At 71.4% G+C, this 115,343-nt stretch carries 89 protein-coding genes (2 of these 89 cut by a window edge); 41 read left to right on the forward strand and 48 right to left on the reverse strand.

Features of this window, described 5'->3' with window-relative positions; genetic code table 11:
• Nucleotides 1–853, reverse strand: the 5' portion of a protein-coding gene (locus BM430_RS10300) for a sugar ABC transporter substrate-binding protein (RefSeq protein WP_093567164.1). 275 nt of this gene lie to the left of the window's left edge; only the first 853 of its 1,128 coding nucleotides appear in the window; it begins with the start codon at nucleotides 851–853; its stop codon lies beyond the left edge, outside the window.
• Nucleotides 854–1,259: 406 nt separating this feature from the next.
• Between BM430_RS10300 and BM430_RS34640 the strand changes: the two genes are divergently transcribed.
• The 4 genes from BM430_RS34640 to BM430_RS10320 all read left to right on the forward strand — a co-directional run bounded on the left by BM430_RS34640 (nucleotide 1,260) and on the right by BM430_RS10320 (nucleotide 5,712).
• Nucleotides 1,260–1,955 (forward strand): GntR family transcriptional regulator, encoded by a 696-nt coding sequence (locus BM430_RS34640; RefSeq protein ID WP_177303006.1) that lies wholly within the window; start codon nucleotides 1,260–1,262, stop codon nucleotides 1,953–1,955.
• 67 nt (nucleotides 1,956–2,022) lie between these two features.
• Nucleotides 2,023–2,943, forward strand: coding sequence for an SDR family NAD(P)-dependent oxidoreductase (locus tag BM430_RS10310; protein WP_093567165.1), 921 nt, complete (start codon nucleotides 2,023–2,025; stop codon nucleotides 2,941–2,943).
• 30 nt (nucleotides 2,944–2,973) lie between these two features.
• Nucleotides 2,974–4,212, forward strand: a complete 1,239-nt coding sequence (locus BM430_RS10315; RefSeq protein WP_093567166.1) for a cation:dicarboxylate symporter family transporter — start codon at nucleotides 2,974–2,976, stop codon at nucleotides 4,210–4,212.
• 72 nt (nucleotides 4,213–4,284) lie between these two features.
• On the forward strand, nucleotides 4,285–5,712 hold the full coding sequence (locus BM430_RS10320; protein ID WP_093567167.1) for a class II fumarate hydratase: 1,428 nt from the start codon (nucleotides 4,285–4,287) through the stop codon (nucleotides 5,710–5,712).
• Nucleotides 5,713–5,873: 161 nt separating this feature from the next.
• On the opposite strand, the gene eno is transcribed toward BM430_RS10320, so the two are convergent.
• The 18 genes from eno to BM430_RS10410 all read right to left on the reverse strand — a co-directional run bounded on the left by eno (nucleotide 5,874) and on the right by BM430_RS10410 (nucleotide 27,392).
• Entirely contained in the window at nucleotides 5,874–7,166 is a 1,293-nt protein-coding gene (gene eno, locus BM430_RS10325) for a phosphopyruvate hydratase (RefSeq protein ID WP_093567168.1), read from the reverse strand.
• Complete coding sequence (locus tag BM430_RS10330; RefSeq protein ID WP_244539427.1) at nucleotides 7,163–8,161, reverse strand: phosphotransferase; 999 nt, start codon at nucleotides 8,159–8,161, stop codon at nucleotides 7,163–7,165. Before BM430_RS10330 ends, eno begins: the two co-directional genes overlap by 4 nt.
• Nucleotides 8,162–8,395: 234 nt before the next feature.
• Nucleotides 8,396–9,439, reverse strand: coding sequence for a galactofuranose ABC transporter, permease protein YjfF (gene yjfF / locus BM430_RS10335; protein ID WP_093567170.1), 1,044 nt, complete (start codon nucleotides 9,437–9,439; stop codon nucleotides 8,396–8,398).
• Nucleotides 9,436–10,428, reverse strand: coding sequence for an ABC transporter permease (locus tag BM430_RS10340; protein ID WP_093567171.1), 993 nt, complete (start codon nucleotides 10,426–10,428; stop codon nucleotides 9,436–9,438). Before BM430_RS10340 ends, yjfF begins: the two co-directional genes overlap by 4 nt.
• Nucleotides 10,429–10,431: 3 nt before the next feature.
• Nucleotides 10,432–11,976, reverse strand: coding sequence for a sugar ABC transporter ATP-binding protein (locus BM430_RS10345; protein WP_093567172.1), 1,545 nt, complete (start codon nucleotides 11,974–11,976; stop codon nucleotides 10,432–10,434).
• A 26-nt stretch (nucleotides 11,977–12,002) separates the two neighbouring features.
• The gene (ytfQ, locus tag BM430_RS10350) at nucleotides 12,003–12,995 is read right to left on the reverse strand and encodes a galactofuranose ABC transporter, galactofuranose-binding protein YtfQ (protein WP_093567173.1); all 993 of its coding nucleotides are present in this window, start codon (nucleotides 12,993–12,995) and stop codon (nucleotides 12,003–12,005) included.
• A 462-nt stretch (nucleotides 12,996–13,457) separates the two neighbouring features.
• Nucleotides 13,458–14,720: a methyl-accepting chemotaxis protein gene (locus BM430_RS10355; protein ID WP_093567174.1), complete on the reverse strand. Its 1,263-nt coding sequence runs from the start codon at nucleotides 14,718–14,720 to the stop codon at nucleotides 13,458–13,460.
• Between the two features lie 103 nt (nucleotides 14,721–14,823).
• Nucleotides 14,824–15,210 (reverse strand): response regulator, encoded by a 387-nt coding sequence (locus BM430_RS10360; RefSeq protein ID WP_093567175.1) that lies wholly within the window; start codon nucleotides 15,208–15,210, stop codon nucleotides 14,824–14,826.
• A gap of 144 nt (nucleotides 15,211–15,354) precedes the next feature.
• A complete protein-coding gene (locus BM430_RS10365) occupies nucleotides 15,355–16,119 on the reverse strand; it encodes a ParA family protein (RefSeq protein ID WP_093567176.1) in 765 nt (254 codons plus the stop codon).
• Nucleotides 16,116–16,364, reverse strand: coding sequence for a hypothetical protein (locus BM430_RS10370; protein WP_093567177.1), 249 nt, complete (start codon nucleotides 16,362–16,364; stop codon nucleotides 16,116–16,118). Before BM430_RS10370 ends, BM430_RS10365 begins: the two co-directional genes overlap by 4 nt.
• Complete coding sequence (locus BM430_RS10375; RefSeq protein WP_177303007.1) at nucleotides 16,364–19,006, reverse strand: chemotaxis protein CheA; 2,643 nt, start codon at nucleotides 19,004–19,006, stop codon at nucleotides 16,364–16,366. Before BM430_RS10375 ends, BM430_RS10370 begins: the two co-directional genes overlap by 1 nt.
• Entirely contained in the window at nucleotides 19,003–19,374 is a 372-nt protein-coding gene (locus BM430_RS10380) for a response regulator (RefSeq protein WP_093567179.1), read from the reverse strand. Before BM430_RS10380 ends, BM430_RS10375 begins: the two co-directional genes overlap by 4 nt.
• A gap of 1 nt (nucleotide 19,375) precedes the next feature.
• On the reverse strand, nucleotides 19,376–20,239 hold the full coding sequence (locus BM430_RS10385; protein WP_093567180.1) for a CheR family methyltransferase: 864 nt from the start codon (nucleotides 20,237–20,239) through the stop codon (nucleotides 19,376–19,378).
• An 11-nt stretch (nucleotides 20,240–20,250) separates the two neighbouring features.
• A complete protein-coding gene (locus tag BM430_RS10390; protein ID WP_093567181.1) occupies nucleotides 20,251–20,847 on the reverse strand; it encodes a HEAT repeat domain-containing protein in 597 nt (198 codons plus the stop codon).
• Nucleotides 20,848–20,854: 7 nt separating this feature from the next.
• Nucleotides 20,855–21,916: a chemotaxis-specific protein-glutamate methyltransferase CheB gene (gene cheB, locus BM430_RS10395; RefSeq protein ID WP_093567182.1), complete on the reverse strand. Its 1,062-nt coding sequence runs from the start codon at nucleotides 21,914–21,916 to the stop codon at nucleotides 20,855–20,857.
• Nucleotides 21,917–22,100: 184 nt separating this feature from the next.
• Nucleotides 22,101–23,669, reverse strand: a complete 1,569-nt coding sequence (locus tag BM430_RS10400; protein ID WP_093567183.1) for a chemotaxis protein CheW — start codon at nucleotides 23,667–23,669, stop codon at nucleotides 22,101–22,103.
• A gap of 108 nt (nucleotides 23,670–23,777) precedes the next feature.
• On the reverse strand, nucleotides 23,778–25,706 hold the full coding sequence (locus tag BM430_RS10405) for a methyl-accepting chemotaxis protein (protein WP_093567184.1): 1,929 nt from the start codon (nucleotides 25,704–25,706) through the stop codon (nucleotides 23,778–23,780).
• Between the two features lie 717 nt (nucleotides 25,707–26,423).
• Nucleotides 26,424–27,392 carry a LysR family transcriptional regulator gene (locus tag BM430_RS10410; protein ID WP_093567185.1) on the reverse strand — a complete coding sequence of 323 codons (969 nt, stop codon included), beginning with the start codon at nucleotides 27,390–27,392 and terminating at the stop codon, nucleotides 26,424–26,426.
• 270 nt (nucleotides 27,393–27,662) lie between these two features.
• Between BM430_RS10410 and BM430_RS10415 the strand changes: the two genes are divergently transcribed.
• The 9 genes from BM430_RS10415 (at nucleotide 27,663) to BM430_RS10455 (ending at nucleotide 37,286) form a co-directional block, all read left to right on the forward strand.
• A complete protein-coding gene (locus tag BM430_RS10415; protein ID WP_093567186.1) occupies nucleotides 27,663–29,294 on the forward strand; it encodes a flavin-containing monooxygenase in 1,632 nt (543 codons plus the stop codon).
• A 171-nt stretch (nucleotides 29,295–29,465) separates the two neighbouring features.
• Nucleotides 29,466–30,734 carry an ABC transporter substrate-binding protein gene (locus BM430_RS10420; RefSeq protein WP_093567187.1) on the forward strand — a complete coding sequence of 423 codons (1,269 nt, stop codon included), beginning with the start codon at nucleotides 29,466–29,468 and terminating at the stop codon, nucleotides 30,732–30,734.
• A gap of 228 nt (nucleotides 30,735–30,962) precedes the next feature.
• Nucleotides 30,963–31,865, forward strand: a complete 903-nt coding sequence (locus BM430_RS10425; protein ID WP_093567188.1) for a branched-chain amino acid ABC transporter permease — start codon at nucleotides 30,963–30,965, stop codon at nucleotides 31,863–31,865.
• 1 nt (nucleotide 31,866) lies between these two features.
• Nucleotides 31,867–32,925 (forward strand): branched-chain amino acid ABC transporter permease, encoded by a 1,059-nt coding sequence (locus BM430_RS10430; RefSeq protein ID WP_093567189.1) that lies wholly within the window; start codon nucleotides 31,867–31,869, stop codon nucleotides 32,923–32,925.
• The gene (locus tag BM430_RS10435) at nucleotides 32,925–33,692 is read left to right on the forward strand and encodes an ABC transporter ATP-binding protein (protein ID WP_093567190.1); all 768 of its coding nucleotides are present in this window, start codon (nucleotides 32,925–32,927) and stop codon (nucleotides 33,690–33,692) included. Before BM430_RS10430 ends, BM430_RS10435 begins: the two co-directional genes overlap by 1 nt.
• Before the next feature lie 2 nt (nucleotides 33,693–33,694).
• The gene (locus BM430_RS10440; protein WP_093567191.1) at nucleotides 33,695–34,408 is read left to right on the forward strand and encodes an ABC transporter ATP-binding protein; all 714 of its coding nucleotides are present in this window, start codon (nucleotides 33,695–33,697) and stop codon (nucleotides 34,406–34,408) included.
• Between the two features lie 32 nt (nucleotides 34,409–34,440).
• Nucleotides 34,441–35,226 (forward strand): SDR family NAD(P)-dependent oxidoreductase, encoded by a 786-nt coding sequence (locus BM430_RS10445; RefSeq protein WP_093567192.1) that lies wholly within the window; start codon nucleotides 34,441–34,443, stop codon nucleotides 35,224–35,226.
• Between the two features lie 48 nt (nucleotides 35,227–35,274).
• Complete coding sequence (locus tag BM430_RS10450; RefSeq protein ID WP_093567193.1) at nucleotides 35,275–36,018, forward strand: SDR family NAD(P)-dependent oxidoreductase; 744 nt, start codon at nucleotides 35,275–35,277, stop codon at nucleotides 36,016–36,018.
• Nucleotides 36,019–36,185: 167 nt separating this feature from the next.
• Complete coding sequence (locus BM430_RS10455; RefSeq protein ID WP_244539428.1) at nucleotides 36,186–37,286, forward strand: alpha/beta hydrolase; 1,101 nt, start codon at nucleotides 36,186–36,188, stop codon at nucleotides 37,284–37,286.
• A gap of 49 nt (nucleotides 37,287–37,335) precedes the next feature.
• Here the strand turns inward: BM430_RS10455 and BM430_RS10460 are convergent, their stop codons facing one another.
• The 10 genes from BM430_RS10460 to BM430_RS10505 form a co-directional block, all read right to left on the reverse strand.
• A complete protein-coding gene (locus BM430_RS10460) occupies nucleotides 37,336–38,328 on the reverse strand; it encodes a transketolase family protein (RefSeq protein ID WP_093567195.1) in 993 nt (330 codons plus the stop codon).
• On the reverse strand, nucleotides 38,325–39,188 hold the full coding sequence (locus BM430_RS10465) for a transketolase (protein ID WP_177303008.1): 864 nt from the start codon (nucleotides 39,186–39,188) through the stop codon (nucleotides 38,325–38,327). The genes BM430_RS10460 and BM430_RS10465 overlap by 4 nt, the downstream gene beginning before the upstream one ends.
• A complete protein-coding gene (locus BM430_RS10470; protein WP_177303009.1) occupies nucleotides 39,188–40,282 on the reverse strand; it encodes a glycerol dehydrogenase in 1,095 nt (364 codons plus the stop codon). Before BM430_RS10470 ends, BM430_RS10465 begins: the two co-directional genes overlap by 1 nt.
• A 10-nt stretch (nucleotides 40,283–40,292) precedes the next feature.
• Nucleotides 40,293–41,090 carry an SDR family NAD(P)-dependent oxidoreductase gene (locus BM430_RS10475; RefSeq protein ID WP_093567197.1) on the reverse strand — a complete coding sequence of 266 codons (798 nt, stop codon included), beginning with the start codon at nucleotides 41,088–41,090 and terminating at the stop codon, nucleotides 40,293–40,295.
• A gap of 38 nt (nucleotides 41,091–41,128) precedes the next feature.
• The gene (locus BM430_RS10480) at nucleotides 41,129–41,845 is read right to left on the reverse strand and encodes an ABC transporter ATP-binding protein (protein WP_093567198.1); all 717 of its coding nucleotides are present in this window, start codon (nucleotides 41,843–41,845) and stop codon (nucleotides 41,129–41,131) included.
• Complete coding sequence (locus tag BM430_RS10485) at nucleotides 41,826–42,560, reverse strand: ABC transporter ATP-binding protein (RefSeq protein ID WP_093567199.1); 735 nt, start codon at nucleotides 42,558–42,560, stop codon at nucleotides 41,826–41,828. Before BM430_RS10485 ends, BM430_RS10480 begins: the two co-directional genes overlap by 20 nt.
• A complete protein-coding gene (locus BM430_RS10490) occupies nucleotides 42,557–43,621 on the reverse strand; it encodes a branched-chain amino acid ABC transporter permease (RefSeq protein ID WP_244539429.1) in 1,065 nt (354 codons plus the stop codon). The genes BM430_RS10485 and BM430_RS10490 overlap by 4 nt, the downstream gene beginning before the upstream one ends.
• Before the next feature lie 38 nt (nucleotides 43,622–43,659).
• Nucleotides 43,660–44,544: a branched-chain amino acid ABC transporter permease gene (locus BM430_RS10495; RefSeq protein ID WP_093567200.1), complete on the reverse strand. Its 885-nt coding sequence runs from the start codon at nucleotides 44,542–44,544 to the stop codon at nucleotides 43,660–43,662.
• A gap of 108 nt (nucleotides 44,545–44,652) precedes the next feature.
• A complete protein-coding gene (locus tag BM430_RS10500) occupies nucleotides 44,653–45,915 on the reverse strand; it encodes an ABC transporter substrate-binding protein (protein ID WP_093567201.1) in 1,263 nt (420 codons plus the stop codon).
• A gap of 142 nt (nucleotides 45,916–46,057) precedes the next feature.
• Complete coding sequence (locus tag BM430_RS10505) at nucleotides 46,058–47,623, reverse strand: class I adenylate-forming enzyme family protein (protein ID WP_177303010.1); 1,566 nt, start codon at nucleotides 47,621–47,623, stop codon at nucleotides 46,058–46,060.
• 163 nt (nucleotides 47,624–47,786) lie between these two features.
• Between BM430_RS10505 and BM430_RS10510 the strand changes: the two genes are divergently transcribed.
• The 6 genes from BM430_RS10510 to BM430_RS10535 all read left to right on the forward strand — a co-directional run bounded on the left by BM430_RS10510 (nucleotide 47,787) and on the right by BM430_RS10535 (nucleotide 52,651).
• On the forward strand, nucleotides 47,787–48,764 hold the full coding sequence (locus tag BM430_RS10510) for a quinone oxidoreductase family protein (protein ID WP_244539430.1): 978 nt from the start codon (nucleotides 47,787–47,789) through the stop codon (nucleotides 48,762–48,764).
• Nucleotides 48,761–49,213: an acyl-CoA thioesterase gene (locus tag BM430_RS10515; protein WP_093567203.1), complete on the forward strand. Its 453-nt coding sequence runs from the start codon at nucleotides 48,761–48,763 to the stop codon at nucleotides 49,211–49,213. The genes BM430_RS10510 and BM430_RS10515 overlap by 4 nt, the downstream gene beginning before the upstream one ends.
• Nucleotides 49,214–49,337: 124 nt before the next feature.
• Nucleotides 49,338–50,507: an acyl-CoA dehydrogenase family protein gene (locus tag BM430_RS10520; RefSeq protein WP_177303011.1), complete on the forward strand. Its 1,170-nt coding sequence runs from the start codon at nucleotides 49,338–49,340 to the stop codon at nucleotides 50,505–50,507.
• Nucleotides 50,508–50,514: 7 nt separating this feature from the next.
• Entirely contained in the window at nucleotides 50,515–51,636 is a 1,122-nt protein-coding gene (locus tag BM430_RS10525) for an acyl-CoA dehydrogenase family protein (protein ID WP_093567205.1), read from the forward strand.
• Entirely contained in the window at nucleotides 51,617–52,423 is an 807-nt protein-coding gene (locus BM430_RS10530) for an enoyl-CoA hydratase/isomerase family protein (protein WP_093567206.1), read from the forward strand. Before BM430_RS10525 ends, BM430_RS10530 begins: the two co-directional genes overlap by 20 nt.
• A 60-nt stretch (nucleotides 52,424–52,483) precedes the next feature.
• Nucleotides 52,484–52,651, forward strand: coding sequence for a hypothetical protein (locus tag BM430_RS10535; protein WP_244539431.1), 168 nt, complete (start codon nucleotides 52,484–52,486; stop codon nucleotides 52,649–52,651).
• A 181-nt stretch (nucleotides 52,652–52,832) separates the two neighbouring features.
• On the opposite strand, the gene BM430_RS10545 is transcribed toward BM430_RS10535, so the two are convergent.
• From BM430_RS10545 to BM430_RS10560, 4 genes are read right to left on the reverse strand one after another with little or no spacing between them, the layout of a single operon-like run.
• On the reverse strand, nucleotides 52,833–53,618 hold the full coding sequence (locus BM430_RS10545; RefSeq protein WP_093567208.1) for an FkbM family methyltransferase: 786 nt from the start codon (nucleotides 53,616–53,618) through the stop codon (nucleotides 52,833–52,835).
• 2 nt (nucleotides 53,619–53,620) lie between these two features.
• Nucleotides 53,621–55,471, reverse strand: a complete 1,851-nt coding sequence (locus tag BM430_RS10550) for a glycosyltransferase family 2 protein (protein WP_093567209.1) — start codon at nucleotides 55,469–55,471, stop codon at nucleotides 53,621–53,623.
• Nucleotides 55,461–57,191, reverse strand: a complete 1,731-nt coding sequence (locus tag BM430_RS10555) for a glycosyltransferase (protein ID WP_093567210.1) — start codon at nucleotides 57,189–57,191, stop codon at nucleotides 55,461–55,463. The genes BM430_RS10550 and BM430_RS10555 overlap by 11 nt, the downstream gene beginning before the upstream one ends.
• A gap of 60 nt (nucleotides 57,192–57,251) precedes the next feature.
• A complete protein-coding gene (locus tag BM430_RS10560) occupies nucleotides 57,252–72,131 on the reverse strand; it encodes an FG-GAP repeat domain-containing protein (protein WP_143131993.1) in 14,880 nt (4,959 codons plus the stop codon).
• Between the two features lie 782 nt (nucleotides 72,132–72,913).
• On the opposite strand from BM430_RS10560, the gene BM430_RS10565 reads away from it, so the two are divergent.
• The 6 genes from BM430_RS10565 to BM430_RS10590 all read left to right on the forward strand — a co-directional run bounded on the left by BM430_RS10565 (nucleotide 72,914) and on the right by BM430_RS10590 (nucleotide 81,046).
• Nucleotides 72,914–73,870, forward strand: a complete 957-nt coding sequence (locus BM430_RS10565; RefSeq protein WP_143131994.1) for a hypothetical protein — start codon at nucleotides 72,914–72,916, stop codon at nucleotides 73,868–73,870.
• A 792-nt stretch (nucleotides 73,871–74,662) separates the two neighbouring features.
• The gene (locus BM430_RS10570) at nucleotides 74,663–74,983 is read left to right on the forward strand and encodes a hypothetical protein (protein ID WP_143131995.1); all 321 of its coding nucleotides are present in this window, start codon (nucleotides 74,663–74,665) and stop codon (nucleotides 74,981–74,983) included.
• A 90-nt stretch (nucleotides 74,984–75,073) separates the two neighbouring features.
• Complete coding sequence (locus BM430_RS10575) at nucleotides 75,074–75,835, forward strand: SDR family NAD(P)-dependent oxidoreductase (protein WP_093567214.1); 762 nt, start codon at nucleotides 75,074–75,076, stop codon at nucleotides 75,833–75,835.
• Between the two features lie 501 nt (nucleotides 75,836–76,336).
• A complete protein-coding gene (locus BM430_RS10580) occupies nucleotides 76,337–77,665 on the forward strand; it encodes an MFS family transporter (RefSeq protein ID WP_093567215.1) in 1,329 nt (442 codons plus the stop codon).
• A 121-nt stretch (nucleotides 77,666–77,786) separates the two neighbouring features.
• On the forward strand, nucleotides 77,787–79,700 hold the full coding sequence (locus tag BM430_RS10585; RefSeq protein WP_143131996.1) for an ATP-binding protein: 1,914 nt from the start codon (nucleotides 77,787–77,789) through the stop codon (nucleotides 79,698–79,700).
• 2 nt (nucleotides 79,701–79,702) lie between these two features.
• Nucleotides 79,703–81,046, forward strand: coding sequence for a sigma-54-dependent transcriptional regulator (locus BM430_RS10590; protein WP_093567217.1), 1,344 nt, complete (start codon nucleotides 79,703–79,705; stop codon nucleotides 81,044–81,046).
• A gap of 266 nt (nucleotides 81,047–81,312) precedes the next feature.
• On the opposite strand, the gene BM430_RS10595 is transcribed toward BM430_RS10590, so the two are convergent.
• The 11 genes from BM430_RS10595 to BM430_RS10645 all read right to left on the reverse strand — a co-directional run bounded on the left by BM430_RS10595 (nucleotide 81,313) and on the right by BM430_RS10645 (nucleotide 91,890).
• Nucleotides 81,313–82,122: an IclR family transcriptional regulator gene (locus BM430_RS10595; protein WP_143131997.1), complete on the reverse strand. Its 810-nt coding sequence runs from the start codon at nucleotides 82,120–82,122 to the stop codon at nucleotides 81,313–81,315.
• Nucleotides 82,119–82,853, reverse strand: a complete 735-nt coding sequence (locus tag BM430_RS10600; protein WP_093567219.1) for an ABC transporter ATP-binding protein — start codon at nucleotides 82,851–82,853, stop codon at nucleotides 82,119–82,121. Before BM430_RS10600 ends, BM430_RS10595 begins: the two co-directional genes overlap by 4 nt.
• Nucleotides 82,854–82,855: 2 nt before the next feature.
• On the reverse strand, nucleotides 82,856–83,626 hold the full coding sequence (locus tag BM430_RS10605; RefSeq protein WP_093567220.1) for an ABC transporter ATP-binding protein: 771 nt from the start codon (nucleotides 83,624–83,626) through the stop codon (nucleotides 82,856–82,858).
• On the reverse strand, nucleotides 83,623–84,675 hold the full coding sequence (locus BM430_RS10610; RefSeq protein ID WP_093567221.1) for a branched-chain amino acid ABC transporter permease: 1,053 nt from the start codon (nucleotides 84,673–84,675) through the stop codon (nucleotides 83,623–83,625). The genes BM430_RS10605 and BM430_RS10610 overlap by 4 nt, the downstream gene beginning before the upstream one ends.
• Nucleotides 84,675–85,535, reverse strand: coding sequence for a branched-chain amino acid ABC transporter permease (locus BM430_RS10615; protein WP_093567222.1), 861 nt, complete (start codon nucleotides 85,533–85,535; stop codon nucleotides 84,675–84,677). The genes BM430_RS10610 and BM430_RS10615 overlap by 1 nt, the downstream gene beginning before the upstream one ends.
• A gap of 25 nt (nucleotides 85,536–85,560) precedes the next feature.
• Entirely contained in the window at nucleotides 85,561–86,730 is a 1,170-nt protein-coding gene (locus BM430_RS10620; RefSeq protein WP_093567223.1) for an ABC transporter substrate-binding protein, read from the reverse strand.
• A 202-nt stretch (nucleotides 86,731–86,932) separates the two neighbouring features.
• Nucleotides 86,933–88,516: a tripartite tricarboxylate transporter permease gene (locus BM430_RS10625; protein WP_093567224.1), complete on the reverse strand. Its 1,584-nt coding sequence runs from the start codon at nucleotides 88,514–88,516 to the stop codon at nucleotides 86,933–86,935.
• A 4-nt stretch (nucleotides 88,517–88,520) separates the two neighbouring features.
• Nucleotides 88,521–88,976 carry a tripartite tricarboxylate transporter TctB family protein gene (locus tag BM430_RS10630; RefSeq protein WP_093567225.1) on the reverse strand — a complete coding sequence of 152 codons (456 nt, stop codon included), beginning with the start codon at nucleotides 88,974–88,976 and terminating at the stop codon, nucleotides 88,521–88,523.
• Nucleotides 88,977–89,049: 73 nt separating this feature from the next.
• On the reverse strand, nucleotides 89,050–89,409 hold the full coding sequence (locus BM430_RS10635; protein ID WP_093567226.1) for an AtuA-related protein: 360 nt from the start codon (nucleotides 89,407–89,409) through the stop codon (nucleotides 89,050–89,052).
• Nucleotides 89,410–89,415: 6 nt separating this feature from the next.
• Complete coding sequence (locus tag BM430_RS10640; protein ID WP_093567227.1) at nucleotides 89,416–90,771, reverse strand: acyclic terpene utilization AtuA family protein; 1,356 nt, start codon at nucleotides 90,769–90,771, stop codon at nucleotides 89,416–89,418.
• A gap of 144 nt (nucleotides 90,772–90,915) precedes the next feature.
• Complete coding sequence (locus BM430_RS10645) at nucleotides 90,916–91,890, reverse strand: tripartite tricarboxylate transporter substrate binding protein (RefSeq protein ID WP_210188430.1); 975 nt, start codon at nucleotides 91,888–91,890, stop codon at nucleotides 90,916–90,918.
• A 271-nt stretch (nucleotides 91,891–92,161) separates the two neighbouring features.
• Here BM430_RS10645 and BM430_RS10650 point away from each other — a divergent pair, with 271 nt between their 5' ends.
• The 5 genes from BM430_RS10650 (at nucleotide 92,162) to BM430_RS10670 (ending at nucleotide 97,323) form a co-directional block, all read left to right on the forward strand.
• Complete coding sequence (locus BM430_RS10650; protein ID WP_093567290.1) at nucleotides 92,162–93,292, forward strand: thiolase family protein; 1,131 nt, start codon at nucleotides 92,162–92,164, stop codon at nucleotides 93,290–93,292.
• On the forward strand, nucleotides 93,289–93,669 hold the full coding sequence (locus BM430_RS10655; protein ID WP_093567229.1) for a Zn-ribbon domain-containing OB-fold protein: 381 nt from the start codon (nucleotides 93,289–93,291) through the stop codon (nucleotides 93,667–93,669). The genes BM430_RS10650 and BM430_RS10655 overlap by 4 nt, the downstream gene beginning before the upstream one ends.
• Nucleotides 93,669–95,768 carry an acetate--CoA ligase family protein gene (locus BM430_RS10660; protein WP_093567230.1) on the forward strand — a complete coding sequence of 700 codons (2,100 nt, stop codon included), beginning with the start codon at nucleotides 93,669–93,671 and terminating at the stop codon, nucleotides 95,766–95,768. Before BM430_RS10655 ends, BM430_RS10660 begins: the two co-directional genes overlap by 1 nt.
• Entirely contained in the window at nucleotides 95,765–96,742 is a 978-nt protein-coding gene (locus tag BM430_RS10665; RefSeq protein WP_093567231.1) for a tripartite tricarboxylate transporter substrate binding protein, read from the forward strand. The genes BM430_RS10660 and BM430_RS10665 overlap by 4 nt, the downstream gene beginning before the upstream one ends.
• Before the next feature lie 422 nt (nucleotides 96,743–97,164).
• Nucleotides 97,165–97,323: a DUF3309 family protein gene (locus BM430_RS10670; RefSeq protein WP_093567232.1), complete on the forward strand. Its 159-nt coding sequence runs from the start codon at nucleotides 97,165–97,167 to the stop codon at nucleotides 97,321–97,323.
• Nucleotides 97,324–97,563: 240 nt separating this feature from the next.
• On the opposite strand, the gene BM430_RS10675 is transcribed toward BM430_RS10670, so the two are convergent.
• Nucleotides 97,564–98,988 carry a phosphohexomutase domain-containing protein gene (locus tag BM430_RS10675; protein ID WP_093567233.1) on the reverse strand — a complete coding sequence of 475 codons (1,425 nt, stop codon included), beginning with the start codon at nucleotides 98,986–98,988 and terminating at the stop codon, nucleotides 97,564–97,566.
• A 781-nt stretch (nucleotides 98,989–99,769) separates the two neighbouring features.
• On the opposite strand from BM430_RS10675, the gene BM430_RS10680 reads away from it, so the two are divergent.
• Nucleotides 99,770–100,705, forward strand: coding sequence for a DMT family transporter (locus BM430_RS10680; RefSeq protein WP_244539432.1), 936 nt, complete (start codon nucleotides 99,770–99,772; stop codon nucleotides 100,703–100,705).
• Nucleotides 100,706–100,775: 70 nt separating this feature from the next.
• On the opposite strand, the gene BM430_RS10685 is transcribed toward BM430_RS10680, so the two are convergent.
• Entirely contained in the window at nucleotides 100,776–101,204 is a 429-nt protein-coding gene (locus BM430_RS10685; protein WP_093567234.1) for a hypothetical protein, read from the reverse strand.
• A 243-nt stretch (nucleotides 101,205–101,447) separates the two neighbouring features.
• Between BM430_RS10685 and BM430_RS10690 the strand changes: the two genes are divergently transcribed.
• The 10 genes from BM430_RS10690 to BM430_RS10735 all read left to right on the forward strand — a co-directional run bounded on the left by BM430_RS10690 (nucleotide 101,448) and on the right by BM430_RS10735 (nucleotide 111,458).
• A complete protein-coding gene (locus BM430_RS10690; protein WP_093567235.1) occupies nucleotides 101,448–103,535 on the forward strand; it encodes a M48 family metallopeptidase in 2,088 nt (695 codons plus the stop codon).
• Between the two features lie 18 nt (nucleotides 103,536–103,553).
• Nucleotides 103,554–104,063 carry a hypothetical protein gene (locus BM430_RS10695; RefSeq protein ID WP_093567236.1) on the forward strand — a complete coding sequence of 170 codons (510 nt, stop codon included), beginning with the start codon at nucleotides 103,554–103,556 and terminating at the stop codon, nucleotides 104,061–104,063.
• Nucleotides 104,064–104,198: 135 nt separating this feature from the next.
• Nucleotides 104,199–104,678 (forward strand): hypothetical protein, encoded by a 480-nt coding sequence (locus BM430_RS10700; RefSeq protein WP_143131999.1) that lies wholly within the window; start codon nucleotides 104,199–104,201, stop codon nucleotides 104,676–104,678.
• Nucleotides 104,679–104,684: 6 nt separating this feature from the next.
• Nucleotides 104,685–105,740 carry a double zinc ribbon domain-containing protein gene (locus tag BM430_RS10705; RefSeq protein ID WP_093567238.1) on the forward strand — a complete coding sequence of 352 codons (1,056 nt, stop codon included), beginning with the start codon at nucleotides 104,685–104,687 and terminating at the stop codon, nucleotides 105,738–105,740.
• Nucleotides 105,741–105,776: 36 nt separating this feature from the next.
• Nucleotides 105,777–106,112 (forward strand): hypothetical protein, encoded by a 336-nt coding sequence (locus tag BM430_RS10710; protein WP_093567239.1) that lies wholly within the window; start codon nucleotides 105,777–105,779, stop codon nucleotides 106,110–106,112.
• Entirely contained in the window at nucleotides 106,109–106,849 is a 741-nt protein-coding gene (locus BM430_RS10715) for a GntR family transcriptional regulator (protein WP_177303014.1), read from the forward strand. The genes BM430_RS10710 and BM430_RS10715 overlap by 4 nt, the downstream gene beginning before the upstream one ends.
• 89 nt (nucleotides 106,850–106,938) lie before the next feature.
• Nucleotides 106,939–108,171, forward strand: coding sequence for an MFS transporter (locus BM430_RS10720; protein WP_093567241.1), 1,233 nt, complete (start codon nucleotides 106,939–106,941; stop codon nucleotides 108,169–108,171).
• The gene (locus BM430_RS10725) at nucleotides 108,168–109,073 is read left to right on the forward strand and encodes an amidohydrolase family protein (protein ID WP_093567242.1); all 906 of its coding nucleotides are present in this window, start codon (nucleotides 108,168–108,170) and stop codon (nucleotides 109,071–109,073) included. Before BM430_RS10720 ends, BM430_RS10725 begins: the two co-directional genes overlap by 4 nt.
• A gap of 29 nt (nucleotides 109,074–109,102) precedes the next feature.
• A complete protein-coding gene (locus BM430_RS10730) occupies nucleotides 109,103–110,473 on the forward strand; it encodes an MFS transporter (RefSeq protein ID WP_244539433.1) in 1,371 nt (456 codons plus the stop codon).
• 238 nt (nucleotides 110,474–110,711) lie between these two features.
• The gene (locus BM430_RS10735; protein WP_244539434.1) at nucleotides 110,712–111,458 is read left to right on the forward strand and encodes an ABC transporter substrate-binding protein; all 747 of its coding nucleotides are present in this window, start codon (nucleotides 110,712–110,714) and stop codon (nucleotides 111,456–111,458) included.
• Nucleotides 111,459–111,687: 229 nt separating this feature from the next.
• Here the strand turns inward: BM430_RS10735 and BM430_RS10740 are convergent, their stop codons facing one another.
• Together BM430_RS10740 and BM430_RS10745 are read right to left on the reverse strand one after the other, a co-directional pair.
• Complete coding sequence (locus tag BM430_RS10740) at nucleotides 111,688–114,729, reverse strand: efflux RND transporter permease subunit (RefSeq protein ID WP_093567244.1); 3,042 nt, start codon at nucleotides 114,727–114,729, stop codon at nucleotides 111,688–111,690.
• On the reverse strand, nucleotides 114,726–115,343 hold the 3' portion of the coding sequence (locus BM430_RS10745) for an efflux RND transporter permease subunit (protein WP_093567245.1). The gene runs 2,544 nt beyond the window's last position; the window shows 618 of its 3,162 coding nt (coding positions 2,545–3,162); its start codon lies beyond the right edge, outside the window; it ends in the stop codon at nucleotides 114,726–114,728. The genes BM430_RS10740 and BM430_RS10745 overlap by 4 nt, the downstream gene beginning before the upstream one ends.

The raw sequence follows: 115,343 nt of genomic DNA on the forward strand, positions 1-115,343 counted from the left end.
CCGACGACCAGCGCGGCGCGCCCATGGGGCGGTAGCTGCCGCCGGTGCCCTCGACCCTGGTCTCCTTCGGCAGCATCTGGAGGCGGCCGCCATTCGAGGCCTCGCCCGCGCAGGGGCGGATCTTCTCGTCGGGGATGCCGGCCTCGGCCTGCATCGCGTTCGCGGTGTAGCAGCCGGCCTGCATCCACAGCCCGTCGATCTGGTCCCAGGCGCGCGTGGCGAGGACCTTCGACAGCTCCGTGCGCGCCACCGCCTGGCTCCACTGGCCGCTCACCTCGGCCAGGATCCTGATGTCCGGGTATCGCGCCAGCACCTCCTTGGCGCCGCCGGTCCGCAGCGTGTCGACGGTGGTGCCGGGCACGCCGGTGACGAGGACGACGTTGCCCTTGCCGTGGAGCGTGTCGGCGAGCCACTGCGCCGAGGCCCGGCCCCACTCCATCTGGTTGATGTGGACGTTGTAGGCGCAGGGCTCCGAGATGATCGAGTCGTAGGCGATCACGACCACGTTCCGGGCGCAGGCGGCCTTGACCGCCATGTTCAGGGCCGTCGGCGAGATCGGATAGACGACGATGGCCTGGGCGCCGGCCTGGACCATCGCGTTGATCTGCTGGATCTGCTTCTGCGCGTTGGGGCCGGCGACCTGCACCTCGAGATCGACCTTGTCGCGCAGGCCGGGCGAGGCGGCCATGGCCTTGATCATGTTGGCGGCCTCGGCCTGCCAGTCGTTGCCGATGAAGCTCATGCTGAGGAAGATCTTGAACTTCTTGTCCGCCGCGTCGGCCGGGGCCGGGGCGAGCGAACTCAGCAGCCCCCCGCATGCGAGCGAGAGGGCCAGGGCCTTCAGCGATGTCATGGTGTGTTCCCGCTCGATGGTCTGCGTGGGGCCACGGACGTCCGCACGGGACGGTGGCGATCGCGTCACGGAGGTGGGGAGCACGGCGGCCCGACGGGGCGCCCCGGGGCTCTTCGCCCCCGGATGCGCCGCCCCTCGATGCGTCCGCCGGCGTCCCGCTGTGCCACGGTTATCGCCGGCGAGCCCCTCTGCGAGGGGCTCTCCCACGATCAGCATCACGCAGGGGAAGGATCGTGTCAAGAATTGTGATCACGGATCACGGATCATCGATCTCAGTAACGGTTACCCGTCGGATCGTTGCTGCCGCGCTGCGATCGTGCGAAGGATCCCGGAGCGGGACGGACCGCCCCTCGGGCAACGCGTTCACCTCGGGCAAGGCGTTCCCGGATCGGGAAGGGTGGGCGACATGGACGACAGGGTCGAGTCGGTCGATGTCAGCACGGTGCAGGGGCGCGTCTACCTCGCGCTCCAGGCCGCGCTGCACCAGGGCCGCTTCGTCCCCGGCGAGGCCGTGACGATCCGCTCCCTCGCCCAGGCGGTGGGGACCAGCCCGATGCCGATCCGCGGCGTCATCCAGCGTCTCGTCGCCGAGAAGGCCCTGGTCCAGCTTCCGAACCGGACGTTCCGGGTCGCGCCCTTCGACTTCGACCTCCACGCCGAGCTGGTCCGGATCCGCTGCACCGTCGAGGGCTTCGCCGCCTACCGGGCGGCGATCCGCGCTCCCGGCGACCTCGCCGCACGGTTGCGGGAGGCGAACGACAGCATGCGGGCGGCGATCGCGGCGGGCGACACGGAAGGCGTTCTCGGGGCGAACCGGCGCTTCCACTTCACGCTCTACGAGGGCGCCGCGTCGCCCCAGCTCCTCGAGGTGATCACGCAGTTCTGGCTGCGCTCGGGCCCGGTCATGGCCGTCGCGCTGCGGACGCCCGAATCCCGCGTGATGTTCGAGGCGGGCTCCCGCGTCCACGACCGGATCGTCGCGGCGGTCGAGGGCCGGGATCCGGACGCCGCGCGCTTTCACCTGGCCCTCGACATCCGCGCCGCCGCGGCGTGGTTCCGCAGGCGCTACCGCGAGGGAGCGGCCGGGCGCGCCACCGCCTGAGCGCCCGCCCGCAGACCGCGCGGCCGCCCTCGCCGCAGGATGTCCATGAGCAAGGAGGGGTGAACCCATGAGCATCAGATTCGATGGACGCGTCGCGATCGTCACCGGTGCCGGCCGGGGACTCGGACGCGCGCACGCACTCGGTCTCGCGGCCCGTGGCGCCCGCGTCGTCGTCAACGATTTCGGCCGCGACGGCGAGCCGCCCGACGCGGCGCTCAGCGTCGTGGCGGAGATCGAGGCGGCCGGCGGCGAAGCCGTGGCGAACGGCGCCGACGTGTCCGACCTCGATCAGATCCGGGCGATGGTCGCGCGCGCCGAAACCCGCTGGGGCCGGGTCGACATCCTCGTCAACAACGCCGGCATCCTGGCCGACAAGAGCTTCGCCAAGATGGACATGGCGGACTTTAGACGCGTCGTCGACGTCCACCTGATCGGATCGGCCAACTGCACCAAGGCGGTCTGGGACGGGATGCGCGAGCGGCAATACGGCCGGATCGTCTTCACCTCGTCGTCCTCGGGCCTCTACGGCAATTTCGGCCAGGCGAATTACGGGGCGGCCAAGGCCGCGATGATCGGTCTGATGAACGTCCTGCATCTCGAGGGCGCGAAGTACGGTATTCGCGTCAACACCCTGGCGCCGACCGCGTCGACGGCGATGACCAACGGCCTGTTTCCGCCGGACGAGGCGTCGCTCCTGTCGCCGGAATCGGTGACGCCGGGAGTGCTCTTCCTCGTCGGCGAGGACGCCCCGTCCCGCACGATCCTCGGCGCCGGCGCGGGAAGCTTCGCGGTCGCCTGCATCGTCGAATCGCCGGCGGTCTTCCTCGGCGCCGGCCCGGACGCTCCCGAGGCGCTGGCCGCGCGCTTTACGGAATTGTCGCGGTCGGACGACCTGTCGCCGCTGGACGACGCCTTCGCGCAGACGCGGAAATACGTGGCCGCGGCGTCGGGCTCCGCCAACCGCACGGACGGCGCGACGTCCGGTTGAGACGCTGGAGCGCTTCACGATCGCGCTGCAATCGCGAAGCTTCTCCAGGTCTTTGATTTTGCCGCATTTTTTACGACGTTCGCCGCGCAGCTGAAGATCCTCGGCGACATCTTCCTGCGGCTGATCAAGACGGCGGTGGCGCCGCTGGTCTTCCTCTGCGTCGTCGTCGGCGTGACCTCGGCGGGCGACTTCAAGCGCGTCGGCAAGGTCGGGCTGATCGCGATGCTCTACTTCGAGATCGTCTCGACCCTGGCATTGGCGGTGGGCCTGCTCGCCGGCAACCTGCTCGGCGTCGGCCAGGGCATGGCGGAGACGACCAAGGCCACCCTCGCGCAGGGCAAGGCGCCGACGGGGGCCGCCGCGCCGCACTCGACGCTCGACTTCATCCTCAACGTCTTCCCCGACAACTTCATCGGCGCGTTCGCCCGCGGCGAGCTGCTCCAGGTCCTGGTGATCGCGCTGATCTTCGGCGCGGCCCTGCTGAACCTGCCCCCCGAGAAGCGTCAGCCGATCGAGCGCGGCCTCACCACGATCTCGGACGCGTTCTTCGAGTTCATCCACCTGATCATGTGGTGCGCGCCGCTCGGCACCTTCGGGGCGGTCGCCTTCGCGGTCGGGTCGAGCGGCACGAGCGTGCTGCTCTCGCTGATCTACCTCGTGCTGAGCTTCTACGCCGTGGTGATCGCGTTCATCGTGATCGTGCTCGGGGCGATCTCGGCCCTGTTCAAGATCAACCTGTTCCGCTTCCTCGCCTTCATCAGGGAGGAGATCTTCATCGTGCTCGGCACCGCCTCCTCGGAGAGCGTGCTGCCGCGCCTCCTCGAGAAGCTGCCGACCTACGGCTGCTCGCGGCAATCGGTCGGCCTCGTTCTGCCCACCGGCTACGCCTTCAACCTCGACGGCACGTCGATCTACATGTCGATGGGCGTGATCTTCCTCGCCAACGCCTATCACGTGCCGCTCGACCTCGGGCAGCAGCTCGGCATCCTGGCCGTGATGCTGCTCACCTCGAAGGGCGCGGCGACCGTGTCGGGCGGCAGCTTCGTGGTCTTCGCCGCGACGGTGGCGGCGACCGGCGTGCTGCCGCTCGAAGGCCTGCCGATCCTGTTCGGCGTCTACCGGTTCATGTCGATCGCCATCGCCACCACCAACGTGATCGGCAACAGCGTCGCCACGGTCGTCACCGCCAAGCTCGCCGGGGAGTTCGACCCCCGCATGGCGGAGGAGGCGATGGCGCGTCTGCGTGCGGAGCGCGCAGGATCTCCCTGATCCCGTCCCCGGAAGGCCCATGGGCCTTCCGCCCATACGCCGACCGATATCCTCCTGGGAGAATCACGCGCCATGACCGAGCCGTCGCCGACCCGGATCGAGAACGATGCCTTCGGTCCGGTCGAGATCCCGGCCGACCGCTACTGGGGGGCGCAGACGCAGCGCGCGCTCGGGGGCTTCGCGATCGGCGAGGAGCGCCTGCCGGTCTGCCTCGTGCGGGCCTTCGGCCTGCAGAAGCTCGCCGCGGCGCGCGCCAACCGCCGTCTCGGCGTGTTGGACCCGTCTCTCGCCGCCCCGATCGAGGCGGCTTCCCGCGAGGTGTGGGAGGGCGGGTTCGACGACCATTTCCCCCTCGTGGTCTGGCAGACCGGCTCCGGCACCCAAACCAACATGAACGCCAACGAGGTCATCGCCAACCGCGCCAACGAGCGCCTCGGCCAGGCCCTGGGGACGCGCAGCCCGGTCCATCCCAACGACCACGTGAACCGGTCCCAGTCGTCGAACGACAGCTTCCCGACCGTGATGCATCTCTGCACGGCACTGGAGCTGCGCGACCGGCTGCTGCCGGCGCTTCACCTGCTGCACGATACGCTGGACGCGAAGGCGGCGGCCTTCGACGACGTGGTGAAGATCGGCCGGACCCATCTCATGGACGCGGTGCCGATGACGGTCGGGCAGGCGTTCCGCGCCTTCGCCGCGCAGATCGGGGCGGGGATCGAGCGCGTCGAGGCCGTGGCCCCGCGCCTCCACCGCCTCGCGCAGGGCGGCACCGCCGTCGGGTCCGGCCTCAACGCGCCGGCGGGGTTCGACGAGGCCTTCTGCGCGGAGGTCGCGGCCCTCTCGGGGCTTCCCGTCATCCCCAACCCGAGCAAGTTCGAGGGGATGGGCGCCCACGACGCCCTGGTCGAGGTTTCGGGCGCCCTCAATGTGCTGGCGGTCTCGGTCATCAAGATCGCCAACGACATCCGCCTGCTCGGCTCCGGCCCGCGCTGCGGCCTCGGCGAACTGGTGATTCCCGACGATGGCCTGTCGTCGTCGATCATGCCGGGCAAGCGCAACGCGACGGTCGCCGAGGCCCTGGTGCAGGCCGCCTTCCAGGTCGTCGGCAACCACGCCACCGTCTCGGCGGCGGGCGCCTCCGGGACCTTCGAGCTGAACGTCGCCAAGCCGGTCCTGATCCACAACCTGCTGCAATCGATCCGGGTGCTGGCGGACGGCACCCGCGTCTTCGCCCTGCGGCTGGTGCGGGACCTCGACGTCGATCGGGACCGGCTCGCCGACAACGTGGCGAACGCCCTGCTGCTCGCCACCGCGCTCAACCCGACCCTCGGCTACGACCGCGTCGCCGCGATCACCCGGACGGCCATGAGCGAGGGGGTGACCCCGCGCGCGGCGGCGATCGCCCTGGGCTTCGCGACGGCGGATCAGTACGACCGCCTCGTCGATCCGGTCGCGATGGCATCGCCCGGTGCCGGCTCGCGCCGGGATCAGGGTCGGTGAGAGCCTGTTTGACTGGTCTGCAAGATTTTTTTCTATCCACGACCTCAGGATGAGGTCGTGGTTGGGATAAATTGCTCGCAGCGCTGTCTTAACAAGTCAAGCGGGATCAGATAGAAGGTTTTATCAGAGACGATCCTTCCCGGTCGCAGTGTTCGTGATGATCACGAGTCCCGCCGGAAGGGCAGGGCCCCCCACCCCGCGAAGCGCGCCTGCGTGCCGAGGCTCTCCTCGATGCGCAGCACCTCGTTCCACTTCGCCATGCGCTCCGACCGGGAGAAGGACCCGACCTTGAACTGGCCGGCGTCCCAGCCGACGGCGAGATGGGCGATGGTCGTGTCCTCGGTCTCGCCGGAGCGGGCCGACACGATGGTGCCGAAGCCGTGCCGCTGGCCGGCCAGGAGCGCGGCGTGGGTTTCGCTCAGCGTGCCGGCCTGGTTGGGCTTGATCAGCACGGCATTGGCCGCTCCGGCCGCGGCCGCGCGCTCGACGCGCCCCGCATCGGTCACGAGAAAATCGTCGCCGATGATCTGGCAGTGCCCGCCATGGGCTGCCGTGAAGGCCCGGAACCCCTCGGCGTCGTCCTCGGCCACGGGATCCTCGATCGACACGATCGGATAGGCGCGAAGCCACCCTCCGAGCATCGCGATCATCCCGGCGGTGTCCAGGGTCCGGCCGTCGAGGGCGAGCCGGTAGGATCCGGTCCGGCCGAATTCCGAGGCCGCGACGTCGAGCGAGATCGCCACGTCGGCCCCCGGCGCGAAGCCGGCGCCCTCGATCGCCAGGACGAGGGTGTCGAGGGCCTCCTCGTTCGCAGCGAAGACGGGCCAGTATCCGCCCTCGTCGGCCACCCCCTGGAGCTTGCCGGCCCGGCGCATCAGGGCGCCGGCCGCGCGGTAGATCTCCGCCGTCCAGTCCAGTGCCTCGGCGAAGGAGCCGGCGCCGGGGCACATCACCATGAAATCCTGGACGTCGACCCGCCGCTCGGCATGCGCGCCGCCGCCGAAGATCTGGATCTCCGGGAGCGGCAGGCGCACCGGCTTGCCTCCCGCGAGCAGCCGCCAGACCGGGAGCCCGGCGACGGCGGCCCTGGCGTGCAGCACGGCCATCGACGTCGCCACGATCGCGTTGCCGCCGAGCCGCGCCTTGTTCGGCGTCCCGTCGAGGGCGATCAGCGCCGCGTCGACGGCGGCGGGATCGCCCGCATCCAGGCCGATGAGCGCCCGGGCGATCGGCCCGTCGACGTGGCCGACGGCGCGGCGCACGTCGAGGCCGCCGAACGGCGCGCCGCCGTCCCGCAGGTCGATCGCCTCGCCCGAACCGGTGGAGGCCCCGGCCGGCGCGATCGCGCGGCCGACGGCGGCGCCGCCCACGCCGACCTCGACCTCGACGGTCGGACGGCCCCGGGAATCCCAGACGCGGCGCCCGCGCACGGCGGTGATGGTCGTGTCGGTCACGGCAGGATCTCCTTCGCCCACTTGTCCCGGACCTGCGCCAGCCGCGAGACGCGGCCCGCGATCAGCGGCCGGGCGACGCGCCGGACGAGGTCGCGGTCGGCCTCCCCGGTGATGTACTCGACCGGCGACTTGCCATCGACGCGGGCGAGCGACAGGGCCGGCAGCAGCCGGGCCGCCCGCGCCTCCAGGCCCTCGGGCGGCTCCCAGGCCACGCCGGCGCGGTACGATTGCGCCAGCGCCTCGAAGCAGGCGAGGTAATCGGCCGCGTGCGCCCGCCGCCAGACGCCCTTGAGGAGCAGGTGGTTGAGGCAGAAGGCGAGGTCGAAGGCCGGCTCGCCGTACCAGGCGCATTCGGCGTCGAGCAGCACGGGTCCGTCCGGGCCGACGAGGATGTTCTTCGGGCTGACGTCGCCGTGCACCAGGGCGAGTCTGGTACCGAGGGTCGCCTGCGACAGGGCGAAGAGCTCGTCGGCGAGGTCGCCGTGCCGCTCCGCCGTCGCCTCGAGATAGGGTTCCAGGCGGATGGCGTGGAAGGTGTCGTCGTTCGCGAAACGGCGCGCCAGGTCGGGCGAGCCGGCGGTCGCCGCGTGGATCGCCGCGAGGGTCCGGCCGACCGCCGCGGCGAAGGCGGGATCGGCGCGGTCCTCGCGCAGTTCCTCCTTCCAGACCGGATGGGTGGCGGGATCGAGGTAGCTCATCGCGAACACCCCGAGTTCCGGGTCGTGCGCCAGGATCTCCGGGACGGCGCGCGGCACGGCGCGCCGAGCCTCGACGAACCAGCCCACCTCGCTCGCGTTGCGCGAGACCGGCGCGGTCCAGTCCCGCGCGACGCGCAGGCGCGCCAGCGCCTTCTTGACGACGAAGCTGCGTCCCCCGGCCTCGACCCGGAAGATGTCCGAGGCGACGCCGCCGGTGAGCGGCACGAGCCGCACCTTTGCGTCGGGCGTCACCAGCCCGGACCGGGCGAGGAATTCGTGGATCGCAGGATCGGCCACGGTCGATGACGCGGCAGTGTCGAAGCCTGTTTGACTTGCGGGGTCAGCACCAAGAGACACTTTCTGCTCCCACCCACCACCTCATCCTGAGGTGTCTGGCGATCAAAGATCGCACACGCAGTGAGCCCCGAAGGAGGCCTCCGGAGACCTCGGAGATTTCTGGAGGCCTCCTTCGAGGCTAGTCGATTTGCAATCGACTAACACCCCAGGACGAGGTCGTTGGTGGGATAAAATTTACCCGTTCGGCAGCGCCCGGGCGGGGAGGGAGCCCGGTGCTGGGTTCTTGCGGGCCGGATCCTTGCGAGTCGTGGCCCCGCCGGGGCGGCGGGCCCGGCGCGCCAGGACGGACAGGCCCTGCTGGAGCGCGATGAAGGCGAAGAGCAGCGCGCCGGTGGCGATCTTGGCCCACCAGCTCGACAGGGTGCCGTCGAAGGTGATGTAGGTGCCGATCAACGCCTGGATCATCACGCCGAGGAAGGTGCCGACCATCAGGCCCTGCCCGCCGGTGAGCAGTGTGCCTCCGATCACCACCGCCGCGATGGTGTCGAGCTCGACCCCGACCGCCGAGAGCGAGTAGCCCGACGAAGTGTAGAGCGAGAACACGATGCCGGAGAGCCCCGCGAGGGCGCTCGACAAGGTGTAGATCGCGATCGTCCGGGCGCCGACGCGCAGGCCCATCAGCCGGGCCGACACGCGGTTGCCGCCGAGCGCGTAGGCCGCGGTGCCGAACCGGGTCAGGTGCAGGAGGATGCCGCCGGCGACGAAGACGGCGAGCATGATACCGGCGACGATCGTGAGGCGTCCGCCGCCGGGCAGGCGCAGGCTCGCCTCGCTCACCGCGCCGTAGAGCGGCGCTGTGATCGGGATCGATTCCGTCGAGAGGAGGAAGCTCGCGCCGCGCGCCAGGAACATGCCGGCGAGCGTCACGATGAAGGGCGGGAGATCGAGGGCGGCGATGATCCACCCCATCGCCGCCCCGAAGGCGGCCGCGATCAGGAGCGCCAGGGCGAAGGCCGCGAGCGGCGGCAGGCCCCAGCGCTCGATGGCGAGGGCGAGGAAGACGCTCGTGAAGCCGATCACCGAGCCGATCGACAAATCGATGCCGCCCGAGACGATCACGATCGTCATGCCGACCGCGACGATGCCCAGGAAGGCGCTGTCGGTGAGGAGGTTGCCGGCGACCCGCGTCGACAGGAAGGCCGGGAACTGCGCGGCGCAGAGCGCGTAGGCCGCCGCGAAGACGAACGCGGTGACGAGGACCGGGAGGTAGCGGTTCACGACGCCCTCCGCCGGAACAGCAGCGACAGGCCGGCGAGCCGGGGCGACTGGACGAGGAGCACGGCGAGCACCACCACTGCCTTGACGAGGAGGTTCGTCTCCGAGGGCAGGCCCGAAAGCAGGATGCCGGTGTTCATCGCCTGGATGATGAAGGCGCCGAGCACCGCGAGCGGCACGCTGAACCGGCCGCCCAGCAGCGAGGTCCCGGCGATCACCACCGCGAGGATCGCGTCGAGCTCGAGCCACAGGCCGGCATTGTTGGCGTCCGCGCCCAGGATGTCGGCGGTGGTGACGAGGCCGGCGAGCGCGGCGCAGAACCCGCTCCAGACGTAGACCGCGAGCGTCGTCGTGCGCGTGCTCACCCCGGCGAGCGCGCTCGCCCGGGCATTGGCTCCCGTCGCCTCGATGAGGAGACCGAGCGCCGTGCCGCGCACGACCAGCACCGTGACGGCGAGGACGCTGAAGGTCAGGATGATGGGAGCGGGCAGGCCGAGCACCGCGCCGTTGCTGAAGGCGGCGAGGCCTTCGGCGCTGAAGGTGACGATGCGCCCTTCCGTGAGGAGCTGCGCGATGCCGCGTCCCGCCACCATCAGGATCAGCGTCGCGATGATCGGCTGGATGCCGAGCACCGCGACGAGGAGGCCGTTCCAGGCCCCGCACAGGATCCCGGCGCCGAGCGCCGCCGCGAGGACGACCGGCAGGGCGTGCGCGTCGGCGAGGCTCGCGGCGACGGCGCCCGCGATCGCCATGACGGCGCCGACCGACAAATCGATGCCGCGGGTCGCGACGACGAGGACCATGCCGATGGCGAGCAAGGCCACCGGCGCGCCGCGGTTGAACACGTCGATCAGGCTGCCGAACAGCCGTCCGCCCTGCATCCGCAGGTCGAAGAATTGCGGCGAGACGAGCCAGTCGACGACGAGGATCGCCGCGAAGGCGAGGAGCTGCGGGGCGCCGCGCCGGCCGAGATGGAGGGAGAGGGGGGGCATCGGTCAGGCGGCCTCCGCGGCCTCGTCGCCGGCGATCGCCTTCAGGATGGCGGTGACGTCGACGGCGCCGGCCTCGAGGGTGGCGATCTGGGTCCGGTCGCGCATCACCACGACCCGGTCGGCGTAAGTCACGATCTCCTCGAGCTCGGAGGAGATGACCACGAGGGACAGCCCCTCGTCGCAGAGGCGCCGGATCAGCCGGATGATCTCCGCATGCGCGCCGACATCGATGCCGCGGGTCGGCTCGTCGAGGATCAGCACCCGCGGCTCGGTGGCGAGCCAGCGGGCCAAGAGCGCCTTCTGCTGGTTGCCGCCCGAGAGCAGTCCGATCGGCCGTTCGGGATCGGGGGGGCGGATGTCGAGCATGGCGATGTAGCGGCGCGCCAGCGCCTCCTGCTCCCGCCGCGCGATCGGGCGGAACGGCCCCCGCCTCGCCTGGAGCGCCAGGACGATGTTCTCGCGCACGGTCAGCTCGGCGATGATCCCTTCCGTCTTGCGCTCCTCCGGGCAGTAGCCGAACCGGTGGCGGATCGCGTCGCGGGGGTTGCGCAGCCGCGCTGGGGCGCCGTCGATCCGGGCCTCCCCCGCCTCCGCGACCTCGGCGCCGAAGAGGAGGCGGGCGGTCTCGGTGCGGCCGGAGCCGAGGAGGCCCGCCAGCCCGACGACCTCGCCGCGCCGGAGCGTCAGGTCGAAGGGCGCGACGTAGCCGGGTTTCCCGAAATTCTCGAAGACTGCGACCGCGTCCCTCTCGCCGGCGCCGGCAGGGGGCCGGTCCGCATGGCCCGTCGCGGCGGTCGCCTCGCTGAGCTCTCGCCCGAGCATGGCCTCGATCAGCGTCATGCGCGGGAGGGCGGCGGTCGCCCAGGAGCCGACGAGCCGGCCGTTGCGGAGCACCGTGATCCGGTCGGTGACGGCGTAGACCTGGTCGAGGAAGTGCGTGACGAAGACGATGCCGAGACCCCGCGCGGCGAGGCGGCGCATCACACGGAACAGGATCTCGACCTCGTGCGCGTCGAGGCTCGCCGTCGGCTCGTCGAGGATCAGCACCCGGGCCGACAGGTCGACGGCGCGGGCGATGGCGACGAGGTGCTGCACCGCGACCGAGTGGTCGCCGAGGGGCGTCCCTGGGTCGATCCCGAGGTCGAACGCGGACAGCAGCGCGGTCGCGCGCCGGCGCATCTCGCCGTGGCGCACGAGGCCGAACCGGGTCGGCTCGCGGCCGAGGTAGAGGTTCTGCGCCACCGAGAGGTTCGGCAGCAGGTTCACCTCCTGGTAGACGGTGGCGATGCCGAGGGCCTGCGCCGCCTCGCCCGAGCGCGGCGCGATCGGCGTCCCGTCGAGTTCCACCGTCCCGGCATCGCGCGCGACGATGCCGGTGACCGTCTTGATGAGCGTCGACTTGCCGGCGCCGTTCTCGCCGAGCAGCGCGTGGATCTCGCCCGCCCTCAGCGTCAGGTCGACGCCCGACAGGGCGAGGAAACCCGCGAAGCTCTTCGTGAGGCCGCGGACCGCGAGGAGCGGTGCGGCCTCGTCCTGCCTCGAGGACATGCGGTCGTCTTCCGGGACGCGCGGCGTCAGTAGCCGAGACCCTTCTTCGACTCGTAGACCGCCTGCGGGTCGTCGGCCGGAGTGAAGAGCTTCGATTCCGTCTGGATCCACTTCGGCGGGACGGTGCCCTTGGTCTTGTAGGCCATGACGGCGTCGAGGGCCGGGCCGGCCATGTTCGGGGTCAGCTCGACGCTGGCATTCGCCTCGCCGGCCATCATCGCCTTGAAGATGTCGGGCACGCCGTCGATCGAGACGGTGAGAATGTCCTTGCCCGGCTTCAGGCCGGCTTCCTTCATGGCCTGGATCGCGCCGACCATCATGTCGTCGTTGTGGGCATAGACGGCGCAGATCGATTGGCCGCCGCCCTCGGCCTTGATGAAGCTCTCCATCACCTCCTTGCCCTTCGAGCGGGTGAAGTCGCCGGTCTGGCTGCGCACGACCTTGATGGTCGGGGTCGCGGCGATGCCCTGCTCGAAACCCTTCTTGCGGTTGGTGGCGACGCTCGCCCCGACGGTGCCCTGCAACTCGACGACGTTGCACGGCTTCGAGCCCACGGTCTTGGCCAGCCACTCGCCCGCGACCTTGCCCTCGTGGACGCTGTCGGAGGTGACCGCCGTGAGGAAGAGGTCCTTGGCCGAGGAGTCGATGTCGCGGTCGAGGAGCACGACCGGGATCTTCGCCTCGCGCGCCTCCTTCAGGACCGCGTCCCAGCCCGTCGCCACCACCGGTGCCAGGAAGATCGCGTCGACGCCCTGCGCCACGAAGGACCGGATCGCCTTGATCTGGTTCTCCTGCTTCTGCTGCGCGTCGGCGATCTTCAGGGTGACGCCGCGCTTCTGCGCCTCCGACTTGGTGACGGAGGTCTCGGCGGCGCGCCAGCCCGATTCCGAGCCGATCTGCGAGAACCCCACCGTCAGGCCGGCCGCCGACGCAGCCGGCGCGGCGAGGCCCGTCAGCAGCGTGGCGGCGAGAAGAAGGCGATGCGTCCTGCGAAGGCCATGCGTCCGGGCACCGGGCATGAGGCGTCTCCCTGAAGTCCTTGTCGTGGCGCATCTGCGTGCGTCGGCCGAGCATGAAACAGCCGCGATGCCGACGCAATAGTCATATTGTAAGATTTTTTCTCCGCCGCGCGGGTCGGGCGCTGACCAGCCAGCCGCGGGGTCTGCGGGTTCGCTGAGAGCTTGATCGATCGAAGCCCACAGAGTTGACACCCTGAGTGTCATTCCGGGGCCGCGCAGCGGAGCCCGGAATCCAGAACCTCAGGTGTTGGAGAACGAAGCGGAACGCCCTCTGCTTGATTCGGAGCGATCCGCGGCTCTGGATTCCGGGCTCTGCTGCGCAGCCCCGGAATGACCCGGAGGGTTGTCGACTCCGGTGCTACGATCAGACAGACTCCCGGAAGCCGGAGCCCGCGGGGAAACCCGGAGCCGTTCGGTTCACCGGACGACCAGGCGACCGGCGGGCCGCCCGGAGCGATGCGATCAGAACAGCTCGATCATCGGCGCCTCGGGCGCCGTGAAGGCCGCCCCGACGGTGCTCGCATCCGTCTGGCGCTGGACCTGGGTGACGTAGCGCGCCCGCACCGCCTGGAGCAGGCGGTCCGGGTCGATCTGGACCGATGGCCCGGAGCCGTCCAGGGTGGAGCGGAGGTCGGCGAGAAGGCCGTGCAGCATCCGCACCGATTCGCCCACCGCCTCGATCTGCTGGCGGACCACGTCCTGGAACTGGATCTGGCCGAACACGGTGAGCACCTGGTCGCCGACCCGGCCGCTCAGCGCCTCGATCTCGCCGAACTCGGTCTCCGCCATGCCGGTGATGGCCCGGGTGGTGTCTCCCACGATCCCGTCGAGGTCGCTCATCATGGTCCGGATGCGCGCCTCCTCCGCCCGGGTCCGCTCGGTGCCGCGGACCGCCACCACGACATCGTCCACGGTCTGCTGCACCGTCGCGACCCGGCGCCTCGCCTCGGCGATCGCCTCCTGGGAGCCCTGGGCCAGGGCCTGGAGCTCCCGGGCGATGACCTGGAAGCCGGCACCGTGGCTGCCGGCGCGGCTCGCCTCGATGTTGGCGTTGAGCGCGAGCATCCGCGTGGCGGTGCCGATCTTCTCCAGCCCCGCCGTCAGCGTGTCGAGGCTGTGCATCTGCTCGCCGACCCCGCCGATGGCGGCGAGCTCGCCGCGCGTGCCCTCGAGGCGATCGAGCAGGTAGGCGTTGAGCCTCTCCGCGAGGCCGTGCAGGGCCGCCTCGCTGTCGCCGGCGAGGCCCACCATCCGCCCGCGGGTGCGCGTGACGCAGGCGGCGCTCCGGCTCTGGGCCGCGTCGAGGGACTGGAGCGCCGCGATGATGTCGGCGGCGGCGGTCTCGGTCTGGGTGACGATGCTGCGCAGGTGCTGCTCGGTCACGCTGAAGAACGGGTCGAGCTGCGCGAGGGTGCCGGCGGCCTCGGCCGCGGCGGGGACCGGCCCCGTCCCGGCGACGGGACCCACCGACGGCGCGGTACCCGTCGGCGGACCGAGCGAGGCGGAAGGCGGGAGGCCGGCGGCCGGCATCGCCCCCGCCTTGCGCTGCAGGAACCGGACGGCGAGGCCGCCGCAGCCCGCATAGGCCCCGCCCAGGATCAGCGACGAGGGCTGGACCACGCCGAGGATCCAGAGGGCGGCGCCGACCGTGACGCCCGCGCCGGCGCCCAGCAGCAGCGCCGTCAGGTCGGACCGGGCGGGAGCGGGGAAAACTGCGATCTGCATCGGGCACGACCCGCTGGAGAGAGGAATCTGGCGCGTCAGCCCGGGGGGCCGGTCCGAGCATGCGGAGGGCGAGGCCGCCGGATGGGGCGGCCCGGCGGAGGGTTCAGGCCGCGCGGGGCTGGACCGCCGGTGCGACCTGCCGGATGACCTGGAGCAGCTGCTCGGGCTGCACCGGCTTCACCAGCCAGCCGGTCGCGCCGGCCTTGCGGGCCTCGTCGCGCTTCTCCTGCTGCGATTCCGTCGTCAGCACCAGCATCGGCACGAAGCGGGTGGCGGCGAGCTTACGCAGCTCCCGGATCAGCTCGAGGCCGTTCATCCCCGGCATGTGGAAATCCGTGATGACGAGGCCGGGCGCGAGGCCCCCCTGCACCTTGGCGAGAGCCGCCTCGCCGGTGGCGGCCTGCTCCGCGGCGTAGCCCGAGCGGGCGAGGATGCCCGACATGCTCGACAGGATCGTCGGTGAGTCATCGACGAGCAGGATGGGATTCATGACAATCAACTCCTCTTCGATCCCCCGCCCGCCGCGCGCGTTCCGTCGGCGGGATCGAGGCACTGAGCCGTGATCCCGGCATCGCATCATCTCGAGCGCAAATTCCCCTGCGGAAAATTGCTCGAATAATCTCTTGTTTTTTGATTAACGCTCAGCTTTTATGATCTTGCTGATGACGTTATCGCAGAGTAATTCGAAATCTTCAACGGATCGTGTCCTGGGCTTGAATTCCTTCACGGGCTGCTGGCGCCCGAAGGCTTCGGCGAGCGCGACGTCGGGGCGGATGCCCGCGAGCACGCGCTCCCGGCCGAACTGGACGGCGAGGCGCTCCAGGATCTCGCGCTGCATGGTCACGCGCAGGTCGACCTGGACGGGCAGGATCGACAGGCCGTGCAGGCCGGCATTCAGCGTGGTGGCGACCCGGAAGAACGAGCGCGCGAACTGCCCGACGCCGTCGATCGCGAGGTGATGCAGGATCGTCGGCACGAGGACGTGGTGGGCGCTGGCCAGCGCGCTGACGAGCAGCGCGTCGGCGGTCGGCGCGGTGTCGATCAGGACGACCTGATAGGTCCCGGCCAGGGGCTCGAGCGCCGCCGCGAGGGCGAGGGGCGGAGCGGTGGCGGTGCCCTCGAAGGCCCGGTCCGCGGGCAGCACGTCGACATTCGGAGAGGCGGTCGCCCGGACGCCGTCGCGGAGCGACGCCCCGGCCCCGCGGAACACGTCGTGCACCGTCGTCTGGCCGGGCGCCGCCTTGACGCCGAAGCCGAGGCCGGCATGGCCCTGGCTATCGAGATCGACGACGAGCACCCGCCAGCCGCGGCCGCCGAGCGCCGTGGCGAGGTTCACCGTCGTCGTCGTCTTCGCCGTCCCGCCCTTGCGGTTCGAGACGGCGATCACCCGCGCGCTCATCCGGCCCGCTCTCCCCGCGGCAGGCTGCCGAGGCAGGCGGCCGCCACCGGATTGGCCGGGCGGCCGCGGATCGCCGGAGCCACCGCCATCAGCACCTGGAGGATGGCGGTGTGGGCCCGGTCGAGGCCGGCGACGTCGACCACCGGGTCCGCCATCCCGCGCAGGGCGTCGAGCAGCGGCTCGGATTCCTCGATCGGGCAGTGGCCGGTGAGCAGGAGGCAATCGTCGGTCAGGGCGAAGGGCATCAGACGAGGTCCGGCAGGTTGAGGATGAGGAGGACGCGGCCGTCGCCGAGGAGGGCGGTTCCCGAAAAACCCGGGAGGCCGGCGAGCAGACCCTCCAGCGGCCGCACGATCACCTCCATCCGCTCCCGGAAGCCGTCGACCACGATGCCGACGCGCTCGCGCCCGATCCGGACCACCAGCACCGCCTCCTCGTCCGGCGGTGCGTCCGCCGGCGGCAGGCCGAGGCTGTCGGCGAGCCGCACGAGCGGGATCACCGCGTCGCGCAGGACGAAGGTCTCGCGCTGCTTGATGCGGTGGATCTGGGAGCGCAGCACCCGCACGGTCTCGACGACCGATTCCATCGCCACGCCGAAATGCTGGCCGCGGACCATCACGGTGACGATGCGCGTCACCGTCATGGTGAGGGGCAGCTGCACGGTCACGCAGGTCCCGGTGCCGACCCGGCTGGTGAGCCAGACGTCGCCGCCGGCCTTGCGCACGGCGGAGCGGACCACGTCCATGCCGACGCCGCGGCCGGAGAGATCCGAGACCTGCTCCTTGGTCGAGAAGCCGGCCGCGAAGACGAGGTTGACGAGGTCCTCCGGTCCCATCTGCGCCGCCTGCTCAGGCGTGATCAGGCCGCTGCCCAGGGCCTTCTCGCGCACCCGCTCGGGATCGATGCCGCGCCCGTCGTCGGAGACCTCGATGATGACGTTGTCGTTCTCCTGGCGGGCGGTCAGGCGCAGGGTGCCGTGGTCGGGCTTGCCCGCCGCGCGCCGCGCCTCGGGCGTCTCGATGCCGTGGTCGAGGCAGTTGCGCACCATGTGGATGAGCGGGTCGGCCAGGCTCTCCAGCACGTTCTTGTCGGCCTCGGTGTCCTCGCCCTGGATGACGAGCGCCACCTCCTTGCCGAGCTTGCGCGAGATGTCCCGCACCAGCCGCGGGAAGCGCTGGAACACCTGGCTCACCGGCATCATGCGGATCGCCATCACGCCGACCTGAAGGCCCTGGGCGATCCGGTCGATGACGGCGTACTGCTCCTTGATCTCCCGCCCGAGCTGGCGCGAGCCCGAGACCTGCTCGACCCGCTCGGCGAGGTAGGCGAGGCCGTTCTTCGCCACCGTCAACTCGGCGACGAAGTTCATCAGCGCGTCCACCTTGCCCTGCTCCACCCGCAGCATCCGGGTGGGCCCGCGGCCGTCCTCGGCGGGCCTGGACTCCGCCGGTCCGCTCCCGGCCGGCTTGATCCCGACCGATCGGATTTCGGCCGGCTTGGACTCGCCCGGATCGGCAACGCCCGGCTTGGCGTCGCCCGGGCCGGCCTCCGGCAATCCGGTCGCGGGCCGGGCTCGTGGCGCGGGAGCCGGCGCGCCGGCCGCCAGGGCCTCCCGCAGGCGCAAGGCCCGCGACGCGTCGTGGCCGCCCTCGGCCAGCGCCCGCCGCAGTTGCGCCGCCCAGGCGGGATCGACGTGCGGCAGGCAGCGCTCGACGACGAGGCACACCGCCTCGAAGCGTCCCTCCGCGACGCCGGCATCGGCGGTGACGGCCAGGAGCTCGGCCTGGGCGGCCAGGATCTCCTCGGCGGCGGCGCGCAGGACGGAGGCCGGGGGCGGGGCGAGGGGCGCCTCAGCCCCCGCCGCGTCCGCCGGCACCGGCGCCGGTCCCTGCGCCGGGCCGGTGCCCCCGACCGCCTCGACGAGGCGCAGCAGCAGGCCAGCCTCTCCAGAGGTGGCGGTGGCGGCGATCCAGCGCAGGGCGCAGGCCTGGCGGCTGGCGGGACCGACGATCCGCAGGAGCGCGCCGGCCGCGGCGGCGAGACCGGCCCGGTCGCCGGCGGCGACGAGCCCCTGCGCCCGGGCGGCGAAGTCGCCGAATATCTCGGAATCGTCCTGTGCGCCCCCGAGGACGATCAGGTCCTCCGCCCGGATGCCGGCCACGCTCGACTGGTCGACGACGTAGCGCAGATGGTCGGCCAACGCCTCGGCGGAGGAGGCGGAGACCACCTCGAAGCGCAGGAGGCACACGAACGGATCGAACGCCTCGACCGGCGGGAAGGGCTCGCGCGGCATCGCGCGCACCATGACCAGCCCCGGCGATCCCGAGACGAGATGGGCCGGGTCGTCGCCGCGGTAGAAGCCGGCCTCGTCGGGCTCGTAGCTCCAGGCGGTGAGCGGCCCGATCCCGGCCGCGTACGCAGTGCGCAGGTCCTCCTCCGGCCAGGCGGCGAGCCAGGCCGGCGGCGGGGACGGCTCGGCCGCGGCCGCCGCTTGCGGGGCGGGCCCGCCGAGCCAGCGGCGCAAGCTCGCGACGCGGTCGGTCATCGCCCCCTCGGCATCCTCGGGCAGGCGCTCGCGGGCCTCGAGCGCGTCGATCCAGTGGCCGACGAGGTCGAGGCTGTCGAGGAGGCCGTCCACGACCTCCGGCGCGAGGGCGAGGGCGCCGGTCCGCACCTCGACCAAGAGGTCCTCCGCCGCGTGGACGAGGGCGGTGAGCGGCGCGACATCGAACAGGCCGGAGGTGCCCTTGAGGGTGTGCACCGCCCGGAAGACGTCGTTCAGGGCGTCGGCATCGGGCGACCGCTCGAGCTGCAGCATGCCGCTGCCGGCGATCTCGAGGCATTCCCGGGCCTCGGGAATGAACTGGGCGAGGAGGGCGTTCTTCACGATGCGGCTCCGGCCATCAGGCGGGCGGCGTCGGCCAGGATTTGCGGCTGGACCGGCTTGACGAGGTAGAGGTTGGCGCCCGCAGCAAAGGCGCGGGCCCGGTCGCGCTCCTGGCACTCCGTCGAGATCATCAGGGCGGGGACGGCGCGCAGCTCGGGCGTCGCGCGGCCCTGGCGCAGGAAGGCGTAGCCATCCATCTTGGGCATGTTCACGTCGACCACGAGCAGGTCGAAGCTGCGCTCGATCGCCTTCTCCAGGCCTTCGAAGCCGTTCACCGCCTCCTCGACCGTGAACCCCGCCTCTTCCAGGACATCGCGATAGTACATGCGGACGGTCGTGGCATCGTCCACGACAAGGACACGTGCCATCTCAGGCCTCCGCATCGAGGGGTTTCTGGTAGACGATCGCCTCCGGGAACTTGCGGATGGCGAACAGCGAGGAGATCCGGCTCATCGATTCCGAATGGCCGAGGCAGACGAAGCCGCCGGGATTGAGGGCGTCGAAGATCGTCTGCGCGGCGTCGCGGCGCGAGGCGTCGTCGAAGTAGATCAGCAGGTTGCGGCAGAACACGACGTCGAAGCCGCGGAACTGCCGGGTCGAGAGCGGGTCGGAGAGGTTGACGCGGGCAAACGAGATCGAGTCCCGGATGTCGGGGATCACCTCGTAGGCGCCGCGCACCCGCCGGGTGAACCGGGAGAGCGTGTCGCGGGGTACGTGCTGCACCGACCGGTCGCCGTAGAGGCCGCGCCGGGCCTGCTCGATCACGCCGGTATCGATGTCGGAGGCGACGATCTCGACGTCGTAGCGGTCGATGCCGGCCCAGTTGTCGAGCAGCTGGAAGGCGATCGAGTAGGGCTCCTCGCCGGTGGAGCAGGGCACCGACCAGATCCGCACCGGCTCGCCCGGCCGCTTGGTCCGGGCAATCTCGGGCAGGATCGAGCGGGTCAGGCAATGGAACTGGTATTCCTCGCGATAGAAATAGGTCTCGTTGACCGTCATCAGGTTGACGAGGGCCTGGAACTCGTCGCCGCTGGCCTGGAAGCGCAGCGTGTTGAAGTAATCGCGAAAGGCAATCTGCCCGATCGCGAGCATCCGTTCCTGCAAGCGCTTGTCGACGAAGTAGCGCTTGTTGTCGGCGAACATGATCCCGGTCTTGCGGTAGAAGAAGTCGCGAAAGCGCGTGAAGTCGCTCTCGGAGACCTGAGGCACGCGGGCGGCGGGCAGGGCGCTCATCGGCGGGCCGGTCAGGCGATGCGGCGCTTGGCGGCCTTGGCCGCGAAGCGCAGGAAGGGCTCGTCCGGGAACCGCGCGACCGCGGCGTCGATCGACGGGATCATCTCCGGCGTGCCGATCTCGGCCAGCACGTCGAGGCAGGCCGCGCAGACGTTCACGTGGGCATCGCGGGCGAGCGTGCGCAGGGCGAGCGCCGCCGCCTCCGGATGACGCAGGGACACCAGCACGTTGACGGCGAAGATGCGCCGGTCGCTGTCGGGATGGTCGAGTCCGCTCTCCAGCGCGCCGAGCACCGCGGCATCCATCGCCTGCAGCGTCTCGATGGCGGCGTTGCGCAGCCAGACATCCTCGCTGCCGAGCAGGGAAAACAGCGTCCCGACCGCCTCGTCCGTGCCGAGTCGCCCGAGGGCGGCGAGGATCGCCTCACGCACGCTGTTCTCGGGCTCGTGCGCGAGCCGCGCGGCGAGGATCCCGACGGCTTCCGGATCGAGACTCAAGCGGTGGGCGGCCTCGCGCCGCGCCGCCGCGGAGGCGGCATCGAGGGCGTCGCGCGGATCCTCGGGCGGTGCCTGCGGTGCGGGGAGGGGGGTGCGGCGAACGAGAGCCATGGGAACCTCAGGATACCCAGCGGACGAGCTGGGCCGGAATGGAGCGGGCCGCGAGGGTGAGCGTGGCGCCGCCGCGGCGGATGAGCTCGGCCGGCATGCCGAAGACGACGGCGCTCGATTCCGACTCGGCGATGGTGCGGCCGCCCGCTTCGCGCAGCTCGGCCATCGCGGCGGCGCCGTCGTCGCCCATGCCGGTGAGCTCGACCGCGACGAGGCTCTCGGGCGGCAGCACCGCCCGGGCGGAGCGGACCAGGCGATCGACGCTCGGGTGCCAGCGCAGCGACGGGTCGCTCGGCACGGAGGTGATCACGAGCCGGCCGAGCCGGCGCTCGACCACCACGTCGGCGTCGCCGCGGCCGATATAGACGTGGCCCGGGGCGAGCGGGACCGGGTCGGTGACCTCGCGGACCGTCAGGGCGCACATCCGGTCGAGGCGCTGGGCGAAGGAGCCGGTGAAGGAGCCCGGCATGTGCTGGGCGACGACCACCGGCCAGGGCAGGTCGGCCGGCAGCTCGGGCAGGATGTCCTCCAGGGTGCGCGGCCCGCCCGTCGAGACCCCGATCAGGATGCAGCCGTCCGGCCGCCCGGACTGACCCGCGCGGCGCCGCGGCGCCGGCGGGGGCTTGGCCTCGCGGGTGCGGCGCACGCGGTCGAGCAGGCCGCGGGCACGCCGCGGCCTGGCGCCGGCGGCGATGCGGACCTTCTCCACCATCTCGTCCCGGATGGTGCCGATGTTGAGCGAGACCGTGCCGCCGGGCTTCTCGACGTAGTCGACCGCCCCGAGCTGCATCGCCTCCAGCGTCACACCGGCGCTCTCGCTCGTCAGGGAGGAGATCATCACCACGGGGCGGGGCGCTTCGGCCATGATCTCGGCGAGGCAGGTCAGGCCGTCCATCTCCGGCATGTTGACGTCGAGGGTGACGACGTCGGGATTGAACGCGGCGACCTGCTCGAGTGCATCGCGCCCGTTGCGGGCCGTGCGCACCTCGGCAAAGCCGCTCTCCTCGAAGATCAGGCGCAGGTGTTTGCGCATCAGGGCGGAATCGTCGACGATCAGGAGCTTGGTCATCGGGCAAGGCTATCCATTGGCGTCCGGGCTCGGCCGCCGCGCCCTGAGAGCGCGGCGGCGTTTGACTGGGCGTCACAGGCGATGTCCGGCCGATCGCGTCGGGCCGGCGGCCCTCTGGCGATGCGGACATGGCGTCTTCCGGACTCGGGCGGAGCGGAGGCTCCGCCTTAAGCCCGGCTTCGCGTCACGCCGCGTCGCGCAGGTCGGCGACCTCGCGCCGGCTGAGCAGCCGGTCGACGTTCAACATCAGGATGATGCGCTTGGCGCCTGCGAGGTTGGCGATGCGCTCGACGGCGCTGTCCTCGTCCTGGGCGAGGTCCGGCGCCGGGGCGATCGCCGAGCGCGGAATCTTCAGGACCTCGGAGACCGAATCGACGATGAAGCCGGTGCGCACCGAATCGATCATGAACACCATGATCCGCTGGCGGTCGTTGCGCTCGGTGTCCGGCAGCTGGAAGCGGCGGCGCTGGTCCACCACCGGGAGCACGGCCCCGCGCAGGTTGACGACGCCCTCGATGAAGTGCGGCGTCCGCGGCACGTGGGTGAGCTGGTCGGGCACGCGCACGATCTCGTGCACGGCGTCGATCGGCACGCCGTATTCCTCGTCGGCGAGCCGGAAGATCACGAACTGCTCCTCCTCGTCGGCCGGGGCCGTCCCGCTCTCGCCGCGCGTGGTCCGCATCGTGTCTTCCTCGCCCGCCGGCATCCCGGCCGCGCCCTGGACCGCCAGGGACGCCGTGTTGAACAGCCGCTCGGCCGACAGGACCGAGACGAGGCGCCGCCCCTGGTCGATCCGGCAGATCGCCTCGATCTCGCGCAGGCCGCCCGAGCCCGAGAGCAGGTCCGGCAGCGGATCGACGAGGCTGCGGGCGACGCGCAGGACCTCCTTGACTGTGTCGGTCACGATCCCCACCGCCCCGGCGCCGCCGGCGCGGGACACCACCACGATGCGGCTCTGCTCGCTCAGGCCCGTCTCGGCGAGGCCGAACAGCCGCCGCAGGCTGACGAGCGGCAGGAGCCGGTCGCGCAGGGTGATCACCCCGACGAGGTGGGCCTCGGCGTTGGGCATCGTGCTCACGATCTCGGGGACCTGGACGATCTCCTGGACGTGCTCGATCGGCAGCGCGTATTCCTGGCCGGCGAGCCCGAACGACACGAGCTGGATCTCGTCGGAGGTCCCGCGCGCCTCGGCCTCCCCGCGCGAGCTGGAGAGCAGGCCGCCCTCGGCCAGGAATTCCGCCCGCGGCCGGGCCGTCGCGGCGCGGGCGGCGCCGCTGCGCTGCATCAGGCGGGCGGGGTCGATGATCATGATCATGCCGCCGCCGCGCCGGATCACCCCCGACAGCATGTCGGCATCGACGGTGCCGCCGAGGATCCCGGTCCCGTCGATCTCGGCCGGCTCGGCGGTGACGACGCTCGCCATCCGGTCGACGACGAAGCCGAAGGCCGTGCCCTGGCTGACGACGACGACGCGGGTGGCATCGTCGTAGGCGCGGTCGGGGAGCGCGAACAGGCGGCGCAGGCTGGCGACCGGCAGGACCGAGCCGCGCAGGTTGGCGAGCCCGGCGAGGCAGGCGGGGCTGAGCGGCACGTCGACCATCTCGGGCAGCCGGATGATCTCCTGCACCTCGGCGAGCGGCACCGCGTAGGTCTCGCGCTCGATGTGGAAGGTAACGAATTGCCGGACGGCCTGGCCGGCCCCGGCCGTGTCGGCCTCGGGCTCCGCCGCGTCGGGTTGGGCTGGGCTGGACATCGGATTCCCTCGATCCCGCCGGCGGTCCCGCGCGGACCGGCCGGTGGTCGCTGTGACGGGGGAGCCGCGGGACGGGCGCCTGGCACCCGTCCCGCGGCGCGGGAGCGGTCAGTCCTGGTTCTGCAGCTCGTCGGCGAGGGAGGCGATCTCCTCGATCGCGGCGGCGAGTTCCTCGGCGCCCTTCGACTGCTCGCGGCCAGCCTGCTGGGCCTCGACCGCCGATTGGCCCGCCTGCCGGGCGGCGGCGGCGATCTGCTCGACGCCGCGCTTGGCCTCCTCGACGTTCCGCATGATCATGTCGGAGCCCTGGAGGATCTGCCGGTTGCCGTCGAGCACAACCGCCATGTCGGCGGCACTGGTCTCGAGATCCTTGGTGATCGCCTTGTTCTTCTCGACTTCCGCCGCGGCGGCGGTGGAGATCTCCTCCAGGTCGCGGCGGACGAAGACGATCTGGTCCTGGATCGACTTGACGAGATCCTTGATCCGCTCGGCGTTCTCGGAGGAATCCCGGGCGAGGTTGCGGATGTCGGTCGACACCACCATGAAGCCCTTGCCGAACTCGCCGGCCCGGGCCGCCTCGATCGACCCGTTCACCGCCAGCATGTTGGTCTGGATCGCCACGGTGGTGATCGCGTCGACGATCTTGTCGATCTTCCGGCTCACCTGCTCGAGGCCGTTGATCTGCTCGCGGCTGCGGTTGGTCTCCTCGAGCGAGCGGGTGACCCCCTCGACGAGGCCGTCCACCGCCGCGCGGTTCTCCTGGAGCTGCGCGGTGATCGCGCTGCCGCGCTCCAGCGACGTGCGGGCGCGCTCCTGCGCCAGGGTGGCCCCCTTCTCGATCTGCACGATCGCGGCGGCGGATTGCTGGGAGGCCGCGGATTGCTGTTGCGCGCCGCGGTTGATCTGGTCGAGCGCGGTCATGATCTGGGCGGCCGCCCGGTTGATCTCCTCCACCGCCGAGGACAGCTCCTCGGCCGCGGAGGCGACTTCCTCGGCGCTCTTGCCGATGTCGGTCGCGTTCTTCAGCTCGTCGGCGAGCGTCGAGAGCTCGTTGGCGGCCTGCTCGCTCTGCTCGAGGGCGGTGGTCTGCTGGTCGACGGTCTTGAGCGATTCCTGGCAGGCGGAGGATTGCTCCTCGGCCGCGGCGGCGATCGCCTCGGAGCCCTTCTGCGCCTCGAGCGTCGCCTTCTCCGATTCGAGGGCCGCGCGCCGGATCGCCTCGCCGGCCTCCATGATCTCGACCATGGCGGCGCGCACGCTCTCGAGCTGCGCCGTGACCGTCCGGCCCTTCACCACCTCCTGGCGGGTGGCCTCCGCGGCGCGGTTGATGCCGTCGGCGATCACCTTCACGTCGCCCTGGATCTGGCCGATCAGCTCCTGGATCTCCCGCGCGCTCTTCTCGGAGGTCTCGGCCAGGGTGCGGACCTCGTCGGCGACCACCGCGAAGCCCTTGCCGTGCTGGCCGGCCCGCGCCGCCTCGATGGCGGCGTTGAGGGCGAGCAGGTTGGTCTGGTCGGCGATGCGGGCGACGGCGCGGACGATGTCGCCGATATTGGCGGCCTGCCGCTCGAGTTCCACGATGAGCTTGACCGACGACGCCTGGCGCTCGGCCGAGGTGCCGATCGACACGATGCTCGCGGCGATCTGCTGCGAGACCCCGCCGATCAGCGTCTGCAAGCCTGCGGTCTTCCGGCTCGAGGTCTCGGCCTCGCTGCGCGACGACGTGATCGCGTCCGAGATGCCCGTCACCGCGCGCTGCGACTGCTCGGCGGCGCTCGCCGCCTGCTGCGCGCCGGCGGCGATCTGCTCCATCGCCTTGCGCAGCTCCTCGGCGGCCGAGGAGGCCTCGGTGACGCAGCTGGCGAGCTCGGTGGTGGCCGCCGCGATGCGCTCGGCCGCCTTCTGCTGCTTGGCGTAGGTGCGGGCCTTGCGACGGTGCTCCTCGTTGAGGCGGCCGAGCTGGCCGAGGCTGCCCTGCTCGGTGCTGCGCGCGAGCGAACGCTGCCCGGCGGGGGCGGCTTTTTTGACGAGTGGCATAAAACTGTCCCCGAAGCGCATGGCCGAGCGTGGACGCCCCGGCGCCGATCGTGTTTCCGTAGCGGCGTCCTGCGGAGCGGACCCTGGGGAAGCTAGGATTTCCTGGTAAAAAATTCGTATTTCTACGTAGGATTTTTATCTTATATTTGGTTTTCACTAGGGAATGCGTGCTGAGTTTCAGTCTAGCATTCAAGTAAATACACGAATGTATAAAACATATCACACGTGATAACTCGAACGATGCCACGACCTTGCATTTCTGGAATATTGCAAAAATGTGACAAATTGTGACGGAATTGCTCGCAAAAACGACGGAATCAAAGTAAAATGATCCTTCCATTGGCCGACAAAAGATTATCGTCCATCACGTCCGGCCATTCGGGCCGGATGTCATTGACGAGCCGCGCCTTCGGTGCCTTCAGCCGTGCCGATCGCCGTTCAAGGATAGGAACGCCGGAGGACATCATCGATGCAAGTCATCGGGAATCTTGCCGCCGGTGCCTTGTCGCGCGGCCTGGCCGGTCCGTCCTTCAGGCTGGTATGTCGAGCAAGATCAGGGCTCGACGTTTCCCGGCGGAGCGCGACCGGTCGAGGTTCGTGACTGCAATTGGTTCTCCGTCCGGTGCACCCGCGGTGACCGCAGACCTTGCCGGAGACCGACGCCCGAGCCCGGCCCGGTCGCGGCGCGCCTTCGAGACGGCCGTTGCTCCGTGAGGATCAGGTCCCGTCACGCATCGGGTGCCCGTCGTGAGGCGTCCCCCGCACTCTCTCGTCCAGGGCTCTCTCCCACGCTGGCGGCTGTTGGGAGAAGGACATCTCCAGAAAATCCAGGAAGACGCGGATCCGCGGACTGAGGTGCCGTCTGCCATTATAAAGGGCGTAGATCGGGTCCGCGGCGCCGCTGTGGCGCTCAGGGAAGAGTTCGATCAGCCGGCCGGCGCGCAGGTCGTGGATGATGTGGAATTCCGCCAGCCGCACGATCCCGGCCCCGGAGCGGGCCATGGCCAGCAGCATCTGCCCGGTATTCGCCGCCACGCTCCCGGCCGGCTTGAGCCGCCGGGTCGCGCCGGCCGCGTCGCGCAGGCTCCAGATGCTCCAGGGGGCGGTCGAGGGAAAGTTGAGGCATTCGTGGCCCGCCAGATCCTCCGGGCGCCGCGGCGTTCCCCTCGCCGCGAGGTAGGCCGGCGAGGCGCAGACGATCCAGCGCGTGCTCGCGAACCGCCGGGCCACGAGGGAGGAATCGGCGAGTTCGCCGACATGGATCGCCACGTCGATGCCGCCGTCGAGCAGGTTGCCCGGCTCCATGCTGAGGACGAAGTCGAGCCGCAAGCCCGGATGCAGGCGGCGGAAGGCCGGGATCAGCGGCGCGAGCTGATGGGTCGCGAAGGTCGGCATCGAGCGGACGCGCAGCGTGCCCTGCGCCGCCCGGCCGCCGAGCACCGAGGCCTCCGCATCCTCCACCGCCTCGATCGCCCGCAGGGCCGCGGTGTAGAACGCCTCGCCCTCCGCCGTCAGCGTGACGGTGCGGGCGGCCCGGTTGAACAGCGTCACGCCGAGCCGGCTCTCCACGCGGCCGATCAGCTTGCTCACCGCCGAGGGCGTCATCGTCAGGCTGCGCGCCGCGGCCGAGAAGCCGCCATCCTCCACCGCCCGCACGAAGACCAGCATCTCGCCGAAGCGGTTCATGACGGTTCGCCTCCCGGATCCGCCTGTGAAGAGATTTCACATGTGGTTCGCAGTATGGGAAATGGATGCTCTTCCGGCAACGCGTTAGCCTCGGGCGTCGTCGGCACCGGGCGATCGATGCCCCGATGCCGGAATGAAGCGGCCACGCCATGGCCGATGGCTGTATGTTCGAGACCGCGATCACGCCACGCCGGCGGATCGGCCTCGCCACGGGAACGAGACGGAGCGCACCCGGATGTCCGGGCGACGTGTCCGACCAGGGAGGACGCCATGGGGAATCCGCGCGCGGAGACCATCGAGGCCGAGCCGCACCGTTACGACGCGATCATCGTCGGGGCCGGTTTCTCCGGCCTGTACCAGCTGCACCTGCTGCGCGACCGGCTCGGCCTGTCGGTGCGGGTGCTGGAGGCCGCCGCCGACATCGGCGGCACCTGGTACTGGAACCGCTATCCGGGCGCGCGCTGCGATTCCGAGAGCTATTATTACTCCTACTCGTTCTCGCGCGAGCTCGAGGACGAGTGGGAATGGACCGAGCGCTACCCCGAGCACGGCGAGATCCGCCGCTACCTCCACCACGTCGCCGAGCGCTTCTCCCTGCGGCGCGACATCCAGCTCGACACCCGCGTCGCCGGTGCGACCTACGACGAGGCCGGGAACCGCTGGACGGTGACGACCGAATCCGGCGAGCGTTTCGAGGCGCAGTACCTGATCACCGCCGTCGGCTGCCTGTCGAGCGCCAACGTGCCGGCCATCCCCGGCCTCGAGACGTTCTCGGGGGCCTGGTACCATACCGGCCGCTGGCCGCACGAGGGCGTCGACTTCTCGGGTCAGCGCGTCGGCCTGATCGGCACCGGCTCGACCGGCATCCAGGCGACGCCGGTCATCGCCGCCGAGGCGGCCCACCTCACGGTGTTCCAGCGCACCGCCAATTACAGCGTGCCGGCCCGCAACGGCCCGATGGACGACGAATTCAAGGCCTGGGTGCGCGCGAACGCGCCGGAGCTGCGCGAGAAGGCCCGCGCGACGCCGAACGGCCACCCGTTCGACTTCCACGACCGCTCCGCCTTCGACGTGTCGCCCCAGGAGCGGCAGGCGATCTACGAGACGGCCTGGGAGCGGGGGGGCTTGCGCTTCCGCGCCGTGTTCCGCGACATCATGCTCGACACGAAGGCCAACGAGACCGCCTCGGAGTTCATCCGGTCGAAGATCCACAGCATCGTCGAGGACCCGGAGACGGCGGAAGCGCTGACGCCGCGCGATCACCTGTTCGCGACCAAGCGCCCGCCGATCGACACCAACTACTTCGAGACCTTCAACCGCGAGAACGTCACCCTGGTCGACCTGAAGAAGGCGCCGATCGAGGCGATCGTGCCGGAGGGCGTGCGCACGGCGGATGCGACCTATCCGCTCGACGTCATCGTGTTCGCCACCGGCTTCGACGCCCTGACCGGCCCCTTGCTGAACCTGGACATCCGCGGCCGCGACGACATCCGGCTCAAGGACGTGTGGGCCGCGGGGCCGAAGAGCTATCTCGGGCTGCAGGTGCCGGGCTTCCCCAACCTCTTCACCATGACCGGGCCGGGCAGCCCCTCGGTGCTGACCAACATGCCGGTGGCAATCGAGCAGCACGCCGAGTGGATCGCCGACTGCATCGCGCATCTGCGCGAGCGCGGCCTCGACCGGATCGAGGCCAAGGCGGACGCGGCGGAATCCTGGGGCGAGGAGGTCAACCGGGCGGCCTCCGCGACGCTGCTGCCGATGGCGAGCAGCTCCTGGTACCTGGGCGCCAACGTGCCGGGCAAGCCGCGGGTGTTCATGCCCTATGCCGGCGGCATGGCGCATTATCGCGGCATCTGCGAGCGCGTCGCCGCCGAGGGCTACCAGGGCTTCGCCTTGCGCTGACGACGGTCCGCCGGGTGACGGTCTCAGCCGAAGGTTTCAGCTGAGCCTCGATTGACTCGCCTCCGGCCATGCCGGAGGATCGACGCACCACACATCAAGTAAACAATAAAAGACGCCGGCACAGGCCCAGGGCGAAAACGCCCGGGTTGCTAGATCAGGGACGGGAACCGGATGGGCAGGAACACGGTCAGCGGCCGCGCGCCATCGCGCCGGCAGGTGTTGGGCGGGCTGGCGGCGGGCGCCGCGATCACGGGGTTCCCGCATATCGCGGGCGCCCAGGCCAAGGCGATCCGGGTCGGGATGCCGACGATCCTGTCGGGACGGGTCGCGATCCTGGGCACGTCGAGCCGGGCCGCGGCGCAGCTCGCCTTCCGGCAGATCAACGAGGCCGGCGGCATCAACGGCCGCACCCTCGAGCTGATCGACCGCGATTCCAAGGGCCGGCCCGACGAGGCCGCCAAGGTGACCCGCGACCTCATCAACAACGACGGCTGCGAGATCATCATCGACGGCGAGGCCTCGTCCGGGGCCTTCGCGGTGCATGAAGTGATCCGCGACCTGCCGGTCCTGTGCCTGCACACCTGCTCGGAGACCTCCTCGCTCTCCGCCGACCCGAAGCTGCACGTCAAGACCGCCTTCCGCTGCGCCCGCCAGGGCATCCACGACGCGGTCGCGGGCGGCACCTACGCGGCGCGGATCGCGAAGGCGAAGGGGCTCAAGCGCTGGATGACGTGCTCGCCCGACTACGCCTATGGCCGCGACAACACCGCCGAGTTCCTCGAATTCGCCAAGATGTTCGAGCCCTCGATCGAGATTGTGGACCAGGTCTGGCCGAAGCTGTTCGCCCCGGACTACACCGAGAGCATCACCAAGATCCTGCAGACGAAGCCGCAGGCCGTGTACTCGGCGTTGTGGGGCGGCGACCTCGTGGCCTTCATCGAGCAGAGCAACCTCTACCGCCTGTTCAACAATGTCGCGATGTTCTCCGGCGGCCTCGGCGACCCGCCGGTGCTGACCGCGATCAAGCAGCTGCCGCCAGGGCTCAACACCGCCTACCGCTACAACCGCAACTACCCGGACAAGCCCGCCAACGCCGCCTTCGCCGACGCCTTCGCCAAGATCGCCGGCCACGAGCCGACCAACTGGGCCTGGCAGGTCTATCTCGGCTGCCTGTTCATCGCCGAGGCGCTCAAACGCACCAACGGCCGCACCGAGGGCACGGCGCTGGCCTCCGCGCTGAAGGGCATGGCAATACCCGCCCCTTTCGCGGTCGGCGACACGATCACCATGCGCGACAGCGACCACACCATCATCGGCTATCCCGTCGCCTGGGGCCGCACCGTGCCGAAGGCTCCCTTCGTCGAGGACTTTTCGGACGTCGACTGGGGCAAGATCGTCGAACTCGAGACGCAGTGGAAGAAGAGCAAGGGCTACGCCTGAGCTGGGCTTGAATTGGGCTGCCGAACTGAAACCCTCTCCGTCATCCCGGGGCCGCGAAAGCGGAACCCGGGATCCATAACCGCCGACGCTTCGGGATGAAGCGGACCCGTTCGGACTGAGCTTGCATCCTCGGCGGTTATGGATCCCGGGTTCTCGCCTTTCAGGCGAGCCCCGGGATGACCGGTGGGAGATGTGCCCCCAACCCCTCCGCACCCGGGGAGACACGCCTTGAACCTCGAGGCCCTCGTCGACTGCCTGTCCTCGGCATCCTGTGCGGTCACCCAGGTCTCGACTGGGTTGATCGTCGGGATGCTCCTGTTCCTCGTGACCTCGGGTTTGTCCCTGATCTTCGGGGTGCTCGGCATCATCAACTTCACCCACGGCGCCTTCTACATGATGGGCGCCTACTTCGCCTTCACCGCCTACGCGCTGACCGGGAGCTTCCTCGCCGCGATGGCGGCCGGGGCGATCGGGATCGGGGTGTTCGGGATGGCGTTCGAGCGGCTGGTGATGAGCCGGGTCTACGGCCGGGACATCCTGATGCAGCTCCTCGTCTGCTACGCGATGATCCTGATCCTCGATGACGGCGTAAAAATCCTCTACGGCGGCGAGTACCGCATGATGGGCATGCCCGACGTGTTCGCGCTGCCGCCGGTGGAGATCGCCGGCGGCTTCGTGCCGGGCTACTACCTGTTCATGGTCGGCGTCGCCCTCGCGGCGGGCCTCGTCCTCTGGCTCGGCATCAACCGGACGCGGCTCGGCAAGATCGTGCGCGCTCTTGCCATCAACCCGCAGATGGTCGGCGCCCTCGGCATCAACACCACGCTGCTCTATGCCGGGGTGTTCGGCCTCGGCAGCCTGCTCGCCGGGCTCGCGGGCGCGCTCGCGGCGCCGATCCGGACGCTCACCCCCGGCATGGGCGTCTCGATCCTGATCGAGAGCTTCATCGTCACGGTGATCGGCGGCATGGGATCGATCGCCGGCGCCTTCCTCGCTGCCCTGCTCATCGGCTTCACCCGCGCCTTCGGGGCGATCGGCTTTCCGCTCTTCGTCGACGGGCTGATGTTCGCCCTGATGGCCCTGGTCCTCGTCGTCAAGCCGAGCGGCCTGCTCGGCCGGGAGGCCGCCTGACATGCCCACCGGTCTCTCGCGACCCAGCCTCCTGCGCTCCGGTCTCCTGCGCGACCTCCTGGTCGCCGCCGCGGCCCTCGCCCTGTTTCTCGTCCTGCCGACGGTCTTCCCGGCCCCGGCTTTGCGCGACTTCCTGATCTACTTCTTCGCCTACGGGCTCCTGGCGATGTCGCTGAACCTGCTCGTCGGGCTCACCGGCCTGGTGTCGTTCGGGCACGCCGCCTATTTCGCCACCGGCGCCTACGCGTTCGGGATCCTGATGCAGACCGGCCGGGTCTCGATCCCGCTCGCCATGCTGGCGGCCATCGGCGGCACCGCCCTCGTCGCCCTCGTCATCGGGGCGATCTGCGTACGGCTGAAGGAGATCTACTTCTCCTTCATCACCCTCGCCTTCCAGATGTTCATCCACAGCGTGATCGTGACCTGGGTGAGCCTGACCGGCGGCGACCAGGGCCTGCGCGGCGGCATCCCGCGCCCACCGGTCCTCGGTCTCGACCTCAACGACGCCCGCGTGCTCTACGGCGCCTGCGCGGTGGTGTTCGTGCTCTGCATCCTGGCGATGCGGCAGGTGTCGCAATCGCCCTTCGGCTACACGCTGCGGATGATCCGCGACAACCCGGCCCGGGCGAACTTCCTCGGCGTCGACGTCACCGCGATAAAGCTCGGCATCTTCGTCTTCGCGGCGGCGATGGCGAGCGTCGGCGGGCTGATCCTCGCCCTGTTCGTCTCCGGCGCCTACCCGGAATTCGCGTTCTGGACGACCTCGGGCGAGGCGATCTTCATGATCATGCTCGGCGGCACGACGATCTTCCTCGGTCCCCTCGTCGGCACGCTGCTGCTCCAGACCCTCAACCACTTCGTGACGATCTACACCGAGCATCACGGCCTTGTGCTCGGCACCGTCATCCTCGTCATCGTGCTCGGCCTGCGCCGTGGCCTCGCCGACGTCGTCTACGACGGGCTGCGGGACCGCCGCGCCCGCCGGGCCGCGGCGCCCGCGCCCGCGCCCGATGGCTCCGCGCCCGTCCCGAACGGCGCCCTCGAGAGCAGGGGGGTGTGATGCTGCGCGTCGAGCACCTCTCGAAGTCGTTCGGCGGCGTGCGCGCCACCCGCGACGTCTCGATCGATTTCCCCTCCGGCTCGCTGACGGCGATCATCGGGCCGAACGGGGCCGGTAAGACCACCTTCTTCAACCTGATCTCCGGCCATGTCCGGCCGGACGAGGGGAAGGTGCTGTTCGACGGCGCCGACATCGTCGGATTGTCGAGCCTTCAGGTGGTGCGTCGCGGCATGGCGCGGGCCTTCCAGGTCGCCTCCCTGTTCCCGAGCCTGACGGTGCGCGAGGCGCTGACCGCCGCGGTGGTCTCTCACCGGCGCGGCTCGGCCAGAGTGTTCGCCCGCTTTCCCGTCGCGGCGGCCGGCCGAAGGGCGGACGAGATCATGGACCTCATGGGCCTCTCCCCGAAGGCGGAGGTCGTCTCGGCCAACCTCTCGCACGGCGACCAGAAGCTCCTCGACATCGGTCTCGCCCTGGCGATGGACCCGAAGATGCTGCTCCTCGACGAGCCCACCGCCGGCATGGGCCCGGAGGAGCGCTGGCGCATGATCGGCAAGGTCCACAGCCTGTGGCAGGTCACCGGCATGACCATGCTGTTCATCGAGCACGACATGGACATCGTCTTCAAGATCGCCCAGACGATCCACGTCCTCAAATACGGCGCGGTCCTGGCGCAGGGCACCCCGGACGAGATCCGGCGCAACAAGGACGTGATCGACGCCTATCTCGGCACCGATCACCGCCTGTCCGAGACGGTTGGGGAGGCGTGAGCATGACGACCCCGATGCTCGAGATCCGCGGCGCCGACGTCTATTACGGCGCCAGCCAGATCCTGTTCAACCTCGACCTCACCGTCGAGAAGGGCCAGACGATGGCTCTCCTCGGACGCAACGGTGCGGGCAAGAGCACCACCTTCAAGGCGATCGCCGGCCTCGTCCCGCCGCGGCGCGGCGAGGTTCGGCTTTCCGGCGAGACGGTCTCGGGCAGGGCGCCCTACCGCATCGCCCGGGCCGGCATCGGCTACGTACCGGAGGACCGGCAGGTCTTTCCCGAGCACAGCGTCGAGGACAACCTGATCGTCGCGGCGAAGCGCGGACGGCAGGGCGAGGCGTACTGGACCCTGACGCGCATCTACGAGGTCTTCCCGATCCTCGCCGGGATGCGCACCCGCCAGGCCGGGCGCCTCTCGGGCGGCGAGCAACAGATGCTCACCATCGCCCGCGCCCTGATGGGCAATCCCGACGTGCTGCTCCTCGATGAGCCGAGCGAGGGCCTGGCGCCGATCATCGTCCAGGCGATCGGCGGGCTGATCCGCACCCTGCGCGGGATGGGCGTCACGATCCTGCTCGCCGAGCAGAACATGCATTTCTGCCTCGACATCGCCACCCACGCGACGGTCGTCGACAAGGGGCAGGTCGTCTACCGCGCGCCGATCGCGGAGCTTCGCGGCAACACGGCGATCACGCAGCGCTACCTCGCGGTGTGAGCCGCGCGAGTTCGATCGAACGGGAGACCGACATGGAACGCAACGAGGGACGCGGCCGGGTCGCCCTGGTGACCGGCGGCGCGAGCGGGATCGGGCTGGCCGTCGCGGGCGTGCTGGCCGGGCGCGGCTGGCGGACGGTCATCTCCGACATCGACGCCGACCGCGCCCGCGAGGCGGCCGGACCGATCGGCGCCGAGGCGGTGCCCTTCGACGTGGTGGATGAGGCGGCGACCGAGGCGGCCTTCGCGGAGATCGAGGGACGGATCGGCCCCGTCGAGGCCCTCGTCGCCAATGCCGGGCTGATCCAGCCCGGGGGCCGGCCGGAGGACCTGCCGATGGCCGAGTTCGACCGCATCATCGCGGTCAACCTGCGCGGGGTCTACGTCTCGTGCCTCACCGCCGGGACCCGGATGGCGCAGCGCGGCCGCGGCGGCATCGTGATCACCGGCTCGGTCACCGCCTGGCGCACGGCGCCGCTCCACGCCTACGCGTCCTCGAAGGCGGCGGTGGTGCACATGGCAGCCTGCCTCGCCGCCGAATGGGGCCGCTCGGGCGTGCGGGTGAACGCCGTCTCGCCGGGCTACGTCGCGACGCCGCCGCTCCAGGCCGCGATCGACCGCGGCCAGCGCGACCCGCGCCTCCTCACCGAGGCGGCGGCCCTCGGCCGCCTCGTCGAGCCCGCCGAGATCGGTCACGGCGTAGCCTTCCTGCTCTCGGACGACGCGGCGGCCATCACCGGCATCAACCTGCCGGTCGATGCGGGCTGGCTCGCGGGCTCGCACCTCACGACCTATGGCGGCTTGCGCCCGGCCCGCTGAGGCGACCCGGCCCGCCGACCGGCAGGATGACGCGACAAGGACGACGCCATGACCGCTCCGACATCCTCGCCCTTCGACCTGACCGGCCGCCTGATCGCGATCACGGGCGCGGCCGGCGGCATCGGCAGCGCCACGGCACGGCTCTGCGCAGCGCAAGGGGCGAGGCTGGTGCTCGCCGACCGGCTCCCTGCCGAAGACATCCGCGACCGCGTCGGCGCCGACGTGGCCGGACGCGCCGCGATCCACAGCCTCGATACCGGCTGCCGGCAGGCCGTGACCGCGTTCGCCGCGGAGGTCGGCCCGGTCTACGGCCTGATCGACACCGCCGCCATCGCGCCCGCCGACGATTGGATGGCCGCGGACTGGGACGAGGCGCTCGACGCCGTCATCCGGGCGAACGTCAAGGGACCGATCAACCTCGCCCGCGCTTTCCTGCCCGGCATGGTCGCGGCCGGAGAAGGACGCATCGTCCTGTGCGGCTCGGTCGCCGGCTGGATGGGTGGGATCCGCTCCGGGCCGCACTACGCCTTCTCGAAAGGCGGCCTCCACGCCTTCGTGCGCTGGCTGTCGCGCCAGGGCGCGCCGCACGACGTGCTGGTGAACGGCATCGCGCCGGGCCCAGTCGAGACCGCGATGACCGTCGGCAAGGGCTACGACCCGCAGGCCTATCCGCTCCGGCGCATGGCGCGGCCGGACGAGATCGCCGCGACCGCGGTGTTCCTGTGCGGTGCCGGCGCCGGCTACGCGTCGGGAGCGATCTTCGACATCAACGGCGGGACGCATTTCCACTGAGTGGGAGAGGGTCCCTTCGGACCGTCGTCTCCCCGAGCGCACATCCCATCACAGGCGTCAAACCCATGCGACCTCCGGATCAGACGAGTCACCGCGATGTCTCCGGCGGCGCAGGGTCTGCATCCTACGGAGCAGGCACCCTTCCCGCGGGGATCCGGTCGCGGCTGGTGCCGGGCATCAACGGATTGACCGTCCACCTGCTGGAGGCGGGCTTCGAGACGGCCGACCGGCCCCTCGTGCTGCTGCTGCACGGCTTCCCGGAACTGGCCTATAGCTGGCGCAAGATCATGGTGCCGCTGGCGCAGGCCGGGTTCCACGTCGTCGCCGCCGATCAGCGCGGCTACGGAAGGACGACCGGCTGGGACCCGTCCTACGACGCCAGCACCCATCCCTTCGGCTTCCTGAACGTCGTCACCGACACGCTCGCGCTCGCCGCCGCCCTGGGGCGCGAGCAGGTCGCCTGCGTGGTCGGGCACGATGCCGGTTCGCCGGCCGCGGCGTGGTGCGCGCTCCTCCGGCCGGATGTCTTCCGCTCGGTCGTGATGATGAGCGCACCGTTCGCCGGACCGCCCACGCTTCCCCTGAGCGCCGAGGGGGCGGACCCTCTCTCGCCCGCGCAGAGCGACGACGCCCTCGACGCGGAGTTGGCCGCTCTGGCGCGCCCGCGCAAGTTCTACCAGCGCTGGTACAGGACGCGCGAGGCGAACGACGACCTTCTGCAGGCCCCCCAGGGGCTGCGGGATGTCTTGCGCGCCTACTATCACGCGAAGAGCGCCGACTGGGCCGAGAACGATCCCCATCCGCTCGCCTCGCGCTCGGCCGAGGATCTGGCGCGGCTTCCGACCTACTACGTGATGGACCGGGACCGGGGCATGGCCGCCACGGTCGCCCCCGAGATGCCGTCCGCGGATCAGGTCAGGTCCTGCGTGTGGCTGACGAATGCCGAGCTGGACGTGTACGTGACGGAGTATACCCGAACCGGTTTTCAGGGCGGCTTGCAGGGCTATCGCCGCTACGTCGACCCGGACTGCGTGGCCGACCTTTGCCCCTTCGCCGGCCGCACCATCGACGTGCCGGCCTGCTTCATCTCGGGCAAGAGCGATTGGGGCGTCTACCAGATCCCGGGCGCGGTCGAGGCCATGCGGAACCACGCCTGCACGCAGATGACCGGGTTCCATCTCGTCGACGGGGCCGGGCACTGGGTCCAGCAGGAGCAGCCGGAGCAGGTCGCCCGGCTGCTCACGGCGTTCATCCGCGACAACGCCTAGGTATCCTCCTTCCGGCGCCGCAGGTCGGCGCCGGAGGGCCGGCGCGACGCTACAGCAGGTCCCGCACCCGCGCGGCAATCCGCGGTCCGCTGAGGCCCAAAGCCTCGCGCAGCTCCGGCGTCGGGCCGATCGGCGGATAGGCGTCCTCGATGCCGATGCGCAGCACCGGAAAGGCGTGGCCGCGCTCCAGCACCTCGAGCACCGCCGCGCCGAGGCCGCCGATCACGCTGTGCTCCTCCACCACCACCATCGCGCGCACGTGGTCCGCCGCCGCCAGGATCGCCTCGCGGTCGATCGGCTTGACCGTGTGCATGTTCAGGACCTCCGCGGCGATCCCCTCCGCCCGGAGCAGGTCGGCGGCGAGCAGGGCCTCCATGACCATCGCGCCGTGGGCGACGAGGCAGACGTCGCGCCCCTCGGTCAGGCGGGCCGCGCGCCCGATCGCGAACGGGTCGCCGGGCCGGGTGACCACGTGCTCGGGCCCGCGGCCGAGCCGCAGGTAGATCGGCGTTCCCGCCGGATGCTCGGCCGCCGCCTGGAGCGCGTGGTCGAGCTCGACAGGGTCGGAGGGCGCCACCACGACCATGTTCGGGATCGCCCGCATGATCGCGACGTCCTCGTAGGTCTGGTGGGTCGGGCCGCCGACGCCGTAGCTCAGGCCGCTGGCGAGGCCGCAGAGGATCACCTTCAGCTCGTTATAGGCGCAATCGACCTTCGCCTGCTCCACCGCCCGCAGGGTTAGGAAGGCGGCGTAGCCGCAGACGACCGGCAGCTTGCCGCAGGCGGCGAGCCCGGCCGCGACGCCGGTCAGGTTCTGCTCGGCGATGCCGACGTTGATCAGGCGGTCGGGATGGCGCTCCTTGAGCCCGGCGAGACCGGTCGCGTGCATCAGGTCGGCGGTGACGGCGACGGCGTCCGGCCGCCGGTCCAGGAGCGCCGTGACGCTCGCGCCGAACCGGGCGCGGATGTCGGCGCGCGGATGGGCGGCCCGGAAGACCGCGACGTGCTCGTGCAGCCGGTCGGGATGATCGAGCAGGCTCATCGCAGCACCTCCCGCAACTCGTCCTGAAGCGCCGCGTACTGGGCCGGCGAGACCGCGTCGGCGTGCCAGCTGCGGATGTCCTCCATGAAGGAGACGCCGCGGCCCTTGACGGTGTGGGCGATCACCACCCGGGGCCGTCCGCTGCCGCCGAAGCGCGGCACGTCGAGGAGCGGGACGAGGGTCGGCAGGTCGTGCCCGTCGGCCTCGACCACGTCCCAGCCGAAGCTCTGCCAGCGGTCGGCGAGGGGTTCGAGCGGCAGCACCTCGTCGGCCCGGCCATCGACGCAGAGGCCGTTGCGGTCGACGATGGCGACGAGGTTGTCGAGGCGGTGCTTGGGCGCGAAGGCCGCGGCCTCCCAGACCGAGCCCTCGTGCAGCTCGCCGTCGCCGAGCACCGCGTAGACGCGGTAGTCGCGCCCGTCGAGACGGCCCGCCAGCGCCATGCCGCAGGCATTCGATAGGCCGTGGCCGAGCGCCCCTTGCGAGGAATCGACGCCGGGTTGATACCGGCGCGACGGATGGGTCGCGAGCCTCGCCCCGACCTTCGTCTCGTATTCGGCGATCCAGGCCTCCGGGATGAAGCCGCGCCGGATCAGCGCCGAGTAGAGCGTCGGGGCGGCGTGGCCCTTGCCGAGCACGAAGCGGTCGCGGTCGGGCCAGTCGGGCCGGGCCGCGTCGACCCGCATGACCGCGAAGTAGAGGGCCGTGACGATCTCGGTGCAGGAGTAGCACGAGCCGAAATGTCCATTGCCCGCGGCCATGAACATGGCTGCGACGTCGAGGCGGTTGACCCGCGCCATCTCGCGCAGGGCGTCGAGGGAAAGCGCGGCAAAGCCGTTGTCGGGGAGGGCGCGCTCCATCACGCCGCGCCCCGCGCCGCCAGCTCCTCGACCCGCCGCATGCCGGCGGCGACGTCGTCCGCCGTGATCGGGAAGGGCAGGTTGGGGATGTGCGGCGCCGTCATCGTCAGGCGGGCGATGCCGTCGATCTCCTCGGGCGATGCGCCGTTCAGGCCGAGATCGGCGAGGCGGACCGGCAGGCCGATCCCGCGCAGGAAGCCGATCAGGTCGAGGATCTCGGAATCGGCGTGGCGCTCGACGGCGCGCTGGACCACCACCGCGTAGGCGACCTGCTCGCCATGCGGCGCGTCCCTGGTGCCCCGCGCCTTGACGAGGCCCCGCGTCATCGCGTGGGCGAGCGACAGCCCGCCATTCTCGAACCCGAGCCCGCTCATCAGGATGCAGGCCTCGACCGTGGCCTCGACATCCTCCGTGACCTCGTTCCGCTCGACCGCCGCGAGGGCCGCGGCGGCGTGGGCGCGCAAGGTGGCGTAGCCGGCCTCCGCGATGGCCGCGCCGGTCAGGAGCGGCCGGGTGCCGAACGGCGTCATCCCGGTGCCGGCGCGGCAGCCCCGCGCCTCGAACGCCTTGGTGATCGCGTCGCCGATGCCGGCGCGCAGGAACCGGGCCGGCGCCCGGGCGATCAGCGCGGTATCGACCACCACCGCGTCGGGGTTGCGGCTCATCCGGTCGACCGCCACCATGACGTGGCTGTCGTCGTAGACCGCGTAGGTGGCGCTGGTCGGCGCGTCGTTCGACGCGATGGTCGGGACCGTGACGACCGGCACGCGGAGCCGCTCGGCCACGCCCTTGCCGACGTCGAGGGCCTTGCCGCCGCCCGCCGCGACGACGAGGCCCGGGGCCTCGGCGCGCACCCCGTCCACGATCGCCTCGATCGCCGCGTAGGTGATCTCGCCCGAGAACGGCACGAGGCGCGCCGCGACGCCGGCCTCGCGCAGGCTCGCGGCGATCGGCTCGGCGACGATCCCGCGCACGCCCTCATCGACGATCACGCAGGCCGAGGCGGCGAGCGCCCGGGCGATGCCGCCGATGCCGTGGATGGCGCCCGGCCCCTGGTGGTAGCGCGGCGGCGCCCCGAAGATTCTCACGCTCATGATGGTGTCCCTACCCATTCCGCGGATCGAGGTCGTCGAGCGCGAAGGCGTCGCTCGGCGCCCCGAAGGCGCAGTAGCCGCCGTCGACCGGCACGGTGATCCCGGTGATGAAGCGTGCCCGGTCGGAGGCCAGGAACACCATCGCCTCGGCGATGTCCTCCGGCGCGCCGAGCCGGCCCATCGGCGTGCGGCGGCGGATGCGGGCGGGGTCGATGCGGCCGGCGGCGATCAGCCCCTCGGTGAGGGGCGTCAGGATGTAGCCCGGGGCGACCGCGTTGACCCGGACGTTGTGCGGGCCCCACTCGCAGCCGAGGACCCGGGTGAGCATGCCGATGCCGGCCTTGGCGGCGCTGTAGGCGGTGCGCACCGGGAGGCCGAGGACGCCCGCGATCGAGTTGAGGTTGAGGATCACCCCGCCGCCCTGGCGGATCATCGCGGGGGCGACCGTCTTCGAGACGAGGTAGGTGCCGGTGAGGTGGACGTCGATGAGGCGCTGCCAGTGGGAGAGCGGCTGCTCGACCGTCGGCACGAAGCTGTCGGGCACCCCGGCATTGTTGACCAGGATGTCGATCCGCCCGAAGCGCGCGAGCGCCGCCTCGACCATCGCCGACACCTCGTCCTCCTTCGACACGTCGCCGCCGACGGCGCCGTGGCCCTCGCCGAGGCCGCGCGCCGCCGCCTCGGCCGCTTCCAGGCGCAGGTCGTTGACGACGATCCGCGCGCCCTCCCGGGCGAAGGCCGTGGCGGTGGCGAGGCCGAGCCCGCTGCCGGCGCCGGTGACGAGCGCGACCTTGTCCTTGAGCAGCATCCTTCGCCCTCTCGAATCCGGGGTGTCTCGGGTCGGCCTCACAGGCCGAGATAGGTGGCCCTGAGGTGATCGTCCTCGATCAGGGCCCGGCCGGTGCCGGAGAGCGTGACGCGGCCGTTCTCCAAGACGTAGCCGCGGTCGGCCATAGATAGGACCTGGAACACGTTCTGCTCGATGATGAGGATCGGAATCGCGAGCTGGCGCACGGCGCGGATCGCCTCGAACAGGCGGTCGACCATGATCGGCGCCAGGCCGAGGGAGGGCTCGTCGAGGGCCAGCACCCGCGGGCGGGCCATCAGGGCGCGACCCACCGCCAGCATCTGCTGCTGCCCGCCCGAGAGCGTCGAGGCGGCCTTGTCGCGCCGCTCGGCGAGGATCGGGAACAGCGCGAAGACCTCCTCGATGGTCGTGCGCCAGCGCGCATAGGCGCGGGGATTGTGGGCGCCGACCATCAGGTTCTCCCGGATCGACATGCCGAGGAAGAGCTGCTTGCCCTCCGGCGACTGGACGAAGCCGGCCTCCGCCACCCGGTGGGGCGCCAGGCCGTCGATGCGCTCGCCGAAGAGCGAGACCGCGCCGCCCCGCGCCCGGACGAGCCCCGAGACCGTGCGCAGCAGCGTGGTCTTGCCGGCGCCGTTCGCCCCGATCAGGGCGACGATCTCGCCCGGGTCGATCCGGAGCGAGACGCCGTCGAGGACCTGGACGTCGCCGTAGCCCGCCCGGAGATCGGTCGCCTCAAGCGCGGGCTGCTGCATATTGCTCCCCGAAATAGGCCTTCAGCACCTCGGGCTGGTTGACGACGTCCCGCGGTGCCCCGTCGGCGATCAGCCGGCCGGATTCCATCACGATCACCCGCTCGCTCAGCGCCATGATGACCTTCATCACGTGCTCGACGATCAGGATGGTGACGCCGCGGTCGCGGATGCGGCGCACCAGAGCCACCATCTCCTGCCCCTCGGCGGGGGTCGCGCCGGCCACGACCTCGTCCATCAGGAGCAGGACCGGCTCGGTCGAGAGCGCCCGGCCGAGTTCGAGCTTGCGCCGGTCGAAGGCGGTGAGGTGCTGCACCTCGGTGTCGGCCTGCCGGCCCATGCCGAGGAAGTCGGCGATCGCCTCGGCCTTGTCCCGGATGGCGCTTGCGTCGCGCGAGCGGGCGAAGCCCCCGACCATCAGGTTCTCGACCACGGTGAGGTCGGCGAAGGGCTTCGAGAGCTGGAAGGTCCGGGCGATGCCGGCCCGGCAGATGGTCCAGGGCCGCGCCCCGGCGATGTTCCGGCCCCGAAACAGGATCTCGCCGGAATCGGGCCGGGTGTAGCCGGCGATCATGTTGAAGGCGGTGGTCTTGCCGGCGCCGTTGGGGCCGAGCAGCGCCAGGATCTCGCCGGCCTCGAGCCGGAACGACAGGTCGCCGACCGCCTGGAGACCGCCGAAGCGCTTGGCGATCCCGCGCACGTCGAGGAGGGGGCTCATCGCCGGCCTCCCCGGCCGAGGAGGCCGAGTCGGGCAAGCAGCGACCGCAGGGGCGCGATGAGGCCCTTCGGCAGGTAGAGGACCGCCAGCATCAGGATGATCCCGTAGACGACGATGTGGAGGCCGAGCAGCGAGCCGCCGAGATGGCCCCGGGTGATCTCGGCCAGCGGCGCGAGCAGGATCGCGCCGAGGAGCGGCCCGAACACCGTGCCCTGGCCGCCGATGATGCTCATCAGCGCCATGTCGATCGACAGATCGACGCCGATCAGCCGCTCGGCATTCACGTAGCGGAAGAACTGGGCGTAGAAGCCGCCGCCGATGCCGGTCATGAAGGCGCTGATCGCCAGCGCGACGAGCTGGTAGCGGGCCGGGCTGATGCCGAGGCTCTCCGCCGCGTCGCGGTCGCCCCGGATCGCCTTGAGGTAGAAGCCGAGCTTCGAGCGCTCGAGCCACCAGGTCGCCGTGAGCGCCCCGGCGAGCAAGCCGACGATCACCCAGTAATACGGCGCCTTGGCGTTGAACTGGAGCGCTGCCAGACTCTCGCCGCGCAGCGGCACGGTGAGGCCCGCCGCCCCGTTGAGCGGGATCCCCAGCACCGTGTCGGTGTTCTCCACCCAGATCCGGATCATCTCCGCGAAGGCGATCGTGGTCAGGGCGAAGTAGGGGCCGCGCAGCCGGAAGGTCGGGTAGCCGACCACCACCGAGAGCAGGGCCGCCAGCAGCCCGCCCACCGGCATCCCGAGCCAGGGCGACAGGCCGAGCCCGGTGAACATGAGCACCGTGGCGTAGCCGCCGACGCCGGCGAACATCGCGTGCCCGATCGACAGCTGGCCGACATAGCCGCAGACGAAGTTCCACGCGGTCGCCATGTAGGCGAAGAACAGCACGACGATGCAGGAATGCAGCAGGTAGGAATCTGTGACGACGAGGGGCAGCGCCATCGCGGCGAGGGTCATCAGGGCGATGAGCCCGAGCGTGCCGAAGCCGGTGCCCGCGTCGCGCGGGCGGCGGCCCGGTGCGGCGGGAAGGCTCGGGGCCCGGATCTCGTCGGGACGGGGCACGGCGGGGCTCCTCAGCCGGTCGGGGCGGGCGGTGGTCATCAGGCGCGCCCCATCAGGCCGCTCGGCCGCACGAGGAGGATGAGGATGAACAGGCCGAGCGACAGGATCGCCGCCGAGGTCGCCGGGACGAATTGCGAGGCCAGTGCCTCGAACACCCCGATGACGAGGCCGCCGACGATCGAGCCCGGGATGCTGCCGATGCCGCCGAGCACCACGACGATGAACGAGCGGATGCCGAAGCTCAGCCCGACCTGCGGGGTGATCGGGATGAAGGTCGCGAGCAGCGAGCCGAACAGGCCGAGCAGGGCCGCGCCGATGCCGAAGGTCACAGCATAGATCATCGGCACGTCGATCCCCGACAGGGCGGCGGCGTCGCGATTCTGGGCGGTGGCCCGGATCGCCCGGCCGAGCCGCGTCGAGCGCAGCCACAGCGACAGGAGCACCGCCGCGAGGATCGCCGCCAGGAAGGCGATCAGCCGCTGCATGTTGACGGGGATCGGCCCGAGCATCAGCGGCGCCAGGACGAGGCTCGTCGAGGCCGAGCGCACGTCGGGCCCGAAGGCCATCAGCGCCAGGTTGTCGATGACGAGGTAGACGCCGGCGGTGAGGAGGAGCGCGCTCAGGGGCTCGACCACGAGTGCGCTCTCGCGCCGGATCAGCGGCGCGATGACGACGCTCTGGATCAGGAAGCCGACCGCGAACAGCAGCGGCACCGTCACGACCACGCTGGCATAGGGATCGATGCCGGCGAGCGCCTGGAGCCAGAACGCGGCGTAGAGCGCCAGCATCAGCAGCGAGCCGTGGGCGAAGTTGACGACGCGCATCACCCCGAAGATCAGGCTGAGGCCGAGCGCGACGCCGCCGTAGATGCCGCCGATGAGGAGGCCGTTGACGAGCGCGAAGGAGAGGATCAGCGGGTCCATCGGATGTCCGTTGCGGCCGTGCCTGCCGGAGGCGGCGGCGCGGGGCGCGCCGCCGTCCGGGACGACCGGAATGACCGGGAGGGCGGGGCCAAAAACCCCGCCGCGGCGTCAGGAGCGGGCGCCGAAGGCCGGCACCGGCCAGGCGGGCTTGGTGTCGGGCGAGCGGCTCTCGGCCGGCCACACCGTGCGGCGCTGGCCGTTCAGGTTCTGCGAGATCGCCCCATGCGCGAAGGTGTTCTGGCCCTGCTCGTCGAACTTGATGCGCTGGTAGCCGGCATAGAGGGCCGGGCCCGCGGTGATGTCGGTCGCCGCCACGGCGTCCCGCAGGGCCTGCCGGTCGGCGCTGCGAGCCCGCTCCAGGGCGTCCTTGATCACGTACATGACCGCGAAGCCCTGGGCCCCGTAGGCGCTCATGTCGTAGCCGAGCTGGGCCTTGAACTTCGCCTCGATGTCGGCGAACTCGGGCAGGCGCTCGCCCTGGAGGGCATCAACCTGGCGGTCCTCCTGCACGAAGTAGTAGGCGACGGCCTTGGGTGAGATCGCCTTGTAGAACGACGGATCCTCGGTGCCGCCGCCGACCGAGTGCACGCCGTAGGGCAGGTTGAGCTGCTGCTCGAGCATCTGGCGCGACAGGAGCAGGTGGTCGGGGGTGTAGAAGGCGGCGATCAGCGCGTCCGGCTTGGCGGCGCGGATCTTGAGGAGCTGGGCCGAGAAGTCGACTTGGTTGGGCGGCGCCGCCTCGTCGAGGACGAGGGTGTAGCCGCGCTCCTTGGCGAGCTTGCGCACGTTGGCGGCGTGCGAGCGGCCCCAATCCGACCCTTCGTAGAACATCGCCAGGGTCTTGGGGCCCTGGCCGGTCTCCTTCTTCAGGAGGTCGATGGCGTCGAGCTGCTCGCGCGCATCGTAGGTCGCCTTGTTGTTGATGCGGAACACGTACTTGAAGTTGCGCTCGGTGATCTCGTCCTTCACCGCCCCCATCACGATCCAGGGCGTCTTGTAGCGCTCGGCCACCTCGGTCGCCGGGAAGGTCACGGCGCTGTTGAAGGCACCGCTCATCACCGCGACGTTCTCGCGCTGGATCAGGCGCTCGGTTTCGGAGACGCCGATATCGGGCTTCGACTGCGAATCCGCGAAGACGAGCTTGAGCTTGGCGCCGTTGAGCGCCTTGATGCCGCCGGCTGCGTTGATCTGGTCGACGGCGATCTGCACGCCGGTGCGGGCCTGCTGGCCGATCGCCGCCGAGCCGCCGCTCAGCGGCAGGACCCAGCCGACCGGGACCTCGGTCTGGGCGCTGACAGTGGTAGCGAAGGCCGCGGCGGAGAGCGCGAGCGCCCCGCGCAGGGCCACGCGTCGCGAGAACGAGGTCGTCATCGGGCGTTTCCTCCAGTTCTGTCCGGGCCGCTTCTCGCGTCCTCTTGCGAACAGCTTCGAAGACGGGACGGGTGCTCCGCAAGGCGCGTTCTGGGCTGGTGGAAAGACCACCTGGACAGCCGTGCGAATCCCCGGGGCTGCTTCACGCTCCAGCGGCCCCGGCGAAGCGCGCCCGCAACGCCGTCTTCAGCACCTTGCCCATCGGGTTCTTCGGCAGTTCATCCAGGACGAGCCAGCGGCGCGGCCGGGCATAGTCGGCGAGGTGCGCGGCGCAGAACGCTGCAAGGGCGTCGGTGTCGAGCCCGCCGGGCTCGCGCGGCACCACGCAGGCTGCGACGTCCTCACCGAGCGCCGGGTGGGGCACGGCGATCACCGCGGCCTCGCGCACGCCGGGATGGCGGTAGAGCACCTCCTCGACCGCCACCGAGGCGACCTTCAGCCCGCCGCGGTTGATCACGTCCTTGCGCCGGTCGGTGAAGTATAAAAACCCCTCCGGATCGAGATGGCCGACATCGCCGGTGCGGATGCCCCCGAGCACGAAGGCCTCGGCGGTGGCGTCCGGATTGCGAAAATACCCCTTCGCGACCCCGGGTCCCCGGATCACGATCTCCCCGGTCTCGCCAGGACCGAGGGATCGTCCCGCCTCGTCGACGACGTCGATCGCGCAATGCGGCATGGCGCTGCCGATCGAGCCGAGCTTCGCCTCCATCATCGCCGGCTCGAGCCGGGTGCCGGCCGGCCCGCTCTCGGTCATGCCGTAGATCTGGACCTGTTCGACATGGGGCCATTGCACGGCGAGCCGGCGGATCACCTCGGGCGGCATCGCCGACCCGCCATAGCCGATCCGCCGCAGGCTCGAGACGTCGCTCGGGGCGCGGGCGAACTCCTCCATCAGGAAATGTACCACCGAGGGCACGCCGTGGTAGTAGGTCGTGCGTTCCGAGGCGATCAGCCGGAGGCGGCCGCGATTGTCGAGGGGCTCCTCCAGCACCAGGCCGGCGCCGGCGATCCAGCACGACATCGCGCCGAGATTGAGCGGCGAACTGGTGAAGAACGGCCAGCCGCCCTGGTAGAGGTCGCTCGCTCGCAGGCCCAGGGCCGCCCCGCAGGCGAGCCCGGCGCCCAGCATCGTCGCGTGGCTGTGCATCACCGCCTTCGACCGGGCGGTCGTGCCCGAGGTGAAGAGGAGGCAGCCCAGGCGGTCGGGGTCGAGCGCCTCCTCCGGCGCGGGCGCGTGCTCGGTGGCGAGCGGTTCGGGCCAGGCTTCCGTGTCTCCCTCGTCCCCGTCGATCGCGAGGAGGCGCGCCCCGGGGCTGAGGCGCGCGAGCCGCGAGGCTACGGCCTGCGTGCAGGCGATGGCGGCCGGCTCGGCGAGGGCGATGGCGTGCCCGAGCTCCTCGTCGGAGGCACGGGTGTTGAACGGCACCACCGCGGCACCGATCCGGAGGGCGCCCAGCGCTGTGAGCAGGCATTCCCGCCCCGCCTCGTTGCCGAGCAGCACGCCGATCCGGTCGCCGGCCCGCAGGCCGAGGGCGTGGAAGCCCGCCGCCACCGCATCCATCCGCTGCACGAGCTGGCCGTAGGTGAGCCGATCGCGCCAGCCGCCGATCGAGCGCGCCGAGAGCGCGATCCCCGGGCGCTCTTCCCGAGCCCGCCGCCGCAGGAGCTGCGGCACCGTGAGGGCGAGGATCTCGGCGGGATCTTCCATGGGACGGGCTGCCAGGCTTGCAGGACGGGACCGCGCCATCTCGCCCGCGGCGGGCGCGGGCCGTCAAAGCCCGGGTTGGTCTCGTCGGCGGACCAATGAGCGAATTGCGGCTGAAGCGTCCGTGGCCGCAGGTACGCAGACGTCACGGAATGGAGGCGGAGCGGTGCTGGCGATCGAGATGCGGATCGATGCCCATGGCGGGCCCGAGCGGTTCGTCCCGGCCGAGGTCGAGCTGCCGCCGCCCGGGCCCGGGCAGGTGCTGCTGCGCCAGACGGCCGTCGGGGTGAACTTCATCGACGTCTATCACCGCCGCGGGACCTTCCCGATCCCGGCCCTTCCGGGCGCCGTCGGCGTCGAGGCGGTCGGGACCGTCGCGGCGGCCGGGGCGGGGGTGTCCCTCCGGCCGGGCGAGCGGGTCGGCTATGCCGGGCCGCCGGTCGGGAGCTACGCCAGCGCCCGGCTGATCGACGCCGCGCGCCTGGTGCGGCTGCCGGACGCGGTGCCGGACGACGTCGCCGCCGCCCTGATGCTGAAGGGCATGACGGCCCACATGCTGTTCACCCGGGTCCGGCCGCTGCGGCCCGGCGACGTCGTACTGGTCCACGCGGCGGCCGGAGGGCTCGGCGTGCTGCTGACGCAATGGGCCCGGGCCGCGGGCGCCCGGGTCATCGGCACGGTCGGATCGGAGGCGAAGGCCGAAACCGCCCGCGCCGCCGGCTGCGAGGCGACCATCCTCTACCGCCACCAGGACTTCGTCGCCGAGACGATGCGCCTGACCGGGGGCGAGGGCGTCGACGTCGTCTGCGAGGGCATCGGTGGCCGCGTGCTCGAACGGTCCCTCGACTGCCTCAAGGCCTTCGGGACCGCGATCAACTTAGGGCAGGCCGGCGAGGCGCTGGCCGCGATCGACTTGGCGCGGCTCGGGCCGCAGCGCTCGCTCAGCGTGAGCGTGCCGGGCGTGTTCGCGCATCTGCGCACGCTGCCGGACCTGCAGGGAGCCGCCGACACGATGTTCGCGATGGTGGGGCAGGGGGCCTTGCGGCCGGAGATCGGCCTTCGCGCGCCGTTGCGCGAGGCCGGATCCGTCCACCGCCGGCTCGAGGCCGGCGAGACCACCGGCGCCGCCGTGCTTCTGCCATGACGAAGCGTACCCTCGCCGAGGAGCCGCGGCTCGCCTCCCGCTCCCTCTTCCCGCACTGGCGCCCCGCGGTCGTGCGCCACTCGGACCTCGATCCGCACGGCCACGTCACCAACAGCGTCTTCGCCGCCTGGCTCGACGACGGGCGCTACGCCCTCCTGCGCGAGGTGCTGCGGCCGCTCCTGCCGCCCGACGACCTGCCGGCGCTCGCCTCGCTCACGGTGGATTACTCGCGGGAGATCAACTTCGGCGACGCACCCGAGATCGGGACCGCCGTGCTGCGGCTCGGGGCGCGGTCGATCGTCATGGGGCAGGGGCTGTTCGTCGGGAATTCCTGCGCGGCCAGCGCGCATTCGGTCACGGTCGTCATGGACGGCCGCACCCGCCGCGCCCGCCCGCTGACGGAGGCGGAGCGCACCGCCCTCAAGCGATTCGGGGGCCGGCCCGACTGACGGGGGCCCGCGATTGGTCTTGAGGCAGGGCCAGCCGCCGCCTTGCCGAGGCGGGCCCGGGCGGACGAACGTCGGGGCAACAGATCCTGGCAACAGATCCTGGCAACAGATCGGGGAGCGACGGGTGGACGCCTTCTTCACGGATGACGAGCGCGCGTTCCGGGCGGAGATCCGATCGGCGATCCGCGCAATGCTGCCGGCGGACCTCGCACGGAAGACCCGGGCCGGCATCCACCTGTCCCGCGAGGACATGGCGCGCTGGAACGCGCTCCTCGACGCGAACGGCTGGGCGGCGCATCACTGGCCCGAGGAGGCCGGCGGACCGGGCTGGACCCCGATCCAGCGCTTCATCTTCGAGGCCGAATGCGCGGCGGCCGACGCGCCGCCGCTCAGCGTGTTCGGCATCTACCTCGTCGGTCCGACGCTGCACGCCTTCGGGTCGGACGCACAGAAGGCGCGCTACCTGCCGCCGATCCGCTCAGGCGAGGAATTCTGGTGCCAGGGCTACTCGGAGCCCGAGGCCGGTTCCGACCTCGCCTCGGTCCGCACCACGGCGCGACGGGTCGAGGGCGGCTGGGTGATCAATGGCCAGAAGGCCTGGACCACGGAAGGACATTTCGCCGATTTGATGATCTGCCTTGCCCGCACCAACCGGGACGTGAAGCCCCAGGCCGGGCTGTCGCTGTTCATCGTCGACATGCGGGCGCCCGGGGTCGCGCTCACCCCGGTGATCACGATCGACGGCGGGCACAGCGTGAACACGGTGTTCCTCGACGACGTCCGGGTCGGCGACGACGCCCTGATCGGCGAGGTCGACCGGGGCTGGGGCTACGCCAAGTTCCTGCTCAACCACGAGCGCACCAACAACGCCCAGGTTCACCGCTCCCGCCGCGAATTCGAGCGCCTGAAGGTCCTCGCCGCGACATCCCGCACCGGGGTTCCGCCGGTCCTCGACGACCCCGCCTTCCGGCGCCGGTTCGCGGTCCTGGAGGCGAGCCTGTCCGGCCTCGAGGCGACGGTGCTGCGCGTCCTCGTCGACCAGACCGAGGGCCGCGAGCCAGGCCCCGAGGCGTCGATCGTCAAGGTGATCGGGTCGCAGTTGCAGCAGGCGATCAGCGAACTGGCGATGGAGGTGATCGGCGAGGACGCGCTGGAGCTGCCGGAGGCGGCTCGCGACGAGGAGGTCGCCGGCTGGACCGAGCGGCACCTCTTCCGCCGGGTCGTGACCATCTACGCGGGCGCGAACGAGATCCAAAAGATGATCATCGCCCGCTCCACCCTGGGCCTGCGCTGAGGCTGCCATGCGGCGATCCCCCGACCAACGCGACGACGACCGCCTGCTGCGCGAGGGCGCCCGACGATTTCTGGAAGAGACCTGCCCCTGGACGCCGCGCCCGCCCGACGAGGCGGCGCAGGACGAAGCGAGGCGCGCGATGGCGCAGCTCGGCTGGTTCGGGCTTGGCCTGCCGGAGGCGCTCGGCGGCGCCGGGGCGGATGCGCTGCAGGCCCTGGCGATCATCGAAGAGGCCGGGCGGGTGCTGCTGCGGCGCTCGCTCGCCGCGGACGTGCTGGTGGCGCCCCGCCTGATGCGCGCCGCGGGTGGGGCGCTGACCTCGCTCGCCCCGGGCCTCGCCGCCGGCACGGTGCGCTTCGCCCTCGTCCCGGAGGATCCGGGAACCGGGATCGGCGCCACCCGCACCGGTTCGGGCCTGCGGCTCGACGGCCGCAGCGCCCTCGCGCTCGATGCCGGCACCGCCACCCACTGGCTCGTCGAGGCCGGCGGGCGCTCGCCGAACGGCGCGATGCTGCTCTGCGTCGCGGCGCATCCCCCCGCGGTCGAGGTGCGGCGCCTGATCGACGGGCGCGCGGGCGCGGTCCTGACCTTCGACGGGCTCAACCTCCCGGATACCTCCGTGCTCGCCACCGGGCACGAGGCCCTCGCCCGGATGGCCGAGATCCGGGACTGCGCCGTCGCCGCCCTGGTGGCGGATGCCTACGGGGCGCTCGCCGCCGGGCTCGACCTCACGGTCGGCTACCTCAACCAGCGGCGCCAGTTCGGCCAGACGCTCGGCTCGTTCCAGGCCGTCCAGCACCTGATGGCGGACGCGTTCTGCAATCTCGAGACCCTGCGCTCGCTCCTGCTCTGGACCGCGGCCGCCCTCGACGGCGAGCCGATGGAACGGCGCCGGGCGGCGCGGGCCGCCAAGGTGACCCTCGGCCGCGAGGGGCTGGCCGCGGCCTCGCGGCTGATCCAGGCCAGCGGCGGCATCGCCATGACCGAGGAGTACCGGGTCGGTCACGTCTACAAGCGCCTCCAGGTCGCCGCCGGGCTCCACGGCGGCACGGAGGCACAGATCCGCGAACTCGCGACAGCCACCCTGTCGCCGGAGGGGAGACCAGACGATGAGGCAAGTGCCGCTTGAGGAGCGTTACGAGACGCTGACGATCACGCGCGAGGGGCGGCTCCTCACCATCACGATGAACCGCCCGGAGGCGCTGAACGCCGCCGACGCGCTCCTGCACGAGGAGCTCGCCCACGTGTTCTACGACGTCGCCGTCGATCCCGGCAGCGACGTGATCGTGCTCACGGGGGCGGGCCGCGCCTTCTCGGCCGGCGGCGACATCCCGTGGATGCAGACCGCGATCGACCGCCCCGACTCCTTCGAGCAGACCGCGCGCGAGGCCAAGCGCATCGTCTTCTCGATGCTCGACCTCGAGAAGCCGCTGGTCGCGCGGGTGAACGGCCACGCCACGGGCCTCGGCGCGACGCTCGCCCTGTTCTGCGACGTGATCTTCGCCGCCGACACCGCCAAGATCGGCGATCCCCACGTGTCGATCGGCTTCGTCGCCGGAGACGGCGGCCCGGCGATCTGGCCGCAGCTCATCGGCTATGCCCGGGCCAAGGAGTACCTGATGACGGGCGAACTCCTGCCCGCCCGCAAGGCGGCGGAGATCGGCCTCATCAACCACGCCGTGCCGCCCGAGGAGCTCGACGCGGCGGTGGCGGCCTTCACGGGCAAGCTGCTCGCCGGCGCCACCAAGGCGATCCGCTGGAGCAAGACCGTGACCAACATCGAGCTGAAGCGCATCGTCCACGGCGTCATGGACGCGAGCGTCGCCTACGAGGCGCTGTCGAACCGGACCGCGGACCACCAGGAGGCCGTCAACGCCTTCCGGGCCCGGCGCAAGCCGGACTTCACCGGCCGCTGACGCCCTCGAGCATTGTCAGACGAAGCGGAGATCGCTTCGTCGGACAATGCGTCCAAATTGATGGTCGATCTCGCCGCCCGCAACGGCGTGGCGCTGCGATGGAAGACGGCGGACGCCCTGCGGGCCGCCTACCGGTTCCAGAACCTCCATTCGTTCCTCGACCTGGACTTCGAGGGCTGCAAGGTCCTGGTCGCCGAGGACGATCGTCGCGACGTGATCGAAGCCTGACTCGATCGGATCCGCCGTCGTGCAGCAGCCGACGACCATGCCGTGGGGCAACCGCTTGCTCCTGTTCCGCGATCCGGACGGCAACCTCGTGACCGTCTTCGCGCCGACCGGGGCCGAAGCGCGCGATCGCGTCCCGAGCCGCAACGCGATCGAGCGACGTCTCCAAGTTCGAGACATCTGCTCAGAGCGGGTCGTCGTCGAGGCGGCTCGGCCAGATCGCCGCGTGGATGTCGTACCATTCGCCGGGCTGCGGCAGCCATGCGCCCTCCGCCGAGCGGACGACGCGCTCGTAGTCTTGCAGGCTGACATCGTAGCTCTTCCAGCCTCCCACCTCCCGGCCGAACAAACCGGAATCCCGGCCCGTCGAGGTCCGGTCGACGAAGCGCCCCTCGCGGGGCGGCCGCGGGGGAACGGCCCAGGACTTGTCCTTCTGCGGCCGCAGGCTGAAGCGCGTGTAGCCGAGGCTGCGAAGCAGCGGCAGGGAGCCGTGCCCGAACTCCTCCACGGACAGGAAGCGGGGGCGCGAGGCCGTCCGCTGCAGGGTGCGCAGCACGATCTGGTCCGCCCCCTCAAGGTCGATCTTCATGTAGTGCGGCAGCCCATACTGGGCGAAGAGATCGAGCACCGTCCCGCACGAGATCGGGAGCGTCTCGAACCGCGTCCCGTCGCGGGTGCCGTAGGCCGCATCGAACGAACTCCAGTGATCGCAATCGATGTTGCGGTAGAACGGCATCACGCCCGGACGATCGAGCAGGCCGGCCGCCACGATCGTGCAGCGCCCCGCGGCGATCGGTTGGCGGAAGACCTGTTCCAGTTCCCGGGCGAGATGCGGATCGGCCTCGACCGCGACCACCCGGAATCCCTTCGCGAGATAGAACGCCGTATCCTCTCCGTGATTGGCGCCGAGATCGAAGATCAGATCCGGATGCTGCACCACATCCGGCGCATTGCCCTGGGGGAGCATCATGGTCACGCTTGCCTGAGGATGGATGGCGACCAAACGAAGCCGATCAGGCTTGCGAACAGGTCGGGCCTGTCAGTGATGATCTCGTCGAAGTAGCTGTTGAATTCGCGCAGGAACCAGAGGTCGCGGTGGGAGAGCGGCGGGCCGCGCAGGTCGACCGACAGATCCGACCGCTCCCAGCGCCGCATGATCGCGACGCAGCTGGTGAGGTCGGCGGGGTGCAGGCGCTCCCGGCGGGAGACCTCGCCGGCCCCCCGCAGCAGGGCCGGGGCATGGAGGCGGCGCACCGCGTTGCTGCGCTGGAACTGCTGGCGCCACGCGCGGCGGGTGATCGACCCGTCATGCACCCGATAGCGGTAGAGCGGTTCGGGGCAGTAGGTGAAGCGATGATCGGCGGCCATGCGCAGGACGAGCTCCCAATCCTGCACGCCGCACCAGCGCTCATCGAAGGCCCCCGCACGCGTGAGGGACTCCCGGCGGATCAGCTTGAGATGCGAGGCGACCATGCCGTTGAGAATGTCTTGCCGGAACCGGCCCTCGAACCGGTCGTCGTCGTAGCCGCCGTAGCGGGCGAGCCGCAGCACCGTGCCGGTCGGGTCGATGTCCCAGCGGTCACTGAAGGCGTAGTCGCCGTCCTCGCGATCGATCAGGCCCGCGAGGCGCGAGAGGGCGTTTGGTTCGAGAGCGTCGTCGCAATCGACGAAGGCGACCAGCTCGCCCCGGCACGCCGTGAGCGCGGTGTTGAGGGCGGCCGCGGGGCCGCGGTTCTCCGGGTGGGACAGCAGCGTCACGGCAGCCTGTTCACGCGCCGTCTCCGCCAGGAACGCGGGAATGCGCGGATCGGTCGAGGCATCGTCGACGAGCACGATCTCCAGGCTGTCGAGATCCTGGCCCAGGATCGAGGCGATGCAGCCGGGCAGATGTTCCGCATGGTTGAACACCGGAACCACCACCGAGACGCGCGGTGCCGCCACCCGTGCACGGCGCCCGGGCGGTGGCAGCGGTCGGGGCAAGGCCGCTTCCGGTTTGTCCGCCGGCGGCTCCGGCCGGCTCGCGATCGGCGCGTAGGCCGTCAGGAACCAGCGGCAGGCGCTCGCCAGCGCATCGGGGAAGCGGCCGCCGGACAGGACGTCGACGCGGGTTGCCGCCGTGAGCCAGTCGCGCCCGAGATGGCGCTGGGCGCGGCACATGCTGTCGCCGTGCCTCCGGTAGATCGCCCCGGCGCCGCCCAGATAGGCGATGCGCCGGCCGGCGGCGGCAAGCGTGGTCCAGAAGATCCAATCTTCCTTGGCGCTCACCGTGGTGTCGAAGCGCAGTCCGGCCACGGCGGAGGCCCGGAACAGGCCGCAATGGATCGGGATCGACAAGCCTCGCTCCCAGTGCAGCACGAAAGCTTCGAGCCCGAAGCCGCGCCCGCTCACCAGCCCCGGATGACGCTCGAACTGCTCGAGAGCCGCATCCGCCTCGATGAAGTCGCTCACCGAGACGTCGATCCCGGTAACGGCGCAATGGCGCATCTGCAGGTCGATCTTGCCCGGCGCGAGGAGGTCGTCGGCGTCGAGGAACTGCAGGTAGCGGCCCCGGGCCGCGTCGAGGGCCGCGTTGCGGGCCGCCGACAAGCCTTGGTTGGCCTGCCGGATCACCCGGACGGCACAGCGCGCATCCGCGGCGACAGCTTCGACCTCGGCGAGTTGGCGCCGGGTGCCGGGGTCGGTGCTGCCGTCATCGACGATGACGATCTCGAGACGCGCCGCGGTCGCCAGCGTGGCGGACAGGGCCGCCTCGTAGAGGAACCGTCCCTGGTTGAAGCAGGGGATCAGCACCGAGACGGTCGGCGGGGACGAATCAGGCGTCATCGGACGGCACGTGCTCGAGGTAACCCGGAAGGGCCGCGACCGCGGCGGCGAAGGCCGGGAAGGCGTGGCGGCTCAGGACCAGTTCGCGCAGGGCTTCCGCCCGGGCCGCGGCCTGCCCCGGCTCACGCAGGATCTGGCGCAGGGCCGCCTCGTAGTCCGGCACTCCCGCCTCGGCCGGCAGCAGGACGCCGGTCTCGAAGCCGATCAGCTCCGCGATGCCGCCGATGGCCGGGGCGACCACCGGCAGGCCGGCCCGCCCGATCTCGAGCAGGATGTTGGGCAGCCCGTCCTCGTAGGTGGTGTAGATGAAGGCGTCGAAGGGCCCGGCCGCCAGCAGGGTGGCCGGATCCGAGAAGGGCCCGCCCCGGGTGACGTTGGAGGGGGGCGCCCAGGCGACGTCGCCATCCGTCACGGCCTGCCCGAAGACGACGAACGCGCAATCGCTCATCTGCCGGGCGATCGCCAGCAGGAGTTCCACCCGCTTCTGACGGTCCAGCCGGCTCGCCCAGAGGAAGCGCGGCCGGCCGCCGCGCCGTCCGCCGACCAGACGGCTCAGCCATCCCCGTGGCCGTCCGCCGCCCGGTTCCGGCCCGGCGACCGGGACCCGAGCGACGGGCCGCCATTCGTGCGGGGCATAGAGGCAGCGGAGCTTCCCGGCGGGCGCCGCACCGGGGAAGTAACGGTCGAGATCGTCGATCACCGCCCGGTTGTCGGTGAGGATCATCGCCGTCTTGGCGGCAGCCTGCGCGAAGTGGTCGGCGGCGATGCCGACCGGCCGGCGGCTCGCCGGATCGCGCTGGATGCAGAACAGGCTCGCGACCACCAGGGTCCCGGGGTCGATCTCGCCGGCGTGGTCGCGCAGCACCCGCCAACCGAGATCGGCATTGACGATGTGCAGGAGGCGCGGCCGCATCAGCACGATCAGCCGTCGGAGCCGGTCCTCCGGCCGCAGCGCGGGATCGCGCCCCATCAGGTCGGACAGGCCGAGGACGAGGCAGCCCTGAGGGGCGTCGAGACCGTCCTCGACCTGATCGCGGTCGGTCGCCACGATCAGGACCGAGCGGTCGGGCCGGTTGACCCGCAGCACCTGCGCGAAGCTCAGCGCCACCTTCTCCCCGCCGCCCCGGCCGAACAGGGGCAGGAGGAGCAAGGACGCAAACGGCCCGTGGCGTTCCGCATGGGGAGCGAGGCGGTCCAGGGCCCGCCGCGCGGCCTGGTCCAGGGCCGTCTCGGTATCATGGATCGGGACGTCCTCCGGCGCGCGGGCATCGGGTGCCGGCCCGACAGGCGCCGGCGCGGGCCGGGTGCGCCGCCCCTCGGCGCGCCCATGGGCCAGGAAGTGCTGGAGAGGATTGATGCCCGCCCGGGCGACGTCGGGATTGGTGTAGAGATACCAGCGCGAGAAGAAGTCCGGAGACGGATCGTAACCGAGGCGGGCGCCGTCATGCAGGTAATGGTCGATCGGAAGGCGCGGGCTGCGCGCCACCTCCGGATAGGTCCGTACGTACCATGCCTCGTCGAAATACGCGTTCGGCCAGCGCCCTTCCCGCCATCCGTTGACCAGATAATGCTCGTAGGCCGGAATGCCGGCAGCGCGGACATCCGGGTTGGAGTCGAGATACCACGCCGCGTCGAAGAGCGGATGGACGTGCGGCTGCGGCTCCGCGGGCCGGCGAAAAGCCGTGACCCGCAGCCGGGACCGGAGGCTGCGTCCAGTCACTTTGTCACCGAGACTGCCGCGGCTCCCGTCCGGGAGGGCGTTGGGGCGGTGCAGGCCATCTCAGCGGATCACGGTCCAGGACTCGCCGTAGGTCTGAGCGGTGCTCAATCCTTCGTCCATCACCTGCGTGCCGTTCATGATCCACTCGTAAGTCGCGCCGATCGGCGCAGCAGCACTTGACTTATTGCGAAACAGCAGATCGGTCCGGCCGTCCCCGTTGAGATCCGCCACGGTCGCCACGTCCCAGCTTTCGTCGACCTGCCGGGCCAATGGCGCGGCACTGACGACGTTGTTTCCGTTGCGGCCACCCATCGTGAAGTCATAGAGCATGCCGTTCAGGAGATCCGCCGCATCGGCAGCATTGTGGTAGCGGAAGAGCAGATCGGCAATTCCGTCACCGTTGAAGTCGCCGATCCCCGCCACCCCCCAGCGGTCCGTACCCGCGACGAGGCTCGTCACTCCCTCGGACAGGACAGTGGTGCCGGTCATGGTCCAGATGTCGGTGGCGCCGTTGAGCGGATCGGCGCCGTTCGCCGCGTTGCCGTACTGCCAGACGATGTCGGCCTTGCCGTCGCCGTTGAAGTCGCCGGAGCCGACGATGCGCCAGTTCGTGTCGGTCACCTGAACGGAGGTGAGGCCGCTGGACTCGGGCTTGGTAGCGAGCCCGTCCATCGTCACGATCATGGTCTGGCCGGTCCGCGCGTCGGCCGGCCGGGCGGGATCGGCGAAGCGCAGGAGCAGGTCGGACTTGCCGTCGCCGTCGAAATCCCCCGTCGCCGCGATCGTCCAACCCGGATCGCGCGGCGTGTCGACCGGGCCCTCCGCCACGACCTGCGACCCGTTCATCTCCCACAGGTAGGTGCTCCCGTTGCGGGGATCTTGCGGGTCCTGCGCGTTCCGGTACTGCCAGACCACGTCCGTGCGGCCGTCGCCGTTGACGTCGCCGAAACCGGCCGGGTTCCATCCGGCCGGGGCGCCGCTGGTGCTCGGCCTGCCCTGCCTGTCCACCGTCAGGCCGTCCATGAACCAGAGCTGCGCCGCCCCGTTCAGGGAATTGTCCGCATCGGCCGGGTCCGCGAACCGCCACATCACGTCGTCCCGGCCGTCTCCGTCGAAGTCCCGCCGGACGACCGGGTAGGCCGAGGATCCGGCGAAGCTGCCGACCCGGGTGAGGGCGCCAGCGACGGAGCGGTCGAGGCCGCTCCCCGTGAAGGCCGCGAGAGCGCCCACGAGCCCGGCCGCGTCGCCTCCCGCACCCGCCAGTGCCTGGGAGGCGGCGCCCTGAGTGGCGATGCTGACCGCGGTGGCGACGCTCAGCAGGTCGGCCGGATCGGACAGGGTCGCGGTCTTCTGTGCCAGCAGGGTGTTGCTGGCGCTGGCGATCTGCGCCGCCGCCGCCGCCGCCGCCGGGGGGACGCCCGCGGCCGCCGCGACGGACGACACGGTGTCGGCCGCCGCGAGATCGAGGGCTGTCCCGGCCGGCAGCGCGGTGATCGCCCGGGCGAGCGCCCCGGTCACGTCGCCGGTGGCGCCCGCACCCCGCAGCAGCGTCAGCGTATTCAGCACCGCCGCGTTGGCGACGAACAGCGCGGCCCCGCCCGCCGTGCCGGCCTTGGTCGCGGCCAGGGGGTCGGTCCGGGTGTGGTCGGTCTCGGCGGGCAGGCCGAAGGCGGCGTTGACCCGCGCGGTGGCGCTTGCCACGCTCTCTCCGCTGCCGGCACTGATCGTCTGCACCAGGGTGGTGAGCGGCGTGACCGCCGCCGATCCGGCCGGCGCCGCCAGGGTGCCGGTGAAGGGCAGGCCGGTGGCGCCGTCCGTGCCCCCGGTCAGGACGATCGGCCCGGTCAGGCCGTCCGGCAGCGCGTAGGCGCCGCTCGCATCGGTGGTCGTGCTGTACTCGCCCGGGTCGAGCACGCCGTTGCCGTTGCCGTCCACGAACGCCGTGGCGCCGCCGAGATACCCGTCGACCGCCCGGCCGTGGTAGAAATCGCCGTAATTGCTGGTCGAGCTCGGGTCCTTGAGGCCCTTGGCCGCCATGCTGGCGAGATCCCGGACCATCGTCTGCGGCGGCGACGCGTGGATGCGGGGGTTGTGGATCAGGTTGTCGAAGAACTTGACCGCGGCATGCGCCGCCGAGAAGAGCTCCCTCGCCATCGTTTCGCCGTAGGTGAGGATCGCGTCCTTCGCCGACGCGAAATAGACGTTGGTGGTCAGGGCCTTGAGGACGTCCTCGCCGAGCGCCCGCGCCGCCCGGCCGGCATCGCTCGGACGGCCGCTCGCGAGGTCGACCAGGGCCGCACCGGCGTCGCTGCCGACGGCCCCCAGGCTCTCCGGCGAGAAGCCGCCGCTGGAGAGCGTGAACAGATCCTTGGCGACGTCGCCGGCGCTCGCCTTCAGGCCGTCGAAGTTGCCCGCGCCGAGATTGCCGAAGCTCTGGCCGATGTTGATGGCTGCCGATGCGTAGGTCCTGGCGGCCGTCTTGACCACCCCGCTCAACACGTTGCCGAGAAGGTCCGATGTTGCGTTGGTGACGGTGAAGACTCCGGTCAGGGCCGGGGCGACCGGGCCGAGCGCATGGGAGACGGCGTTGATCGACAGGATCGTCAGCGCCACTTTCGAGGCGAGGCCGACCCGTGCGACGGTCTGGCCGGCGCCCTCGCCTAGCACCTCGTTCCAGACCACGTCGGTCAGCTTGGGCAGTTTGAGTCCCTCGCCGATCTTGTCGCCGAGGACGGGGATGGGAAGCCCTCTCGTGACGATGTTGGCCCCGATATCTATATAGGTGCGGTAATCCGTGGGCCGTGCCGCGATGTCGCTGTAGACTTTGCCCGCGCTCCAGCTGGAGGGAGGGGCCGCCTGTGCCACGGATTGGATCGATGTCCATCCGGAATCGAAGAACGCCGCCGCCGAACTCACGTCGAACGAGATGTCGGCCATCGCCTTCTGGACCGCCGCCTCGCTGGTGAGGAGCGCGCCGCCCGACGATGCCTGGATGCCCCTCGCGGCGATGTCGCCGAGGATGGTCTGGACGACCTTGAACGCGGTCACCCGGTCGGTGGCGCCGACGAATGCATCGTTCTGGATCGAGCCGATCGCGCCGAGACCGGTCAGCACGTCGTTGCGCATCGCCCCGGCGAGCTGGCTGTAGAGGGCGTTGACTTGGTTCGGCAAGTAGGTCTGGACCTGCTTGCCGTCGGCATCACGGGTGAGCTGATAGTTTCCTTCGACGAATTGTGCGGACTTGATGGCGAGCCAGCCCAGGGCGGTCTGGCGGGTGAGCGTGGCCACCTCCGCGCTCGCGCCGACGAGGGCCGGGGCGAGGAGCCTGTCGAGGGCGGTGATCGCCTGGTCGGGCGTGAGGCTCTCGTTGGCGACGAGGTTGACGATGTCGGTCTCGGCCGTGCCGGCCATCAGGCGGCGGACGAGCAGCCCCCGCGTCTCGTCCGCGTTCGCGGCGGCCCGCGGGGACGGTGAGGTCGCGAGCTGGTCCGCCAGCACCGCCAGCGCCTGATCGTAGGCGTAGCCGGCCGTGTAGGAGGCATTGATGGCCTTCACCTCGTCCCGCGTCAGCCCGACGAAGGACGAGGCCCGGAGGGCGTCGAGCACGTGGCCCTTGAAGGCGAAGGAGTTGAAGGCCTCGCTGCGGCCGATCTGCGCGACGGAGACGCCGCTGGCGAAGCTGGCGTCCGCCACCGTGAACGAGCCGCCGTACTGGCCGACCGCCGATCGCAGCAGCACCCGCGCGTCGTCGAGGGAGAGGGCGGTCGGGTCGGCCGGAACGCGCGTGCGACCGCGATCGTCGACGAACGGGGTGGTGCCCTCGGCGACGCGCCGGGCGAGTTCCCCCGCCGTCTCGCCGATGGCGACGCGCCGGGCGAGTTCGGCCGTGACGGCGAAACTGCGGGAGGTCGAGCCGCCATCGTACTGCGTGAGGAGCGAGCCGAGCAGCGTCAGCCCGGCATCGGTGGAGACGCGACGCGTCCGGGCGTCGCTCTCGACGTCGGCGATCGCGCCGGCCACGCTCATCCGGCCGTCGATCACCGCGAGGACATCCTGCGCCGCGTGCGCGAGCCCGCCGGTGAAGAACGGATCGCTCGCCGGTCCCCAGCGCGTGCCCATGCCGGCGAGCGCCTCGGCCACGGACGTCTGGGTCGCCGCGTCGGCGTCGCGGCCGAGCGCCACCAGCAGGGCGAAGCTCTGCGCGGTCGACAGGCCGCCCGCCGCGCGCAGGGCGGCGACGACCGTCGATCCCGGGACGGCCCGGGCCGCGACCATCGCCAGGAGATCGGTCTTGACCGCCGCGAAGGCCGTCTCGGCCGCGCCCGTCGCGTCCTGCATCTGCCGGAGGATCGGGCCGAGAGCCTGTCCCGCCCGGTTCGCCGCATCATAGGCGCTGTTCAGCGTCGTCAGGGTGGCGTCGCGGCTGGCGTTCTCCTGCGCCGCGACCCCGAGGAGGCTCGCCACCGCCTGCGCGCCCGTCACCGTGCCGGCACCGAGGCGGGCGTCGACCTCGCGGATCGCCCGCGTCGCGCCGCCCGCGAGGTCGACGAGCCGGCCGGCGAGCAGCGCGCCGCCGTCGATCGTCCCCGCCTGGCCGACGAAGCCGAAGGCCAGGGGCACCACCGCGTCGACGCCGACGCGACCGCTCGCGAGGTAGGCCGGCAGGCGGGCGGTCAGAAAATCCTGGACCGCGGCCTTCGCCCCCTCCGCGTCGCCCGTCAGGATGTCTCCGAGCAGCAGGAGGCCCTGCGTGCCCGGCAGCGTCCCGCCGGTGATCGCCGCATCGACGAGGCCGAGGATCTGGCCGGCGCTCGACGTGCCCTGGGGCGTGGCGATCAGGCCGCCGATCTGCCGGGCGATCCCCTCCACCAGGGCAGCGTCGCCCTGCGCGGCGAGGCCGAGGAGCAGGGTCGCGGCGGTGGCCGAGGAGACCGTCGCGGTCGGGCCGAGGCGCGCGGCGGCGTGGTTGGTGACGTCGCCGACCAGCGCCAGGGCCGCCGTCCCGGTGAGCGTTCCGGCACCGACCAGCGCAGCGAGCCCCTGCGCGGCCGCCCCGGCGAGGGCCGGCACCCCGGCGAGGCCGGCGAGCCACGCGGCGACCGGTTCGACGCCGAGCGTGCCGGCCGCGGCCGCGGCCGCGGCGAGCGCCGCGGGCGCGCCGATCCGTCCGTCCGCGACCAGACCGGCCAGCTCCCGGCTCGCCGTGAGCAGGCCCGACCCGGGGAGCGCCGCGGCGGCGCGCGACGCCTCGGCCAGGGCGGCGTCGCTCGCCGTGGCGACGGCGGCGAGCCGCATCAGCGCCGAGTCGCTGCCGAGACCACCCAGGGTGGCGACGGCGTCGGTGAGACCCGTGCGGGTCAGGCCGACGCGGAAGCCCTGGGTGGCGGTGGTGATGATGAGGTTCTGCAGCGTGAGGGCCGCGTTGGACGACGCGACCGTCCCGGACAGGACCTGCCCGTTCAGGGCGACGAATGCGGCGAGGAACTCCCGATAGGGCGCATTGCCGATCGTCGCCAGGAAGCCGCTGGCGGCCTCCGGCGCGAGCGCGCCCGACAGGATCAGGCCGTTGACCTCGCCGGTCACCGCGCCGGCCTCCGGCCCGCCGGCGAGGCCCGCGGTGGCGAGGCCCGCGAGAAGCGTCGCCATCCGGCCGGCCTCGACCTGGCCCGAAACGACGGCCGCGTCGAGGCGGTCGGTCAGGCGCGCCGCCGCGCCGGCCTCCCCGGGCAGCGCAGCACCGAAGCGCCGGCCGATCCCGGCCAGGAGGGCAGGCCCGCCCGTCGCCGCGAGCGCGAGCAGTGCCGCGACGGCGGCATCCGACAGGGCCGATCCGCCGGCCACGACCCCGTCGAGGGCCGCGCGCGGCGACAGCGCCCCGGCCGCGACCAGCCGGCCGATCTCGACGCCGACCGCCGCCTGGAGCGCCGCATCCCCGCCGCCGGCCATGCCGCCGATCAGCCGGCCGAGCGCCTCGGGATAGGCGCCGGTCCCGGCCGCGGCGGCGATATCGGCGAAGACCTGCGCGGCCGTCGCCTGCCCCGTCGTGACGAGTCGCGCGAGCTGCGCGGAGAGCGCGGCGACGGGCTCGGTCCCGGCTGCGGCGACGGCCACCCAGGCGTAAAGCGTCACGGCGGCGTCGCGGCCGAGCGTGCCCGCCGCGACGGCCATCTCCACGTCCGCGATCGCCTCCCCGGCGCTACGGCGACCGGCGGCGATCAGCCGGGCGATGCCGGCGCCCGCCGGCCGGCTCGCGAGGGAGCGGACGAGCAGGAGGTCGGCGGTGGCAGCCGGCAGCGCCGCCGCCTCGATGGCGCGAGCGACATCCTCCTCCCCGACGAGGCCGCGCCCGACGAGACCGGACAATTCTCCAACGATCGCCGCCGCGAGGGCAGGATCGGCCCCGGCCGCCATGCCTGCGACCAGACGCGCCGTCGCCGTGCCGAGGCCCGATCCCGCGACACCCTCGAGAACCGCGAACAACGCGGCTGAGGTCAGGTCCCCGGCCGTGACGAGCCGCGCCAGCTCGGCCGCGAGCGGGCCCGTGTCGGTCCCCGCCGCGAGAAGCGGGACGGCGGCGGCGATCAGGCCCGCCTCGCGCGCCGGATCGAGCGCTCGCGACACCAGGAGCGGGCGCAGGGACGCGATCACGTCCGCCTGATCCACGAGCCCGGCCTCGATCAGCGCCGCGAGACCTGCGCCGGCGGCCCGGGTCACGGCCACGAACTCCCCAACGGACACGGCCTGGACGCCGCCCGCCAGGACCGTGATCGCGACGCTCGCCGCGAGGACGCCGCCGGCCACGGCGGATCGCACCTGCCCGGACACATCGCTGGCGGCGAGTCCGCCCGAGAGCAGGGCCGGAAGCTCCGCCCCGAAGGCGCCCGCCGCCCCGGCCTGCGCCCCCGCCACCGCGAGGGCCACGGCGAAGCCGCGCGCCCCGGTCAAGGCGCCAGCCGTCACGGCGCTCCCGAGGGAGGCCGCACCGTCCGCAGCCGTGAGCATGCCCCGGGCGATCAGCGCCGCGATCAGGCCGGCGCTCGCCGTGTCCGTCTGCGGCGCATGCGGGACCCGGTCCAGGAGGCCGGCCGCGCCGGAGAGCGCCGCCGCGGCGCCGGTGGCCGGGACCCGTCCGCCGGCGACCAGGCTCGCGATCTCGGCCGTCACGGCGTCGGCGGTTCGCGGCGCTTCGGCCGCCAGGACGACGAGCAGGCCGGCGGCCGGCCCGATCGCGAGGCTTCCGGCCAGGACCCCGTCGTGAACCGCCTGCAAGGCCTGTGCGACGGTCATGGTTCCGGCTGCGGCGAGCGCGAGGATCTCGCGGCCGACCGCGACGCGGGCGGCCTCCGGCCCGGTGGCGACGAGCCCAGCCAGCAACGCCGCCGCACCGGAGGCGGGGAGCCCGCCGGCCTCCATCGACGCCAGGACGGAGGCGACCGGAAGGCCGCGGACGACGAGGCGGCCGAGGCCGGTTCCGGCCGCAAAGCCCATCTCGGCGCCGCCTTGCGCGGATGCCGCAACGAGAAGCGACGCCTCGGCGGCGAGATCGCCGCTCCCATAGGCGATGTCGGCGGCCTGTACGGAGGCGAGGGCGGCGGCGGCCGTGATCCGGCCGGCGGCGACGAGGTCGCCGACGCGCCGTCCCAGGGGCTCGGCCAGGGCCGGCACCGCGAGGGCGGCGCCCGCGGCGATCGCCGCCTGCGCATCCGCCGCGATGCCGCTGCCGTCGATGGCAGCGATCGCATCCGCGGCCGGGATCGCTCCCGCGGCGACGAGCGTCCCGATCAGGCGGCCGGCCGCCGCCTGCCGAGCGGCCGTGCCGGCGCCCGCCTGGCCGGCGAGGCCGGTGACGGTCGCGAGAGCCGTCAGGCCGCCGGACGACACCATCCGGCTGAGCTCGGCGTCCAGGGCCGCGCGCAGCGCCTCGCCGTTTCCGTACGGGCGCCGCGGGTCCTGCGATGGACCGACCAGAACCGCTTCGGCGACGAGTCCGATCGCCCGCACCTCCTGCACGGCGGTGAGGGCGCCGCTCGCCTGCGCGGCGCCGAGGCCCGCGACCATGCGGCCGATGGCGGGCAAGCCACCGCCCTGCGCCCGCGCGGCGAACGATATCCCCGCCAGGGATTTGGCTGCCGCGCCGGTCGCGCCGAGCGCCGTGCCGGCGAGCAGTGCCGCCAGGGCCGCGTCCCCGATCGCCGGGCCGAGCAGCTCCTGCTGAAGGTCCGGAGTCGCGCCGGCATCGAGGAGCGCGGCCAGCGTTCGGCCGGCCGCGACCTGCCCGTCCGGTCCCGCCGCATCGGCGAAGCCCAAGAGCAGCAGGGCGCGGTTGTCGTCGCTGAGTCCGGTGGTGGCGGCCAGTCCGGCCAGAGCCTGCGCGGCCGTGATCCGCCCCGTCTCGACGAGGCCCGCGGCGGCCCGGCCGGCGGCGATCCCGAGATGGACGAAGGGCCGATCGGGGCTGGCATCCGCGTAGCGAGGCGGATCGAGCCGGGTCAGGCTGGCGAGGACGGCCAGGACCCCGTCGGCACCGAGACCGTCATCGGCTGCGGTAGCGATGGCCTGCGTGAAGGCACCGGGAGTCTCGCCCAGTCCCAGCGCCACCTGCCGCATGAAGGCGAGCTCGCTCGGCCTCGCCGTCTCCGGAAGTGCGAGCAGCGTCTGCCCGAGGACGGTGTAGACCTCGGCCGGGGCAACGCGCGTCGCCGCGACGAGCCGCGCGATCAGCGCCGTGATCGCCGCGCCGGCCTCGTTGCCGTCCCCGAACGGCGCCAGGAGCGCGATCGCCTGCGCGGCGCTCAGCAGCATCGGGCCGCCCTGCGGGGAGATCGCCTGTTCCAGCGCCGCCAGGAATTCGTCCCGCCCGGAGCCCGGCTGAAATCCGCCCGCCGCCGCGGAGGTCGCCCCGGAGAGCAGCGTCGCCGACGTGATGGTGCGGGTGTCGATCAGGCTCGCCAGGAACGGAGCTGATTCCGCCCCCGCCAAGCCGGCCGTGCCGATCGCGGCCTCGATCAGGGCCGGCGTGACGGTGCCGGCGGCGAGGAGCGGCCGGATCGCGCCGCCGGCGGCGAGGCGGAGCGCCCCGTCTCCGGCGCGCGCCACCCGCGCCAGCAGGTCGAGCCCGATCCACGCCGTCAGGGCGCCGCCGGTGATTAGGCCGGCGAGGGCGTCGGCGACCATGCCGGGCGAGGACGGGCTCGCGGCCTTCGCCGCGATGGCGGCGACGATCGCGGTGCGCGCGGCATCGGTGACGCCGCTCACCTGGAGCCGGTCGGCCTCGGCCATGCCGGCCAGGACCGGAAGCGGGCTGCCGGCGGTCGCGTCCGCCAGCGCGAGGCTGCCTTGGCCGACGAGGAGCGCCAGCCGCCCGCCGATCGCCACCGCCAGGGACGGGTCGGACGACACGAGCGCCAGGTCCGAGAACAGGGTGACGAGCCGCGCCCCGGATGCGCCGAGGGACGCGGCGGCGCCGGCGACGGCGTCGAAGGCCGAGGCGGTGGCGAGGCCGCCACGGATCAGTTCGGCGAGCTGACCGGCCGGCACCTGCCGGTCCGTGACGGGAGCCGCACCGAGCGTGAGCGCCGCCCCGGCGAGGAACGACGCCGCCCGCCCGGCGGACGTCGATCCGGCGGCCGTGAGCGCCACGGCCTGCCGCAGGTCGTAGACGCTGGCGAGGCCCGCCCGCACGAGATTGGCCGCAGCCTGCCCGAGCGCCGCCGCGCTGCCCTGCGGGCCGGCTTCGGCCCAGCCCGCGAGCAGCTGGATCGCGGCCGACGCCGCGAGCCGTCGGTCGGCGAGTGCGGACCCGATCGCCGCGAGCGCCGAGCCGCTCCGTTCGCCGTCGGCGCCGGTGAGGGCGGCGAGGAGCGTGCCGGCCGTTGCGGCGATCCGGGCCCCCGTCGCCGTCGTGCCGGCATCGGCGGCAGCGCCGAGGACGATCGCGACGGCCGGACCGAACGCGAGGATGGGCGCGACGGGGGGCCGATCGGTGCCGTCGACGGCAGCCGCGAGGCCGGCGGCGGCCTGAGCGGGGGTGACGCCGCCCGCGGCCATCACCTCGGCGAGCCCGGTTCCGAGCGCCGCCGCGGCGTCGGGCGCGAGGGCGGCGGTGCCGGCCAGCACCGCCATGAAGCGGTCGGCCGGGATCGTGATCGCGGTGGTGCCGATGAACCGGGCGAGCTCCACCACGGCGTCGGCCCCGCCGATCCGCCCGGAGGAGACCAGGGTGCCGACCACCTGTTGTGCCCCGTCGACGGCCGCCGCCGCGAGACCGGCCGCGAGGTCGACCGCCGTCGTCGCCGTCACCGTGTCGGCCGCCACCGCGCCGCCGAGGGCGGTGGCGAGGTCCGAGGCCGAGACGATGCCGTGGCCGAGGAGTTGGCGCACGGCCTCTCCGGCCGCCGCGAGGCTGCCGCCGGCCATCAGGCCGATCGCGGTTCGCAGGCCCTGGCCGGCCGTGAGCCAGCCGTCCACCACCGCCGTATAGACGGCGTACCCGCCGGCCCCGGCGGCCAGCGTCCCCGCCGTCACCAGAGCCGCCACCCGGCGGCCGGCTTCCAGCGGCAGGCCGCCATCGACGCGGCCGGCGGCGGCGATCAGCAGCGACACCGCTTCCACGGGGGACAGGGCCGGATCCCGGCCCTCGCTGGCCGCCATCACCGCCGCCGCCACGCGGTCGGCCGCGATCTGCCGCGAGGCGAGCAGGGCGGCGATCTCGCCCGCCACCGCCACGATGGCGGCGGACGCACCGCCCGCGGCCGTGCCCGCGACGGCGGTCAGCGCCGCGTCGAGGCCGATCGCCCCGCCCGCGATCACGCCGTCGATCGCCGCCGCGACGGTGGGCCCCAGCGTGGCGCTCGCATCGAGCCGGGCGAGCAGCATCGTCGAGAGGAGCGTCACGCTCTGCGCGGCAGTGATGACGCCGTCGCCGCGCAGGGTGGCGAGCGACCCGACGACGCGCGTCCCCGTCGGGGTCGCATCGACGACGGCCGTGGCGAGTGCCCCCGCCGCCGCGGCGCGCAGGCTCGTCGTGCCGCGCAGGCCGAGCACGGCGAGTCGCTCGACCGCCTCGTGCGCGGTGAGGACGCCGCTTCCGGCGAGGTCGCTGATGCCACGCACCACCGTCGCGGCCGGCAGGTGGGCCGTCAGAGCGAGGAACCGCTCCGGGTTGCCGGTCGCGTAGAGCGGCAGCACCAACGGCATCGCCTGGGCGGGGTCGAGCGTCCCACCGGTGACGAGGTTCGCCACCGCATCGGCGGCGTCCACGGCCGGCATGGCGGCGAGGAGCGCGTTCATCCGGGTGGTGAAGGTCGCGGACGTGGCCGCGTCGCCGGCGAAGCCCGGGAGGAGATTGGCCAGGAGCGCGAACTGGACCGCGGTCGACGCCGCGCCGAGGCTCGACACGAAGCCGGTCGCCCCGGTGACCGGTTCGAGCCGGCTCAGCTCCCGCGTGGTGGTCGCCATCCGGGTCGCGTCGGCGCCGTAGCGCAAGGCGACGGCGGCGATCGCCGCCTCGGCGCCGAAGCCCGGCCGCGGCACCTGCTGGGAATAGTGGTTGGTCGTCGCGACCGTGACGATGTGGTCGAGGACATCGGATTCGGCGCGCGGGACGCCCAAGATCTCGACCAGGACGGACACCGCCTGGACGGGGTCGAGCCTCCCGGCGTCGAGTTCGGCATCGACCTCCTGACGGATCGTCGTGGCCGAGACCCCGTAGTTCGCGACGAGACCGGCGAGCGTCCCGACCGCGTCGTCGCGGATCGCCGCCGTGGCCGATCCGGCGAGCGGGACGACGAGGGCGAAGGCTCGGTCTGCCAGTTCCGGACGGAGGTTCAGGAACGCGCTCAGCGCCATGGCGCCGGCGCTGCGGATCGCCGCATCCGCCGCTCCGAGGATCCCGACGAGCCCGATCAGCGCCGCGCCGGCCGAGGTCGCATCGGTGGCGAGCGCCGTGATCTCGTCCAGGGCCGCCGCCTGGAGCGTGCCGCCATGGGCCTTCGCGACCACACCCAGGACCGCGATGGCATCGGGCACCGTGAGCCGGCCGGCCGTCACGGCGGCGTCGATCTGCGCCACGGTGACCGGCGCGGTCGCAGCCCCGACCGCGTCCGCGATCGCGGCGCGGATCGCGCCTCCGTCGAGCCCGATCAGGCGCGTCAGCACCGCCAGGGTGGTCGAGGCCCCGAGCGTGCCGGCGGCCTGCATGGCGGAGACCTGCCCGGCCACGTCGCCGGGAGCGACGAGGCCGCGCGACTCGCCCTGGGCAGGCATCGCCAGGGCGACGAGGCGGGCGATCCCGACCGTCTCCGCCGTGCCTCCCCGCGCGATGAGATCGAGGAGGAGCCGGCCCGCCTGGGCGCCGGTCAGGTTCCCGTCCCGGATCCGCGGGGCGAGGTTGTCGAGGATCGCGTCCGCCGCCGTCCGATCGCTGTCGAGGAGCGAGGCGATGGTGCGCGCGACGGCCTGCACCCGCGCCGAGGTACCGAGGCCGGCGGTCTGCCCGAGCGTCGACGGGTCGGCGAGCAGGATGTCGAGGGAGTCGGCGAGGACGCTGGCCGATCCCGTATCCGCCCCGGACTGCATGTCCTGGAGCGCCGTGATCACGGCCTGGCGCGGCATCACCCGATTGTCGATCAGCGCGGCGATCTCGCTCTGAAGCAAGGCCGCGCGGTCGCCGCTGCCGACCGCGAAGGCGACCAGGAGCGCGAGCCCCCGCACCCCCGTCAGCGTGCCGGCGCCGATCGCCGCGTCGACCAGCGCGACGGCACGGGCGCCTGTCAGGCGCTGCCCCTCGACGAGGGCCGCGACGATGCCGCCGGCCGCGGCCTGCAACGCCGCATTGCCCGAGCCCGCCTCGGTAAGCAGCGCACCGACGGAAGCCTCCGCATCGGTGGCCGAGACCAGGGACACCGCCTCCGCCGTGAGGAGCGCCCGGATCGTCGCGTCCGATCGTCCGGCGAGGGTGGCGAGGACCCGGAGGGCCTCGTCGAGGGAGAGCGCCGTGGCGGCCACCGCGGCGTCGATCGCGCCGGTCACCGCCGCGGTCGACGAGGCCGAGAGCCGGACGAGCGCGTCGACCCCCGCGGTGCCGATGGTCGTAGCCCGCGTCGACCCCACGAGGGCCGCCAGGATCGTGACCGCCTGCTCCGTCGTCAGCGCGGCGGCCGCCAGCCGGTCCGTGACCGCCGCGGTGCCGGTGGCGACGACGAGGTCGTTGCGGGTGGCGAGCGTACCAATCTCGCGGCCGATGGCGGCCTGGAGGGCCACATCGCCGTGGGCCGCCATGCCGAGCAGGATGTCGAGGCTGCGGGCGGCACCCAAGGTCTGGCCCCCCTGGGCCATCCCGTCGATGACACCGATCACCGTTCCGGCCGGGACCGGGCCCACGGCGACGTAGGCCTGGAGGGCGGCGCCGACGAAGGCGCCCGTCGCGGCATCCGCGTCCGCGACCGTCGCGACCTCGACCAGCACCCGGGTGATTTCGGGCCAGAAGACGCTGCTGTCGCCCACGACGACGACCGGCAGCGCCGCCGCGACGGCTCCCCCGAGGTCCGAAGCCGTGGCGTGGGCCGCCGTGACGGCTGCCAGGATGGCCGCCGCCGCCGCTTGGCGTCGGGTCGCGTCGCCGACATAGCTGCCGTTCATGCCCAGCAGCTGAAAGCCGGCGCTACCGCCCACGCCGGCCAGGATGGTCACGGTCTGGGTCGTGCCGAGGCCGAGGGCGCTCGCCCCCACCACGAGGCCATCGATCCCGACTCCTGCCCCGACCCCGGTCCGGATGCTGTCGCCGACCGCCTTGAGAGCCGTGCCGCCGCGGGCCGCGACGGCGGCGAGCGCCAGCGCCGCATCGGCGCCGGCGAGACCCTGGCCGGCGCGGTAATCGATGGGACCGATCGCCCAGGACGGCTGGATGAGCGGGTTTGGAATATCCTGCGCGACGTGGACGGCGTCGACGAGACCGGCGATCTGGCGGGCGGCCGCGACCTTGGGCGCAGCGTCCGTGGCGGCACCCAGGATGTCGAGCAGACGGTTGACGATCGTGCCCCCACCGAGGCCGGGCAGGCCCGCCATGCCGCCGATCACCGCCATCGCGTCGACCGCGGTGATCAGCCCGGCGGCGATCTCGGCCAGGATCCCGGCGGCGACGGTGCCCGTGGCCCCCGTCGTGTACCCGTAGGCGTCGGCGCTGTTGATCAGCGCCTGCATCAGCGAGACGGACTTTCCCGCATTCAGGCTGCCCGCGTCGATGGCGGCGCGGATGTCGCGGATCACGTCCGCGAGGGAGAGCGAGCCCTGGTCGGCGACCGCCTTCATGAGGACGGCGAACCCGACCTGGTTATACGCATCCACCGCGTTCGCGCTGCCGGCGAGCATCGCCAGGGACGCGTGCTGAAGGCCGGCATCGCTGCCGATCGCCGCCAGCATGGCGGTCTGGGCGTTGTGCTGGTAATCGGGCAGCCCGAGCGCGAGTCCCCCCGTCAGGGCGATGAAGCGCGAGGCCGACAGCCGTCCCCCCGAGAGGGCGTCCTGGGCCGCTGTGAGGGCGGAGCGCAGGGCAACGATGCCCGGCGATCGCTCTCCCTCGCTACCGGCCTCGCTGCTACCCTCGCCGCCACCCTCGCTGCCGCCTTCGCGCGATGGGCCGGGCTGCTGGCCCGCGAGACCTGCAAGGGCCTGCCCCGCCTGAACGGTGAGCGTATCGGTCGCGGCGGCCGAGAAGCCGAGGATCACCGTGATCGCATCGGCATAGGAGAGTTGGCCGTCACCATATGCCGCTTGCAGGCTGCGGGAGAGATCGTGAACCACCCCCTCCGCCGGGGCCTGCATCGCCGCGGCGATCGCCGCCCCTACCGCCGTGGCGTGCGTCGCGTCGTGGTCGAGGCCGGTCAGCGCTGTGCCGAAAGCCAGGAGTGCCCGGATCGAGCTGACGCCTCGGTCCGCCGCCACGCTCGCGATGAGCCCAAGGCCACCCGCCGCCGTTCCGGCACGATGCGCCGCATCGGCGATGGCCGTGGCGGAACTGCCGTTCAGGAGGGCCGCCTCGTCGAATGTCCCATCGGCAAACAGAGCCGATGTATCGAAACCTGCGATCCCATCGTAGTGATGAGGATCGGTCGTGAAGGACGGCCGGGGCATCGTCTTATTCCTGATGGGGACCTGATTTTAGTAGATCTGTTTGTTGCAAGATTTTATTTGATTTTCTTCGCGCATCAAAAATAAACTGGTCACGCAATCAAAAATAGCTGAGAGTAACGTCTGTATTTGCTGATATTTGCGACATATCGCGGTCCCTTTCGAACCGCAAGGGCAAGCGGTCGATGCTTCCAAAAATGGTCTCGCCGAACCCTCAGCGCGTGGCCCGGGCATCTCCGGGGAAGGGCGGCGGCTCTCCCGATTCATCGGCGGCTTGGATGCACACCTCGATGCCGTGATTCCGTCATCGACTCACCCTGGGACCGGCACGGTTGGCCGCTTCCTTCCCGAGAGTTCATTGCCGTCAATCCAAGATCGGCGTGCCGTGGGCGCAGCATCGTTGATTGCACCGGACATGCGCGTGTAGGAGGATACTCGGCCGATAGGCTTCGGCCTGCGCATCGCCGCGAGGGGATCGCCGGACGTTGGCGGTGCCTTCGATGGGGATTGGCGGCGATGGGAACCAAGTGGCAGGGGGCCGTGCCCGCACGGGCGTGTTGGCCTGACTGCGATCGGATCGCGTCCGCGAGGCGGGGATGCTGACGGCCGCTCGACCGTCCACCGCTCCTCCTCCGGGGGCCGCTCCCCTTCGTGCCGAGGCGATCCTGGTGAACCCGGCACTGGATCGCTGCATCGCCGCGCTGGCATCCGCCTTCGTCGCCACGCATGGCGCGCATCCGCGCATGGCGACCGTCTTTGCCACCCAACAGCGTTGGCTGATGGCGCATGTGGCGCTCGCGCAGTCCTGCGAGGCGCTGACGGACCCGGCGGCGCCCGACCTCTACTCGTCCCGATTCCTCAAGGCGGTGGTGTCGGCGTCGGTGGCGAGCCGCAACACGGCTCATGCCTTCCTTCAGGAGATGCTGAAATACAGCTTCCTGCAAGCGGAGCCGGACCGTGCCGACCGGCGTCTGCGCCGGCTCACGGTGAGCGAAACCAGCCTCGCGGGCCTCGCCAACTGGATCTTGATTCACCTGACGGCGCTCGACTCCCTTTCCGAGGGGGACCGGGTCCGTCGCTTCCGGGCGGTCCCGGACGGCGTAGCGCGGCTCGAACCCGGCATCGCCCGGCGCTTGCTCGAAGCGAGGAAGATCCGCGATCCGGACCGGACCTTCTCGCTGTTCACCTGGTTGAACCAGGGCGGCTTGGTGATGGACCTGATGATGGCCGGACTGGAGGAGGCCCCGGCCGATCCCGACCGCATCGTCACGGGCATCGTCTCAGCGCAGGATCTCGCCGCTGACCTGAACGTGTCGCGGACCAATCTCTCCCGCAAGCTGCGGGAGGCCGAGGAGGCAGGCAGCCTCGGTTGGTCCGGCCGCCGCGGCAACTCTGCCTTGTGGATCTCCTCCGCCTTCAGGCGCGAATACGTAGCCTATCAAGCGGCTAAGCTTGCGCTCATTGACGCCGCTTTTGACGAAGGCATGCCGGCGCCCCAGGATGGCAGCGAATTCCGCTCGGATTTTGGTATGAAAAGACGTGGCGTATGCTAGCCCTGTGGGGCCCATCAAAGATTGTCTGAGAATGACATGCTTCAATGGCGAGTCTTCAACCTGCCGATCATCTGCGCCACATTTTGCCCGAAAGATGACAACCTCAGGCTGTGAACTTCGGAGTGGTGTGGCTGAGTGACAGTGAGAGAGTTCGCCTGCGCGCCCTCCACAGCGCTGTAGCAGGCGGGATTTCTCGCCGGGGGCCATCGGCGGCGACGGGTCAGGTGTGATGAGGCGTGGAACAAGGGATCTGACGCTCATGCCTTCCTCAAGCCGGCTTTCTGGTGCCCGAAGCGTTTTCGACCCTCGGGCACGCCATCAAGCTTGTCTGCGGCGTGATCGATTTTTGCAGGCGTTTCAAATATTCAATATCAAGCCTTAAGGCGATTTATATTTTGTTTTGCTTAGGTATGTTCCTAATATTATTCATTTCTATCGAATTCGGGGTGCGATTGCCACTCTCTGTAGTATATTAAGTTGTTTAATAACTTAACAGGCATGGCTCTGAAGCGCTTTCGGTGCAGGCTGGTTGATGGATGTTGTCTTTGTGTGTCGGAGTGAGCCGCCTCGGTTTTTTCGGCGACCGGTTGTCCTGGGTCAGGCCATGTCCGTCGGCGGCGACGAAGAGATCGACGATGCGGGGATCTGGGACGAGGGGAGCGAGGCTCTGGCGCAGGCTACGGCTTCGAACAGGTGTCAGTCGGCAGCGTAGGCGCGGATGGTGTTAGGGCTGTCCTTGCGAGCGGCTTGGGGGCGCCGCATCGGCGAGCGGCTGAGCTGTCCGCCCAGGCCGTGACCTCGGGCAGCTTGGCGCAGGCATTGGCCGGCGTGGTCGCGCACATCCAGTCCGACGCGCACGAGAGGCCTCTGTTCAAGTACCTGGCGCTCGAATCGAGCCCGGCCCATCCCGACGATCGCCTGATCACGATCGAGATCGGCCGATCGCTGTCCGGCGAGACGCTCGTGAACTTCGAGCCCCTGATCTGGCGTCCCGATACGGCGATCAGGGTGGTTCGAGCGGTGACCGCCAGCCCGACTGCGTTCAACACCAGCGCATCGATGCGGAGTCCATCCGGGAACGGGAGAGAGACAATTTCTGGTTCCATAATTTAGCTTATGCGAACAGTGGGTGCGGCTCGGCAGCATGGTCGATTTGGACTACACTCCGAGCACCGCTATTGCGCCGGCCTGAAGGAGCAGATGATGGATCTCGGCCTCAAGGGGCTTCGCGCCCTCGTCACCGGCGGCACCAAGGGGATCGGCGGTGCGATCGCCGACCTCCTGGCGGAGGAAGGTGCGGCCGTCGCGCTCTGCGCCCGCAACCCGGAAGAGGTCGCCGCCAAGGTGGCGGCACTTCGCGCCAAGGGCATCGCCGCCACGGGCCGCGTCGTCGACGTCGCCGAGACCGGCGCCCTCAAGACCTGGATCACGGAGGCTGCGGACGAGCTCGGCGGCCTCGATATCCTGGTGCCGAATGTCAGCGCGCTCGCGGTCGGAGCCGACGAGGCTGCTTGGCGCGCCGGCTTCTCGGTCGACCTCATGGGCACGGTCGCGGCGGTCGAGGCCGCGATGCCGTTCCTCGAACGCTCGAAAGCGGCCTCGATCGTCGTCATCTCGAGCGTGTCGGGCCGCGAGATCGACTTCGCCGCAGGGCCCTACGGCGCCTTCAAGGCGGCGCTGATCCACTATGCGCAGGGGCTCGCCTACCAGCTCGCGGGCAAGGCCATCCGCGCCAACACGGTGTCGCCGGGCAACACCTATTTCGAGGGCGGCGTGTGGCAGCGAATCGAGGAGGGCAATCCGACCCTGTTCGCCGAGGCCCTGCGCCTCAACCCGACCGGCCGGATGGCCCGACCGGAGGAGATCGCCCGCGCCGCCGTGTTCCTGGCGAGTCCGGCCGCGAGCTTCGTCACCGGCACCAACCTCGTCGTCGACGGCGCGCTGACCCGGGGCGTGCAGTTCTGACCCTTCGCCGTTTCGCCACGAGGTGGGGCGCGATGCCCCACCTTCGTGCGCCCGCGTGCAGAGGCTGCCGTCGAGCCGGCGTCGGGCAACGAGAGCATTGTCCGACGAAGTGGACACCGGTTCGTCGAAGGAAATGCGGCAAACTCAAAAACCTAGAGAGCTTCGCGATCGCAACGCGATCGTGACGTGTTGAAGCGGCCGTTCGGAAAACCCTGATCGGACGATGACATCCCTCTCAGGTCCTGCGATCGGCGGGATTCCGCCGAAAGCCGGCCGCGGAGTGGCGGAAACTTGCCGAACGGCGACGTCATCCACGGCTCTAAACACTTGATATCTCATATATTCTTAGATTTTTTCGACTTGGCACCGCCGTTGCCAATGCAGTGCGACGCGTCCCGACGATGCTGCCCGGAGAGGCCGAAGGCCCGGGGGAGCTGAAGCGCGCCGATCCCGCCCCTGCCGAAGACGCAGGGCCAAAGTCATGAAGATGGGAGAACGCACATGAATACGGCTGTCCCCTCGGTGACGGGAGCGATCCCGACCGCCGAACCCTCCGACCGGCAGAAGATCAAGGCCATCGTCGCCGCCTCCTCCGGCAACCTCGTCGAATGGTACGACTTCTACGCCTACGCCTTCACCTCGATCTATTTCGCCTCGGCGTTTTTTCCGAGCAGCAGCCCGACCGGCCAGCTCCTGGCGACGGCCGGCATCTTCGCCGTCGGCTTCTTCATGCGGCCGCTCGGCGGCTGGATCTTCGGCCGCATCGCCGACCGGCGTGGGCGCAAGTCGTCGATGGTCTTCTCCGTGCTCCTGATGTGCGCCGGCTCGCTGATGATCGGCCTGCTGCCGACCTACGAGACCATCGGCGTGCTGGCGCCCGTCCTGCTCCTCGTCGCGCGCCTCGCTCAGGGGCTTTCGGTCGGCGGCGAGTACGGCACGGCCGCGACCTACATGAGCGAGATCGCCGGCCGCGGCCGGCGCGGCTTCCTCTCGTCGTTCCAGTACGTCACCCTCATCGGCGGCCAGCTGCTCGCGGTGCTGGTGGTTTTCGCCCTCCAGCACGTCCTGACCGCCGAGGAGATGCGCGCCTGGGGCTGGCGCATCCCGTTCCTGATCGGGGCTGCGGCCGCAATCGTGGCGATGATGCTGCGCGGCGCCCTGAAGGAATCCGCCTCGCACGAGGCCATGCAGAGCAAGGAGGCCGGTTCGGTACGCGCGCTCCTGCAGCACAAGCGGGCTCTGCTGATCACGCTCGCCTTCACCATGGGCGGCTCGCTCTACTTCTACACCATGACTACCTACATGCAGAAATTCCTGGTCAATACGGTGAAGCTCGACCTCAAGACCGTCTCGACCGTGATGACCCTGGCGCTGGTGGTGTTCATGCTGCTGCAGCCGGTCTTCGGTGCGCTGTCCGACAGGATCGGGCGGCGCAACAATATGATTGTGTTCAGCGGCCTCGCCATGATCGGCGCAGTGCCTCTGCTCTCCTCGCTGTCGTTGGTGACGAACCCCTGGGCGGCCTTCGCGCTGATCCTGACCGGCCTCGTGATCGCGACCTTCTACACCTCGATCAGCGGCGTGGTGAAGGCCGAGCTGTTCCCCGCCGAGGTTCGCGCACTGGGCGTCGGCTTGCCCTACGCCATTGCCAACGCCCTGTTCGGCGGGACGGCGGAGTACGTGGCGCTCTCGTTCAAGACTTACGGCAACGAGGGCCTGTTCTTCTGGTACGTGGCGGCCATGGCCACGGTCGCCTTCGCGGCCTCGCTCTGGATGCCCGATACCCGCAAGTACGGATACCTCGACGGCAACGGCCGAATGAGCGGCTGAGGTCCCCGAATCCGGCATCCGGCAGTTTCGGGTGCCGGCTCTCGCTTGCAGAGCACCGTCGTTCCGGGGCAGAGCCGGATCCGCCCCGGCAGCGAACGCATCCGGCATGACCCGAGACCCCGTGAGCAACGACCACGACGCGAGCCAGGACCATCGCGCCGATCCGACCGCCCGGGTCCAGGCAGGCCTCGCGCGTGCCGGCGGCGCGATCCTCGGCCGGCCGGGGCGATGGGTACTGGCGGGCGCCACGCCGGCGTTGACCCTCGCCGCCTTCCTCCTGGTCCTGGAGGCCGGCCACGACCAGGTGCGGCGCGCGGCGCGCCAGCGCCTCGTGATCGCGGAGGCCGTGTTGCGGGCGGCCATCGACCGCTACCAGTACCTGCCCGCAATCCTCGCCCTCGACACAGAGGTCCGGGACCTGCTGGCCGATCACGGCGCGCCCGGGTCCGTCGCGGCCGGCAAAGCCGGCAGCGTCAACGCCAAGTTCGGCGCCATCGCGCGGGCCTCGCAGGTCGCGGCGATCTACCTGATGGATGCGGACGGCCTCACCCGGAGCGCGAGCAACTGGGATCAGCCGCTCAGCTTCGTGGGATCCTCCTACGCCTACCGCCCCTATTTCCGCGATGCCGTCGCGACGGGCGCGTCCCGCTACTTCGGGGTCGGCACCACCACCCAGCAGCCGGGCCTGTTCATCGGCAAGGCCGTGCCCGGCCCGGGCGATGTCCGGGTCGCCGGCGTCGTGGTGGTGAAGGTGGACCTGGACGGGCTGCAGGGCGAATGGCGGCGGGCCGGCGAGCAGATCCTCGTCTCCGACGCGGCCGGCGTCGTTTTCCTGGCAAGCGAACCCGGCTGGCGCTACCGCCCGTTCCGCCCCCTGGCCGACCCTGAGACGAGTCGAATCCGCGCCGCCCAGCAATACGGCGATAGCGACCTGAGGCCCCTTCTGGCGGACGGCCCGGCCGAGCCCGGCGGAACGATCCACCTCCCGTCGTCGGACGGCAGGACCGGAAGCGGGATCGTCGAGCGCGTCGTGATGCCGGATCTCGGCTGGACTTTGTGGTACGTCGCCCCGACCGGGCCCGCCTCGCGTCAGGCGCTGCTGGCGGCCGCCGCCGTCGGCGTCGCCGGCCTCGCGCTGGCCTTCGCCCTTGCCGCGGCGGGCCAGAGGCGGCAGCGACTGCGCAGCGAGCGGGCCATGCGGCACGCCCTCGAACGGCGGGTGGCGGAGCGGACCCACGATCTCAGCGACGCCAATGCGCGCCTGCGGGCCGAGATCGCCGAGCGGGAACGGACGACCGCGGCGTTGCGGGCGACCCAGGACGAGCTGATCCATGCCGGCCGGCTCGCCGCCCTCGGCCAGATCTCCACGGCGATCAACCACGAGATCAACCAGCCGCTCGCCGCCCTGCGCACCTTCCTCGCCAGCACCGCGGTGTTCCTGGAGCGCGGCGACGGGGCGACGGTGCGCCGGAACCTGCAGCGCATGACCGAGGTGACGCAGCGCATCGCCGAGATCATCCGCCACCTCAAGGATTTCGCCCGCAAGACCGGGCCCGGCCACACCGAGCCGGTGCGGCTCGCCGCCGCGGCGGACGCGGCCCTCGACCTGCTGCGTGTCCGGCTGCGCGCGGAGGACGTGGCGGTCGCCTGCACGATCCCGGCCGACGCCCTGGTGCGGGCCGAGCCCGTGCGCCTCGAGCAGGTGCTCCTGAACCTGATGGTCAACGCCCTCGACGCGATGCGCGGCGCGCCCGAGCGCCGGCTCGCACTGACGGCCATGCACGAACCGGCATCCTCCCCGGGATCGGCCTCCTGTTGGCGCCTCTGCGTCGCCGACAGCGGAGGCGGGATCCCCCCGGAGCACATGCCGCAGATCTTCGACCCTTTCTTCACCACCAAGGCCGCCGGCGAGGGGCTGGGTCTCGGTCTGTCGCTGTCCTCCCTGATCGTGCGCGATCTCGGGGGCAGCCTCAGTGCCGAGAACGCCCCGGGTGGTGCCGTGCTCATCCTCGTCCTGCCGGCGGTGGAGGTTTGAGCATGGCGGCTCGGGTGGAACGCGTCCTGTTCGTCGACGACGAGGAGACCGTGCGCGAGGCACTGCACCAGTGGCTGACCCTCGCCGGCTACGCCGTCTCGACCTTCGAGACCCCGGAGGGCGCGCTCGCCGAGATCGACGAGCGCTTCCCCGGCATCCTCGTCACCGACATCCGCATGCCGCGGATGGACGGTCTCGCGGTGCTGGAATCGGCGCTGGCCCGGGACCCGGAGATCCCGGTCCTGCTCGTCACCGGCCACGGCGACGTGCCGATGGCGGTGGAGGCGATGCGGCGCGGCGCCTACGACTTCATCGAGAAGCCCTTCGTCCCCGAGCGCCTCGTCGACGCGATCGGCCGGGCCTGCGAGAAGCGCCACCTCACCTTGCGGCTGCGCCGGCTGCACGCGAGCACGGACGCGCAGGGCATCGAGGGCCGCCTGATCGGCACCTCGCGGGCGATGGAGACCCTGCGGCGTGAGGTGCTCGACCTCGCGGCGACTCCGGTCAACGTGGTCATCAACGGCGAGACCGGCTCCGGCAAGGAACTGGTGGCGCAGTGCCTGCACGCGTTCTCGGCCCGGCGCGAGGGCCGTTTCGTCGCGGTCAATTGCGGCGCCATTCCCGACACGATGATGGAGAGCGAGCTGTTCGGCTACGAGGCCGGCGCCTTCACGGGAGCGCTCAAGCGGCGGATCGGCAAGCTCGAATACGCCCATCGCGGCACGCTCTTCCTCGACGAGATCGAGGCGATGCCGTTGCTCGGTCAGGTCAAGCTCCTGCGCGTCCTGCAGGAGCGCCGCGTGGAGCGCCTGGGCGCGAACGAGGCGGTGGCGACCGACCTGCGCACCCTCTGCGCCAGCAAGGTCGACCTGCGCGCCGAAGCCCAGGCCGGTCTGTTCCGACCCGACCTCTACTACCGCCTCGGCGTCGCGGAATTGCGCATCCCGCCCCTGCGCGAGCGGCAGGAGGACATCCCGCTCCTGTTCGAGCATTTCGCGGCCCAGGCCGCCGAGGCCCATGGCCGGGCGATGCGGCCGCTCGGCGGCCGGCTCGTCGCCGATCTCGTCGCGCGAGCCTGGCCCGGCAACGTGCGCGAGCTGCGCAACGCGGCCGAGCGCTACGCCTTCGGCCTCGACCGCCTCGGCGCCGCGGCGGAGCCGGTCGAGGGCGGACCGCAGCCGCTCGCGGCACGCGTCGAGGCCTACGAGCGCGACCTGATCGGCCGAGCCCTGCAGCAGGCCAAGGGCAACGTGGCGGAGGCGATGCGCCTCCTCGACCTGCCCCGGCGAACCCTCAACGAGAAGATGCAGCGCTACGGGCTGAGCCGCACCGACTACAACGAGTGATACGATTTCCGATTGATCGCTCGGCGATTGCTGCGCGATCGCTTTCGCGATGCGGAAATCGGTCTCGCTCACGTGTGTGGAGCCGGAGGCTCCACCGCGCGGGCTGGCGATACGATTTCCGAACTGATCGTCCGGCAATCGTATGAGGGACCGTCGCGGGTGTCGGAGATGGACGAGGCGGGAGAGGCGACGACAGCACCGGACGAGAGGCAGCCGCGCCGCCTACCGGGCATGGCGATGGACGGCGCGGGTCGGCCGATGGCCCTCTACCGGCCGACGCCGGCCCCGTCGACGCGTTCGCGCTCCATGAGATCCGCCTCGCGCCGCAGCGCTTCGGCCAGCTCCGTCTCCCGCGCCTGCACGCGGGTGGACAAAGCCGCGATGCTGAGCGCCGCCACCGGCCGGCCGGACGCGTCCCTCACCTGCACGCCGATGGCCCCCATCGTCTCGATCACCCGGTCGAGGAGCATGACGTAGCCGCGCGCCCGGGAGGCCCGGACGGCATCCCGGATCTCCGCAATTCCGAGCCTCGGATACGGCCCGAGGCGCTGGGCGACGATGCCGAGGATCGCCTCGATCTCGCGGTCGGGGAGCCAGGCGAGGAGCGCCATCGATCCCGCACCCACCCCGAGGGGGCGGCGGCTGCCGATGTCGAGGTAGTTGGCCCGGATCGGGTAGGAGCCGACCTCGCGGTCGACGCAGACCGCCTCGACGCCGCTGCGGACCGAGAGCAGCACGGTGTCGCCCGACATCTCGGCGAGGCGCATCAGGCTCGGCCGGGCGAGGGTCCGCAGGTCGTCGGACCGCCCGCCGCTCGCCGCGAGCGCGGTCAGTTCGGGGCCGGGGCGCCAGCGCCGCCCGTCCGACGCCCGGGCGGCGAAGCCCTCCTGAGCGAGCGTGTCGAGGATCCGCAGGGCCGTGACCTTGTTGAGCCCGGTCTCGGCCGTGATCTCGGTGAGCCGCCGCGGCGTCGCGGCGGCGAGCGCCCGCATCACCGCGCAGACCTTCTGCACGGCATTGGGCTCGCCGGGCGCGGACGGCTTGGCCTGCAACTCGTCGGGCATGCGATCGCTCACGCCGCCTCGGCCCCGCCGAGGTAGATCCGGCGCAGGAGGGCGCTGTCCTGCAGTTCGTCGGCGCTCCCCTCCCCGGCGACCGCGCCGGCATCGAGGAGGTAGCCGTGGCCGGCGTGCCGCAGGGCCTTCTCGACGAGCTGCTCCACGAGGAGGATGGCCGTGCCGGCACGGGCGAGACGGGCCGCCACGTCGAGGATGCGGTCGACCACGATCGGGGCGAGCCCCCCGGAGGGCTCGTCGAGGATCAGCAGGCGCGGACCGGCGATCAGGCCCTGCGCGACCGCCAGGATCTGCTGCTGGCCGCCGCTCAGGCGCGAGGCCTGCTGGTGGCGGCGCTCGGCCAGTTCGGGAAAGTCGGCGTAGATGCGGTCCAGGGTCTCCCGCGAGGCGCCCTCCCGTCCCGCATAGGTCCCGACGCGCAGGTTGTCCTCGACGCTGAGCGTCGTGAAGACCCGGTGTCCTTCGAGCACCTGGACCAGGCCGGCCCGCACGATGTCGCCCGGCCTCGCCCGGGTGATGTCGGCGCCCGCGAAGCGCACGCGGCCGCGCTGCTTGGGGATCAGGCCCGACAGGGCATGCAGGATCGTGCTCTTGCCCGCGCCGTTGCGCCCGAGCACGACGACGAACTCGCCCTCGTGCACGGTGAGGCTCACCCCATGCACGACATGCGCCTTGCCGTAGGCGACGTGGAGATCCTCGACCTCCAGGAGGACCGCACCGGCACGGGACATCGTCAGGCTCCCAGATAGACGCGAACCACCTCGGCGTCGCGGCGGACCTCGTCGGGGCGACCGTGCTTGATCAGCCGGCCGCGGTCCAGGGCGGTGACGCGGTCGCAGACGCGGAACACGAAGTCGGTGTGATGTTCGACGAGGAGGATGCCGACGCCGCTCTCGCGGATCGCCCCGAGGATGGCGGCGAGATGACCGATCTCGGCGCCGGTGAGGCCGCCTGCCGGCTCGTCGAGGAGGAGGAAGCGCGGGCGCAGCGCCAGCGCCCGGGCGATCTCCAGGAACCGTTGCTCGGCATGCTCCAGCAGGCTCGCCCGCCGGTCGATCGCGTGACCGAGCCCGATCCCGTGGATGAGGTCCGCGGCGTGGGCGCGGATCGCGCGCTCCTCGCGGCGTGCGAGCGGCCAGGCGAGCGCCGCCGCGAGGAAGCCCGACCGCACCTCGCGCCATGCGCCGAGCATCGCGTTGTCGAGCACGCTGAGGGAGGGCAGCAGCCGCGGCTTCTGGAAGGTGCGGGATATGCCGAGCCGCGGCCGGCTTTGCACGGAGCGGCGGGCGAGCGAGGTGCCGTCGAGCTCGACGTCCCCGCCATCCGGGCGGTAGTAGCCGGACAGGAGGTTGAGGAGCGTGGTCTTGCCCGAGCCGTTGGGGCCGATCAGCCCGTGGATCTCCCCCGGGCGCAGGTCGAGGGTGATCGCGTCGAGGGCGGTGACGCCGCCGAAGCGCTTGGTGATCGCCCGCGCGACGAGGGCATCGGTGGCGTGTGCGCTCACGGCAGGGCCTCCCGGGCCAGCGGCGCCGGCGCGGGCGCGTCCGGCTCGAGGGGCGACGCACCCAGTGCGCGCCGCAGGCGGGCGAGGTCGGGCCGGACCTCGTGGCTGCCATGGGGCTCGGGCCGCAGGCGGCTCGCGAGCGTGGCGACGAGGCGGCCGATGCCGTCGGGCACCAGCAGCACCACGACCAGGAGGGCGAGGCCGTAGAAGAAGTTGCCGAGCCGGGCCAGCGGCGCCACCATCTCCGGCAGGGCGGTCAGCATGGCGGTGCCGATCAGCGGGCCCAGGATGCTCCCGCGCCCGCCGATGATGATGCAGACGAAGAAGAACAGCCCGATATCGAACACGAACGTGTCCGGCGTGATGTAGGTCTGGAGCGCCGAAAAGAGCGCGCCCGCGATCCCGGCGGTGACTCCGGAGAACACGAACACCGTGAGCTTGGCCCGGAACAGGTTGACGCCGACCGAGGCGGCCGCGACCTCGCTGTCGCGCACCGCGATCAGGGCCCGCCCCCACATCGAGCGCGCGACGCTCCAGGTCATGGCGGTGACGGCGCCGCCGAGCCCCAGGATGAGGCCGTACTGGCCCCGCGGCGTGTCGAAGGGCGCCGGGAAGCCCGGCACCGACAGGCCGGTGCCCCCGCCCGTGAGGCCGCCCCAGGCGAGGGACAATTCGCCGACGATCAGCGCGAAGGCCATCGTCACCATGGCGAAGTAGAAGCCCGGCAGCCGCAGGGAGGGCAGGCCGAGGAGGAGGCCGCCGAAGCCGCCGAGGGCGCCGCAGAGCGGCAGCGCCAGGAACGGGTCGAGGCCGAGGGTGCCGGCGAGGATCGCGAAACCGTAGGCACCGACGGCGAGGAGCCCGACATGCCCGATCGAAAGCTGGCCGGCGAAGCCGACCACGAGGTTGAGGCCCGCGACCAGGACCCAGTAGGCGCCGATCAGGGAGGCGAGGTGAACCTGGTAGAGGTCGCCCGACCAGGCCGGCAGGGAGGCGACCGCGAGGACGGCCAGCAGCGTCAGGCCGACGCGGAGGGCGGGGTGGGACATCAGACCGGCCTCACCCGCTTGTTGCCGAGGAGCCCCTCGGGCCGCAGCAGCAGGACCAGCATCAGCAGACCGACCGCGATCGTCTGCTGGTACTCGCCGCCGAACCAGTAGGTCGCGAAGGCCGAGAGCAGCCCGAGCCCGGCCCCGCCGATCAGCGCCCCGACATTGCTGCCGAGCCCGCCCACCGCGAGCGCGATGAAGCCGTTGAGGGTCAAAGAGAGGCCGAGGGCGAAATACGCGAAGGTGAGCTGGCCGGCCGCGAAGCCGGCGAGCCCGCCGAGCGCCCCGGCGAGCAGGTAGGAGGACAGGCGCACCCGGTCGGTCGGGATGCCGCGGGCGCGGGCGGCGAACGCGTCCTCGGAGGTGGCCTGGAACAGCTTGCCCCACAGGGTCAGGCGCATGAAGGCTTCGAGCCCCGCCGTCATGGCGAGGACCGCGACCACGGGCAGCCAGTACTTCTGGTCGAGGAGGCCGGCGGAGAAATCCTGCGGGATCACCCGCGGGAAGGGCCGCGGCTCGGTGCCCCACCAGAGCCCGACCGCCTGCTGCAGCATGGTGGCGAGCGCCAGGGTGGAGAGGAGCCAGAGATGCTCGTCGGAGCGCGCGAGGACCCGGCGCACGCCGACGATCTCGGTGACGGCGCCGGCCGCCGCCCCGGCCAGCACGGACCCCGCGAGGCCGAGCGCGGTGGGCAGCCCGAGGCCCGCGATGAGCCAGGCGCCGACCACCCCGCCGAGCATGCAGAGATGCCCGGTCGTGACGCTCAGCACGCGCGAGGTCGAGTACATCACGTTGTAGGCGAGCGCCGTCGCTGCGTAGACGGCGCCGATGGCGAGGCCCGAGACGATCACGGCCAGCATAGGTGGCTCCTTGCGCTCTGCGCGATCACCGGGGTGCCGCCTCGTAGCAGCCGTCCCGGAACGAGGCGGCGATGTCGGCGACGATGTTCTTGTCCGGGAAGCCGTTATGATCCTGCGGGCTCCAGCTGTAGCTGGCATAGACGCCGGGAAGGTCCCGGGTCGCTTCGAGCACCGCCTTGATCTTCTTCGGGTCGGTCGATCCGGCCTGCTTCACGGCGTGCTCGATGATCTTCACGGTGTCGTAGCCGAGGGCGACCCACCAGAAGGTGAAGTCGATAGTGCCGCCGAGCGTCGGCTTGATCTTGTCGATCAGGGCCTGGGTCCGCGGCGGGAGCCTGCCGTCGACGTAGGTCGTGCTCTGGTAGCCGGCCGCGAAGGCGTTCTGCCAGTAATCCGGCTTGTTGAGCAGGGCCTTGATCGGGAGCGCCATGATCGCCGGATGGCCCACCACCGGCACGTCCCAGCCCATGTCGCCGCGGGTGTTGAGGATCCGGGCCATCAGGCCGGTGGCGGCGGACCAGGGCATCACCACGTCGGCGCCCGCAGCCCTCGCCTTGGTCATCTCGTCCGTGAGGTCGGTCTTGTTGGGATCGATCAGCACCGAATAGACCGGCTTCACCCCGGCCTGCTCCAGGAGCGCCGCCGCGGTCTTGGCGCTGGAGGTGCCGTAGCCCGAGGTGTCGCCGATCACCGCCACCTTCCGGCGCTTGAGTACGTCGAGGGCGTAGGCGTTGCCGCCCTCGATCCACTGCCGGTTGGTGTTGATCGCCCGGAAGGCCAGCGGATACTTCTTCGGATCCGTGAGCTCGTCGATCGTCCCGATGATGATGTTGGGGATGCCGGCCCGGGCGACGATCGGCACGGTGGCGAGGGATTCGCCCGAATTCACCGGCCCGATGACGAACTGCACCTTGTCGCTGAACAGGAGCTGCTGGGCGAGGTTCACCGCCTTGGTGGGTTCGCCCGCCGTGTCGCGGGTGAGGAGTTCGAGGGGGCGGCCGTCGATGCCGCCGGCCGCGTTGATCTCCTTGATGGCGAACTGCACGCCCTGGTTCTCGGCGATGGCCGCCGAGGAGAGCGGCCCGGTGAGCGACGAGAGCCATCCGATGCGGATCGGCTCCGCGGCCTGGCCGGGTCCGGACGAGAGCAGGCCGAGGCACGCGGCAAGTCCGTAGATCCACGCTGATGATCGCATCCCGTACCTCCCCTGCCGGATCGGACCGGCCTGTTGTCTCGACGATTGGTGGCGCGCCGACGCCCCGCTCCAGGGATGGCGGCCGGGTGTCGCTTTCTCCCCTCCGGGTGCCGCAGGGCTTTCGGGAAAGGATCGGCGCTGGTTTCCCCTCCCCCGCAGAGGGGGGAGGGAAAAAGCCTGCGTCTCTTCTTTCCCCTTCCCCTCACACCTTGAGCGAACCGGTGACCGCGGGCGTCTCGGTCGGCGCCATGCGGCGGCCCCGCTCGTCCCCGGCCAGCACCGCGTCCAATCGGGAGCGCCGCCGCCCGCGCCAGGCGAGGACGACCTGCGTGCCCACGAGCAGAACCGCCAGCGCCGCGAAGATCGCGCTGATCGGGCTGCCGACGAAGGTCCACGGATCGCCCCGCGAGAGCAGCAGGGCGCGACGGAAGTTCTCCTCCAGCCGCGGGCCGAGGACGAAGCCGAGCAGCACCGGGGCCGGATGGAAGCCGAGCCGCATCAGTCCGTAGCCGACGATCCCGATCACCAGCGTCTGCAGAACGCCGAACATCTCGTTGTTCGTGCTGTAGACGCCGACACAGATGAAGAACAGGGCGCAGGGATACAGGAACCGGAACGGGATCTGCAGCAACCGCACCCAGATCCCGATCAACGGCACGTTGAGGAGGACGAGGAGGATGTTGCCGATCCAGAAGCTCGCGATGAGGCCCCAGAACATGTCCGGATGCTCGGTCATGAGCTGCGGACCCGGCGTGATGCCCTGGATGATCAGCGCACCGAGGATCAGCGCCATCACGGCGTCGCCCGGGATGCCGAGGCTCATGGTCGGCACGAAGTCGCCCTGGACGGAGGAATGCGTCGAGGCTTCCGGGCTCGCCACGCCGCCGATCGCGCCGCGGCCGAACCGCTCCGGGTGGCGGCTCACCCGCTTCTCCGCTGCGTAGGCGATGAAGGAGGCGATGGTCGGACCGGTTCCGGGGATCAGCGAGCACAGGCTGCCGACCAGGGTGCCGCGCAGGATCGGCAGCGCGGCCTCCCGCAGGTCGGCCCGGCTCGGGCGCATGTCGCGCATCCGCACCGTCACGCCCGACAGGTCGCCGACGGTGAGTTTGTTGATGCTCTTGAGGAACTCGGCGATGCCGAAGAACCCGAGCGCCACCGCCACGAGGTCGATGCCGTTGTAGAGCGACATCGCCCCGAAGGTGAACCGGCTCGTCCCGGTGTCGAGATCGCTGCCGACGCAGCCGAGGACCAGCCCGACGAGCGTCATCGCCACGCCCTTGAGGGCCGAGCCCCGGGCCAGGGTGGCCCCGGCGAGGAGCCCGAGCAGCATCAGGGTGCTGATCTCGGCCGGGCCGAACTGGAAGGCGATGCGCACGAGGAGCGGCGCGAACAGGATCATCTGCACGATGCCGAAGGCGGCGCCGAAGAACGAGGCGAGCATCGTGATGCCCAGAGCCACGCCGCCGCGGCCCTGGCGGGTCATCGGGTACCCGTCGAGACAGGTCACCGCGTGCGAGGGGTGGCAGGGCAGGTTGAGCAGGATCGAGCAGATCGCCCCGCCATACTGCGCCCCGTAATAGATCCCCGCGAGCATCAGGATCGCGGCGACCGGCGGCATCCCGAAGGTGAGCGGCAGCAGGATCGAGATCGTCGCCATGATGCCCATCCCGGGCAGCACGCCGATGAGGTTGCCGATCAGCACGCCGACCAGGCTGAACAGGAAGTTGTGCGGCTGAAGCGCGACCGAGAAGCCGTGGATCAGGTTGGCGAATGTGCTGTCCATGACCCTATCCCCGCCAGAACGGCATCTGGAACTTCAAGGCCAGGGTGAAGACCAGCCCCGCCACCACGGTCATCGCGAGCGCGAGGACCAGTGCGGCGCGCAACGTGCCGCTGCGGTCGCCGAGCGCCGAGACGAAGACGCAGGCGAAGGTCGCGGGCCCGAGGCCGAGATGCTCCCCGAGCACCATGAACAGCACGATCCCGAGCACGATGCAGAACCAGCCGCGCCAATCCGGCCGCCCCCCCTCCCCGCCCTCGTGCTCCGCCGCCTCCGGCGTCACGGCGATGAGCAGCCCGACCGTGCCGAGCGCGCAGCCGACCAGCATCGGGAAGAGGCCGGGGCCGACCCGCGCCAGGGTGCCGAGGCCGAGGGTGCGGGCCTCGAGCACGACCGCGAGGCCCAGGAGGAGCATCAGGCCGCCCGCCCCGTAACGGCGGGCGATGGACGCCGAGGCGTGCATGGTCAGCCCCGCGGGTCAAGCTGGTGGAGGGGCAGGCCCCGGGCGCGTTCGGTGAGGGGCGGGATCGCAGCCATCATGCCCCCTCCGGGTGGTAGTTGCGCAGCAGGTTGGCGGCCTTGTCCGGCACCTCCATCTCGAAGCCAAGGATCGCCGCGGAGAGGGCCTTGCCGTAATTGTCGAGGCAGAGCGACCGGGACACGCCGCCGCCGAGCGCCCCCTCGGCGACGAAGTTGAGCACGCCCAGCCGGTCGACCGCGTAGCGGGTGACCTGGCCCGTCACCATGCCGGCGTAGAACGCCTTGAAGCGCTCGGCCGTGAGCTGCTCCTTGAGGTAGGGGTAGAGGTCCGGCTCGTAGGCGATGACCGTGATGTTCGAGGTGTTGCCCTTGTCGCCGGAGCGGACATGGGCCACGTGCTGCAGGGGCAGGCGCATGGGCTCTCAGCTCTCGTAGATGGTGGTGACGGGGGACAGCGCCTCGCGCGGGACGAGCGACGACCACACGCCGATCACCTCGCGGGTGCGGTCCTGGTGCGGCACGCGCTTGCCGGTCATGCCGACGCCCGACACCGCCATGCCGTCGACCTCGCGGCCGACCTTGAGCGCTTCCTCCCGGGTGCGGGTGCGGGCGGCGACCCGGACGGCGATCTCGTAGGGCTCCGGGCCGGTGCGCGCCGCACTGCCGCCATGGATGGCGTTGAGGCCGACGAAGTCGATGCGGATCTCCTCGGCCTGAAGGCCGACGATCCGGAACCGCTCCTCCAGGATGCGCTTGGCCAGTTCCGCCCGGCGCAGGGCGCCCGGTCCGGCATAGAAGAACATGTCCTCGCCGACGAAGCCCTCCTGGCAGGCGATCGACACCTTGAGGGTCGGGGTGCGCGGCTTGCCGGAGATGCGCGACACCCGCACGCGGTCGTGGCCGACCTCCTCGAGTTCGGTCGTGGTGAAGTCCACCACCACGTCCGGGGTGATGTAGTTCGCCGGGTCGTGCACCTCGTAGAACAGCTGCTCCTTCAGGGTCCGGAGGGTGACCGCGCCGCCCGTTCCGGCCACCTTGGTGATCACCGCCGAGCCGTCGCTCTCGACCTCGGCGATCGGGAAGGCGAGGTCCCAGGGGTCCGGCACGTCCTTGAAGCCGGGGTCGCAGAAATAGCCGCCGGTCGCCTGCGCGCCGCATTCGAGCACGTGGCCGATCCCGTTGCCGGGTCCGAGGCGGTCATGGTCGAGGGGATCCCAGCCGAATTCGTGCATCATCGGCGCCATGAAGATCGACGGATCGGCGACGCGCCCGGTGACGACGATCTGGGCTCCCTCCCGCAGGGCCGCGACGATCGGCTCGGCGCCCATATAGGCTTCCGCCGAGACGATCGAGCCGGCCAGCGACGCGCTCGGCCGCCCGTCCTCCATCAGCGTGTCGGTGAGGTCGAGGACGCGGTCGGTGATCAGGCTGCCCGAGATCGCCGCAACCTTCGTGCCCTTCGGCGCCCCGCATTCGCGCAGCCAATGGACGATGCGCAGGGCCGCCCCCTCCGGGTTGATCCAGCCCTGGTTGCTGATGATCCGCGTGCCCCGCCGCAGGCAGCCGGGCAGCACCCGCTGCATCCGGTCGTCGAGATAGGTGTCGTAGCCGGGAAAATCCGGATCGCGGCGCTTGCGCACCTGTGCGGCGGAGATCGTCGCCTCCGCCATGGTCTCGAAGCAGAGATAGTCGAGGTCGCCCCGCTCGGCGTTGAGGCGCGCCGGCTCCAGCCGGTCGCCCCACCAGGCCGAGCCCGATCCGATCCGCAAACCCGCCATCCCGTTCCTCCCTGACCTCGCCGACGACACCGGAATCTTTTTTCTGTTCGGCAGGTGACGCCGGAAATTCTGCTGAACGGCGACGCCGGACCTTCTATCCGACGGCGACGCCGGACCTTCTATCCGACGGCGACGCCGGACCTTCTATTCGACGGCTACGCCGGTCTTGGCGACGATCCCCGGCCACCGGGCGACCTCGTCGCGAACCATCTGTCCGAAGGCGTCGGGAGCCATGCCGCCCGGCGTCGCGCCGAGCGCGAGCAGGCGGGCCGTGGTCTCCGGCTCCGCCAGCACGGCGGCGATGCGCGATTGCAGCAGGTCGACGATCGGTCGCGGGGTCCCGGCGGGCGCGAGCAGCCCGAACCAGGCCGAGACTTCGTAGCCGGGCACACCGGCCTCCGCCATGGTCGGCACGTCCGGAAGTCCGGGGAAGCGGGCCGCCGTCGTCACGGCGAGCGCCCGCAGCGTTCCGGCCCGCACGTGCCCGATCGCCGAGGGCAGGTTGTCGAAACCGAGCGTGATGTGGCCCGCGATGAGATCGTTCAGCATCGGCCCGCCGCCCCGGTAAGGGACGTGGGTGAGCGGGATCCCGGCCATCACCTTGAGAAGCTCGCCCGACATGTGCGGCGAGCCGCCCGTCGAGGTCGAGCCGAAGGTCAGGCCCTCGGGCGTGGCGCGGGCCAGCCGGAACAGCCCCGCGAGGTCGGCGACCCCGAGCGAGGGATTGGCCAGCAGCACGTTCGGCGTGGAGGCGACGACGGTGATCGGCGCGAAGTCGCGCACCGGGTCGTAGGGCAGGCTGCGGAACACCGCGGCGTTGATGCCGTGGGTGTTGATGGTCGCCATGACCAGGGTGTAGCCGTCCGGCGCGCTGCCCGCGACCGCCTTGGTGCCGATGTTCCCCGAGGCGCCCGGCCGGTTGTCCACGATGGCGTGCTGGCCGAAGCGCTTGTCGAGCCGGTCGGCGATCAGGCGCGCCAGGATGTCGGTCGTCCCGCCGGGCGGGAACGGGACCACGATCCGGATGATGCGGTCCGGATAGGCGGCGAGCGCCGTTTCCGGAACGGCCAACGACGCGAGCAGGCCCAGAGACAATCCCAAGCACGACCGACGGTCCACGGTGCCTCTCCGTGCGCTTCGCGAGTACGCCGCCCTCCAGGGATAGTTCCGTCATGCGGAACTACTGCGGTCGTCCTCGCCCCTGCCCCGTCCGCTGCAGCCGATTGACGTTCCAGCGGACGTAACAGTGTTGACAGGGTCTAACCGAGAAGGCAACCATCTTCCGAACAAAGGCCGCCCTGGAATATCCGCGGGGGCCACCCGGAGGATGCCCGATGCTTCGTTCCGCTCCATGGACCTGTGCGCCCCGGCCCTTGGTGGCGGCGGCCCGGTGAGCATCGTCGCCGGCGTCGGGCTGACGCCGTTCGGGCGCCACGAGGGGCAGTCCACCCTCGACCTGATGAGCCTCGCGGCGGCCGATGCGCTGGCGGATGCGGAGCTGGAGCGGGGCGACGTCGACGGGCTGATCACCGGCTACTCGACCACCCACCCGCACCTCATGCTCTCCACCGTCTTTGCCGAGCATTTCGGGCTGCGCCCGGACTACGCCCACGCGGTGCAGCTCGGCGGCGCGACCGGCTTCGCGCTGGTGATGCTCGCCCACCTCCTGGTCGAGGCCGGGGCGGCGCGGCGGATCCTGGTGGTGGCGGGGGAGAACCGCCTCACGGGCCAGTCCCGCGACGCCGCGATCCAGACCCTCGCTCAGGTCGGCCACCCGCTCTACGAGGTGCCGCTCGGCCCGACGATCCCCGCCTATTACGGCCTAGTCGCCGCCCGCTACGCCCACGAATACGGCGAGCAGGACCTGGCGGCGCTCGCGGTGCTGATGCGGGCCAATGCCGCCCGTACGCCGGGCGCCCACCTTCGCACTTCGATCACCGCCGAGGAGGTCAGGGCCTCGAAACCCATCGCCGCCCCCTTGCGCCTCCTCGATTGCTGCCCGGTCTCGGATGGCGGCGCGGCCTTCGTGATCGCCCGGGACGAGCCTCGGCGGCGCGGGCCCCGCATCCGCGGAGCGGCCCAGGCCCATACTCATCAGCACGTCAGCGCCGCGGCCTCGCTCACCGCCTTCGGGGCGGGAGACTGCGCGGCCCGCGCGCTCGCCGCGGCGGGCGTCGGGCTGCCCGACATCCGATACGCCGCGATCTACGACAGCTTCACGATCACCCTGGCGATCCTCCTGGAGGAGATCGGTCTCGCGCCGCGGGGCGGGGCCGGGCGGCTCGCTGCCGCGGGGCACTTCGATCCCGGCGGCTTCATGCCGCTCAACACCCATGGCGGCCTCTTGAGCTACGGCCATTGCGGGGTCGGGGGCGCGATGGCGCACCTCGCCGAGACGGTGCGCCAGATGCGCGGCGAGGCCGGCCCTCGCCAGATCCCGCCGCCCGCCCTGGCGCTGCTGCACGGCGACGGCGGCGTCCTGTCCTCTCACGTCAGCCTCGTGCTGGAGAATGCCCGATGAGTCCGGACCCCTCGAGCCGCGAGCCCGCGGACTGGACGCGGGGCGGCGAGGGCCTCGCCTTCGCACGCTGCCGCGCCTGCGGGCACGTCCAGTATTTTCGCCGTCCGTTCTGCCCGGCCTGCGGCGCCCGCGACCTCGCGGTGGCGCAGGCCTCCGGTCGCGGCCGGGTCTACGCGCTGACCGTCGTCGCACGGGCGCCGTCGCCGGACCTCGCCGTCCATGGTCCCTACGTCGTCGCGCTGATCGATGCCGAGGAGGGTTTCCGGTTCATGGCCCATGCGGCCGAGGGACTGGCGATCGGCGCGCCCGTGCGCACCGCCTTCCGCGCCTTCGGGACCGGGCGCGTCCCCTATTGCCTGCCGGAGGACCATGAGTGATGTCGAATCTCGCAGCGGCCCTCGACCCGCGCAGCGTCGCGGTGATCGGCGCCTCGGAAAACCCGGACAAGATCGGCGGACGCCCGCTCCTCTATCTCGCCCGGTTCGGCTTTCGCGGCGAGGTCATCCCGGTCAACCCGCGGCGGGAGGAGGTCCAGGGCCTGCGCACGGTGCCGCGCCTCTCCGATCTCGACCGGGCGCCGGACCTCGCCATCGTGGCGGTCCCGGGCGAGGCGGCGGTCGCGGCCCTCGACGAATGCGGCGCCATGGGCGTCAAGGTCGCCATCATGATGGCGTCCGGCTTCGGCGAGACGGATTCCCAGCACGGCAAGGCCGCCGAGCGGGCCATGGTGGCGCGCGCCCGGGCCCGCGGCATGCGGGTGATCGGCCCCAATTCGCAAGGGCTGGCGAATTTCGGCACGGGGGCGGTGCCGAGCTTCTCCAGCATGTTCCTCGAGGTTCCGCCGCTCGACGGCCCGGTCGGCATCGTCAGCCAGAGCGGCGCGATGAGCGTCGTGCCGTACGGGCTGCTGCGCGGACGCGGCATCGGGGTGCGCCACACCCACGCCACCGGCAACGACGCCGACGTCACCGTCTGCGAACTCGCCGCCGCGGTGGCCGAGGACCGGGCGTTGAAGCTCCTCCTCCTCTACCTGGAGAGCATCCCGGACCCGCATCACCTCGCGCAGGCGGCGGAGGTCGCCCGCTCCCACGGATTGCCGATCGTCGCGCTGAAATCCGGCCGCACCGAAGCCGGGCAGGCCGCCGCGCAGTCGCATACCGGCGCGCTCGCCAACGAGGACCGGGTGGTCGACGCCTTCCTCGAGCAGCACGGGATCTGGCGGGCGCGGGACACCGCCGACCTCGTCGAGGCGGCGGAACTCTACCTCAAGGGGTGGCGCCCGGAGGGCCGCCGCATGGTGGCGATCAGCAATTCGGGCGCGACCTGCGTCATGGCGGCGGATGCCGCCTCCGCGGCCGGCCTCACCCTGGCACCCCTGAATGAGGCCACGCAAGGAGAGCTCCGCACGATCCTGCCGAGTTTCGCCTCGGTGCGGAACCCGGTCGACATCACGGCGGCGCTCATGACGAACAGCGCCCTGTTCAGCCAGATCCTGCCGGTGATCGCCCGCGACCCTTCGGCGGATGCCTTCCTGGTCGGCGTGCCGGTGGCCGGCCGGGCCTACGATGTCGACGCCTTCGGCCGCGACACCGCCGCCTTCGCGGCCGAGACCGGAAAGCCGGTGGTGATCGTCGCGCCGCAGGAGCTCGTCGCCAAGCCGTTCCGCGAGCGCGGCCTGCCGGTCTTCCCCGGCGAAGGCGCCGCCGTGCGGGCGCTGCACCAGTTCGTCCTCCACCACGAGCGGATGCAGGCGGCCGCCGCCCGCCCGCGGGCCGGGGCGGTCGCGCCGGTCTCGCAGCGCTCCTCCCGCCTCCTCGACGAGGCGCGGAGTCTCGCGCGGCTCGCGGAGGCGGGGATCCCGGTTGTGCCGCACCGGCTCTGCCGCACGCCCGAGGAGGCGGTCGCGGCAGCCGCCGCCCTCGGCGGGCCGGTGGCCGTGAAGGGCTGCTCGCCGGACGTGGCGCACAAGAGCGAACTCGGCCTCGTCCATCTCGGGTTGAGCGGCGCCGCGCCGGTCGCGGCCGCCTTCGAGGCGTGCCGTGCGGCGCTCGGCCGGCACGGGAGTAGCTTCGCGGGCGTGATCGTCGCGGCGATGAGGCGCGGGCGGCGCGAATTGATGCTGGGCGCCCACCGCGACGCCTTCTTCGGACCGGTCGTGGTGGTGGGCGACGGCGGCAAGTACGTCGAGGCGATGCCCGACGTCGCCCTGCTGCTGCCGCCCTTCGACGAGGACGACGTGCGCCGGGCGATCGGGCGCCTGCGCATCGCGCCGGTGGTCGCCGGCACGCGGGGCGAGCCGCCGCTCGCCCTCGACCGCTACCTCGCCGCCGCGGTCGCGGTCGGCCGGCTGATGACGCAAGACCGCCGCATCGCGAGCCTCGACGTGAATCCCATCGTGGTCGGCAGCGACCCGGAGACCTGCGCGGCGCTCGACGCGGTCGTGTTCGAAAGCGACGAGGAGGAAGACACCCTATGATCCGACGCCGAGACCTCGCCGCCTGCCTCGCCGGAGCCGGCGCCCTCGCGCTGGCGCCGCGGGCCGCCCGCGCCGCCGCCTGGCCGGCGCGGCCCGTCGGCGTCGTGGTGCCCTATCCACCCGGCGGCTCGACGGACATCACGGCCCGGATCGTCGGAGAACGGCTGTCCGTGGCCCTCGGCCAGCCTCTCGTGATCGACAACCGGTCGGGGGCGGGCGGCAACCTCGGCATGGATGTCGTCGCCCGCGCGGCTCCGGACGGCTACACGCTCGGCGTCGCCACGACGGCGCACGCCATCAACATGACGTTGTTCCGCAAGCTCAATTACGACACGCTCAAGAGCTTCGCTCCCGTCGCCCTGCTCACGGAGAATCCTCTCGTTCTGGTGGTGCCGGAGGCGGCGCCGTGGCGCGACGTGGGCGCTCTCATCGCGGCGGCCAAGGAGAAGCCCGGAGCCCTGAACTTCGCCTCGTCGGGCGTCGGCCAGTCGACGCATCTCGCAGCCGAACTCTTCGCCTCGATGGCGGGGATCAAGCTCACTCACATCCCCTATCGGGGCAGCGCGCCCGCGATCACCGACGTGATCGCCGGACGGGTCGATCTGATGTTCGACACCACCCAATCCGTGCTCTCGCACGTGGAGGGCGGACGGGTGCGGGCGCTCGGCATCACCTCGGCGGAGCGGCTGCCGCGGGCCAAGGACATCCCGACGATCCGGGAGGCCGCCCTGCCCGACTACGTCGCCATCGCATGGAACGGGCTGGTGGCGCCCAAGGGAACCCCCTCCGACACCGTCCAGCGTCTCCATGCCGAAACCGTCCGGGCGCTGCAGGAGCCGGGGATCGTCGCGAAGTTCGAAGCGCTCGGGGCGACCTCCCGCCCGCTCTCGACCGAGGCGTTCGGCGCCTTCATGGCCGACGAGATCGCCAAGTGGGGCGCCGTCGTGAAGCAATCCGGAGAGACGCTCGACTGAAGACGCCATCTCGCAAGGAACGGCCGCTCGGCGAGGCGAAGTGCACAACGTCGAGAGCATCGATCCTTCCGCGGTTTCAGGACACCTCCAGGACATTCGTTGCGGGTGTGGAATGTGTTTGGTGGCGACGGTTCGAGACTTTTGCCTCCATCGAGCAGCATGCGACCACCAGGCCGATGCACCTCGCGAGGACGACGATTGCGCGCGTCGTTCGTCTCCGATGAAGGAGGCAACCGTCAGGACTTGACCTGGCCGGTCCGTCCGCGACGTGGAGGGCGCTATGATCTGACACCAATTCGGCAGGCGCCGAACCGCCGCTCGGGCTTCGCGTCCGCTACCCGACCGGATTCCCGGCTGAGGAACGAAAGGCGCCAGGACAGCATTCCTCACACCAGCCAGCATGGCCGTAAGGACGCCCGCCCATGACGCTCTTGATCATTCTCATCCTGCTCATTCTGCTCTTCGGTGGAGGCGGCAGCTTCTACGGTGGTGGGCGCTACCGCACCGGCGGCCTCGGCATCGGTGGCATTCTGCTCATCATCCTGGTCGTGCTCCTGCTCACCGGCCGGATCACGATCTGACCTCCCCTGGCCGGCGCCGGTGTCCTCCGTCCGGGCCCGGCCGCGAGGGCGATGTGGCACGCCCCGGCGCTCGGCGGCGGTGCGACACCGCTTCCGGACGAACAGTTCGGAAACGGTGTCGCCAGCCCGCACGGCGACCTTGAGCGAAACTGGTTTCCGCCCAGCGAAAGCGATCCGACAGGATCGCCTGAAGCACTCGGTCGGAAACCGTATGAGTCCCGGTCCGAACCGGATCGGACGCTATCTCGTGTTGCCGTCCATCACGGCTGCCGCCGCGGCGAGACCCCACCGAACGAGATCCTCGGCTTCCGCGGCAGTTTTCGCCTCGGCGTAACACCGGAGCTCCGGGGCGTTACCCGACGCCCGGAAGTGGATCGTCCGATCGCCGTCGAGCCCGATCCTGATCCCATCCTGCTCGTCGACCACTTGCGGCGATCCGACGGGACGCAGAAATTCTCGACGGAACGTCCCGTCCTTGAGCTGCCCGAGGAAGGCGCCGCTTCGCTCGGCCGCGATGTTGGGAAGCCGGTTGCTCGCGGTCTCGCCCACCTCGAGCGCGACGACGAGGTCGGCCAGCGGCATGACCGCCTGCCGGGCAGCGGCCAACGTTGCGAGGATCGGCAGAACCGCGTCGCGCGTCGGCAATCCGGGAAGGATTTTGTCGCCGATGGGACTGTCCGACCCGAGCAGGAACCCGCCATTGGCCTCGAAGCCGCAGACGACCTTCGCCCCGTCCCGCCTCGCCTGCTCCATGCCGGCAATCACGAAGGGGGAACCGACCTTGGTGCGCAGCACGCGCCGGAAGCCGCCCACGCGCTCGATGGCGGAGCCGGCCGTCACGGGCACGACGACGGCGTCGGCGCCGAGGTACCGTGCCGTGATGAGCCCGAGCACATCCCCGCGCACGATTCGGCCGGCACCGTCCGCGAGCAGGGGGCGATCCGCATCGCCGTCGGTCGTCACGAGGGCGTCGAACTCGCCGGATGCCATGACGTCGTGGATGAACGCGACGTCTTCCGGTCGATGAGCCTCGGTATCGATCGGCACGAACGTCTCGGATCGGCCGATCGGCACCGCGTCGGCGCCGAACCCGGCGAGCACGTCGACGAGCAGGTCGCGGGCGACCGAACTCTGCTGGTAAACGGCGATCTTCAGACCGGACAGGATGTCCGCCTCGAATGCGTCGAGGTACCGACGGCGATACCGCGCGATCGCGTCCGGCTCCTGCTCGGCCGGGACATCGGGAGGAAGAGGAGCGCCCGTCGCGACGTCGCCGAGAGCCGCCAGGATCGCGGCTTCGTCGGCTTTGGTGATTTCGCCTTCGGGGCGATAGAATTTCAATCCGTTACGATCTTCCGGGATGTGGCTGCCGGTGACCATGACGGCACAGCTTCCGCGCCGCCGCGCCTCGAGCGCGAGGGCGGGGGTCGGCAGCGGGCCGCAATCGACCGCCGTGAAGCCGGCGGAGGCGGCTGCCGTAGCGACGGTCGCGGCGATCCCCGCGCTGCTGTTGCGCAAATCACGCCCGATCACGACCTCGCGGTTGGCCCCCGCCTCCTTGCCGACCGAGGCGAAGAACGCGGCGGCATAGGCGAAACTGGCCTGTCCGACAAGCTCCGTCACGAGGCCGCGCAGTCCAGAAGTTCCGAATTTCAAACTGCTCATGAATCTTTACTCGCTGAATGACGCAAGAACGTCCTGGTCGGGATATGCCGGTGCGAGCACTCACAGCGCGCGTGGATGCCCCCGCTTCCTCCGTCATTGAGAGGATGTCTCGCATTGAGAGGATGTCTTGGCCTGTTGCAAGCGCGAATGAGCCACCGTCTCCGCGTGAAGAGCCGTGCCCGCCGAGCCTGCCGCCGCCCGCCGGCGGCCCACGACCTTCGATGCCACGGCCCTCGCGCTGAAGCGACAAATCCTCGGCGATTGAGCGGTCCAGACCTCGAAGCCACCCTGCCCGTGCGGACCGTCGACCGGTACCCGCGCGGCCCATGGCCTGCGGGGAAACGCTCGCCGCCTCCGGCGTCGCGGCGCCGGTCTTCCCGGTCGTGGGACGACTGCACCGTCGAGCTCGCGCAGGCGATCCGCGTCGGCCATCACGTGACGGCGATGCGGCGGTTGAAGGCGCTTCATCGTCATGGACGAGGCCCGGGTCGGGCAGCAGGGGTGCGGCTGCTGTCGCGGGGGATGCGGGGACCGCGCCCGTCAAGGACCGGTTGCGCGCCGGTCACGCAAGCGGGCAATCCCGATCGTCGCGATGGAGTGTGCGGCCTCGACCGCGTATGGCAGCGGACCGGCAGCCAGGACGCATCGGGGTATGGGTCTGCGATCGTTGGGCGTGGCGCGGGCGATGGGACGCATGAGGGCCGCAGGTCTGCCGACGACGCCTGACTGCCTCCTGCAGCTTCAAGACATGCATCAAGGGTAGGAAATCGTGGCTGTGAGTGTGAGCCGTGGCGCCGTGCCCGTAGGCGCCGTCGGCGGCATCGTGATGATGCTGCTCGGCGTGTTGTTCTTCGCGTTGAACGACACGATGGGGAAATGGCTGCTCGGCACCTACGCGGTCGGTCAGCTCATGCTCGTGCGCAGCATCTCCGGCCTGTGCGTGATGGCGCCTGCCATCCACCGGGTGGGGCTCGGCGGGTTCCGCGACGCGCCGCGCCCGGGTCTGCAGCTGCTGCGGGCGGCTTTCTCGACGCTCGAAGCGTCGCTCTTCTTCTGGGGCGTCAGCACGCTGCCGCTGGCCGAGGTCATGACCTACTACATGGCGGGTCCGATCTACGTCACCGCCCTCTCCCCCCTGCTGCTCGGCGAGCAGGTGGGCTGGCGTCGCTGGGCGGCCATCGCGGTAGGTTTCTGCGGGGTCGCCCTCGCTCTGCACCCCTCACCGGGATCGTTGTCCGTGGGAGCGGTCTGCGCCCTCGCCGGCAGCTTCTTCTACGCGCTGTTCCTCGTCACCACCCGCAAGCTGGCGGCCGTGCCCGGGACCGTTCTGATGACGAGCCAACTCGTCTCGTCCCTGATTTTCGGGGCGGCTCTCGTGCTCGCCTATGGCTGGACCCCGACCGGACCGACGGACTTCGCGCTGATGCTCCTGCTCGGGGTGGGATCGCTGCTGGGCAACCTGTGTGTGAACCAATCCCTCAAGTTGGCACCTGCTACGACGGTCGTCCCGTATCAATACACGCTGATCCTATGGGGGATGCTCTTCGGCTACCTCTTCTTCGGTGAAATGATCGGCCCGCTCACGCTGGCCGGTGCCGGCATCATCGTGGCCAGCGGCCTCTTTATTTTCTTGCGTGAGCAGCAATTGGGGAGAAAGTCGAAGGCCCAACTTGCACCGTCCCAGCCGGCAATCGCGAAGTTGCATGATCTTGATTGAGCGACGATCGCCGACTGCCTCCGGCCGCATGGACATGAGGTGACTGCAATGTGCCGTCGATGACGCCCGATCACGCAGCTTGCGGCTGCCGCTCCATCCTGCCGATGACGAGGCAGCCTCGCCTGGGCGGGGATGAGGGCGGCCGGTAGGGCGAGGCGACGTTGCGCCCGTGCACGGCAGGCAGCGTGCCGACCTCCGGCGGCGGACAGCCCCGGCGCATCGTCGTCAGCACCCGCTTCCAATCCGCAACGTGGAGGCCGGACGCCGTCCGGTCGGGGAAGATCAAGGGCAGCGCCAGCAGGTTGCCGGTCTCGTCGCGACCGACCGCGACGGTACGCCGGATCTCGTCCCGGGAGCAGGCGGAGCGCAAAGATGGCATCTGCCCCGATTCGACGTCGCCGGCCCACTGCGTCGACGTGGGCATCCCGACCGCTCGAATGGCTTCCATCTTTCTACCCGCAGACCGGATGAGAAACATCTGGTTGACCTGTGCGCCCATACCGGTAGAAATCCTGCCACCAGCCGAGACGTCGGGCGCGCCGCGCCCGATCTTTGACCTCTTCATGGGCGCTTCGACCGACGCAGAGTCGACGGCATGGCCCAGTCGTCTTGCCATCGTCTGACGCATCTCGCGTCACGTCGGCCGCTGATCTCGCGCGCCCAGGAGGTGACCATCCCCGAGGCAACGATCCCGCACGCGCCCTCGCGACCAAGGGTCCTCGCCGGTCTGATCGCCGCCACGGTGCTGCTGCCGCTCGTCATCCTGCTCGTCGGCCTGTGGGAGCGGCAGCGCGGCGTCGACGACTGGGCCGAATTCGCGGCCGAGTATGACCGCCTCGCCAGGGTCGTGATGGATCTCGAGGCGCGCACGCCACGCGACGGGCGCCCCGATTTCCGCCTGCAGTTCCGCCACGACGGCAAGACCTACGGCGGGCCCCTCGCCGTGGTGAAGGCGCGCGAGGCGCGCGACGGGACCGGAACGCTCGTCGCCGTGATGGAGTGGCGCCGCTGGCTGCCGCCGGTCGCGATCGCGGGCGGTGGCATCGCGGCCGGGCTCTCCCTCCTCGTGCTGATCGCCGGGGCATCGCTCGGACGGCTCGGGCGCGGCTCGCGCGACGCGCTGGTGCGCGGCTTCTCGCTGATGCGCCGGCTCCTCCCGGCGATGCTGGCCGTCCAGATCCTGGCGGCGACCCTCGGCTTCGTCGCCGTCGTCGTCTTCGAGGCAGGGCTGCTCGTCCAGGGCGGCCTCTCCGGCGACGGGATGAAGCTCCTGGGGATCGCCGCCGTCGCGGTCGGCGCCACGCTCGTCGCGGCGGGCGGGGCCCTCCTCGGCCTGCGCCGCGCGCTCCATGCCTTCGCGCCCGACCCGCTGACGATCCTCGGCCGGCCGATCTCCCCTGTCGAAGCGCCGGGCCTGTGGCGCCTCGTCGAGGGTCTCGCCGGGCGGATGGGAGCGCTGAAGCCCGAGGCGGTGGTCGTCGGCCTGACGGACGGCTTCTTCGTCACCTCCGGCCCGGCGGTGCTGGAGCCCGGCGGCGCGCGGCTCTCGGGCCGCATCCTCCACCTGCCGCTTCCGCACCTCGCCCTGATGCGCGGCGACGAGATCGCGGCGATCATCGCCCACGAGCTCGCGCATTACGCCGGCGGCGACACCGCCTACAGCCAGCGCTTCCTGCCGATCTATGCCGGGGTCGCGCGCTCGCTCGACGCGGTGGCGGCGCGCGAGCGCCACGCCCTCGGCCTGCTCGGGCCGTCGCTGCGGCTCGGCCGGTTCGTCATGGAGCGCTTCCACCTCGCCGTGCGCCACTGGAGCCGGGTGCGCGAGTTCGCCGCCGACGCGGCGGGCGCCAGCGTGACCTCGAACGAGGCCGCGGCCCGGGCGCTCCTGCGCAGCGGCGCGGTCGCCCCCCGCATCGCCGAGACCCTCACGAGCGCGGCCGAGGCGCCGGACGCGGCACCGCCCGACCTCGTGGCGGCCGTGCTCGCGCGCGTCGTCGACCGCGGCCTCGACGACCCGTCCCTTCACCTGGAGGCCGAACAGGCCCACCCGACCGACACCCATCCGCCGACCCGGGAGCGCATCGCCGCCCTCGGCCAGGCGCTCGGCCCGGACCTCCTGAGCGCCGCCGGCCTCACCCCGCCGCCGCACGCCATTGGACAGCTCGCCGCCTACTTCGCCGACCCCGCCGGCCTGTGCCGGGCGGCGAGCGCCGACTTCCTCGACGTGGTGCGTGCGCGCGATGCGGCGTTCCGCGCCGAGCTGGAGGCGACCGCCGCGGAGGTCGGCACCGAGGAGCGGACGCTGCGGGCGAACCATCGCCCCCGCGGCCTCGTCCTGGCGGTCGCGGGCGGTCTCTTCGCCCTGGCGGCCCTGGCGATCGCCGTGCTCGGCATCCCGGGAATCCTGCCGCGCGAGGCCCATGTCGTCCTCGCCGCGGCACTCGGCATCGCCGTCCTGATGGGCGGGGCCGGTGCCTTCATCCTGTCGCGGGGCGAGCCCGTCATCCTGGTCCTTCGGCCCGAAGGCCTGGCCGCGCCCGGGCTCGACCGGACGATCGCCTGGACCGACATCGCCGACCTCGACCTGACGGGGAACCATACCGGCCTCGTCATGCGGGTGCTGCTGCCGCCGGCCGTGCCCTGGCCGCAGCGGCGGCCGGCCCGCCCCGCCGTGAAGCTCGATGCGAAGCGCCGCATCGTGACGCTGCCGCTTCCGATGCCGCGGGGGATGAACCTGCAGAGCTTCGCCGACCTGATCGCCACCTACCAGGGGGCGGCACGAGCCCGGACGCTCCTCGAGGGGACCACGCCCGCCACCGAGCCTGCCTGACGAACCGCGAGAGGATCCATGACCGGAACGCCCGAGACCGCCCCGTCCTACCGCCCCGACGCCCTGCGGCTGCCGCCCCGTGGGCACGGCTGGATCAACACCTTCTGGATCCTGTTCGGCGTGGTGGCGCTCGGGGGTATCCTGGTCGCCTGCGCTGTCTACACGGCACCGGCCGTGATCTCGGACTGGCAGGTCCGCGCCACGGCCCAGCCCGCCCCCAACGCCCGGGTGAGCGAAGGCAAGTGCAGCGCCAAGCTCGTCATCCACATCTGCGACGCCACCCTCAACCTGCCGACGACTGCAGGAACCGTGACGCGGCGGGTGAACTACGTCTTCTCCGGCCTCCATGCCGGCGATTACCGCGTCGGGGTGATGGCCGACCCGTCCCGGCCGGACCTCGTCACCACCGATCTCGGCCTCGACCGGCTCTGGAACCGGACGATCACCCTTCTGGCAGGCATGGGGGCGATCGCGGCCTGCATCATCGGCGCCCTGCTCTCGCTGATCCGCGATCGACGCACGGCCTGATGCCGGCCCGTGCGGCCCGCGCCGGCGAGACCGGGTCTGCACGACCCATGCCCCATCGGAGCCCGGACCGACGCGGCCGCCCGGCGGGGGTCGGGCGCGACCGGTCGGGCGATCCATCGTGAGGAGTTCGGACACATGATCATCTGGTCAGGTTGGGGCATGCTCTCGGCGCTCATCGCGGCCGCGGGCCTCGTCGGCAGCGTGCTCCTCGATCCGGCGCTCGCGCGCGTCGGCATCCCGACGCCGTCCGGGGTCGTCCTCGTCTGGATCGTCGCGGCGGCATTCAACTGGTGGCTCGGCACCCGGCTCAACAACCGCCCGGGTCGCGAACTCGTCGATCCGCGCACGGGACAGACCGTGGTCCTGCGCCGGCGCCACACCCTGTTCTGGATCCCGATGCAGTACTATTCCGTGCTCATGGTGCTGCTCGGCGCGCTCTCGGTGCTCGGCGCCATGCATGGCGGCTCTCCCGGACGCAAGGCCGGCCCGGCCGCGCGGGCTTCGCTCACCGCCGCCGCTGCTTGGCGTCTCGCCGCTTTGCCGGACGCGAAGCCCCCCGCGTCGCCGCGAGGACGCCGCGCGGCCGGATGGACGTCGGTGAGCGGCAGAGGCTGAACCAGCGTGCGCTCCGCCTCCCGCCTCCCGGAACGCTGGTTCACCCTCGTCCTCTGGCTCATCGCCCTCGCATTCGCGGTCTTCCTGATCGGTCTGGGGTCGCTCGTGGTCGGCGACCTGCCGCAGGTCGAGCAGCGCTACACCCTGGACCAGTTCCTCGACCGTGATCCGGCTGCGGCCTCGGCCGAGACCCTGAAGCGCCTCCAGCGTGAGCAGGAGGATGTCGGACGTCGGGCCGAGCAAGCCCGCCTCGCCCTCGAGGCGGCGCAGTCGGCGTCCCGCGCCGCCCGCGAGACCTTCGGCAATTGGCTGCAGACCCGCGATGCGACCCAACGGGTCGATCAGGATCCGGGCCTGATCGCGCGTACGGAGCAGCTCGACCGGCTCAAGGCGGGCGAGCGTGCCGTGGAGGAGCAGCTCGACGGGCTGAACAGGTCGATGCTGGCGCTCGCCGACCAGGAGACGGCACAGCGGCGGATCGACCAGGATCTTCGTGCCGCCGCCCGGGACAAGCTCGATACGGCCGAGAGACGTCAGGAGCTTCGGGTCTTCGCCTATCGCCTGATGCTGACCCTGCCGCTCCTCGCCCTCGCGGGCTGGCTGCTGATCAAGCGGCGGCACACGCGCAACTGGCCCTTCGTGTGGGGTTTCGCGCTGGCCGCGGCCTTCGCATTCTTCGTCGAACTCGTCCCATACCTGCCGAGCTATGGCGGCTACGTGCAGTACGGGGTCGGCGTCGTCCTGACCCTGGTCCTCGGGCGCGCCGCCATCAACGCGCTGCAGGCCTATCAGGAGCGGCAGCGCGCGGCGGAGGCACGGCCGAACGAGGAGCGCCGCACGCAGATCGCGACCGACCAGGCGCTGCACCGCTTGGCGAGGCAGGTCTGTCCCGGCTGCGAGCGGCCAGTGAACCTCGCGAACCCGGACGCCAATTTCTGTCCGCATTGCGGCATCGGGCTCTACGAGCAATGCTCCTCCTGCAGCCATCGCAAGAGCAGCTTCGAACGCTTCTGCTACGCCTGCGGCGCGCCGAATGAGCCAGTGCCGTCCAGAATGGTCTGAAGACGGCCGACACGGACCGGGCTCGGCCTCGCCACCGTGATCGAGTTCCTCCGGAAACAGGATGGGGCATTCCGCGGGCGCAGCGTCCCGGAGGCGAGGAGCGCGCTCAACGTCCGGTCGCCGGTCCGCCCGCCGGTGGGGCCTGACATCCCGACCGTCGGCGACACCGTGATGATCGTCGGAAGCGCCTGCGCCACGGTGCAGGAGGATGACGAAGCTCTCCCGGCGTTGGGCTCCCAGCCCATCGGCCAAGCGGCACCGGATGCGGCCCTGCGCGCGGAGCGGGGACGCTTCGACCTGCTGAAGCGGTCGCGCTTCTCTGTCGAACGCCATTGGCTGGAAGGCGATCGAGTCATACAGTCATTCACATGACCATGCGATCGCTGCCTCAGCCCGACCTTCGCCTGCCGCTCTACCAGCGCCTGCGCGACGAGATCGCGCACCAGATCGCGCGCAATGTCTGGCGGTCGGGCGAGCCGATCCCGACCGAGGCCGAGCTGGCCGCGACGCATGGTGTCGCCATCGGCACCGTCAGGAAGGCGATCGACGTCCTGGTCGCCGACGGCCTGGTGGAGCGCCAGCAGGGCCGCGGCACCTTCGTCCGCCGCCCCCGCTTCGACCGCTCCCTGTTCCGCTTCTTCCGGCACCTCGGACCGGACGGAGGTCAGGTCGTGCCGGAAGGGAGGATCCTGTCGCGCGCGGTTCGTCCCGCCCCCGCGCCCGTGCGCGAGGCGCTCGCCCTCGATGCAGGCGCCGAGACGATCCGACTCACCCGCCTCCGCCTGCTGCAGGAACGCCCGATCCTGTCCGAGGAGATCTGGCTGCCGGCCGAGCGCTTCGCGCCTCTCCTCGCGGCGCCGCTCCCCGAGATCGGCGACCTGCTCTACCCGGCCTACGAGCGCCTCTGCAGCGAGATCGTCGCGCGCGCCGAGGAGACGCTGACCGTCGCCTGCGCGACTCCGGCCGACGGAGACTGCCTCGGCATCCCGGAGGGCGCCCCCGTCGTCGTCGTCGAGCGCCTGGCGTTCGGCTTCGACGGGCGCCCGATCGAGTGGCGCCTCACCCGCGGGGCGGCCACGGACTTTCGCTACCGCATCGACATCCGCTGACGGTTCCGAGGTGCCTTGACGCTCATCGCAAAGCGTGCTCCTCTAGTCATATAGATGACTAGTCCTCTCAAGGGGACGGAGGAAACGCCGTGTTCCGCTGGTACCGCGAGATCGGTCCGGCCGAGCGTCGCACCTTCTGGGCCTGTCTCGGAGGATGGTCGCTCGACGCCCTGGACGTGCAGATGTTCAGCCTGGCGATCCCGGCCCTGATCGCCGGCTTCGGGCTCAGCCGCGCGGATGCCGGCCTCATCGGGACCGCCACCCTTGTCACGGCGGCGCTCGGGGGATGGATCGGCGGCGTCCTGTCGGACCGGCTCGGCCGAGTCCGGGCCCTGCAGATCACGATCCTCTGGTTCGCGGCCACCACCTTCCTGGCGGCCTTCGCGCAGAGCTTCGCGCAGCTCCTGGCGCTGAAGCTCCTTCAGGGGCTCGGCTTCGGTGCCGAGTGGGCGGCCGGTGCCGTCCTGATGGCCGAGGCGATCCGACCGGAGCACCGCGGCAAGGCCCTGGGCGCCGTCCAGGGAGGCTGGGCGATCGGCTGGGGCGCGGCCGTGCTCCTCTCGACCCTGGCATTCTTGTCTCTGGATCAGGAGGTCGCGTGGCGCGTGCTGTTCGCCTGCGGCCTCGCGCCGGCGCTCTTCGTCCTCTACCTCCGCCGCTCCGTGCCCGAACCGGCGAGGCCTCCCGGAGAGGCGGCCGCCAGTCCCCTCGCGATCTTCGCGCCCGGCCTGCGCCGGGTGACGGTGACCGGGGCCCTCCTCGGGCTGGGAGCCCATGGCGGCTTCCACGCCCTGTTCACGTGGCTGCCGACCTATCTGGGGGCCGAGCGCGGCGCCTCGGTGCTCGGGACCGGCCTCTATCTGGCGATCGTCATCGCGGCTTTCGGCCTGGGCTGCCTCGTCGCCGGCACCCTCGCGGACCGCATCGGCCGGCGGCGGACGGTGGCGCTCTTCGCCGGGGGCTGCATGGCCCTGGTCGTCCTCTCCCTGCTCATCCCGGTCGACGGCACGGTGCTGCTCCTGCTGGGCGCGCCCCTCGGCTTCTGCGCGGCCGGGATCCCGGCGAGCCTGGCGGTCCTGTTCAGCGAACTCTTCCCGTCCGGCCTGCGGGGGACCGGGATGGGATTCTGCTACAATGCCGGGCGCCTCGCCGCCGCCGCGCTGCCCCTCGGCGTCGGCCTGCTCAGCGAGGTCTGCGGCCTCGGTCCGGCGATCGGCCTCGCCGCCCTCTCTGCCTACGGGCTGGTCCTCCTCGCCGTCCTCCTCCTGCCGGACGCGCGACGCGACGGCGTGCTTCTCCCCAACCCCGGGATGATCCGATGAACCGGCGCACCTTCTGCCGCGGCCTGCTCGCCGGCAGCCTCGCTCTCGCCCTGCCCCGCCTCGGCCGCGCCGCCGCGCCGGCCTCACCGGGCGTCGATGCTGTGGACACCCACGCCCACGTCTTCACGCGCGCCCTCACCCTGGCCGGCGAGCGGCGCTACGCCCCCGACTACGACGCCGGCATCGCCGACTACCTGGCGATGCTGGACCGGAACGGCATGGCCCGCGGCGTGCTGATCCAGCCGAGCTTCCTCGGCACCGACAACGGCTACATGGTCTCCGCCCTGCGCCAGGCGCCGGAGCGGCTGCGCGGCATCGCCGTGCTGGCGCCCGAGGCCGGGGCCGAGACGATGCGCGAACTGGCCGGGGCGGGGGTGGTGGGCCTGCGCCTCAACCTGATCGGGCGGCCGGACCCGGATTTCGGCGCGCCCGCCTGGCAGACCCACCTGGCGCGGGTGAAGGATCTCGGCTGGCAGATCGAGGTCCAGGCCGAGGCGCGCCGGCTCGCCCATCTTCTTCCGCCGCTGATCGCGGCGGGCATCCCCGTCGTGGTCGATCATTTCGGCCGCATCGATCCCGAACTCGGCCTCGCCGATCCCGGCTTCGCGCAGCTCCTGGGCTTCGGTGCCGGCGGCGGCGTCTGGGTGAAGCTGTCGGGCGCCTACCGCATCGGCAGCGGCGACGCCGGCCGACGGACCGCGCGGGCCGCCGCCGAGGGCCTGCGGGCGTCCTTCGGCCCTGAGCGGCTCATCTGGGGCAGCGACTGGCCGCACACCCAGTTCGAGACGCGGGCGAGCCCCGCCGAGGCCTTGCGCGACTTCGAGACGTGGGTGCCGGACGCGGCCGAGCGCCGGATCATCCTCGGCGACACCCCCGCCAAGCTCTTCCACTTCGACCGATAGCCCCCCGACCCGACGACGAGAACACACCCATGTCCCGCACGACCCTGCCACCCACGACCCCCTCCCCCACCGATCCCGGCGGCACCTTCGAGGGCCGGACGATGCGCAAGATCGGGCTGCGCCTGATCCCGTTCCTCGTGCTCTGCTACTTCATCGCCTATGTCGACCGGGTGAATGTCGGCTTCGCGGCGCTGACGATGAACCGCGACCTCGGTCTCTCCACGGCCGCCTTCGGCCTGGGCGGGGGCCTGTTCTTCGTCGCCTACGTCCTGTTCGAGGTGCCGAGCAACCTCGCGATGGAGAAGGTGGGGGCGCGGATCTGGATCGCCCGCATCATGATCACCTGGGGGCTCGTGGGCATCGGCTCGGCCTTCGTCACCGGCCCGGCGAGCTTCGCCGCCGCGCGCTTCCTCCTCGGCGCGGCCGAGGCCGGGTTCTTCCCCGGCGTGATCCTCTACCTGACCTACTGGTTCCCGAAGGCCTACCGGGCGCGCATCGTGGCGATGTTCATGGTGGCGATCCCGCTCTCCAGCTTCTTCGGCTCGCCGCTCTCGGCCGCGCTCCTGACCCTCGACGGCACCGCCGGCCTGCGCGGCTGGCAGTGGCTGCTGATCCTCGAGGCCGTGCCGGCGGTCCTCCTCGGCCTCGCCGCCCTCGCCCTGCTCCCGAGCCGCCCGGCGGAGGCCAGCTTCCTCACCGGCGAGGAGCGGGCCTGGCTGACGAACCGCCTCGACGCCGAGCGCCGGGCCGCCGAGGCCGGACAATCGCACGCGCACGGCCTCGCCGCGGTGCGGGCGGTGCTCGCGAACGGTCAGGTCTGGATCCTCGCGGTGATCTATGCCGGCAGCTCGGCGACCAGCAACACGCTGTCCCTCTGGATGCCGCAGATCCTCAAGGGGTTCGGCCTCAGCAATCTCGAGACCGGATTGCTGAACATGATCCCGTTCGGCATCGCTTCGGTGTTCATGATCGTCTGGGGCCTGCGGGCGGACCGCAGCGGCGAGCGCATCTGGAGCACGGCGCTGCCCCTCGCGCTGACGTCGGTGAGCTTCGCCCTGACGCTGCTGACCGGCTCGCTCTGGGTCACGCTGGTGCTCCTGTCACTGGTCCTGCTCGGCAACTACGCCATCAAGGGACCCTTCTTCGCGTTGGCGACCGAGACCCTGCCGCCGGCCCAGGCGGCGGCGGGCATCGCGGCGATCAACACCCTGGCGCATCTCGGCACCGGCGCGATCACCTCGCTGATCGGCGTGCTGCGCGAGCAGACGGGCAGCTTCCCGGTCGCCCTGCTGCCGCTCTGCCTCCTCACCGGTGCGGGCTGCGCCCTGGTCTTCTGGGTCGGTCGCCGCCGTGCCGCGACGGGCAATGCCGGCCCCTCCCCCTCCGTCGCACGGGCATGACGTCGCCCGAGCGTGGGGCTCGAGGGGGGAGCTTGCGACCCGCACGGGCGCCCTGTACCCCTCCGCGGCATCGGCCGTCGCCGCCGGGCGACACGCCCGGCACGGCGTGGGTCCTGTCTGCGGGACGCGGGCGCCGACCGGCCGGAAGGACGGGCCATCGATGACGGGATTCCCTGGACTGCAAGCGCTGGCTGCCATCGGGGCAGCCCTCGTCTTCATCAACGCCGGAGGCTGCAGGATGGCGCAAGCGGACGACAATGACATCGCCCGTCGCATCGCACCGACAGGGACGCTGCGAACTGCAATCAATTACGGCAACATCGTCCTCGCCCAGAAGGGGCCGGATGGGGAGCCGGCCGGGATCTCGGCCGATCTGGCGCGCGAGCTCGGCCGCCGGCTCAAGGTTCCGGTGTCGTTCACGACCTACGACACGGCCGGCAAGGTCGTCGATGCGCTGAACGGCCCGCAGACCTGGGACGTGGCCTTCCTGGCCATCGACCCGAAGCGGGCCCAGACGATCGGCTTCACGCCGCCCTACGTCGTCATCGAGGGAGCGTACATGGTCCCGCAGGGGTCCGCGCTCACGCGGAACGATGAGGTCGACCGGCCCGGAACCCGGATCGCTGTCGGCCGGAACACGGCCTACGACCTCTATCTCGCGCGCACCCTCACGTCGGCCGAGCGGGTCTTCGCTCCGACCTCGCAGGCCGCTCTGGACCTGTTTCTCCGGGATCGCCTGGACGTGGTCGCCTCCGTCAGGCAGCCGCTGGAACTCTACGCACGCGATCACGCGGATGTGCGCGTCCTTCCCGGGCGGTTCATGGTGATCGAGCAGGCCATGGCGGCCCCGAGAGGACGCGACGAGGCCGTGGCCTATCTGGGCCGCTTCATCGAGGAGATGAAGGCGTCGGGCTTCGTCGCGGCCGCCCTGGCCCGCAGCGGCCAGCACGACGCCGCCGTCGCGCCGAAATCCGACGTTCCGTAGCGGCCGTTCGCGCTCGGGAACATCCGGCCCGCGGGATACGCCGGCAAAGCCCGTCCGTTTGTCCGGAGGGCTTTGCACGACGCGGATCACCGGCCTTCGGCCATCATCGGCTGGTGAAGCCGTTCGTCGGGCTGCCCGGACCCCCGCCCTATCTCCGGGCGATCCGGGCTGAGCATCATTCGCCGAAGCGGTCACCGGTTCGGCGGCGAAATGATGCAAAAACAACAATCTAAGCAGAGTTGCCCCGTGCAACTCTGCTTAGTACCGCGAACACCACCGGCGTCGAGTACAACGTCAGCAACTGCGACACGATCAGCCCGCCGACCGCGGTGATGCCGAGCGGCTGGCGCAGCTCGTGCCCCGGCCCCGTGCCGAGCGCCAGCGGAACCGCGCTCAACGCCGCGACCAGCGTCGTCATCAGGATCGGCCGCGCCCGCGAGAGCGCCGCCTCCAGGACGGCCTCGCGGATCGCGAGACCCCGCTCGCGCTGGAGAACGAGCGCGACATCCACCATCAGGATGGCGTTCTTCATCACGATCCCGACGAGCAGCACGCAGGCGATCGAGGCCACGAGGGTCAGCGGCGTGCCGGTGACGCGCAGCGCGACGAGGCCGCCGATCACCGCCGAGGGCAGGGTCGAGAGGATGGTCAGGGGGTGGATCAGGCTCTCGTAGAGCACCCCGAGCACGACGTAGATCGCCAGCACGGCACCGAGGAACAGCAGCAGCTGGCGCGTCCCGGACTTGCCGGCCTCCCCCGCCTCGCCGCGAAAGCCCGTCTTGATCTCGTCGGGCAGGTGCAGCGTCGCCTCCGCCGCGCGGATCGCCGCCAGCGCGTCGCCGATGACCATTCCGGGCCTCGTGTTGAACGAGAGCGTGACGCCCGGCATCCCGTCGAGGTGGCGCAGCCACATCGCCGCGTGCCCGCGGCGCGGGCGCATCACCTCCGAGAGCGGCACCTGCGGCCGGTCGAGGCTCGCCCCCGGCACGTAGAGGCCGGCGAGGGAGGACGGGCTGCCCTGCGCCGCCGGCTCGACCTCCAGCACAACCCAGGCGTAGTTCGAGGGCAGGTAGATCATGCCGACCGGGCGTTGCCCGAACGCGTCGTAGAGGGTGTTGTCGATGGCGAGCGGCGTCACCCCGAACTGCGCCGCCCGCTGCCGGTCGATGACGAGGCCGGCCTCGAGCCCGAGGCGCTCGGCGCTCGTCACCACGTCGGTGATCTCGGGCATCGCCAGCATCCGCTTGCGCATCGCCTCCGAGGCGGTCCAGAGCGCGTCCGGGTCCGGGCCGACCAGCGTGTACTGGTAGCGGGAGGCGCCGCCCGACCCGCCGAGGCTGAGATCCTGCAGCGGCGTGAAGTAGGTGCGCATTCCGGCGACGTGGGCGAGGCGCTCGCGCAGGCGGTTCACCACCTCCTCCACCCCGGGCCGCTCCGCCAGGGGCTTCAGGCCGACATAGAGGTTGCCGTTGCTGAGCGACGCACCGCTGCCGCCGATATACGAACTGAGCGCGGCGACCGCGGGCTCCTCCAGGATCGTCCTCGCGACCCGGCGCTGCAGCTGCTCCATGGCGGCGAAGGAGACGCTCGGGTTGGTGATCGTACGCACCTGCAGGATGCCGGTATCCTGCGTCGGCATGAAGCCCTTCGGCAGCGCGACGTAGAGCGCGGCCGAGCCGGCGGCGCTCGCGGCGAGCGCGAGGAGCACCGGCCCCGGGCGCCGCAGGCACCAGGCGAGGCTCGCCCGGTAGGCCCGCGCCGCCCGGGACGGCGCGGGCGGGCGCTCCTGGATCCCGCGCTTCGGCAGCCGCGCGCACAGGGTCGGCACCAGGGTGAGCGAGACGAGCGCCGAGGCGAGGATCGCCGCGACCAGCGTCAGCCCGAATTCGCGGAAGTAGCGCCCGACCACGTCGGGCATCAGCAGCACCGGCAGCAAAGCCGCCGCGAGGGCGGCTGAGATCGCCACGATGGTGGCGCCCATCCGCCGCGCCGCCTCGAGGGCGGCTTCGTGCGCCGGGCGGCCCTCCTCCATCAGGCGCACCACGGCCTCGACCACGATGACCGCATCGTCGACCACGAAGCCGACCGCGATGGTGAGCGCCATCAGCGACAGGTTGTCGAGGGAGTAGCCGAGCACGCCCATCGCCGCGAGGGTGAGCGCCAGGGCCACCGGAATGCTCGCGACGGGCACGAGGGTGGCGGCCAGGCGGCGCAGGAACAGCGCGACCACGACGATCACGAGACCGATCGCGATCGCGATGGTGCGGGCGACCTCCGCCACCGATTCGCGGATCAGCACCGTGCGGTCGTAGAGCGTATGCACCTTGAGCGAGGGCGGCAGCCAGCGGGCGAGCTCGGGCAGGGCCGCCTTCAAGGCGTCCACCGTCTCGACCACGTTGGCGTCGGGCTGCTTGCGCACGAACACCACCACACCGCGCTCGCCGTTGAACCAGCCGGCGAGCCGCGTGTCGGTGACGCTGTCGGTGACCTCCGCGACGTCGCCGAGGCGGATCGGCCGCCCGTTACGGAAGGCGACGATCACCTCGGCCCAGTCCTCGGCCCGGACCAATAGGTCGTCGGCTGCGAGGGTCCAGGTCTGGTCGGCGAGCGTGACGGTCCCCTTCGGCAGGTTCCGGCTCGCGTCGTGGACGGCCGAGCGCAGCTCCTCGAGGGAGAGCTGCATGTTCGCCATCAGGCGCGGCGAGACCCGGACCCGCACCGCCCGCCGCTCGGCCCCCGAGACGGTGACCTGGGCGACGCCCGGCAGGGCCGAGAGCCGGGCCGAGACGACGCCGTCGGCGAGTTCGTAGACCTCGCTCGGCGGCAGGATGTCGGAGGTCAGCGCGAGGACGATCGCGGCGAGGTTCGACGGGTTGGCCTTGTAGTAGGTCGGCGGCTTCGGCATCCCCGGCGGCAGGTCCTGGCTCGCGGCGTTGATCGCCGCCTGCACGTCGCCGGCCGCCGCGTCGATACTCTTCGAGAGCGCGAATTGCAGCGTGATCTGGGTGCCGCCGACGGCGCTGAAGGCGCTCATCTCGGTCAGGCCGGCGATCAGGCCGAGGCGGTCCTCGAGCGGCTGGGCCAGCGAGGCGGCGATGGTGTCGGCGCTGGCGCCGGGCAGGCTGGCCTGGACCACGATGGTCGGGCGCTCGACGTTGGGCAGCGAGGCGATCGGCAGCCGGGCCAGCGCGACGAGGCCGATCAGCGAGAGCCCGAGCGCGATGAGCGCGGTGCCGACCGGTCGCGCGACGAAGGGGGCGGCGAGGTTCACGGGGCCTGCTCCGCCGCCGCGAGGGCGGCCGGCTCAGGGCCGCGGCGGCGGGTCAGCGCGTCGAAGGCGAGGTAGATCACCGGCGTGGTGTAGAGGGTGAGCACCTGGCTCAGCACCAGGCCGCCGACGATGGCGACGCCGAGCGGCCGGCGCAGCTCCGCCCCGATCCCGTCGCCGAGCGCGAGCGGCAGCGCGCCGAGGAGCGCCGCGAAGGTCGTCATCATGATCGGGCGGAACCGCAGGGCGCAGGCCTCGCGGATCGCGCCTTCCGGCGGGAGCCCGCGCTCGCGCTGCGCCTCCAGGGCGAAGTCGACCATCATGATGGCGTTCTTCTTCACGATGCCGATCAGCAGGATGATGCCGATCAGCGCGATCAGGTCGAACGGCATGCCCGCGAGCCTCAGGGCGAGGAGCGCGCCGAGGCCCGCCGAGGGCAGGGTCGACAGGATGGTCAGCGGGTGGATCACGCTCTCGTAGAGCACGCCGAGCACGATGTAGACCGTGACGATGGCGGCCAGGATCAGGATCCAGGTGCTCCCGAGCGAGGCGGCGAACTCGGCCGCGGCGCCCGACAGGCCGGTCGTGACGGTGTCGGGCAGCCCGATCCGGCTTTC

Origin of the sequence: Methylobacterium sp. 174MFSha1.1, from assembly GCF_900116815.1 — a bacterium.
GTDB lineage: Bacteria > Pseudomonadota > Alphaproteobacteria > Rhizobiales > Beijerinckiaceae > Methylobacterium.

Excerpts from the sequence above, each read along its gene's own strand:
- BM430_RS10670 (WP_093567232.1), top strand. The coding sequence starts at position 97,165 with ATGACGCTCTTGATCATTCTCATCCTGCTCATTCTGCTCTTCGGTGGA.
- BM430_RS10310 (WP_093567165.1), top strand. The coding sequence starts at position 2,023 with ATGAGCATCAGATTCGATGGACGCGTCGCGATCGTCACCGGTGCCGGC.
- BM430_RS10365 (WP_093567176.1), bottom strand. The coding sequence starts at position 16,119 with ATGAGCGCGCGGGTGATCGCCGTCTCGAACCGCAAGGGCGGGACGGCG.
- BM430_RS10430 (WP_093567189.1), top strand. The coding sequence starts at position 31,867 with ATGCCCACCGGTCTCTCGCGACCCAGCCTCCTGCGCTCCGGTCTCCTG.
- BM430_RS10385 (WP_093567180.1), bottom strand. The coding sequence starts at position 20,239 with ATGAGCGCCCTGCCCGCCGCCCGCGTGCCTCAGGTCTCCGAGAGCGAC.
- BM430_RS10475 (WP_093567197.1), bottom strand. The coding sequence starts at position 41,090 with ATGCTGCTCAAGGACAAGGTCGCGCTCGTCACCGGCGCCGGCAGCGGG.
- BM430_RS10530 (WP_093567206.1), top strand. The coding sequence starts at position 51,617 with ATGAGGCAAGTGCCGCTTGAGGAGCGTTACGAGACGCTGACGATCACG.
- BM430_RS10610 (WP_093567221.1), bottom strand. The coding sequence starts at position 84,675 with ATGTCCCACCCCGCCCTCCGCGTCGGCCTGACGCTGCTGGCCGTCCTC.
- BM430_RS10360 (WP_093567175.1), bottom strand. The coding sequence starts at position 15,210 with ATGAATCCCATCCTGCTCGTCGATGACTCACCGACGATCCTGTCGAGC.
- BM430_RS10550 (WP_093567209.1), bottom strand. The coding sequence starts at position 55,471 with ATGACGCCTGATTCGTCCCCGCCGACCGTCTCGGTGCTGATCCCCTGC.
- BM430_RS10370 (WP_093567177.1), bottom strand. The coding sequence starts at position 16,364 with ATGCCCTTCGCCCTGACCGACGATTGCCTCCTGCTCACCGGCCACTGC.
- BM430_RS10450 (WP_093567193.1), top strand. The coding sequence starts at position 35,275 with ATGACCGCTCCGACATCCTCGCCCTTCGACCTGACCGGCCGCCTGATC.
- BM430_RS10565 (WP_143131994.1), top strand. The coding sequence starts at position 72,914 with ATGCTGACGGCCGCTCGACCGTCCACCGCTCCTCCTCCGGGGGCCGCT.
- BM430_RS10525 (WP_093567205.1), top strand. The coding sequence starts at position 50,515 with ATGCGGCGATCCCCCGACCAACGCGACGACGACCGCCTGCTGCGCGAG.
- BM430_RS10410 (WP_093567185.1), bottom strand. The coding sequence starts at position 27,392 with ATGAACCGCTTCGGCGAGATGCTGGTCTTCGTGCGGGCGGTGGAGGAT.
- BM430_RS10345 (WP_093567172.1), bottom strand. The coding sequence starts at position 11,976 with ATGTCCTCGAGGCAGGACGAGGCCGCACCGCTCCTCGCGGTCCGCGGC.
- BM430_RS10700 (WP_143131999.1), top strand. The coding sequence starts at position 104,199 with ATGATCATCTGGTCAGGTTGGGGCATGCTCTCGGCGCTCATCGCGGCC.
- cheB (WP_093567182.1), bottom strand. The coding sequence starts at position 21,916 with ATGACCAAGCTCCTGATCGTCGACGATTCCGCCCTGATGCGCAAACAC.
- BM430_RS10505 (WP_177303010.1), bottom strand. The coding sequence starts at position 47,623 with ATGGAAGATCCCGCCGAGATCCTCGCCCTCACGGTGCCGCAGCTCCTG.
- BM430_RS10465 (WP_177303008.1), bottom strand. The coding sequence starts at position 39,188 with ATGGAGCGCGCCCTCCCCGACAACGGCTTTGCCGCGCTTTCCCTCGAC.
- BM430_RS10575 (WP_093567214.1), top strand. The coding sequence starts at position 75,074 with ATGGATCTCGGCCTCAAGGGGCTTCGCGCCCTCGTCACCGGCGGCACC.
- BM430_RS10735 (WP_244539434.1), top strand. The coding sequence starts at position 110,712 with ATGGCGCAAGCGGACGACAATGACATCGCCCGTCGCATCGCACCGACA.
- BM430_RS10715 (WP_177303014.1), top strand. The coding sequence starts at position 106,109 with ATGACCATGCGATCGCTGCCTCAGCCCGACCTTCGCCTGCCGCTCTAC.
- BM430_RS10445 (WP_093567192.1), top strand. The coding sequence starts at position 34,441 with ATGGAACGCAACGAGGGACGCGGCCGGGTCGCCCTGGTGACCGGCGGC.
- BM430_RS10515 (WP_093567203.1), top strand. The coding sequence starts at position 48,761 with ATGACGAAGCGTACCCTCGCCGAGGAGCCGCGGCTCGCCTCCCGCTCC.
- BM430_RS10435 (WP_093567190.1), top strand. The coding sequence starts at position 32,925 with ATGCTGCGCGTCGAGCACCTCTCGAAGTCGTTCGGCGGCGTGCGCGCC.
- BM430_RS10470 (WP_177303009.1), bottom strand. The coding sequence starts at position 40,282 with ATGAGCGTGAGAATCTTCGGGGCGCCGCCGCGCTACCACCAGGGGCCG.
- BM430_RS10320 (WP_093567167.1), top strand. The coding sequence starts at position 4,285 with ATGACCGAGCCGTCGCCGACCCGGATCGAGAACGATGCCTTCGGTCCG.
- BM430_RS10655 (WP_093567229.1), top strand. The coding sequence starts at position 93,289 with ATGAGTCCGGACCCCTCGAGCCGCGAGCCCGCGGACTGGACGCGGGGC.
- BM430_RS10415 (WP_093567186.1), top strand. The coding sequence starts at position 27,663 with ATGGGGAATCCGCGCGCGGAGACCATCGAGGCCGAGCCGCACCGTTAC.
- BM430_RS10485 (WP_093567199.1), bottom strand. The coding sequence starts at position 42,560 with ATGAGCCCCCTCCTCGACGTGCGCGGGATCGCCAAGCGCTTCGGCGGT.
- BM430_RS10500 (WP_093567201.1), bottom strand. The coding sequence starts at position 45,915 with ATGACGACCTCGTTCTCGCGACGCGTGGCCCTGCGCGGGGCGCTCGCG.
- BM430_RS10685 (WP_093567234.1), bottom strand. The coding sequence starts at position 101,204 with ATGGGCGCACAGGTCAACCAGATGTTTCTCATCCGGTCTGCGGGTAGA.
- BM430_RS10480 (WP_093567198.1), bottom strand. The coding sequence starts at position 41,845 with ATGCAGCAGCCCGCGCTTGAGGCGACCGATCTCCGGGCGGGCTACGGC.
- BM430_RS10615 (WP_093567222.1), bottom strand. The coding sequence starts at position 85,535 with ATGCTGGCCGTGATCGTCTCGGGCCTCGCCATCGGCGCCGTCTACGCA.
- BM430_RS10660 (WP_093567230.1), top strand. The coding sequence starts at position 93,669 with ATGTCGAATCTCGCAGCGGCCCTCGACCCGCGCAGCGTCGCGGTGATC.
- BM430_RS10675 (WP_093567233.1), bottom strand. The coding sequence starts at position 98,988 with ATGAGCAGTTTGAAATTCGGAACTTCTGGACTGCGCGGCCTCGTGACG.
- BM430_RS10635 (WP_093567226.1), bottom strand. The coding sequence starts at position 89,409 with ATGCGCCTGCCCCTGCAGCACGTGGCCCATGTCCGCTCCGGCGACAAG.
- BM430_RS10380 (WP_093567179.1), bottom strand. The coding sequence starts at position 19,374 with ATGGCACGTGTCCTTGTCGTGGACGATGCCACGACCGTCCGCATGTAC.
- BM430_RS10535 (WP_244539431.1), top strand. The coding sequence starts at position 52,484 with ATGGTCGATCTCGCCGCCCGCAACGGCGTGGCGCTGCGATGGAAGACG.
- BM430_RS10630 (WP_093567225.1), bottom strand. The coding sequence starts at position 88,976 with ATGCACGCCTCGGCGTCCATCGCCCGCCGTTACGGGGCGGGCGGCCTG.
- BM430_RS10420 (WP_093567187.1), top strand. The coding sequence starts at position 29,466 with ATGGGCAGGAACACGGTCAGCGGCCGCGCGCCATCGCGCCGGCAGGTG.
- BM430_RS10390 (WP_093567181.1), bottom strand. The coding sequence starts at position 20,847 with ATGGCTCTCGTTCGCCGCACCCCCCTCCCCGCACCGCAGGCACCGCCC.
- BM430_RS10580 (WP_093567215.1), top strand. The coding sequence starts at position 76,337 with ATGAATACGGCTGTCCCCTCGGTGACGGGAGCGATCCCGACCGCCGAA.
- BM430_RS10495 (WP_093567200.1), bottom strand. The coding sequence starts at position 44,544 with ATGGACCCGCTGATCCTCTCCTTCGCGCTCGTCAACGGCCTCCTCATC.
- BM430_RS10730 (WP_244539433.1), top strand. The coding sequence starts at position 109,103 with ATGTCCCGCACGACCCTGCCACCCACGACCCCCTCCCCCACCGATCCC.
- BM430_RS10440 (WP_093567191.1), top strand. The coding sequence starts at position 33,695 with ATGACGACCCCGATGCTCGAGATCCGCGGCGCCGACGTCTATTACGGC.
- BM430_RS10460 (WP_093567195.1), bottom strand. The coding sequence starts at position 38,328 with ATGAGCCTGCTCGATCATCCCGACCGGCTGCACGAGCACGTCGCGGTC.
- BM430_RS10340 (WP_093567171.1), bottom strand. The coding sequence starts at position 10,428 with ATGCCCCCCCTCTCCCTCCATCTCGGCCGGCGCGGCGCCCCGCAGCTC.
- BM430_RS10400 (WP_093567183.1), bottom strand. The coding sequence starts at position 23,669 with ATGTCCAGCCCAGCCCAACCCGACGCGGCGGAGCCCGAGGCCGACACG.
- BM430_RS34640 (WP_177303006.1), top strand. The coding sequence starts at position 1,260 with ATGGACGACAGGGTCGAGTCGGTCGATGTCAGCACGGTGCAGGGGCGC.
- ytfQ (WP_093567173.1), bottom strand. The coding sequence starts at position 12,995 with ATGCCCGGTGCCCGGACGCATGGCCTTCGCAGGACGCATCGCCTTCTT.
- BM430_RS10405 (WP_093567184.1), bottom strand. The coding sequence starts at position 25,706 with ATGCCACTCGTCAAAAAAGCCGCCCCCGCCGGGCAGCGTTCGCTCGCG.
- BM430_RS10665 (WP_093567231.1), top strand. The coding sequence starts at position 95,765 with ATGATCCGACGCCGAGACCTCGCCGCCTGCCTCGCCGGAGCCGGCGCC.
- BM430_RS10545 (WP_093567208.1), bottom strand. The coding sequence starts at position 53,618 with ATGATGCTCCCCCAGGGCAATGCGCCGGATGTGGTGCAGCATCCGGAT.
- BM430_RS10695 (WP_093567236.1), top strand. The coding sequence starts at position 103,554 with ATGACCGGAACGCCCGAGACCGCCCCGTCCTACCGCCCCGACGCCCTG.
- BM430_RS10725 (WP_093567242.1), top strand. The coding sequence starts at position 108,168 with ATGAACCGGCGCACCTTCTGCCGCGGCCTGCTCGCCGGCAGCCTCGCT.
- BM430_RS10590 (WP_093567217.1), top strand. The coding sequence starts at position 79,703 with ATGGCGGCTCGGGTGGAACGCGTCCTGTTCGTCGACGACGAGGAGACC.
- BM430_RS10625 (WP_093567224.1), bottom strand. The coding sequence starts at position 88,516 with ATGGACAGCACATTCGCCAACCTGATCCACGGCTTCTCGGTCGCGCTT.
- BM430_RS10620 (WP_093567223.1), bottom strand. The coding sequence starts at position 86,730 with ATGCGATCATCAGCGTGGATCTACGGACTTGCCGCGTGCCTCGGCCTG.
- BM430_RS10355 (WP_093567174.1), bottom strand. The coding sequence starts at position 14,720 with ATGCAGATCGCAGTTTTCCCCGCTCCCGCCCGGTCCGACCTGACGGCG.
- BM430_RS10600 (WP_093567219.1), bottom strand. The coding sequence starts at position 82,853 with ATGTCCCGTGCCGGTGCGGTCCTCCTGGAGGTCGAGGATCTCCACGTC.
- BM430_RS10640 (WP_093567227.1), bottom strand. The coding sequence starts at position 90,771 with ATGGCGGGTTTGCGGATCGGATCGGGCTCGGCCTGGTGGGGCGACCGG.